This window comes from Komagataeibacter sp. FNDCF1, from assembly GCF_021295335.1.
GTDB lineage: Bacteria > Pseudomonadota > Alphaproteobacteria > Acetobacterales > Acetobacteraceae > Komagataeibacter.
Genome location: NZ_JAIWOT010000001.1, coordinates 2,402,501 through 2,517,843 on the forward strand (window position 1 = coordinate 2,402,501; position 115,343 = coordinate 2,517,843).

The 115,343-nt window shown below is 63.8% G+C and carries 104 protein-coding genes, 2 tRNA genes and 2 riboswitches (2 of these 108 running past the window's edge); of the genes, 36 read left to right on the top strand and 70 right to left on the bottom strand.

Annotation, left to right across the window (positions count from 1 at the left end; all coding sequences use genetic code 11):
- Both clpB and LDL32_RS11385 read right to left on the bottom strand, forming a co-directional pair.
- Positions 1-1,233, bottom strand: partial view of an ATP-dependent chaperone ClpB gene (clpB, locus tag LDL32_RS11380; protein WP_233066988.1) — the start only. Its footprint begins 1,371 nt before the window's first position; the window shows 1,233 of its 2,604 coding nt (coding positions 1-1,233); the start codon lies at positions 1,231-1,233; its stop codon lies off the left edge, out of view.
- Between the two features lie 463 nt (positions 1,234-1,696).
- Complete coding sequence (locus tag LDL32_RS11385; RefSeq protein WP_233066990.1) at positions 1,697-2,761, bottom strand: aldo/keto reductase; 1,065 nt, start codon at positions 2,759-2,761, stop codon at positions 1,697-1,699.
- A 5-nt stretch (positions 2,762-2,766) separates the two neighbouring features.
- Here LDL32_RS11385 and LDL32_RS11390 point away from each other — a divergent pair, with 5 nt between their 5' ends.
- Positions 2,767-2,952 carry a hypothetical protein gene (locus tag LDL32_RS11390; RefSeq protein WP_233066992.1) on the top strand — a complete coding sequence of 62 codons (186 nt, stop codon included), beginning with the start codon at positions 2,767-2,769 and terminating at the stop codon, positions 2,950-2,952.
- Between the two features lie 24 nt (positions 2,953-2,976).
- On the opposite strand, the gene LDL32_RS11395 is transcribed toward LDL32_RS11390, so the two are convergent.
- The 5 genes from LDL32_RS11395 to miaA form a co-directional block, all read right to left on the bottom strand.
- Complete coding sequence (locus tag LDL32_RS11395) at positions 2,977-3,687, bottom strand: fumarylacetoacetate hydrolase family protein (protein WP_233066994.1); 711 nt, start codon at positions 3,685-3,687, stop codon at positions 2,977-2,979.
- A gap of 316 nt (positions 3,688-4,003) precedes the next feature.
- Positions 4,004-5,023: a ketol-acid reductoisomerase gene (gene ilvC, locus LDL32_RS11400; RefSeq protein WP_233066996.1), complete on the bottom strand. Its 1,020-nt coding sequence runs from the start codon at positions 5,021-5,023 to the stop codon at positions 4,004-4,006.
- Between the two features lie 60 nt (positions 5,024-5,083).
- On the bottom strand, positions 5,084-5,599 hold the full coding sequence (ilvN, locus tag LDL32_RS11405) for an acetolactate synthase small subunit (RefSeq protein ID WP_233066998.1): 516 nt from the start codon (positions 5,597-5,599) through the stop codon (positions 5,084-5,086).
- Positions 5,600-5,713: 114 nt separating this feature from the next.
- Positions 5,714-7,537, bottom strand: a complete 1,824-nt coding sequence (gene ilvB, locus LDL32_RS11410; RefSeq protein WP_233067000.1) for a biosynthetic-type acetolactate synthase large subunit — start codon at positions 7,535-7,537, stop codon at positions 5,714-5,716.
- A gap of 69 nt (positions 7,538-7,606) precedes the next feature.
- Positions 7,607-8,635: a tRNA (adenosine(37)-N6)-dimethylallyltransferase MiaA gene (gene miaA / locus LDL32_RS11415; protein WP_233067002.1), complete on the bottom strand. Its 1,029-nt coding sequence runs from the start codon at positions 8,633-8,635 to the stop codon at positions 7,607-7,609.
- Here miaA and serB point away from each other — a divergent pair.
- Positions 8,634-9,542: a phosphoserine phosphatase SerB gene (serB, locus tag LDL32_RS11420; RefSeq protein WP_233067004.1), complete on the top strand. Its 909-nt coding sequence runs from the start codon at positions 8,634-8,636 to the stop codon at positions 9,540-9,542. The genes miaA and serB overlap by 2 nt on opposite strands.
- Here the strand turns inward: serB and LDL32_RS11425 are convergent.
- On the bottom strand, positions 9,532-10,500 hold the full coding sequence (locus LDL32_RS11425; protein WP_233067006.1) for a cation diffusion facilitator family transporter: 969 nt from the start codon (positions 10,498-10,500) through the stop codon (positions 9,532-9,534). The genes serB and LDL32_RS11425 overlap by 11 nt on opposite strands.
- A 141-nt stretch (positions 10,501-10,641) precedes the next feature.
- Between LDL32_RS11425 and LDL32_RS11430 the strand changes: the two genes are divergently transcribed.
- Together LDL32_RS11430 and LDL32_RS11435 are read left to right on the top strand one after the other, a co-directional pair.
- Positions 10,642-11,493, top strand: coding sequence for a carbon-nitrogen hydrolase family protein (locus tag LDL32_RS11430; RefSeq protein ID WP_233067008.1), 852 nt, complete (start codon positions 10,642-10,644; stop codon positions 11,491-11,493).
- Entirely contained in the window at positions 11,490-12,293 is an 804-nt protein-coding gene (locus tag LDL32_RS11435; RefSeq protein WP_233067010.1) for an NAD kinase, read from the top strand. The genes LDL32_RS11430 and LDL32_RS11435 overlap by 4 nt, the downstream gene beginning before the upstream one ends.
- Positions 12,294-12,398: 105 nt before the next feature.
- On the opposite strand, the gene LDL32_RS11440 is transcribed toward LDL32_RS11435, so the two are convergent.
- Genes LDL32_RS11440 through LDL32_RS11460 form a run of 5 tightly spaced genes read right to left on the bottom strand, consistent with a single transcriptional unit; the run spans position 12,399 to position 16,304 of the window.
- A complete protein-coding gene (locus tag LDL32_RS11440) occupies positions 12,399-13,121 on the bottom strand; it encodes a M48 family metallopeptidase (RefSeq protein ID WP_233067012.1) in 723 nt (240 codons plus the stop codon).
- On the bottom strand, positions 13,121-13,609 hold the full coding sequence (locus LDL32_RS11445; protein ID WP_233067014.1) for a YcgN family cysteine cluster protein: 489 nt from the start codon (positions 13,607-13,609) through the stop codon (positions 13,121-13,123). Before LDL32_RS11445 ends, LDL32_RS11440 begins: the two co-directional genes overlap by 1 nt.
- Positions 13,610-13,645: 36 nt before the next feature.
- Entirely contained in the window at positions 13,646-14,110 is a 465-nt protein-coding gene (locus LDL32_RS11450) for a hypothetical protein (protein WP_233067016.1), read from the bottom strand.
- Between the two features lie 3 nt (positions 14,111-14,113).
- Positions 14,114-15,145 (bottom strand): extracellular solute-binding protein, encoded by a 1,032-nt coding sequence (locus LDL32_RS11455; protein WP_233067018.1) that lies wholly within the window; start codon positions 15,143-15,145, stop codon positions 14,114-14,116.
- Positions 15,146-15,191: 46 nt separating this feature from the next.
- Entirely contained in the window at positions 15,192-16,304 is a 1,113-nt protein-coding gene (locus tag LDL32_RS11460; protein WP_233067020.1) for an ABC transporter ATP-binding protein, read from the bottom strand.
- A gap of 101 nt (positions 16,305-16,405) precedes the next feature.
- Between LDL32_RS11460 and LDL32_RS11465 the strand changes: the two genes are divergently transcribed.
- The 7 genes from LDL32_RS11465 to LDL32_RS11495 all read left to right on the top strand — a co-directional run bounded on the left by LDL32_RS11465 (position 16,406) and on the right by LDL32_RS11495 (position 20,917).
- Positions 16,406-16,663 carry a hypothetical protein gene (locus LDL32_RS11465; RefSeq protein ID WP_233067021.1) on the top strand — a complete coding sequence of 86 codons (258 nt, stop codon included), beginning with the start codon at positions 16,406-16,408 and terminating at the stop codon, positions 16,661-16,663.
- A gap of 40 nt (positions 16,664-16,703) precedes the next feature.
- Positions 16,704-17,129, top strand: a complete 426-nt coding sequence (locus LDL32_RS11470; RefSeq protein WP_233067023.1) for a hypothetical protein — start codon at positions 16,704-16,706, stop codon at positions 17,127-17,129.
- A gap of 182 nt (positions 17,130-17,311) precedes the next feature.
- On the top strand, positions 17,312-17,791 hold the full coding sequence (locus tag LDL32_RS11475) for a MarR family winged helix-turn-helix transcriptional regulator (protein ID WP_233067025.1): 480 nt from the start codon (positions 17,312-17,314) through the stop codon (positions 17,789-17,791).
- A 208-nt stretch (positions 17,792-17,999) separates the two neighbouring features.
- Positions 18,000-18,194, top strand: coding sequence for a DUF1656 domain-containing protein (locus LDL32_RS11480; protein ID WP_007397336.1), 195 nt, complete (start codon positions 18,000-18,002; stop codon positions 18,192-18,194).
- A gap of 27 nt (positions 18,195-18,221) precedes the next feature.
- Complete coding sequence (locus tag LDL32_RS11485; protein ID WP_233067027.1) at positions 18,222-19,133, top strand: HlyD family secretion protein; 912 nt, start codon at positions 18,222-18,224, stop codon at positions 19,131-19,133.
- A gap of 15 nt (positions 19,134-19,148) precedes the next feature.
- A complete protein-coding gene (locus tag LDL32_RS11490; RefSeq protein ID WP_233067029.1) occupies positions 19,149-20,666 on the top strand; it encodes an efflux transporter outer membrane subunit in 1,518 nt (505 codons plus the stop codon).
- A 163-nt stretch (positions 20,667-20,829) separates the two neighbouring features.
- Positions 20,830-20,917, top strand: a tRNA-Leu gene (locus tag LDL32_RS11495).
- 235 nt (positions 20,918-21,152) lie between these two features.
- Here LDL32_RS11495 and LDL32_RS11500 read toward each other — a convergent pair.
- The 11 genes from LDL32_RS11500 to LDL32_RS18055 all read right to left on the bottom strand — a co-directional run bounded on the left by LDL32_RS11500 (position 21,153) and on the right by LDL32_RS18055 (position 36,095).
- Complete coding sequence (locus LDL32_RS11500; RefSeq protein ID WP_233067030.1) at positions 21,153-22,424, bottom strand: MFS transporter; 1,272 nt, start codon at positions 22,422-22,424, stop codon at positions 21,153-21,155.
- Positions 22,425-22,489: 65 nt separating this feature from the next.
- On the bottom strand, positions 22,490-23,704 hold the full coding sequence (locus tag LDL32_RS11505; RefSeq protein WP_233067032.1) for a hypothetical protein: 1,215 nt from the start codon (positions 23,702-23,704) through the stop codon (positions 22,490-22,492).
- Positions 23,705-23,715: 11 nt separating this feature from the next.
- A complete protein-coding gene (locus LDL32_RS11510; protein ID WP_233067034.1) occupies positions 23,716-24,720 on the bottom strand; it encodes an ornithine cyclodeaminase family protein in 1,005 nt (334 codons plus the stop codon).
- Positions 24,720-26,756: an FAD-dependent oxidoreductase gene (locus tag LDL32_RS11515; RefSeq protein ID WP_233067036.1), complete on the bottom strand. Its 2,037-nt coding sequence runs from the start codon at positions 26,754-26,756 to the stop codon at positions 24,720-24,722. Before LDL32_RS11515 ends, LDL32_RS11510 begins: the two co-directional genes overlap by 1 nt.
- 87 nt (positions 26,757-26,843) lie before the next feature.
- Positions 26,844-27,584 (bottom strand): hypothetical protein, encoded by a 741-nt coding sequence (locus LDL32_RS11520; RefSeq protein WP_233067038.1) that lies wholly within the window; start codon positions 27,582-27,584, stop codon positions 26,844-26,846.
- Complete coding sequence (locus tag LDL32_RS11525) at positions 27,574-28,725, bottom strand: electron transfer flavoprotein subunit alpha/FixB family protein (protein ID WP_233067040.1); 1,152 nt, start codon at positions 28,723-28,725, stop codon at positions 27,574-27,576. Before LDL32_RS11525 ends, LDL32_RS11520 begins: the two co-directional genes overlap by 11 nt.
- Positions 28,722-30,626, bottom strand: coding sequence for a DUF3483 domain-containing protein (locus LDL32_RS11530; protein WP_233067042.1), 1,905 nt, complete (start codon positions 30,624-30,626; stop codon positions 28,722-28,724). Before LDL32_RS11530 ends, LDL32_RS11525 begins: the two co-directional genes overlap by 4 nt.
- A gap of 8 nt (positions 30,627-30,634) precedes the next feature.
- Positions 30,635-33,025 (bottom strand): TonB-dependent receptor, encoded by a 2,391-nt coding sequence (locus LDL32_RS11535; protein WP_233067044.1) that lies wholly within the window; start codon positions 33,023-33,025, stop codon positions 30,635-30,637.
- A 268-nt stretch (positions 33,026-33,293) separates the two neighbouring features.
- Positions 33,294-34,289: a phosphotransferase enzyme family protein gene (locus tag LDL32_RS11540; protein ID WP_233067046.1), complete on the bottom strand. Its 996-nt coding sequence runs from the start codon at positions 34,287-34,289 to the stop codon at positions 33,294-33,296.
- On the bottom strand, positions 34,289-35,572 hold the full coding sequence (locus LDL32_RS11545; RefSeq protein ID WP_233067048.1) for an aminotransferase class III-fold pyridoxal phosphate-dependent enzyme: 1,284 nt from the start codon (positions 35,570-35,572) through the stop codon (positions 34,289-34,291). The genes LDL32_RS11540 and LDL32_RS11545 overlap by 1 nt, the downstream gene beginning before the upstream one ends.
- 166 nt (positions 35,573-35,738) lie before the next feature.
- The gene (locus tag LDL32_RS18055; RefSeq protein ID WP_370636762.1) at positions 35,739-36,095 is read right to left on the bottom strand and encodes a nuclear transport factor 2 family protein; all 357 of its coding nucleotides are present in this window, start codon (positions 36,093-36,095) and stop codon (positions 35,739-35,741) included.
- Positions 36,096-36,124: 29 nt separating this feature from the next.
- Between LDL32_RS18055 and LDL32_RS11555 the strand changes: the two genes are divergently transcribed.
- A complete protein-coding gene (locus tag LDL32_RS11555; protein ID WP_048856220.1) occupies positions 36,125-36,961 on the top strand; it encodes an IS5 family transposase in 837 nt (278 codons plus the stop codon).
- 19 nt (positions 36,962-36,980) lie between these two features.
- Here LDL32_RS11555 and LDL32_RS11560 read toward each other — a convergent pair whose 3' ends face one another.
- From LDL32_RS11560 to LDL32_RS11610, 11 genes are all read right to left on the bottom strand, one after another.
- Complete coding sequence (locus tag LDL32_RS11560; protein WP_233067050.1) at positions 36,981-37,190, bottom strand: nuclear transport factor 2 family protein; 210 nt, start codon at positions 37,188-37,190, stop codon at positions 36,981-36,983.
- Positions 37,191-37,252: 62 nt separating this feature from the next.
- Positions 37,253-38,200, bottom strand: coding sequence for an NAD(P)-dependent oxidoreductase (locus LDL32_RS11565; protein WP_233067051.1), 948 nt, complete (start codon positions 38,198-38,200; stop codon positions 37,253-37,255).
- Complete coding sequence (locus LDL32_RS11570) at positions 38,197-39,381, bottom strand: saccharopine dehydrogenase family protein (protein ID WP_233067052.1); 1,185 nt, start codon at positions 39,379-39,381, stop codon at positions 38,197-38,199. Before LDL32_RS11570 ends, LDL32_RS11565 begins: the two co-directional genes overlap by 4 nt.
- Before the next feature lie 152 nt (positions 39,382-39,533).
- Positions 39,534-40,550 (bottom strand): AraC family transcriptional regulator, encoded by a 1,017-nt coding sequence (locus tag LDL32_RS11575; protein WP_233067053.1) that lies wholly within the window; start codon positions 40,548-40,550, stop codon positions 39,534-39,536.
- Positions 40,551-40,927: 377 nt separating this feature from the next.
- Complete coding sequence (locus LDL32_RS11580) at positions 40,928-42,859, bottom strand: FAD-dependent oxidoreductase (RefSeq protein ID WP_233067055.1); 1,932 nt, start codon at positions 42,857-42,859, stop codon at positions 40,928-40,930.
- 400 nt (positions 42,860-43,259) lie between these two features.
- Positions 43,260-43,901 carry a TetR/AcrR family transcriptional regulator gene (locus LDL32_RS11585; RefSeq protein ID WP_233067056.1) on the bottom strand — a complete coding sequence of 214 codons (642 nt, stop codon included), beginning with the start codon at positions 43,899-43,901 and terminating at the stop codon, positions 43,260-43,262.
- A gap of 176 nt (positions 43,902-44,077) precedes the next feature.
- On the bottom strand, positions 44,078-45,010 hold the full coding sequence (locus tag LDL32_RS11590) for an electron transfer flavoprotein subunit alpha/FixB family protein (RefSeq protein WP_233067057.1): 933 nt from the start codon (positions 45,008-45,010) through the stop codon (positions 44,078-44,080).
- A 20-nt stretch (positions 45,011-45,030) separates the two neighbouring features.
- Positions 45,031-45,780 carry an electron transfer flavoprotein subunit beta/FixA family protein gene (locus tag LDL32_RS11595; protein ID WP_233067059.1) on the bottom strand — a complete coding sequence of 250 codons (750 nt, stop codon included), beginning with the start codon at positions 45,778-45,780 and terminating at the stop codon, positions 45,031-45,033.
- A gap of 74 nt (positions 45,781-45,854) precedes the next feature.
- Positions 45,855-47,891, bottom strand: a complete 2,037-nt coding sequence (locus LDL32_RS11600) for an NADH:flavin oxidoreductase (protein ID WP_233067061.1) — start codon at positions 47,889-47,891, stop codon at positions 45,855-45,857.
- A gap of 481 nt (positions 47,892-48,372) precedes the next feature.
- Positions 48,373-49,128 (bottom strand): class II aldolase/adducin family protein, encoded by a 756-nt coding sequence (locus LDL32_RS11605; protein WP_233067063.1) that lies wholly within the window; start codon positions 49,126-49,128, stop codon positions 48,373-48,375.
- Between the two features lie 189 nt (positions 49,129-49,317).
- Complete coding sequence (locus LDL32_RS11610; protein ID WP_233067065.1) at positions 49,318-50,190, bottom strand: dimethylarginine dimethylaminohydrolase family protein; 873 nt, start codon at positions 50,188-50,190, stop codon at positions 49,318-49,320.
- 373 nt (positions 50,191-50,563) lie between these two features.
- On the opposite strand from LDL32_RS11610, the gene LDL32_RS11615 reads away from it, so the two are divergent.
- From LDL32_RS11615 to LDL32_RS11625, 3 genes are all read left to right on the top strand, one after another.
- Positions 50,564-51,544 (top strand): LysR family transcriptional regulator, encoded by a 981-nt coding sequence (locus LDL32_RS11615; protein ID WP_233067067.1) that lies wholly within the window; start codon positions 50,564-50,566, stop codon positions 51,542-51,544.
- A gap of 149 nt (positions 51,545-51,693) precedes the next feature.
- On the top strand, positions 51,694-53,202 hold the full coding sequence (locus tag LDL32_RS11620; protein WP_370636763.1) for an ABC transporter substrate-binding protein/permease: 1,509 nt from the start codon (positions 51,694-51,696) through the stop codon (positions 53,200-53,202).
- Positions 53,192-53,959: an amino acid ABC transporter ATP-binding protein gene (locus LDL32_RS11625; RefSeq protein WP_305069320.1), complete on the top strand. Its 768-nt coding sequence runs from the start codon at positions 53,192-53,194 to the stop codon at positions 53,957-53,959. The genes LDL32_RS11620 and LDL32_RS11625 overlap by 11 nt, the downstream gene beginning before the upstream one ends.
- A 750-nt stretch (positions 53,960-54,709) precedes the next feature.
- Here LDL32_RS11625 and LDL32_RS11630 read toward each other — a convergent pair.
- Positions 54,710-55,546 carry an IS5 family transposase gene (locus LDL32_RS11630; protein ID WP_048856220.1) on the bottom strand — a complete coding sequence of 279 codons (837 nt, stop codon included), beginning with the start codon at positions 55,544-55,546 and terminating at the stop codon, positions 54,710-54,712.
- 235 nt (positions 55,547-55,781) lie between these two features.
- Here LDL32_RS11630 and LDL32_RS11635 point away from each other — a divergent pair, with 235 nt between their 5' ends.
- Entirely contained in the window at positions 55,782-56,936 is a 1,155-nt protein-coding gene (locus LDL32_RS11635) for a L,D-transpeptidase (RefSeq protein ID WP_233067070.1), read from the top strand.
- A gap of 306 nt (positions 56,937-57,242) precedes the next feature.
- Here the strand turns inward: LDL32_RS11635 and LDL32_RS11640 are convergent, their stop codons facing one another.
- From LDL32_RS11640 to hpnA, 8 genes are all read right to left on the bottom strand, one after another.
- A complete protein-coding gene (locus LDL32_RS11640; protein WP_233067072.1) occupies positions 57,243-59,612 on the bottom strand; it encodes a phosphoketolase in 2,370 nt (789 codons plus the stop codon).
- Positions 59,613-59,654: 42 nt separating this feature from the next.
- Entirely contained in the window at positions 59,655-60,869 is a 1,215-nt protein-coding gene (locus tag LDL32_RS11645; RefSeq protein ID WP_233067075.1) for an acetate/propionate family kinase, read from the bottom strand.
- 322 nt (positions 60,870-61,191) lie between these two features.
- Positions 61,192-61,872, bottom strand: coding sequence for a hypothetical protein (locus LDL32_RS11650; RefSeq protein ID WP_233067078.1), 681 nt, complete (start codon positions 61,870-61,872; stop codon positions 61,192-61,194).
- A 249-nt stretch (positions 61,873-62,121) separates the two neighbouring features.
- A complete protein-coding gene (hpnE, locus tag LDL32_RS11655; protein ID WP_233067080.1) occupies positions 62,122-63,435 on the bottom strand; it encodes a hydroxysqualene dehydroxylase HpnE in 1,314 nt (437 codons plus the stop codon).
- Positions 63,436-63,441: 6 nt separating this feature from the next.
- Positions 63,442-64,323, bottom strand: coding sequence for a presqualene diphosphate synthase HpnD (gene hpnD / locus LDL32_RS11660; RefSeq protein ID WP_233067083.1), 882 nt, complete (start codon positions 64,321-64,323; stop codon positions 63,442-63,444).
- 84 nt (positions 64,324-64,407) lie between these two features.
- Positions 64,408-65,271 carry a squalene synthase HpnC gene (gene hpnC / locus LDL32_RS11665; RefSeq protein WP_233067086.1) on the bottom strand — a complete coding sequence of 288 codons (864 nt, stop codon included), beginning with the start codon at positions 65,269-65,271 and terminating at the stop codon, positions 64,408-64,410.
- A complete protein-coding gene (locus LDL32_RS11670) occupies positions 65,268-66,500 on the bottom strand; it encodes a glycosyltransferase (protein WP_233067088.1) in 1,233 nt (410 codons plus the stop codon). The genes hpnC and LDL32_RS11670 overlap by 4 nt, the downstream gene beginning before the upstream one ends.
- A gap of 10 nt (positions 66,501-66,510) precedes the next feature.
- Positions 66,511-67,506, bottom strand: a complete 996-nt coding sequence (gene hpnA, locus LDL32_RS11675) for a hopanoid-associated sugar epimerase (RefSeq protein ID WP_233067090.1) — start codon at positions 67,504-67,506, stop codon at positions 66,511-66,513.
- Positions 67,507-67,698: 192 nt separating this feature from the next.
- Here hpnA and LDL32_RS11680 point away from each other — a divergent pair, with 192 nt between their 5' ends.
- Positions 67,699-68,781 (top strand): lysylphosphatidylglycerol synthase domain-containing protein, encoded by a 1,083-nt coding sequence (locus LDL32_RS11680; RefSeq protein WP_233067092.1) that lies wholly within the window; start codon positions 67,699-67,701, stop codon positions 68,779-68,781.
- 41 nt (positions 68,782-68,822) lie between these two features.
- Complete coding sequence (locus LDL32_RS11685; protein WP_233067094.1) at positions 68,823-69,725, top strand: prephenate dehydrogenase/arogenate dehydrogenase family protein; 903 nt, start codon at positions 68,823-68,825, stop codon at positions 69,723-69,725.
- A gap of 98 nt (positions 69,726-69,823) precedes the next feature.
- Here the strand turns inward: LDL32_RS11685 and pyk are convergent, their stop codons facing one another.
- The 4 genes from pyk to LDL32_RS11705 are packed head-to-tail and all read right to left on the bottom strand — an operon-like array spanning position 69,824 to position 73,501.
- Positions 69,824-71,263, bottom strand: coding sequence for a pyruvate kinase (pyk, locus tag LDL32_RS11690; RefSeq protein ID WP_233067095.1), 1,440 nt, complete (start codon positions 71,261-71,263; stop codon positions 69,824-69,826).
- Positions 71,264-71,294: 31 nt separating this feature from the next.
- On the bottom strand, positions 71,295-72,272 hold the full coding sequence (locus tag LDL32_RS11695; protein ID WP_233067097.1) for an SH3 domain-containing protein: 978 nt from the start codon (positions 72,270-72,272) through the stop codon (positions 71,295-71,297).
- A gap of 15 nt (positions 72,273-72,287) precedes the next feature.
- Complete coding sequence (locus LDL32_RS11700; protein WP_233067099.1) at positions 72,288-72,677, bottom strand: DsrE family protein; 390 nt, start codon at positions 72,675-72,677, stop codon at positions 72,288-72,290.
- Positions 72,677-73,501 carry a molybdopterin-synthase adenylyltransferase MoeB gene (locus LDL32_RS11705; RefSeq protein WP_233067102.1) on the bottom strand — a complete coding sequence of 275 codons (825 nt, stop codon included), beginning with the start codon at positions 73,499-73,501 and terminating at the stop codon, positions 72,677-72,679. Before LDL32_RS11705 ends, LDL32_RS11700 begins: the two co-directional genes overlap by 1 nt.
- Positions 73,502-73,699: 198 nt before the next feature.
- Between LDL32_RS11705 and LDL32_RS11710 the strand changes: the two genes are divergently transcribed.
- Positions 73,700-74,323, top strand: coding sequence for a DUF2939 domain-containing protein (locus tag LDL32_RS11710; RefSeq protein ID WP_233067104.1), 624 nt, complete (start codon positions 73,700-73,702; stop codon positions 74,321-74,323).
- A gap of 46 nt (positions 74,324-74,369) precedes the next feature.
- Here the strand turns inward: LDL32_RS11710 and LDL32_RS11715 are convergent, their stop codons facing one another.
- A complete protein-coding gene (locus tag LDL32_RS11715; RefSeq protein WP_233067106.1) occupies positions 74,370-74,597 on the bottom strand; it encodes a DUF3126 family protein in 228 nt (75 codons plus the stop codon).
- Between the two features lie 56 nt (positions 74,598-74,653).
- Here LDL32_RS11715 and LDL32_RS11720 point away from each other — a divergent pair, with 56 nt between their 5' ends.
- Both LDL32_RS11720 and LDL32_RS11725 read left to right on the top strand, forming a co-directional pair.
- Positions 74,654-74,824, top strand: a complete 171-nt coding sequence (locus LDL32_RS11720; protein ID WP_233067108.1) for a hypothetical protein — start codon at positions 74,654-74,656, stop codon at positions 74,822-74,824.
- Between the two features lie 38 nt (positions 74,825-74,862).
- Positions 74,863-75,420, top strand: a complete 558-nt coding sequence (locus LDL32_RS11725) for a hypothetical protein (RefSeq protein ID WP_233067110.1) — start codon at positions 74,863-74,865, stop codon at positions 75,418-75,420.
- Here LDL32_RS11725 and LDL32_RS11730 read toward each other — a convergent pair.
- Entirely contained in the window at positions 75,392-77,173 is a 1,782-nt protein-coding gene (locus LDL32_RS11730) for a hypothetical protein (protein ID WP_233068861.1), read from the bottom strand. The two genes, LDL32_RS11725 and LDL32_RS11730, sit on opposite strands and share 29 nt — an antisense overlap.
- A 359-nt stretch (positions 77,174-77,532) precedes the next feature.
- Between LDL32_RS11730 and LDL32_RS11735 the strand changes: the two genes are divergently transcribed.
- The 7 genes from LDL32_RS11735 to LDL32_RS11765 all read left to right on the top strand — a co-directional run bounded on the left by LDL32_RS11735 (position 77,533) and on the right by LDL32_RS11765 (position 86,037).
- Complete coding sequence (locus tag LDL32_RS11735; RefSeq protein ID WP_233067111.1) at positions 77,533-78,429, top strand: MIP/aquaporin family protein; 897 nt, start codon at positions 77,533-77,535, stop codon at positions 78,427-78,429.
- A 92-nt stretch (positions 78,430-78,521) separates the two neighbouring features.
- Positions 78,522-78,679, top strand: a riboswitch (FMN riboswitch).
- A gap of 126 nt (positions 78,680-78,805) precedes the next feature.
- Positions 78,806-79,825, top strand: a complete 1,020-nt coding sequence (gene ribD, locus LDL32_RS11740; protein WP_233067113.1) for a bifunctional diaminohydroxyphosphoribosylaminopyrimidine deaminase/5-amino-6-(5-phosphoribosylamino)uracil reductase RibD — start codon at positions 78,806-78,808, stop codon at positions 79,823-79,825.
- Between the two features lie 2 nt (positions 79,826-79,827).
- Positions 79,828-80,445 carry a riboflavin synthase gene (locus LDL32_RS11745; protein WP_233067115.1) on the top strand — a complete coding sequence of 206 codons (618 nt, stop codon included), beginning with the start codon at positions 79,828-79,830 and terminating at the stop codon, positions 80,443-80,445.
- Positions 80,445-81,695 carry a 3,4-dihydroxy-2-butanone-4-phosphate synthase gene (ribB, locus tag LDL32_RS11750; protein ID WP_233067118.1) on the top strand — a complete coding sequence of 417 codons (1,251 nt, stop codon included), beginning with the start codon at positions 80,445-80,447 and terminating at the stop codon, positions 81,693-81,695. Before LDL32_RS11745 ends, ribB begins: the two co-directional genes overlap by 1 nt.
- Before the next feature lie 34 nt (positions 81,696-81,729).
- Positions 81,730-82,215, top strand: coding sequence for a 6,7-dimethyl-8-ribityllumazine synthase (ribH, locus tag LDL32_RS11755; RefSeq protein ID WP_233067121.1), 486 nt, complete (start codon positions 81,730-81,732; stop codon positions 82,213-82,215).
- Positions 82,216-82,290: 75 nt separating this feature from the next.
- A complete protein-coding gene (locus LDL32_RS11760) occupies positions 82,291-83,301 on the top strand; it encodes a lysylphosphatidylglycerol synthase domain-containing protein (RefSeq protein WP_233067123.1) in 1,011 nt (336 codons plus the stop codon).
- A 141-nt stretch (positions 83,302-83,442) separates the two neighbouring features.
- Positions 83,443-86,037, top strand: a complete 2,595-nt coding sequence (locus LDL32_RS11765; RefSeq protein WP_233067125.1) for an MMPL family transporter — start codon at positions 83,443-83,445, stop codon at positions 86,035-86,037.
- A gap of 145 nt (positions 86,038-86,182) precedes the next feature.
- Here the strand turns inward: LDL32_RS11765 and LDL32_RS11770 are convergent, their stop codons facing one another.
- From LDL32_RS11770 to gmk, 7 genes are all read right to left on the bottom strand, one after another.
- Positions 86,183-86,434 carry a DUF3297 family protein gene (locus LDL32_RS11770; protein WP_233067127.1) on the bottom strand — a complete coding sequence of 84 codons (252 nt, stop codon included), beginning with the start codon at positions 86,432-86,434 and terminating at the stop codon, positions 86,183-86,185.
- A 58-nt stretch (positions 86,435-86,492) separates the two neighbouring features.
- Complete coding sequence (locus tag LDL32_RS11775; protein ID WP_233067129.1) at positions 86,493-87,119, bottom strand: YigZ family protein; 627 nt, start codon at positions 87,117-87,119, stop codon at positions 86,493-86,495.
- Positions 87,116-88,522 (bottom strand): DNA repair protein RadA, encoded by a 1,407-nt coding sequence (gene radA / locus LDL32_RS11780; RefSeq protein WP_233067130.1) that lies wholly within the window; start codon positions 88,520-88,522, stop codon positions 87,116-87,118. Before radA ends, LDL32_RS11775 begins: the two co-directional genes overlap by 4 nt.
- Positions 88,523-88,705: 183 nt before the next feature.
- On the bottom strand, positions 88,706-89,500 hold the full coding sequence (locus LDL32_RS11785) for an ABC transporter ATP-binding protein (RefSeq protein ID WP_233067132.1): 795 nt from the start codon (positions 89,498-89,500) through the stop codon (positions 88,706-88,708).
- Entirely contained in the window at positions 89,497-90,282 is a 786-nt protein-coding gene (locus LDL32_RS11790; RefSeq protein WP_233067133.1) for an ABC transporter permease, read from the bottom strand. The genes LDL32_RS11785 and LDL32_RS11790 overlap by 4 nt, the downstream gene beginning before the upstream one ends.
- Positions 90,283-90,405: 123 nt before the next feature.
- Positions 90,406-91,644 (bottom strand): multidrug effflux MFS transporter, encoded by a 1,239-nt coding sequence (locus LDL32_RS11795; RefSeq protein WP_233067136.1) that lies wholly within the window; start codon positions 91,642-91,644, stop codon positions 90,406-90,408.
- A gap of 150 nt (positions 91,645-91,794) precedes the next feature.
- The gene (gmk, locus tag LDL32_RS11800; protein WP_233067138.1) at positions 91,795-92,457 is read right to left on the bottom strand and encodes a guanylate kinase; all 663 of its coding nucleotides are present in this window, start codon (positions 92,455-92,457) and stop codon (positions 91,795-91,797) included.
- Positions 92,458-92,549: 92 nt separating this feature from the next.
- On the opposite strand from gmk, the gene LDL32_RS11805 reads away from it, so the two are divergent.
- The 5 genes from LDL32_RS11805 (at position 92,550) to LDL32_RS11825 (ending at position 99,572) form a co-directional block, all read left to right on the top strand.
- Positions 92,550-93,389, top strand: coding sequence for an SDR family oxidoreductase (locus tag LDL32_RS11805; protein WP_233067140.1), 840 nt, complete (start codon positions 92,550-92,552; stop codon positions 93,387-93,389).
- Positions 93,390-93,426: 37 nt separating this feature from the next.
- Positions 93,427-96,726 (top strand): efflux RND transporter permease subunit, encoded by a 3,300-nt coding sequence (locus LDL32_RS11810; RefSeq protein WP_233067142.1) that lies wholly within the window; start codon positions 93,427-93,429, stop codon positions 96,724-96,726.
- Between the two features lie 54 nt (positions 96,727-96,780).
- Positions 96,781-96,857: transfer RNA gene (locus LDL32_RS11815), tRNA-Arg, on the top strand.
- A gap of 264 nt (positions 96,858-97,121) precedes the next feature.
- The gene (locus tag LDL32_RS11820) at positions 97,122-98,333 is read left to right on the top strand and encodes a cytochrome b N-terminal domain-containing protein (RefSeq protein ID WP_233067144.1); all 1,212 of its coding nucleotides are present in this window, start codon (positions 97,122-97,124) and stop codon (positions 98,331-98,333) included.
- Positions 98,334-98,445: 112 nt separating this feature from the next.
- Positions 98,446-98,542, top strand: a riboswitch (TPP riboswitch).
- A gap of 64 nt (positions 98,543-98,606) precedes the next feature.
- Positions 98,607-99,572 (top strand): ABC transporter substrate-binding protein, encoded by a 966-nt coding sequence (locus tag LDL32_RS11825; RefSeq protein WP_233067145.1) that lies wholly within the window; start codon positions 98,607-98,609, stop codon positions 99,570-99,572.
- Positions 99,573-99,597: 25 nt separating this feature from the next.
- Here LDL32_RS11825 and LDL32_RS11830 read toward each other — a convergent pair whose 3' ends face one another.
- Positions 99,598-100,119, bottom strand: coding sequence for a DUF2721 domain-containing protein (locus LDL32_RS11830; RefSeq protein ID WP_233067147.1), 522 nt, complete (start codon positions 100,117-100,119; stop codon positions 99,598-99,600).
- Positions 100,120-100,214: 95 nt separating this feature from the next.
- Between LDL32_RS11830 and LDL32_RS11835 the strand changes: the two genes are divergently transcribed.
- From LDL32_RS11835 to LDL32_RS11845, 3 genes are all read left to right on the top strand, one after another.
- Complete coding sequence (locus LDL32_RS11835; protein WP_233067149.1) at positions 100,215-100,475, top strand: hypothetical protein; 261 nt, start codon at positions 100,215-100,217, stop codon at positions 100,473-100,475.
- A gap of 489 nt (positions 100,476-100,964) precedes the next feature.
- Positions 100,965-102,704: a porin gene (locus LDL32_RS11840; protein ID WP_370636764.1), complete on the top strand. Its 1,740-nt coding sequence runs from the start codon at positions 100,965-100,967 to the stop codon at positions 102,702-102,704.
- A 123-nt stretch (positions 102,705-102,827) separates the two neighbouring features.
- A complete protein-coding gene (locus LDL32_RS11845) occupies positions 102,828-103,928 on the top strand; it encodes an oxidoreductase (RefSeq protein WP_233067155.1) in 1,101 nt (366 codons plus the stop codon).
- Between the two features lie 94 nt (positions 103,929-104,022).
- On the opposite strand, the gene LDL32_RS11850 is transcribed toward LDL32_RS11845, so the two are convergent.
- The 12 genes from LDL32_RS11850 to ptsP form a co-directional block, all read right to left on the bottom strand.
- The gene (locus tag LDL32_RS11850) at positions 104,023-105,690 is read right to left on the bottom strand and encodes a glycosyltransferase family 39 protein (protein ID WP_233067158.1); all 1,668 of its coding nucleotides are present in this window, start codon (positions 105,688-105,690) and stop codon (positions 104,023-104,025) included.
- 12 nt (positions 105,691-105,702) lie between these two features.
- On the bottom strand, positions 105,703-106,458 hold the full coding sequence (locus LDL32_RS11855; RefSeq protein ID WP_233068867.1) for a glycosyltransferase family 2 protein: 756 nt from the start codon (positions 106,456-106,458) through the stop codon (positions 105,703-105,705).
- Positions 106,459-106,479: 21 nt separating this feature from the next.
- Entirely contained in the window at positions 106,480-106,974 is a 495-nt protein-coding gene (locus tag LDL32_RS11860) for a F0F1 ATP synthase subunit B (protein ID WP_233067160.1), read from the bottom strand.
- Positions 106,975-107,004: 30 nt separating this feature from the next.
- Positions 107,005-107,619: a hypothetical protein gene (locus LDL32_RS11865; RefSeq protein ID WP_233067163.1), complete on the bottom strand. Its 615-nt coding sequence runs from the start codon at positions 107,617-107,619 to the stop codon at positions 107,005-107,007.
- A 16-nt stretch (positions 107,620-107,635) separates the two neighbouring features.
- Positions 107,636-107,860, bottom strand: a complete 225-nt coding sequence (locus LDL32_RS11870; protein WP_003616715.1) for an ATP synthase subunit C family protein — start codon at positions 107,858-107,860, stop codon at positions 107,636-107,638.
- 61 nt (positions 107,861-107,921) lie between these two features.
- On the bottom strand, positions 107,922-108,671 hold the full coding sequence (locus LDL32_RS11875) for a F0F1 ATP synthase subunit A (protein WP_233067166.1): 750 nt from the start codon (positions 108,669-108,671) through the stop codon (positions 107,922-107,924).
- Between the two features lie 12 nt (positions 108,672-108,683).
- Positions 108,684-109,025: an AtpZ/AtpI family protein gene (locus LDL32_RS11880; RefSeq protein ID WP_370636765.1), complete on the bottom strand. Its 342-nt coding sequence runs from the start codon at positions 109,023-109,025 to the stop codon at positions 108,684-108,686.
- 122 nt (positions 109,026-109,147) lie between these two features.
- Positions 109,148-109,912, bottom strand: a complete 765-nt coding sequence (locus LDL32_RS11885) for a hypothetical protein (RefSeq protein WP_233067171.1) — start codon at positions 109,910-109,912, stop codon at positions 109,148-109,150.
- A 102-nt stretch (positions 109,913-110,014) separates the two neighbouring features.
- Positions 110,015-111,595: a bifunctional phosphoribosylaminoimidazolecarboxamide formyltransferase/IMP cyclohydrolase gene (gene purH, locus LDL32_RS11890; RefSeq protein ID WP_233067173.1), complete on the bottom strand. Its 1,581-nt coding sequence runs from the start codon at positions 111,593-111,595 to the stop codon at positions 110,015-110,017.
- Positions 111,596-111,708: 113 nt separating this feature from the next.
- Complete coding sequence (locus LDL32_RS11895; protein ID WP_233067176.1) at positions 111,709-112,521, bottom strand: aminotransferase class IV; 813 nt, start codon at positions 112,519-112,521, stop codon at positions 111,709-111,711.
- Entirely contained in the window at positions 112,518-113,897 is a 1,380-nt protein-coding gene (locus LDL32_RS11900) for an anthranilate synthase component I family protein (protein WP_233067178.1), read from the bottom strand. Before LDL32_RS11900 ends, LDL32_RS11895 begins: the two co-directional genes overlap by 4 nt.
- Positions 113,890-115,343, bottom strand: partial view of a phosphoenolpyruvate--protein phosphotransferase gene (ptsP, locus tag LDL32_RS11905; RefSeq protein WP_233067181.1) — the 3' portion only. 385 nt of this gene lie beyond the right edge of the window; 1,454 of the gene's 1,839 nt are visible here — the last part of the coding sequence; its start codon lies beyond the right edge, outside the window; the stop codon is at positions 113,890-113,892. The genes LDL32_RS11900 and ptsP overlap by 8 nt, the downstream gene beginning before the upstream one ends.

Sequence of the window (115,343 nt, forward strand, 5' to 3'; positions counted from 1 at the left end):
CTCGGGCTTGCTGTCGATCTGCATGCGCAGGCGGCTTGCGGCCTCATCCACCAGATCGATGGCCTTGTCAGGCAGGAAGCGGTCGGTGATGTAACGGTTGGACAGGGTTGCCGCCGCAACCAGCGCGCCATCGGAAATACGGATACCGTGATGGAGTTCGTATTTTTCCTTGATCCCGCGCAGGATGGAAATCGTGTCGGCCACCGTCGGCTCACCCACATAGACCGGCTGGAACCGGCGGGCGAGGGCCGCATCCTTCTCAATATACTTGCGGTATTCATCCAGCGTCGTCGCACCGATGCAGTGCAGTACGCCACGGGCCAGTTCGGGCTTGATGAGGTTGGAGGCATCCATCGCGCCATCGCTGCGACCCGCACCCACAAGGGTATGCATCTCGTCGATGAACAGGATGATCTGGCCTTCGGCGGACTCGATTTCCTTGAGCACTGCCTTGAGACGTTCCTCGAACTCACCCCGGAATTTCGCGCCAGCGACCAGTGCGCCCATGTCGAGCGAGAGCAGCTTCTTGTTCTTCAGGGCCTCGGGCACATCACCATTGACGATACGCTGCGCCAGCCCTTCGACGATGGCGGTCTTGCCCACACCCGGCTCACCGATCAGGACGGGGTTGTTCTTGCTGCGGCGGGCAAGGACCTGAATGGCGCGGCGGATTTCCTCGTCACGGCCGATCACGGGGTCCAGTTTGCCCTGAAGCGCCACCTCGGTCACGTCACGCGCATATTTCTTCAGCGCGTCAAAATTGGCTTCTGCGTTTTCGCTATCCACGGTGCGTCCCTTGCGGATTGTGGCAATGGCTTTTTCCAGCGCCTGTGGCGTGGCACCGCCCGCGCGCAGGGCCTGGCCGGCCGGGGTCTCGGATGTGGCAATGGCGGCCAGCAGGCGGTCCTGCGCCACGTATTCGTCACCCGCCTTCTGGGCGGCCTGTTCGGCGCCATCCAGCAGGCGCACCAGTTCACCCGTGGCCGCAGGCTGACCCGCGCCGCTGCCCTGCACCTTGGGCAGCTTGGCAAGGGCTGCGTCATTGGCGGCCGTAATGGCAGGCACCTGCCCGCCAGCCGCGCGGATGAGGGAAGATGCCGCCCCCTGATCATCATCCAGCAGGGCCTTGAGCAGATGCTCCGGCGTCAGCTGCTGGTTGTAATCCCGCATGGCAATGGTCTGTGCAGCCTGCAGGAAACCGCGCGACCGTTCTGTAAACTTCTCGATGTTCATATGTTTTCCCGTCCCTCTCGATCAGGCGACAAAAAAGGTTTCGCCCTTGGCCGTCCCTCAACAGGCAACGGCATGGCGCTGGATTCCAGATGGGATCAACTGGATGTTATTACAAGATATCGGGCGTGATTTCCTTCCCCTGTCTCCTGTCGCGCGCATGGGGTCATGGGCGATGTGAACCTGTGGATAGCTGATCATCGGGGGTGGGTTTTCAACCTTGATCCAGGTCAATATTGCCGTGCCTTATTGGCGCAACGGCCATTCGCCCAGCGGTATGCGGCGCCTGCGGGGCAACCGCCCCTCCATATTAAAGAGGGACGGTTGAATGGAAAAACCAGATTCCCACAAACCCTTGATAAAAAATAAAAGTTTCTGGGTACTGCCTTTTTTACAAAGGCGGCGTTCCCTGAAGCTTTCTGAAAAAAGCTTCACCAGGAACTTCTTTCCGATTTTATGGCGGTTTTTACTTGTTTCTTTCCGCCAGTGTCGGCCCCAGCAGCAGCAGGTCGGCTGCGGAAAGACGGTCCGACGCCGTGCTGGCCTGATGCCAGAAGGGATAGAGGATCGGTGGCGCGCTGGCTTCGTCAAGACGGCTGATTTCCTCCGCAGTCAGGCTCAGCTCAATGGCCTTGAGGTTATCAACCAGCTGTGCCTCGGTCCGGGCACCGATAATGACGGATGTAATGGTGGGCCGCTGCGCCACCCAGGCCAGCGCCACCTGGGCTGCGGAAATGCCACGGCTTTCGGCAATGCTGACCAGCACTTCCACCACATCGTACAGCTTCTCGGTATCATATACCGGCGGTTCGCCCCATTTCTCGATCTGGCGCGTGCCTTCGGGCTGCGGCTTGCCACGGCGGTACTTGCCGGACAGCAGGCCGCCGGCCAGCGGGCTCCACACCTGCACACCAATACCCTGGTCAAGAGCCACGGGCAGGAGTTCGTACTCCGCCTCGCGTGCCTGAAGGGAATAATAGATCTGCTGCGCCACGGGGGCGATCAGACGGTTGCGCTCCGCCGTGCCCAGCGCCTTCATGATATGCCATGCCGAGAAGTTGGAAACCCCGGCATAACGGATCTTGCCCGCGCGGGTCAGGGTATCCAGGGCTTCCAGCGTTTCATCCAGCGGGGTCTGGCCATCCCATTCATGCAGGTAATACAGGTCGATATGATCACGGCCCAGACGCTTCAGACTGGCCTCGCACGCACTGACAAGATGAAAGCGCGACAGACCCGCGTCATTGGCACCCGGCCCCATGTTGAAGCGCGCCTTGGTCGTGACCATCACGTCATCGCTGCGTCCCTTGAGGGCAGCACCCAGAATCTCTTCCGACACGCCGGTTGAATAGATATCCGCCGTATCGAACATGTTGATCCCGGCATCGATGCACAGGTCGATCTGGCGGGTTGCCCCGGCAAGATCGGTATTGCCGGTCTTGGCAAAATTCCCCTTGCCGCCGAATGTCATGGTTCCCAGTGTAAAAGCCGAAATCCGCAGGCCGGAACGGCCAAGCTGACGATACTGCATAATTCTTGTCTCCTCTGACAGAAGGGGCTGGCGCGCCCCTGCATTCCTGCCCGCCCATGGGTGGGCAGGGCATGTACCCGGTGGCCATGATCCGCTGCGGGCAGCACGTGATGCGTGCGACAGGCCACGCATGCGGACGCAGCCAGTACCCCGCTGGCAGCCCCCCATCACGCGGCGCACGGACAGCCTGATGGTGCCGCCGCTGGCGCACGGCCTCAGCCGGTATAGGTCACATTCAGTTCGCCCACCCCGGCGCAGCTTGCATGCAGCACGTCGCCACGCCGGACCGGGCCCACGCCCGAAGGGGTGCCGGTCATGATCAGGTCGCCCGCCGCGAGGGATACGAAACGGCTCAGGGCAGAAATGATTTCCGCAACCGACCAGATCATGTCCAGCAGATCGCCCTTCTGCCGGGGTTCGCCATTCACACTCAGCGTAATGGCGCCGCGCTCGGGATGGCCGATGGACGATACGGGCACGATGGACGAGATGGGACAGGACTGATCAAATCCCTTGGCCAGATCCCACGGCCGCCCCGCTTTCTTGGCCACAGCCTGCAGGTCACGGCGCGTCATGTCCAGGCCGACCGCGTAGCCGTATATGTGGGCCAGCGCCTTTTCCACCGGAATGTCATGGCCATCACGCCCGATGGCAGCCACCAATTCCACTTCGTGGTGCAGGTCGGACGTACTGACCGGAAAAGACAGCAGGCCACCGCCGGGCACCACCGCATCCCCCGGCTTGGAAAAGAAAAAAGGGTCGGAGCGTTCGGGGTTGCCGCCCATCTCGCGCGCATGGGCGGCATAGTTCTGTCCGACACACCATATCCGCCTGACAGGAAAGACGCCCTTACTCCCCTCCACTGGCACGATGGGTAGGCTGTAGGGGGGAATCACGTAATCCGTCACGGTACGGCGCTCCTTCATGTTCTTTTCGGTGGCGCATGGTGGCACCCGTTGCCCGCCGCTGTCACGGCAAATACAGGCGTGCGCGCCACCGGCAGACATAAAAAAAACGCCAGCCGGAACATGTCCGGCTGGCGCAAGTACAGGGGGATGGCCCACCGCCACCCGATCGGGTCGGGAGCGAAAGACCACCCCGAAAGCCCGCCTTTGACACGTCCCGCAAATCAGCAAGGACGTTTCCGGCATGGCTTCTGTCAGAAAAGCTCTGGGCAATACCGCCTTTTTGGAAAAAGGCAGCACCCGGAAACTTTTATCACCCGTTATTCGGGCCGGTATTTCAGTTGCGGGCCTTGTCGACCAGCTTGTTCTTGCCGATCCATGACATCATGCCACGCAGCTTCTCGCCCACCTTCTCGATCTGGTGCTCGTTGTTGCGCGCACGGGTCGCCTTGAAGCCGATGTTGCCGGACTGGTTTTCCAGGATGAAGTTGCGCACGAACGTGCCGTCCTGGATGTCGGTCAGGATCTTCTTCATCTCGACCTTGGTTTCCGGCGTGATCACGCGCGGGCCGGACACGTATTCACCATACTCCGCCGTGTTGGAGATGGAGTAGTTCATGTTCGCGATGCCGCCTTCGTAGATCAGGTCCACGATCAGCTTCATTTCGTGCAGGCATTCGAAATAGGCCATTTCCGGCGCGTAGCCCGCTTCAACCAGCGTCTCGAAACCGGCGCGGATCAGTTCGACCAGACCACCGCACAGCACGGCCTGCTCACCAAACAGGTCGGTCTCGACTTCTTCCTTGAAGGTCGTCTCGATGATGCCCGCGCGCCCGCCACCATTGGCCGATGCATAGGACAGCGCGATTTCCAGCGCATTGCCCGAAGCGTTCTGCGCCACGGCAACCAGCGACGGCACGCCGCCACCCTTCTGGTATTCGGAACGCACGGTGTGGCCGGGACCCTTGGGCGCGATCAGGAACACATCCAGGTCGGGACGGGCCTCGATGATGCGGAAGTGGATGGACAGGCCATGGGCGAAGGCAAGGGCCGCACCCTGCTTGAGGTTCTTTTCCAGCGATTCCTTGTACAGCGCGCCCTGGCCTTCATCCGGCGTCAGCACCATCACCACGTCCGCCCACTTGGCGGCGTCGGCCGGGCTCATCACCTTGAAGCCGGCGGCCTCGGCCTTGGCTACGGCGGTGGACTCGGGGCGCAGGCCGACCACGATGTCGGTCACGCCGGAATCCTTGAGGTTGTTGGCATGGGCATGGCCCTGGCTGCCGTAACCGATGATGGCCACCTTCTTGCTCTTGATCAGGTTCACATCGGCATCGCGATCATAATAGACGCGCATGGTCTTGCTCCTTGGAATAAAACGAAAAAGACGTATGGAAAGATAAAGCCCGGCGTCCCCTTACAGGATCGCGGCACCCCGGGCGATGGCGGCGACACCCGTGCGCGACACTTCGGCCAGGCCGAGCGGGCGCATGAGGTCGATGAACGCATCGAGCTTGTCGGTCGCGCCGGTCAGCTCAAAGACAAAGGACGTGGCCGAGGCATCAACCGGATGGGCGCGGAAAGCCTGCGCGATACGCAGCGCATCGGCCCGGCGCTCCCCGCTGGCAATCACTTTCACCAGCGCCATCTCACGCGCCACATGCGGTTCGTGCGCCGTCATGACCGATACGCGGTACACCGGCACCAGCCGCTCCACCTGCGCGCGGATCTGCTCCAGCACGCGCGGGGTCGCGGTGGTGACAATGTTGATGCGCGACTGGCGGCGGGTTTCATCAACCGGGGCCACGGTCAGGCTCTCGATATTGTACCCACGACCGGAAAACAGGCCGATGACACGCGCCAGCGCACCGCTTTCATTCTCGACCTGAATGGAAATGACCGCGGAGACCGGGCTCTCCTGCTGCGTGGTCATGATCATGTTTCCTGACTGCTGAAAGTGCCACCGCGCATGCTTGTCCATGCAGAGGTGGCAGGAAAGGAGAAGGGCGCAGCGGCGGCCAGCGCCGCCCGCGGCATCGGGGGCGGGTCAGACCAGCATGCGGCCTTCCGCGCTGATCTCGTCATCCTCCCCGGGGCCAAGGAGCATCTGGTTATGCGCCGCCCCGGACGGGATCATGGGATAGCAGTTTTCATCCTGCGCAACGCAGATATCCGCCACTACCGGACCCGGATGGGCCAGCATTTCGGCAATCACGCCATCCAGTTCACCCACGCACGTCGCACGCAGGCCGCGACCATGGAAGCTTTCCGCCAGTTTCACGAAATCGGGCAGTGCCGCGCTGTAGCTTTCGGAATAGCGCGATTCGTGCAGCAGTTCCTGCCACTGGCGCACCATGCCCATGTACTGGTTGTTCAGGATGAACACCTTAACCGGCAGGCGGTACTGCGCGATGGTGGACAGTTCCTGAATGTTCATGAGCGTGGAGGCTTCCCCCGCAATATCGATCACCAGCGCATCGGGATGGGCGATCTGCGCGCCCACGGCCGCAGGCAGCCCATACCCCATGGTGCCAAGACCGCCCGAGGTCAGCCAGCGATTGGGTTTGTCAAAACCGAAATGCTGAGCGGCCCACATCTGGTGCTGCCCCACTTCGGTCGAGACATAGGTGTCGCGCCCGGTGGCGGTCGCCAGTTCATGCAGGCGGCGGATGGCGTATTGCGGGCGGATGATCGCATCCGGCGCCATGTCCTGCACGAAGCCAAGGCTGTCGCGCTTGCGCCATTCGTTGATCTGGTGCCACCACTGCGCCATGTCGATGGGCTGGCTGGTATTGGCGGGGGTGCAGTCCCACTCCTCCAGCATCATCTCGATCACACGCCGCGCGTCCCCCACGATTCCCACATCTACGCGCACGATCTTGTTGATCTGGCTGGGGTCGATATCGGCATGGATCTTGAACGAACCGGGCGAGAACGCGTCCAGCCGCCCGGTCACCCGGTCATCAAAGCGCGAGCCGAGTGCGATCAGCACGTCACAGTCATGGGTGGCCATGTTGGCCTCGTACGTGCCGTGCATGCCCAGCATGCCCAGGAAGCGCCGGTCCCCCGCGGGCATCGCCCCCAGCCCCATCAGCGTGGAGGTGCATGGAAAGCCGGTCTTCTCCACCAGCCTGCGCAGCGCCACCGATGCTTCCGGCCCGGCATTGATGATGCCACCACCGGTGTAGAACAGCGGCCGGCGCGCGCCCTTCATGGCGGCCACGGCGCGCGAGATCGCATCACGCCCCGGCTCGGTCTGCGGATGATAGGACGGATGCGGCGCACGCGGTGGCGCCACATAGGGTGCGGGGCCGACCATCAGGTTCTTGGGCAGGTCGACCAGCACCGGGCCGGGGCGGCCGCTGCGCGCGATGTGAAAGGCTTCATGCACGCTGGGTGCGATCTCATCCGCGTGGCGCACGAGATAATTGTACTTCGTGGCCGGGCGGGTGATGCCCGTGGTGTCCGCCTCCTGAAAGGCATCGGTGCCGATCAGCGGCACGCCGACCTGACCGGAGAAACAGACCACGGGAATCGAGTCCAGCATGGCGTCCAGCAGGCCCGTCACCGTATTGGTGGCGCCGGGGCCGCTGGTGACCAGCACCACGCCCACCTTGCCGGTGGAACGGGCATAGGCTTCCGCCGCATGCACGGCCGCCTGCTCATGGCGGACCAGCACATGGCGAATCGCGTTCTGGCGAAAAAGTGCGTCATAAATGGGCAGGACCGCGCCGCCGGGATAACCGAAGATGACTTCGACCCCCTGCTCGCCCAGGACGCGCAGAAGCACTTCGGCACCGCTCAGGACAGCCGATGCGTCCGTATCCCTGGTGTGAGGCTTCAGATCAGTCTGGTGCGATGCTGCGTTCATGTTCCTGCTCCTTCGCCAGGGAGACCGGGACAACCGGCCTGCCATCAATGGCGAAATCCGGGGCCGGGTTTACGGAAACCCCGGGGCTGCGTCAATGCCATTCATAACAAAAGAAATGATTTTCTTCTCACATCTTTCCATTTGTTGCGCATCGGGGTGTATTTCGAAGCGTTTTTCCTGCACCAGCGTGTCCGCAGGCCGTGCCAGCGCGTGATGGGCGAACCATGTGGCCTGCCGCTTCGTGTACTGCCCGGTCAGCGTGATCGCCCGCGCGGTGGCATCCGCCAGTGTCATCGTGCCGCGCAGCATGGCAGCCAGTTCGGGCACGCCATGGGCACGCATGGCGGGCAGGTCGGGGGGCAGGCCCTGTTCCAGCAGATGGGCCACTTCATCCAGCGCGCCCTGTTCCACCATGGCATGGAAGCGCCGCGCTATGGCGGCGCGCAGTGCCTCACGCGGCGGATGCAGGCGTATGGCGATAAAGCGCGCGGCAAGGGGCGGCAGTACCGCTTCACGCCGCCACCACGCCAGCCCGTGGCCGGTGGCCAGACGCACCTCCAGCGCACGGGCAATGCGCTGGCCATCGGTGGGGCGCACGGTGGCCGCCGTCCCGGCATCAAGCGTGCGCAGTTCGGCGTGCGCTCCCTCCGGCCCAAGATGCTCCACCATGGCGCGCGCGCGGGCACGGATGGCATCGGGCGGCTGGGGAATATCGGCCAGCCCGTCGGTCAGCGCGCGGAAATACATTCCCGTCCCGCCACAGAATACCGGCACCCGCCCCGCGTCCCACGCCGCGTGCGCACACGCCATGGCCTGTTCGCGCCACCACGCCACACTGCCGGTCCGGGCGGCGGGCAGCACGCCATACAGCGCATGGGGCACACGGGCTTCGTCCTGCGGGCCGGGGCGGGCGGTCAGGATACGCAGGTCGCGGTAGACCTGCATCGAATCCGCATTGATGATGGTACCCTTCACCCGCTGCGCCAGCGCCAGCGCAAGTGCGGACTTGCCCGAACAGGTCGGACCCGCCACGATCAGCGCCACACGCCCCCCCGGCGGAGGCGTGCCTGTCCCAACCCTGTTGTATCCGGACCCCATGGCTGATTCCCCTTCCCTTACCCATACCCTTGTACTGGTGGCCGCGCGTGACGCCACATCCCTTACCCCGGTCGATATCCGTGCCGCGCGCGACCTGGTGCGGGGGGCGGCCCCCATTACCCTTTCGGAAGGGGAAGCTGTCGAGATCGCCTGCCCCGCGCCCGAAACATGGGACAACCCGGATATCGGCGCCCTGCGCGCGGTCTTTGCCGGGCGCGGGCTGGATGTGCTGGTAACGCCGGGCCACAACCGCCGCAAGCGGCTGCTGGTGGCGGACATGGACAGCACCATCGTCAATTGCGAAACGCTGGATGACATCGCGGCCCATACCGGCATCGGCGCGCAGATTGCCGAAATCACGCGCCGGTCGATGAACGGGGAAATCGAATTCGAAGCCGCCCTGCGCGAACGCGTGGCGCTGCTGCGTGGCCTGTCCACGGACCTGCTGGAACGGGCATGGCGGGATGTGCGGCTCAATCCCGGCGCGCTGGAACTTGTCCGGACCATGCGGGCCGCTGGCGCGCGCACGGCGCTTGTTTCCGGCGGGTTCACTTTCTTTACCAGCCGGGTGGCGGCACTATGCGGCTTCGATGAAAACCACGCCAACACCCTGCTGGCACAGGGTGATACGCTGACCGGCACGGTAGGGCTGCCCATTCTGGGGCCGGACGCCAAGCTTGCCCATCTGGAACGGCTGGTGAAGGAAGGCGGGCTGGACATGGATGACGCCATGGCCACGGGTGATGGCGCGAATGACCTGGCCATGCTGCGGGTGGCGGGGGCGGGCATTGCCTTCCATGCCAAGCCCACTGTCCGGCGCGAGATTGCAAGCCAGGTCAACCACACCACGCTGCGCACCCTGCTGTTTGCCCAGGGCTACCGGGCAGCGGAATTCGTCACGGCGTAGGCGCACCCCCCGTGGCGGCCGTGCTGGCCCGGCTGGTGGGCTGGGCGCGGCTGTCCTGTGCCTCGATGAAGACGCGGGTGACTTCGGGATAGGTCTGCTTGATCTGGTGTTCCAGCGCGCTGACCACGATTTCCACCTGCCCCGCCGTCAGGTCATTGCGGAAATCCAGGCTGATCACCACCAGCACGTCCCGCGGGCCAAAATGCATGGAGCGGATTTCATTGAGCCGCTCCACCCCCTGCGCCGCCAGCGCCATGCGGCGCAAGGCGGCCAGAACCTCCGGCGCGACACCCTCCCCCGTCAGCAGCGACTGGGATTCGCGTGCCAGGAATGTCGCCGTGACCGCCAAAATGCATGCGATGATGATGGACGCCACGCCATCGAGCACCGGCATGTCCAGCACTTCTGACAGGATATTGCCCACAAGCGCCACGGCCAGGCCGCCCAGCGCCGCCGTGTCCTCGAACAGGACGGTAAAGACCGTGGGGTCCTTGCTCATCTGCACCGCCTCCACCCAGCCGCGCCGGCCCTTGCCCTCCTTGCGGAAGGCCCGGAGCGCCAGCAGCCAGACCGACCCCTCGAACACGATGCTGGCCACGAGCACGGCATAATTGACCAGCACATGCGCCACCGGCTGGGGATGGATGATGTGGATGATCCCCTCATAGAGGGAAACACCCGCCCCCAGCCCGAAAATGAGCAGGGCCACCACAAAGGTCCAGAAATACAGTTCCAGCCCGTAGCCAAACGGGTGCATGGCCGTGGCCGGGCGGGTGGCGCGCCGCATGCCGACCAGCAGCAGGCCCTGGTTGCCGGTATCGATCAGGGAATGGATGGCCTCGCTCAGCATCGAGGCGCTGCCGGTCAGGAAGGCGGCACCGAATTTGGTGGCGGCCACAAGCAGGTTGCCGCCAAGGGCCGCAAAGATGACGGTTCGGGAAGATGAGGAATGTGCCATTGATTTTTTCAATACGAGGTCCGCGCCCATCCTATCCGCCCGCCACCGCTTTTAACAGGCCGCACGCGCATGAGGCGCCGGTTGCGGGCGCGGGGCCGCCTGTCCTATGGTCTGGGCATCATCCACGGAGTATCTGTCCCGATGCGCACCACTGTCATCCAGATGGCGCCCGGCGCCTCCGCGCCCGAGAATATGGAACATGCCCGCGCGCTGGTTACGGCCGCCGTCAGCGCGGACAAGCCCGATCTTGTCATCCTGCCCGAAATGTGGAGCTGCCTGGGCGGCACACGCGAAATGAAATTCGCCGCCGCCGAAACCCTGCCCGCGCCTGGCGCCACGGGGCAGGCCGGGCCGCTGTACCGCTTCCTGTCCGGCATGGCGCGTGAACTGGGCATCATCCTGCATGGCGGCTCGATCGGGGAGCGGCATGGCGACAGGCTGCTCAACACCACGCTCCTGTTTGACGCCACGGGCCAGGAACGCGCGCGCTACCGCAAGATCCACCTGTTCGACATGACCACACCCGGCGGGGAAGGCTACCGGGAAAGCAATACCTACGAACCCGGTTCGGACATCGTGACCGTCCCCCTTTCCGCCGATCTTACGGCAGGGCTGGCCATCTGCTACGATATCCGCTTTCCCGCCCTGTTCCATGCCCTGCGCGCACGCGGGGCCAACGTGCTGCTGGTTCCCGCCGCCTTTACCGTCGAGACCGGGCTTGCCCACTGGGAAACGCTGCTGCGCGCCCGCGCGATCGAGACCCAGTGCTGGATGGTCGCCTGCGGCACCACCGGCACCCATCTGGATGAAAACGGCCAGAAGCGCCGCACCTATGGCCATTCCATGATCATCGACCCGTGGGGGACCATCGTGGCCCAGGTATCGGACGGACCGGGCTGGAGCACGGCGCGGCTGGAACGCGGGGTCGTGGACAGCATTCGCGAACGCATGCCGGTCATGTCCCATCATCGCCTGTCCATCCACACGCCATGAGCGAGATGTCGTACCCCGGCTGGACCGATGGGTACATCCCCACCAGGCTGTGCTTTCGCGCCGCCCCCAACGAAAGTGCGCAGACCTGGCTGGCCCGGCTGGTGGAACGGTATGGCCAGTACGACATGGCGGACGCGAATGCGCTGATCTGCCTGGGGGGCGATGGCTTCATGCTGGAAATGCTCCATGCCACGCTGGGGCAGCCGCTGCCGGTATACGGGATAAACTGCGGCACTGTGGGTTTTCTCATGAATCCCGCCGTGCCCGACAACCTGCCCGAACGCCTGGCCGCAGCGCAGGTGGCCATCCTGCACCCGCTGCGCATGGAGGCCACGACACGCGATGGCGCCTGCATCCCTGCCCTGGCGCTCAATGATGTGTTCCTGTTCCGCCAGACACGGCAGGCGGCCAAGATCCGCATCAATGTGGACGGACGCGTACGCCTGTCCGAACTGATATGCGACGGGGTGCTGATCTCCACCCCGGCGGGGTCCACGGCCTACAACCTGTCCGCCCATGGGCCGATCGTGCCGCTATCGGCCAACCTGCTGCCGCTGACCCCCATCAGCGCCTTCCGCCCGCGCCGGTGGCGCGGGGCGCTGCTGCCATCAACGGCGCAGGTGCGTTTTGACATACTGGAGACCGACAAGCGCCCCGTCGCCGCCGTGGCCGATTTTACCGAAGTGCGTGACGTGGTTTCCGTCAAGATTACCGAAGCGCGCGAACTGCACACCACCGTGCTGTTCGACCCCGGGCAGAGCCTGTCCGAACGGATCATTGCCGAGCAGTTCACCGCCTGAAGTAAAACGATGAAAAGTTTTTGGTGAAGCTTTTTTCAAAAAGCCCCAAAGACCGCCGCCTTCTTGAAATAAGGCGGCACCCAAAAAATTCCATTCCTTGTCATTTCAGGCCGGGACCATCCGGTGCAGGCTGGCGCCGTGGGTATGCAGCCATTTCTCGGCCTGGCGACGGTGGGGGGTCAGTTCATCGACCAGCAGCCAGAAATCCGGACCATGATTCATATGGCGCAGATGGGCCAGTTCGTGGGCGATGATATAGTGCTGCACCTCCTGCGGGGCCATAACCAGCCGCCAGCACAGCATGATGGAACCATCGGATGAACAGCTACCCCACCGGCTTTTCGTATCGCGCAGCCTGACCTGCGTGGGGTGCAGGCCGGCCTGTTCCGCCTGGATGCCAAGCCGGGCGGGCAGGAGCACCTGCGCCTGCGCGCGCAGGTAGGCGCCGACGCGGCGGGCGATGAAATCCTGCGCCCCGCTGACATGCAGCCTGCCGTCCTCCAGCCACACACCCCGCCGCCCGTCGGGACAGTGGCGGATCTCGCGGGCCCGGCCATCGAGCAGGACCTGACCGCCATCACGCAGTTCGGCGGCAGGCGGCAGGCGTGACAGCCCCGCCGCCACCCAGGCCGAATGCGCCCGCAGCAGCGCCAGCCCGTCCGCCCTGCGCGCGCCGCGCGGCAGGGTAATGATGACATGCCCGCTGCGCGGGTCGATCCGCATGGAAATCCGCCGCGCCTGTCGTGAAGACCGCCACCGCACCGTGACCGTACCCGATGCGATGGGCACGACCTCCACACTGCTGCCCGGAGCGGTGCCGTCCGCCATCAGCGCCGCGTGGGCCGCGTGCGGCAGAACGCACCCCGGGGCGCTTCACCGGGCCAGTCGATCACATGGTCCTCCAGCATGCCCGCATGGCGTTCACTCACCACACGGCCGCTGACGGATATCCCGGCCTCATGCACCGTCTCGGGCGTGCCGGACACCAGCGGGTGCCACCAGGGCAGCGGCTCGCCATCACGCAGCAGCACGTAGCCGCATGTGGGGGGAAGCCAGTCGATATCCACCAGCTTTTCCGCCGTCAGCGTGATGCAATCCTGCACGCGGCGCTGGCGGTGGGCATAATCGCTGCACTGGCAGGTTCCGGTATCCAGCAGGCGGCAGGCGACATCGGTGAACAGCACCTCGTCCGTCTCGTCCTCACGCAGCTTGTGCAGGCAGCACCGACCACACCCGTCACAGACCGACTCCCATTGCGGGCGGGTCATCCGTTCGAGCGGCGTTGTCTCCCAGAAGGGTCGGGTCTCATCGGTCATGGTCGTGGTCCTGACATGTCCAGTCCATAAAACATCTTACCGCCATGCCGCCGCAGCCATGGCGCAGAGCATGACCATGCCGGCACAGCAGGCAGCCCCGGCCGCCAGCGGGCCACCCAGCAGCGGCAGCCACAGCAGGCGCAGCCGAGTCCACGCATCCGCCCCCAGCCCGCCGGCCGTGCGCGACAGGCCGGGCGGGATACGCTGGAGCACCCGCAGCAGCAGCCACATGGCGGCAGGGGCAAGCAGCATACCCTGCACCATACACCCCGCACCACCCGCGCCCCGCAGCATGGTGGGCCACCAGACGGCCAGCCCCAGCCCCGGCAGCGCGCAGGCCAGCATCAGTCCACGCAGCACCACGCACCATTGTGGCCACGCACCGCGCAGCATGACCTCCATCCACAATACAAGCAGGCAGGCCAGCACCAGCCCCAGTCCCGTGCAGGCGCCATCCAGCGCCAGCAGGCCCGCGGGCCGCCCCGTCAGCACAGGCAGCATCGGTCAGCCCGCCCCCCGCAGCCAGATATCGAAGCGGTGTGACAGGCTGGTGTAATGCGCCTGCCAGAACTGCGGATCCATGGGCAGCACCCTGGCGGGCTGCCCGGCATCAGGCGGCACGATAGCGGAATAGCTGGCCGCGAAGGCCGCCTGCCGGTCCGGCTGGACAATGAAATGCAGCAGGTCGCGCGACTGGCCAAGCCTGCCCGCCACCTGTCCGGCCACGACACCCCATGACAGGCCATAGGACAGCGCCATGTCGGCACTGACGCCAATGTCCTGGCGGCCATGCACGGGTGACGCCATGACCGCATCACCGGGCGCGCTGCTCATGAGTACCTGTCCGCGGGCGAGAATGCTGGCGGCCTCCGCCGGGGTGGACCACCATGTTATGTAAGGCCGCAACTGGCTCAGCTTGCGAAAGGCGCGGTCCACGCCCGCATCGGTGGCAAGCTGGGCATAGATGTCCTGCGGCGGCACGCCGTCGGCCATCAGCGCGATCTCGAGCGTGGTGCGCGGGTCACGGCGCAGGCCACGCTTGCCCGGAAAGCGCACGACATCCCAGAAGTCACCCCAGCGCGGCGCCACCTGCCGCCATGTCCGGTCCCACGCCACGACCACCTGCGTGGTCAGGCCGGGCACGCCACAGCCATCGGGGTTGGTGGCGCTGCCCGCCAGATGCACGACCAGCCCCGCCATGCAGGCGGCGCGGATGGTGCTGTCTTCCGCGAAGACAAGCGACCATGTGGCCCCCGTGGGCGCATGCAGGCCGTGACGGTCCAGTTCGGGCAGGCTGCCATCCCATGTCCGGTGCGTGACCGGCTGGCCCGATGCGCGGACGAAGGGCTGGAAGAAGGCGGCATCCTGCGCCTGCTCCAGATGCGACTCCGCCCCTGCCACGACCAGGGCGGACCTGTGCCGCGCCCGCGTCACACCATGGGCGGGGGCAGCCTGCGCCACCGACAGGCTGGCAACGGCGGCAAGCAGGCAGGACAGGAGGCAACGGACAGGGCTGCGGGGCACGGGCTTGGACACGGACAGGAAACAGTCTTTCAGGCATGGGCGGACAGGTGGCCGGACGCTACCCCATTTCACCCCGGAACGGAAAGGCAATTGCCTGCCCCGGCTGCCATGCCAACACCGCCGTCTGACCCGGAACCACACGCTGCAGGGCGGGCGTGGGCGGCCTGCGGGCAAGCAGTTCCTCACCGTTCGCCAGGCGAAAACGCAGCAGGACGTGATCGCCCATCTGCCGCAGGTCGGTCAGGACGGCTTCCAGCAGTGGCGGCGCATCCGGGTCATCGACCGCCATGCCCGCGCGGGTGGGGAACATGACCGCGATCCGGTCCGGGCGGATACACAGCGTGGCAAGCCGGTCGGCCACCACGCCGGGCATGGCCATGGCCTCCACCGGCAGGCCACCGGGCAGATGGGCGCGGGCCACGTCGTCCTCCACGCAGGCGACGCGTACGGTCAGGCTGTTGGCATGGCCGAAGCCTGCGGCCACCCGGTCACAGGCCGGGCGTTCGAACAGGTCCAGCGCCGTGCCCTGCTGCACGATTTCCATACCGGACATGTAGGCGATCATGTCCCCCAGCAGCAGGGCGTCGGAGCGCGCGCGCGTCAGCAGCACGACGCACAGGCCACGCGCGCGCGCCAGCCTGCCCACAAGACGGCGCATGGCCGTGCGGGCGGCGGGGGGAAGCGGGGTGAACGGATCATCCAGCACCAGGACGGGCGGCTCGGACACCAGCGCGCGCCCGATCATGACACGCAGCGCCTGTTCGGGCTCCAGTGCTGCAGGGCGCGCCTGTTCCAGCCCGTCCAGACCCAGCAGGGCCAGAATGGCGCGCACCCGTGCCGCCACCGCCTGCGACTCCATGCCGCGCGCCCGCGGCCCGAAGGCAAGGTTGGCCTGAACGGACATGTGCGCGAACAGCGGATCACGCCACCCCACCACGACACCGCTGCGGCGTTCAGGCGGCAGGGCGGTCTCGTCACGTCCGTCGACCATGATCGTGCCGCCCTGCGTCGGCACATGCCCCGCCAGCACGTCCGCCAGCGTGGAAAGGCAGGCCGCATGGTCATTCACGACCGCCAGGCACGCACCCGCCGCCGCATGAAAAGACAGCGGCGGCGCATCGGGAACCACCCTGAGCGCGTTGACAACCAGCCGAGATGAGAGAGGAGGCATGCGATAACAGAAACCTGACTGGGGGGAGAACGCGTTATAAGCAATGGTTACCTCCTTACCAGAGGATGACCCGTTTCATACGCTGTAAAAGGGACACGACCATGAGCAAGACCGATTCCGTCAAGCATGTAACGCATGAAGACCTGCAGGCCCTGAAAACCCACATCGAGACCCTGCTGCACACGCATGGCAAGCAGGCCCTGCACGATGTGGCCAGCAAGGCCGAGAAACTGGCGGGCCAGGCCCGTGAAAGCCTGGAAGAGCACGCCCCGAAGAAAGGCGGTTCACGCGCTCGTTCGCTTGTGGCTATCGCCATTTTCTCGGTAATCGGGTATTTTCTTGGCCGCGCAACGAAATAAGGCATTCTAGCCTGCTGCAACCAGAGGATATGCGAGCATCATGAGAATAGGCGAACTCGGTAAAACCATCATCGAAGGGGAACTGACCCTACGCAAACTGATGGCGATCCGTCTTGGGCGTCAGGCCGCATTCCTGGTTGTGGCAGCGGTTTTTGCCTTCTTTGCCGTCATTTCCGGCCATGGGCTGCTGTGGGCGCTGTGCTACCAGACCTTCGGCTTCAGCGCCCTTGGCTCGGCGGCGGTGGTGTTTGGCGCGGATGTGCTGGTGGTTCTCATGGGGCTGGTCATGGGCCGCCGCTCCTACATGACGCCGGAGGAAATCCGTGTCCGATTCGCACGCGAACACGCCATGAACGAACTGCGGCAGAGCATTGCCCTGTCCGCCGTGGCGGCCACGGTGGCCGGCCCGCTGACCCGTCATACCGGTCGCGCGCTGTGGAACCTGTTCCGCGGTCGCGCCAGATAAACCACCACAACCCGACCGCAACAGGCTGTCTGGTGATGATCCACGTCATTGCCAGATAGTATCCATGCTGAAATTGCATTGGCTCACATTGTCGTTTTCTGGAAACGTGCAGCTTGTGGATATACTAAGCGCACAAATGGTTTGTATGCTTAATACCTGTATGTCCCCGCTGGCGGAACAGAATGCCCGATTTGGAGCGCAACGAGAAGGAACTGTCATTCGGTCGTCGTCTTGCCCGGCTTGGAGCCGCGTGGCGGCGGCAGGTCGACCATGACCTGCGCGACTATGGCCTGACCGAAGCCACATGGCGGCCCGTGCTGTACCTTGGCCTGCTGCCGCCCCCCGTGCGCCAGACCGATCTTGTGCGCGCGCTTGAGATCGAAGCCCCGTCCGTTGCCCGCCTGCTCGATGTACTGGAACGCCGTGACCTGGTGTTCCGTTCCCCCGACAGCGAAGACAAACGCTCCAAGCTGGTCCGCCTGACGGAAAAGGGCGAACGGACCGCCCGCCAGGTCCGCCATGCGGTGGAAGCCGTGTCCAGCCGCCTGCTGCATGGCATTTCCACGCCGGAACTGCTGGCCTGCTATTCCGTCTTTGAACGGATCGAGGCCAATCTGTGTGCCAGGCCGCCCGAATCCGGCCGCACCATGGTCCAGCCATGAGCGCGGCCCCCTTTCCCCGCGCACCCGCCGTCAGCATGCCCGCGCACGGGCCAGCCATGCCGCGCGTGGGTGTGCGATCTTCCGTACTTTGGTACCATTGCCGGTTTCGTCCCCGCGCCCGGTCCGCTACAGATAGCGGCGGATGGCGGCGGAGTCCGTCGCCCCCTGCTCCTCCTTCAACGGGACCGTTCGGAATGAGAACCGCCTGATGCTGAGCGAATTCAACCTGTTCGGTGTCTTCATGGCACCGATTGTCGTCTATGCCGTGGCCGCGCTGCCTGTCACCATGCTGCTACGCTCGCTGCTGTGGTGGTGCGGCGTCATGAAGTGGTTCTGGCATCTCGCCCTGTTCGAGGTTGCGCTATACACTTGCGTCCTCTGCCTGATGATCCTGTACATCTGACTGTCCCAAAAAGGTTCGAGAATCCCCATGCCTCTCTTGCGCACCCTGATCCGTGTGGTCCTGACCCTGGCGGTCGTGACGATGGCCATCGTCATGGGCGTCACCTTATGGGACACCTACATGATTGCCCCCTGGACACGTGACGGACGTGTTCGCGTCTATGTTGTTGACGTGGCGCCGGAAGTCTCGGGCACGGTGGTGCAACTGCCCGTGGTCGACAACCAGTTCGTCCACCGGGGCGACCCGCTGTTCGTGCTTGACCCCGTACGCTTCCGTCTGGCGATCCGCGAGGCACAGGCCAGGCTGGACGGGGCGCTCGAGGACCTGAAGCTCAAGCAGAATGACGCACGCCGCCGTATGGGGCTGGGTGGCATCGTCTCGGCGGAAGAGCAGGAAGTCTTCAACTCGAACGTGGCGACCCAGATCGCATCGGTCGATGCGGCGCGCGCGGCCCTTGACCTGGCCAAGCTGAACCTGCAGCGCTCCATCCTGTATTCCCCGGTCAACGGCAACATCACCAACCTCAACCTGCGGGTGGGTGACTACGTGACCGAGGGCCATGCCCGCCTGGCGGTGATCGATTCCGATTCCTACTGGGTGAACGGCTACTTCGAGGAAACGAAGATGTGGGGCGTGCATGTGGGCGACGAGGCACGCGTCAAGCTGATGGGCTACAAGGACATCCTGCCCGGCCATGTGGTCAGCATCGCACGTGGTATCAATGACCAGAACGGCAGGCCCGACGGGCTGGGCCTGCAGGATGTGAGCCCGATCTTTACATGGGTGCGGCTGGCGCAGCGTATTCCGGTCCGTATCCATCTGGACCACGTGCCCGACAGCGTGACGCTGGCGGCCGGCATGACCGCAACCATTAGCGTGGGCCCCCAGTCCCGTACCCAACGCGGCCGTCTGACGACATGGCTGCAAGACCACCTGTAAGGCGCGGGCACGATCATGAACATCAATTCAGTTACCCGCCGGACCGGCCTGCTGCTGACATCGGCCATCTTCCTGGCCGGTTGCACGGTGGGGCCCCGCTACCAGCCCGACCGGATGAAGCCACCGGCCAAGTTCACCGAGGATGACCACGCCGCCACCCCGGAGGAAATCGAGGAAACCAACAAGGAACTGAAACAGTGGTGGCATCTGTTCAAGGATCCTGAACTCGACAAGCTCATCGACAAGGCCATCGCGGGTAACTACAACCTGCAGGTCGCGGGCCAGCGGATCATGGCGGAACGCGCCATTCGTGACGTGCAGGCATCGCAGTGGTACCCGCAGGTGGATACGCAGGCATCCGCAGGTGACGTGCGGTATTCGATCAATATCGACAACTGGCCGCTGCGGCCCGGCAACCCTGTCAACCATCCACAGGCGTCCTACCTGGGCTATGGTTTCAGCGCCAGCTGGCAGATTGACGTGTTCGGCCGCATCCGCCGCAGCGTGGAAGCCGAAAACCGCGCGGTCGAGGAATCGATCGAGGACCGTCGTGGCGTGATGGTGATGATGCTGGCCGAACTGGCCGGTGACTACATGATGCTGCGCGACCAGCAACTGCGGCTGGAAATCGCGAACAACAACATTCACGTGGCGCAGGATGCGTATGACCTGACCAGCCGGCTGTACCTGGAAGGCGTGGGCAACACCATGCAGATCGCGCAGGCCAAGGCGGAGCTGGATTCACAGACCGCGGCGCGCGAACCGCTGAAAACCCATATTTCCCAGATCACGCATGCCATCGACGTACTGATGGGCCAGATGCCAGGCACGTCGGAACTGGAACTGAAAGTAGCCAAGCCGCTGCCGCCGGTGCCGGAATTCCCGTCGACCATGCCCTCCATGGTCATTGCCAACCGGCCCGACATCCGCAAGGCCGAGCGGACTTATGCCGAAGCCACGGCACGGATTGGCGTGGCGGTGGCCCAGCTGTACCCCAACTTCACCATTCCGCTGAACTTCAACCCCAATGCATCGGCCCTGTACCAGGTGTTCCAGATGGGGGGCATGAGCTGGCAGTTCCTGATGATGGCCTCCCTGCCGCTGATGCATGGTGGCAAATACACGTCCCAGATCCGCATGGCGCAGGCGGCGGCCGAGGCCAGCCGTCTTGCCTATCGCCAGTCCGTTCTCAACGGCTTCAAGGAAGTCGAGGATGCGATGGCCGCGTGGCATGATGACGAGGAACACACCGAACTGCTGGCCAAGGCTGCCGAAGACAGCGCCCTGGCCAGCGAGCGCGCCCGCAAGCTGTATGCCGCGGGTCTGGTCGGGTTCCTGGAAGTGCTGACCACCGAACGCACAACCCTGAACGCCCAGAATGCCGAAGCCATGGCCCGGCTGGAACGGCTGCAGGACGCCATCAACCTCTATACGGCGCTGGGCGCAGGCTGGCAGGGCATTGCCCTGACCAATACGACCCTGCCCGTATCACTTGAAAAACAGAACATGCTGGCCCGCGCTTTCCAGCAATAATATCCCCGCCTTGACCGGGCGCCACAGGATGGGCGGCCCGGCCCTGACAGACCATTTTGTGGCATTGCGTACCCTGCGCCGGCCCCGGGGCGGGACGCAATGCCAATAAAATAACGGCAGATGATTGCCCTGTGTGCAGCATATGCTACACAGACGCCATTGGGCGAGCTTGGCGGAATGGTAGACGCACGAGACTTAAAATCTTGCGCCCGCAACAGGGCGTGCGGGTTCGAGTCCCGCAGCTCGCACCACATCATTCATTGACTTGGTTTATTTTTCTGGACTGCTGTAATCAAGGTCCGGGTTTGCTCCACAATTTGCCATGCTATCTGGAAAATTCATTTTCTCAATGGGTTATGGAATTAATTGCGGGATTGCAAGAATTTCGTGTCCCACAATTTGCAGGTTGCCTGATCAACCCGTTCCCGATTTTCCAGATATTTATAACATGGCATGATAATGTGGCCGAAGCATCAGGTACACATGCTATTCGGCCGTACGGGTATCCGGTGCAAAGACCAGGCAGTACAGGCCACCCAGGCCAAGCAAAACCGCCGATACCTGAAGAACACGATCGGTCCCGAAATCCCGTGCCATAATGGGCAGCAGCAACGTGCACAGGGACACGCACAGCCGGGTTACCGTCTGTACCAGGCCATTGCATGAAGCCCTTACCGCAACGGGAAAGAGTTCAGCCATATAGACATACTGCATGCAGCACGCGGCGGATAGCACCAGTGCAAAGACCGCCAGAAGCAGGATCTGTATTTCGGGTGCGAATGGATGCCCCGAAGCCAGAACAAAAAGCACGAACGAGGAAATCAGGAACGTACCGGACAGAAATGCCGGTCGGGATAACCGGTCCACGATGGCACGTCCGGCAAGGGAACCGATAATGATGAATACCGCATAAATCATGCCCCCCAGATAGGCACTGTGGATACCAAGCGCGCCAAGGATCTGGAGCAGGAACGTACCGATCCCGAAAAAAGGTACGAGCTGCGCGGTCAGGAATACAAATGCTACAACCATGCGCCGTGGTACAGGCGCCGTGGCCAGTCCACCCCATTTATGCCTGCGTTCCGGTCTGGCCGTTGGCACCGCCCTGACCTGATAACCGGGAAAATGCCGCCGTATGATCACGGCCACATCATCATGCCGCTCCTTTGTCAGAAGCCAGGAAAGGGATTCCGGCAGACGCATCCGGACACCGTAGACCAGCATTGCCGGCAGGGCACTGAACATGAGACACCATCGCCAGCCGGAACCACCCGGCGCGCACCACAGATAGCCCAGCTGGAACGAAAGCGCGAAACCGAACGTCCAGCCCACAAGCATCGTACTGAGGCGTCTGCCCCGCGCGGCAAGGGGCGAAAACTCGATCTGATAGACATTCCCGGCCACATAGTCCGCCGCCAGGGCAACCCCCAGCGCAAACCGCAGCAGGGCAAGCTGCATAACGGACGTGACCAGCCCCTGTGCAAGCGAAAAGACAATGGTCAGCATCATCCCCGACTGCAGCAGGGGTTTGCGGCCGAACCGGTCCGCGGCCTGTCCGATCACGAATGCCCCGCACAGCAGCCCGAACAGCGTGCCACTCCCCACCATGCCGCTGCCCATGGCATCCGCATGCAACGTATCATGAACAAAAGGCATGACCGCGCCAATGCCGCCAATTACATAGCCATCACAGAACATGCCCCCCACCGCACTGAACGCCACCATGGCATGCAGCCGACCACGCGGCAGTTCGCTCACATGGCAACATGTGAGACCGGATTGCGCAGGCGGAGGCACATGGATACCCTGCCCGGACGAACAGGTCATGGCACATGGACAGTCCGGTTGAGTGTTTTCACAATGGCCGGAAGCGTGAATGGCAGTACACCCACACACCCTGCAAAACCGAGGATGCCGATGGCCACCAGCGGCACATTCGCGTCAATCATGATACCGGCAACAGGACCACTGACGGCAAAGGCCATTCTGTCACAACCACCGGCCAGTGCGCCCGTGCGCCCGGTCGGGTCAATGGCGGCTGCCACCCCCATGAGAATGGGATAGGCAAACATGACCGCAATGAAGAAAAGGACCATGCCCCCTACGTAAACGGCCGAAGAAGACCCGATATAGATAATGATGCTGCCAATACCGCTTGCAGTCAGTCCAATGACAAGCAGGGCCTGTCGCGACAGATAACGCGACAGCAGGGCCGAACCGGTACTCCCCAGTATGCCTGCAAAAATACTGGTGGAAAAAACCACGGACAGCATGGCGGGAGACATGTGCAGCGCCCGTCCCGCACGTTCAGCAAAGATCCATACGGCACTCATTCCCATCGAGGACGCGACCCATAATACCAGCAGCGCCACAACCCCGGCCCGCGTCGGCACGGGAGCAGGCCGCGCGATGGAAACCGTCCCGGATGCCGCGCCCCGCAGTCCCGCCAGCGGAAGAATGCAGGGAAGCAGTACGACAGGCACCGCGGCAAATGCCAGGAATGCCGCCGGGCGCGACATCCACGTGGATGCCAGACCGGCCACATCTATGACGGCCACCGTAACAATAACGCTTCCGGCATTGGCAAAACTGTAAATACGGTCAGGTTCTTTCGTGCCGGCACCAGCCACGAAGAATCCGCCATAAAGCAGGCCGTATCCTATGCCGGACAGGGATGAATAAATGCAGATCCGTATTATTTCAGAGTAATCGAAATACAGGATCAGGTTCGCGCAGCTTACGATTACCGCTCCCCCTGTACAGGACCATACCGGGGGAATACGGGCGCTATAGGGAGCCAGAACCATCATCAGGAACGCCATGGAGGCAATCTGGCAGAAGCTGAAAAAACCCGTATCGGTTGCCGACAGATGGGCGGAATCCGTCAGGATGCCGACCTGAACGGGCATGGTTGAGGAACCAAGATGGCCAAGTCCGGCCACGACGGCAAAAGCGATATAAGGGCCGGGACCAAAATTGTCGCGCGCCGGCAGCACCAGCCTGTCCGACTGGTCCCGTTGTGTCACAGAACCGTCCATGTCCTGTCCTCCTAACCGGTTTTCGGGCTGGCACCTGCCGTTTCCGATGCGACACGATCAAGAACATAATTGGCGGTAAACAGATCCAGATGACCGCCGCCGGAATTCTTGTACAGCGTAATCTCGTCAGCGGACTCCCTGCCCTGCGCACCACTGCACAGGTCGAACAGATCCGCCTTGATGCTGTCCGCGGTAATCAGACCTTCATCGATCGGTATGGTCAGGTCACCGCAACGCAGTGCATTGCGCCGTTCATTGGCGAACAGTGTGGCGCGGACCACGGCTTCGCTGTCCACTTCGCGCATGCGCGGTGTCCAGCCACCGATCAGGTCGACATGCGTACCGGGACTGAGCAGCCTGCCATGCACCAGCGGTGTTTCCGCCATCGTGGCACAGCAGATGATGTCGGCACGCGGCACGGCCTCATCGATATTCTCAACGACCTCGAATGTCCTGCCTGTCCCGAACGGGCTGTCGACCAGCATCCGCTCCAGGTCCCGTGCACGACTGGCCCGCCGGTTCCACAGGAAGACATGCCGCAGGGATGGCCGGACGGAAAGATGCGCGGTCACGGCGTAATACGCCAGGCCGCCCGCTCCGACCATGAGAAGGGCCTGGCTGTCGGGTCGCGACAGCAGGCGCGAACCCAGGGCAGAGTCGCCCGCGGTTTTCCACACCGTCAGTTCCGTTCCATCGACAATGGCGGTCGGCGTGCCGGTCTGGCCATCAAATACCACGACAATACCCTGCGCGGAGGGAATGCCATGGGTGGGATTGTCCGGAAAGAACGTCACCAGTTTGGCGCCAAGCACCTTGCCATCCTGCCAGGCGGGCAGGAGATTGAAGGCGTTGAAGCCACCCTCTATCGGGCGGGACAGCAGCAGTTCGGGGTCGAATTCCATCCGTTCGCGATGCGCTTCGTACAGCGCATCGGTCAGGCTGACAAAATCCGACACACGGCTCATCGTTTCGGCATCAATGAAGCGTGGGCTGGAGCGCTTCCGTGCGGCGTCCATCACAGTGCCCTCATGAAGCGTGATCCATCCAGAATGGCGGCATGTATGTTCCGGCTCAGCACGGCGTCGCCAATGCGCCATAAATGGAAATTGCCCTGCGGATTGTTCATGAGCATCTGCGGCTGCATACTGACAAAGGCATCGTAATCGACTTCTCCCATATTATGTGAAAACGGCCTGAGCGCCTGATAGAGCGTATCCTCGGGCAGCGTCCCCTGTTCATAGACGACCTGCGCGACTTCGCGCTCTTCCTCCCGGTCACTGTATTCCTCGCGCAATACGGCAACCAGACCATTTCCTTCGCGATAGACGTTGGTCAGATGATAGCCGGGGGTCATGACCACATCCTGTTCACGCAGGCGTTTCATGAAATGGACGCGCGCAAGGCCACCGATTTCCTCACCGATCATCTGGTCTGGTGTAACCATTTCCACCAGGGAACCCCGTTCCGCCATGAACTGGGCCACCGTGGCCCCCTGGTGCAGGCCCGTCAGGTCAAAGAGCAGTACATTGGGTGCGGGCCGGACCTTTCCCGAAAGGATGTCCCACGAAGGGATGGCATGTTCGGCACCCTGGAACATGGGGGGCGGCACCCTGCCACCGGTCGCGATCACAACGGCATCCGGCTGTTCCGCCATGACGGCTTCCCTGTCTGCTTCGGTACCCAGCCGGATATCAACCCCCAGCCGCTGCACCTCCATGTTCAGCCAGCGGGTGATGCCCCCCATGTTCTCACGCCAGGACAGGGCGCGTGCCAGCTGCACCTGGCCACCCGGCTGGGGCTCGCGCTCGAACAGCACGACATCATGCCCCCGCGCCGCCGCGACCCGTGCGGCTTCCAGCCCACCGGGCCCACCACCCACCACCACCACGCGACGGGGCTGTTCCGTGCGCCCGACGTCATGGGGCAGCAGTTTTTCACGGCCGGTTGAAATGTTCTGGATACAGATCGCCCCGCCAGCATCCACCCGGTCAACGCAGTAATTCGCACCGATACACTGCCGGATCTCGTCTTCACGGCCATTGAGCATCTTGTTGACCAGGTGCGGATCAGCGATGTGCCCCCGTGTCATGGCAACCATATCAAGATGTCCTTCGCCGACCGCGCGCGCGGCCGTTGCAAGATCCCGGATGGCGGAGGCATGAAAGACCGGGATGTCGACTTCCGTCTTGATCGCACTGGGCAGATAAAGGAAAGCACCTGAATCATAGGACATGTCCGGCAGCATGGTCTGCAGCGAACGGAATGAATCACCGGTGCCCTGATAGACGTTCAGGTAATCAATCAGGCCGGAATTGGCGAAGGCCACAGCAATCTTCAGGCATTCCGCTTCGTTCAGCCCGCCCCTGATCAGTTCATCCCCCACGAAGCGGATGCCCACGATGAAGTCGTCCCCGACCCGGTTGCGAATGGCCTCGAGCACCTCCATGCCAAAACGCATGCGGTTTTCCAGACTGCCCCCGTACCTGTCCGTCCGCTGATTGACCGCAGGGGAGAGAAAGCTGTCGATGAGCTGATGCGCGGCAAGCAGAAGTTCACACCCGTCCAGCCCGCCATCCTTGAGCCGCATCGCGGCATCGGCAAACTGCTTTATGACACGACGGAAATCAAAATCTTCCATTTCTTTTGCATAACAATGGTGCTGCTGCTCCCGGTTGGCGCTGGGGCCGATCAGCGGCAGCCAGCCCCGGGTATCCCACCGGCCCCGGCGGCCAAGATGGGTGATCTGGCAGAAGACCGCGGCACCCTCGCCGTGAATCCGGTCAGCGAATTCGCGCAGATAGGGCAGGACACGATCACTGCTGACATCGATCTGGGCAAAGGACAGCGGAGAGTCCGTCGCGATTGAGGAAGACCCGCCGAACATGGTCAGCGCAAGACCGCCACGTGCCTTTTCCTGATGATAGAGCTGGTAGCGCTCCTTGGGCATGCCATCTTCCGCGTAGCCGGGGGCGTGCGCGGTACTGAAAATACGGTTGCGCAATACAAGATGCTTGAGACGGAACGGTTTGAGCAAAGCCTGATGATCGGTCATCTTTCCTCCGGAAATTTTTCCCTGATCGACAAGAACAGGTATCAGCACATTCGTGGCGGCATGCATCCCGACGGGGGGGCTGTTTTTTCACGGCGGCCTGAAAATGCCGTTCTGCTTCAGGAAATCCCGGATCGCCTCGGCGGCCTGTCGGGGGGTGGGGTCCTGCAGCACCACATTGGCCCGCCCGGTCCGCGCGTCCCCGCCGGCGCGCAGCCGTGGCGGTCGCGCGCGCGCGGGTCCCGACGGCCAGGCCGCGCGTTCCTGATCCGTTGCAAATGCAAAGGGTTCCGGCACGATGATGCCGCGACGCGCACGATCATAGGCAAACTGACGCGGTGGCGGCCCTGCTGCCGCCACCATCAGGACGGCAGGCATCGCCACGTGCAGGCGCTGGCGCATGCCTCCCCTTCCGGCCTGAATGACTGTTACGGCATTTTCCCGCACGCACTCCACGGCGGCGACGTCGGCCACCAGTGCGCAGCCAAGGGCCCGGGCAAGCAGATAGGGCACCATGCCACTGCATTCCCCCTGTTCCGCCCTGTCGCCACATATGATGAGGTCCGGTACCGGCGACTGCACAAAGGACAGGATGGCGGGTGTGATCTCCACATCCCCATCAGCAGGCCCACGGACATGAAGCCGCGGCAGGCCCATGCCCAGATAGTCCCGCAATGCGGGGTCGGCCGGATTACCGACATGCAGGGCACGGGGGGTGGCTGTAATGTCCAGGGCAAGCGACAGGGCGGACACATCCGCCCGCGCGGCACGGGGCCGGCCGGAAACCGGGTGCCGGCCACGTGAAAGCAGGACCATGACATCAACCGTCATGCCGCGTGTCCTCCCCCAGCGCGGCAAGAACCGGCATGACGGCCTGCGCATCGGCAATAATGGCAAGATCGGCCCGCCGTACGATGGCCGCATAGGGATCGGTATTGACCGCTACAACCAGACGGCAGTGCTGGATACCCTGCAGATGCTGCGGCGCGCCCGATATGCCAAATGCCACATAGCAATCAGCCTGCAGGATTGTGCCCGATGCGCCAACCTGCCGGTCACGTGGCAGCAGCCCCGCATCACATACCATGCGGCTTGCCCCCACGGTGGCACCCAGTGTGTCCGCAACCCGGAAAAAGGCACTCCAGTCATGCACCCCCTCTCCGGCACTGACGATAAACCGCGCTTCCGCCAGCGGCAGGTTGCGGGTATCCTGCGCAACCGGTCCCGCATTCACGACCATGGCGTCGGACAGGACATGCCGGGTAAAATGCCAGGGTGCCGCTTCCCTTTCCGGTCCATCATAAAACGGTGCCACACCGGGAAGAAGGGCAAGCAGGCGCGGGGCCACGCGCCGGAATTCGCGGCGACCGCCGTCGGTCAGCGCATGAACCTCGGTTCCATCAATACGGCGCACACCCGTGGCGGGGCGCACATCCGTGGCACTGGCCACGCGCCGCAATACATCTCCTTCATGCAGTGCATCGGCAAAGAGAACATATCGGGCGTTGCAGAATGCCATGGCATCCATCACCACGGCGCAGGCATCCTGCGCCGTCTGCACGGCCGTACCTTCATGCAGCATGACCCGGTCGGCTCCCGTCCGGCCTGCATCCACGGCACCGGGCACTGTGGCGAGGCGCAGCAGGGCCACGCCATCACCCGGCAGGGCATGGGCGGCGCCCAGCAGTTCCCGTTCGGCACCGGGCCATGGATCCGTGCCACAGGTCACGACCAGCACGCAACTGGCGGGATCGGGAATTCTGGCCACTTCCATGGGGACTGGCAGGGTTGCGGCCTGCGGCTGCGTCCGCACGGGCCGACGCCGTGACTGCCGGGGGTCGATCCGTACGCGCGGGGCCGCCGCCCCCTCTTCCGCAGGGGGGGCGGATGCATCATGGGCGTGGGGGTCGATCCGGACCGGCCTGCCCGCCACGGCGGCCTGTCGGGATGCCTGCCGGTTGATGCGCTTCATGTCCGGATTCCCACGGCCGTGGCAAGGATCTCCACCACGTCCGCCACCTCCGGCCGGGTGCCCGTCACACCTTCGAGCATCTGCGCACAGAAGGGGCACGCCACCGCGACATGCCGGGCGCCCGTCTTACGTATATGGTCCATCCGCATATCGGGAATACGGCGTTCACCCTGGATATCCGTCACGGGTGCGCCACCGCCACCGCCGCAGCAGCTTGATCGCATGCCGGAGCGTTCCATTTCCACCAGGTCCGTGCAGGCCGCCCGCAGGACAGCACGGGGTGCATCAAGGACCGCGTTGTAGCGCCCCAGGTAACAGGGATCATGATAGGTGACCCGTTCCTGAAAAGGAGCGCTGACCACAAGCTGCCCCGCCGCAAGCAGGGCGTGCAGCAGTTCGGTATGGTGCAGGACCGCGTACACGCCCCCCAGGGCCGGATATTCCCGTTTCAGGACATGAAAGGCATGCGGGTCCAGTGTCACGATCCGGCGGAAGGACAGGCGGTTGAGCCGCGCAATATTGCCTCTGGCCTGTTCCTGAAAAAGGGCTTCCTCGCCCAGCCTGCGGGCAAGATCCCCGCAATCCTGTTCCATGCCGGGCGGCATGACCGCGAATGACACGCCCGCCATACGCAGCAGGGCGGCGAACTGGCGCAGGGTGCGCTGGTTGCGACGGTCGAAAGCTGCCTCCCCCAGCCACCACAGGCAGTCGGTTTCCTGCCCGGGTTCCAGTTGCGGCAGGCCAAGACCGGCTGCCCAGTCAAGCCGCGTGGCGCAGTCATGGCCGCCAGCCGTATCGGTCATCCGCAGGTTGTCGAGAATCTGTGCGCCCTTACCCGGTGTCTGTCCCCATACCAGCGTCTCGGCGCGGCGCAGGTCGATGACGGCATCCACGTGCTCGATCATCATCGGGCATTCGTACACACAGGCCCGGCATGTCGTGCATGCCCATAGCGTATCGGGCGCCAAGGTTGCGTTTCCGCCTTCAAGATACGCCTGCGCCGGACCGGCCGCGACAGCGTTCCCCACAAGGCCGGGAGCGGGGCTTCCGGCATAATGCAGCGCCGTGCCCGCCGCATCCATTCCGGCGGACAGATCGAAAATCAGCCGCTTGGGGTTCAGCGGCATGCCGGCGGCAAAGGCCGGGCAGGCCAGTTCGCATCGTCCGCACTGGATGCAGGCGTCAAAACCGGCAAGCTGGTTCCATCTGAAATCAGCGGCGGATGAAACACCCAGCCTTTCCCCATCCAGGTCAAGCAGCTGCAGTGCCGTATCCGGCCGCCCCCCAAACCGCGCGGGACGTGGATGGGCAACCAGATGCACGGTCCCGGCCACGACATGCCGCATGGGGCCCCGCCGCATCCCGGCCACCAGCCAGCCACACCCGCACGCCCCCATCAGCATGGCAAGGTCGTAGGCATACCTTTGCGCAACGGAAAAGTCCTGCACGGGGGACAGGAACAGCACCCCGGAAAAAAACAGGAATGAAAGGACAAACCCCACGGAAAGCCATGCAAATGCCCCACCCGAAAGATTGCGCGGCCGCAGCGGCACACGGCGGCGGATCTGCAGGATGATGCCGCTCAGAAGCAGGGCAAGAAAGGGAATGGCGGCAATACCGGCCAGCCGCGAGGCAAACAGGGCCGACAGGACCGCCAGCGCCAGACAGATGACAAAACCACCCGCCAGGCTGGCATGCATCCGTGCGGCGCGTGGCTGGCGCAGCACCACGTTGTGTACATCGCGCATGTAGCGCCGTGGCAGCGCCCTGAGCCCCGCCCACCAGTCAACGGCGGCAGCCTGTCCGGCGCGCCATCTTCTTTCCACACGCAGGGCCTGTATTCCCGCGCCAAGAAAGCCGGCCATTATCACCACAAGCGCGAATTCGGATGGCGGTCGCATGGGCATTTTCAGTATTCAAGGTGGATGGAGCCAAAATACTGCCGTGGCGTACCAATCAGGAACGACTGGTAATCACCGCTCATCGGGTATCCGTTTTCCCCCATGGTCGAGATGTATCGTACGCCTGTAAGGTTATAGACATTGAACCCGAATGTAATGTTTTTCAGGCCAATGCGGTCGCCCAGGTAATAATGAGCACCAAGGGAGGTCAGCCAGTAGCTGGGCACCTTCATGTCGCCGGTATAGCTGAAATTGCGGGCGGATGTATAAGTCGTATCGATATTGGCCTGAAACGGCCCCCAGCGATACGAGAGCGATCCCTTGTACAGAAGCCGGGGATAACCGACGACCTGCTTGCCGGCCGTGGCGTAGCTGACCCCCAGTTCGGAAACATTGTTGTCATATGTGGAATGGTTGTAACTGAGGCTGTTCGTGATCATGAGCCCCTTGATCGGACTGACGGATGCCAGCGCATCCACGCCATTCATGGTAACGCCGCCAACATTGAGCACGGATGTGACCGGGTTGGTGATCGTTCCCGAAGAGACCTGCTGCAGCCGGTTCATGAAGTTGACACGGTACGCGCTCAGTGACGCCGTGATCAGCTGGGACGTGTACCGGTACCCCACGGAATAGGACAGGTCCGTCTCCGGCCTGATTGAGCCGACAGACGCATTGTAGGCCGCCTGCGATACGGCAAAGGGCGAGGCCGAGAGATGATAGCCCGACTGCGCATAGGATTTCGCGTTCTTGGCAAAATCGAAATACAGTTCATGGCGGGGCAGGAACCGCCAGCTTATGTTGACATGGGGCAGGAAGGGTTCGGCCGTGGTCAGGCCCACCCCGCTTGCAATGGCACCACCGGTAAAGGATTCCACCGCCACGCCGTTACCCACGCGCGTGGTGCTCAGCAGCGACTTGAAACCCGCGTGAATGGTCAGGTTTTTCAGAACGCGGAAGTCATCCTGCAGATAGGCCGTAAAGGTATTCGTATTATATGTCTGTGACCACAGTTCGGCGAATGGCGTGCCCCATGGTCCGTAACGGCTTGGAACACCATCCCCCAGAAGCGGCATGTTATAGGCATATTCATTGGATATGTAATGATTGTTTTCATACCATACGCCCAATGTCGCGACATGGCGGCCTATCGTTCCCTGCAGGAAGCTGTTGATGCCGTACCGCTGGAGCGAAGGACGCTTGACCAGCTGCGAAAGCGGTGCCCCCGTATTGGGGGATGGCAGGTAGGGGTCACCCCCCCATGTCACGTCCGAATCCTGGCCGTGGCCATATATCACGCTTTTCCACCTGATATGCCTGGACATGGCCAGATCGACGGTCAGCCCGCCCAGATAGTCGGCAATATCACTGATACCACTGTAATACGTCGCATCCTTGGCATCACTGACCTTGCCCTGGCCCACGGTGTAGACCCCCTGCGCCGCCAGATAGGCGGTCTTGTACGCATTGGCGCCCCCCACCAGGTAATCCATGTTTTCACCAAGGTGGTCCAGCATGTCGAACGAGTAATCAAGGTACGCGTCCTGCTGCAGGTGACCGTAATCATAGAAAAGCGATATCCGGCTGTTGTCACCGACCGGCTGCACAAGTTTTGCATTCACCTGTTGCGAGAACTGATGGCCGTATCCTTTCCATTTTTTCGTATCATCACGGGCATAGGAAACAAAAAACCGGGTTCCCGATGCATTCAGCCTGCCACTGTCCACCCGCACGAATGTCATGAACGAGGAATTGCTGCCAAATCCCTGATCAACCTCGGCACCCGCCTTTTCCTTGGGGTCCCGGCTGACATAGGTGATCGAGCCACCCAGGTTGTTGGTCGAAGGCGTTGCCTCCGATCCCGCACCGGGGGAGGCAACAACCTGCGCGATGTTCTGTGACGAGATGGCCTGCCCTATCGAAAGACCGTTATAGTTGCGATACACCATCTCCCCCAGCGGCATGCCATCAAGCGACATGCCGATCTGGGTCTGGTCGAAACCGCGCATGTAAAGCTGGAGCGACCAGATATCGAGCCCCATCGCATCCGTTGAATTGAACATGACCCCTGGCAGGCGGTTCAGCGCCTTGAGCGGACTCGCGCCGGGAATCTGCGCACGGATTGCATCGGCAGAGACGATCGATATCTGTCCGTGCGAACGGTGGGCGGAATGCACGCTGATGGATTCGGCCGTATTGGATGCACGGACGGTTGCCTGCGCATGCGGGCTGGCGGCCGTTCCCGTACGGGGATGATGGGCGCCTGCAGGCTGGCGGGACGGGTGCGGTGTTACCGTCTGGGCCAGCACGGGCGAAGGGAGGCCAACACAGGCGAGAAAAAGCGCCTTGCGGAAGCTCTTCCACGCAATGCCGTTATTTATGGATAGGGCGCTATGCAAGGCTACCGACTCCTTTTACATGAATTCAGGAAAGAGGCAACTTGTTCACACACACGTTATAAGTAAGTTTTTATCCGGTTTTTATATTGTTACTTAACAGATACGATTATGATAGGCAGATGGCATTCAAAAAAACAAACAAATTTAATAAATTTTTTATTTTTTTATTGTTCAACAACAAGATCGAATATTATTTCTTTATTTTTTAATTACTTAATATGTTCAATAACAGCCGGTTCCTGATATTGGTGCCCGCCTTCCTTTCGGTTCACAGTGTGATGAGGGATCCATCCAGGTAACGCCGTGCAACGGTCCTGCTTGCTTCCACGAATGCGTTCCCCATTTCCCGCACTTCAACAGTGTGGCCATGGGTTGCGAACCAGCCCACAAGCAGGAGCCTGCGTGTCATGATCAGCGCGGGGATACAGCGCAGATCCGCCTCGGTCAGGGGGCGATGCGCGGCGTAGGCATTCAGCCACCGGCCCGCACAGGCGGATATATCCATTTCCGCCTCACGGAAGGACAGGAAACCGGCCAGTTCATACATCTGCCAGGTATCGGCACAGTCATCAAAATCAATGACATGCAGCACCCGCCTGCACATGATCAGGTTGGCGGCGCGCATATCGCAATGCGTCAGGCCAAAATGCGCGCCCTGGCCGCCATATTGCCTGAGATCGGCGCGAAGCCGCTGTTCCGCGATGGACAGGAGATCGTACAGGCTGTCATCAATGGCGCGGTTCGCCCCCCAGTACCCCCAGAAGCCCCGCGGCCCGATGGCGTAGTCGATATCCATTTCCATGCGGGTAAAACCGGGGGGGCGCCGCCATTGCGCGGCCTGTTCATGCATGCGGGCGGCAATCGCCTGCAGGTTATTTTCATCCGGGTTCTCCCCGTGCAGAAACTCGAAGAGTACGGCAAACTGTTCCTCGCCCCCGTTCCCGCATGCCAGGCGCGCAACACGTTCGCCCCCGCGTGTGCGCATGATGTCGGCCACTCTTGCCGCACCGCTTTCCTTGAGCGCCACCATCCATTCCAGCTCACTCTCGATCTGCCCGATGGAACGATAGCCGGGCCGGTGCAGTCGCATGATGCGGCATCGCCCGGTACGCGGTTCGCGAACGAGGTAGGTCGCGTTTTCAGAAAGCGTGACAAGCCGGGCCGAGGTATCGGGTTCCAGCGCGTAGCAGGCAAGCGCGGCGGCAATCCGCTCATGCCATGGCACCCCGTGCGTGATGGCACTTCGTGTCCACAGGTCGGTCATCACACCCTGCCCCCCGCATGCGCCATGGCAGGATCGGTCGCCATGACCGCGGCCTCCAGGCGGTCAAGGATTGCCTCCCCGGTGGCCTGATCCAGCAGAAGGCCCGGTTTGAACTGCAGGACACGCGGGTCCAGCGTGGAAAAGATGGCCCATACCCCACGTTCGAACAGCGCATGCATCACACGTACTGCGCCATCGGGCGCATGGAATTCGAGACCGATCACCAGACCGGCCTGACGTATGCCGGTCAGCCACTGCGGGTGGCGCTGCTGGATCCGCGCCAGGCCATTGTGGAAAAAAGCGATATTGCGGGCAATGCAGTCACGCGTTTCGACACGCCGGGTCATTTCAATGACCCTGAGCGCCACGAAACACCCGAGTTCCGACCCGCCGAAGGTGGACATATGGGCAAATCCATCCTGCTCGAGCCAGCCGCTGCTGCGCGCATCCATGACCAGCGCGGCAACAGGATAGAGCCCGCCACCCAGACCTTTCGCGGTGACAAGGATATCCGGCGTGAGCGCATGCCTGTCGATTGCCCAGAAACAGCCGGTCCGCATGAGCCCGGTCTGGACCTCATCCGCGACATACAGGCTGCCATGGCGGGCGCACAGGCTGGCAACGGCTTCAAGATAGCCGGGCTGCGGCATGGGAAAACCATAGGTTGCGGGGATCGTTTCCATGATCACCGCCGCGACATCCCCCCGGGACAGGGCCGCTTCCATCGCGGAGACATCATTGAAGGGGACGGCACGGAATTCATCAGGCCGGTCGGAATGGAACAGCTGGGAAAACCGTGCGTCACCCGTCGCCACGGCCAGGCCCGTATGCCCATGATACGCCTTTCTGACCGATACGATCACCCGCCGCCCCGTCGCGTAGCGGGCCGACTTTATGGCCAGGTCAATGGCCTCGCTCCCCGTGGAAACGAACGCCACATGCCGCATGTTGGCGCCCGTCGTAGCCAGCAGGGCCTGCGCAAGCGCACTGCGGACGGGGGAGGGAAAATGGTGATTCCCGATATCGACATGCTGCACGGCCTCCCGCAATGCCGCAACCAGTTCGGGGTGCCGGTGCCCCAGATTGTATGTTCCACCATTCAGGTGCACATCAATGACCTCACGCCCGTCCAGGTCGTATAACAGGTACCCTTCGCGGCGGCCGATCATGAGCGGCACGCCCGACTGTTCCCAAAAACGCACCTTGTCCGGGTTCCAGAACCGGGCCGCAGCCTGCATTGCGGCAGCCTTGTCGGGATATCCGCAGAGATAATCAAAACTCACGGCAGTTCTCCATGTCTTCCGGCCCGTCCCGACCGGCCATCGGGCCGGGAGTGGACAGTGGCCGGACCACGCCGGTGCGTGCGGGATGACGCGATGGCAGGCAGGCGTGATTGCGCCACGGGTTCTGGCTGAAATGAATGGGGGGCAGGCTTCGCGCCAGCTTCCGTCAGTCGGTATTCCTGATCCGCCAGCCCGAATTCACCCTGCGCACGACATGCACGACCGGACGGACCTCCAGCAGGCACCACTTTCCATTACACTTTGCAAACGTATCGTTGTATTCAGCAAAAACCTCATACCCCGCGATCTGGCCGTCCTTGAGCAGCACGTCCTCCAGCGCCTGAAGGTACCATCTGCCCCTTGCATGCAGACCATCGGCATCGATATGGATGTCGCCATTGGTCAGGATGTGATGGGTCCAGACCAGTTCCCTGCGTACATCTTCGATAAAGGCCGCAATTTCGGCGCGACCCGTATAAGAGCCCGATCCGAAAGTTTTTGAACAATACCAGCCTGTTGTGATTCATCCGTCTTTGCAGAGAGATGGAGTGAATGGTGACATGGACTGGTATTGCCCGGCGCGAGTATAGCCGGGAAAGATTGCGATATCCATCGGACATGACGGACGGGGAGTGGACTTTGATCATGCCATTTGTGCCCCCGGCGAAACGGGGCGGTCGTCCGCGCACGACGGATATGCGCGAGGTGGTCAATGCGATGCTCTACATAGCCTCGGCCGGGTGTGCGTGGCGTCTGCTGCCGAAATGCTTTCCGCCGGTCTCGACCATCAGGCGCTATTTTTACGCCTGGCGTGATGCCGGAGTGTTCGAGGTCATGAATACGGTGCTGGTCATGAGCCTGCGCGAGATCGAGGGACGTGACGCCTCTCCGAGCGCGGGCGTGATTGACAGCCAGTCGGTGAAAACCACGGAAAGCGGCGGGATTTCGGGCTATGACGCGGGGAAGAAGGTCAAGGGCCGCAAGCGCCATATCGTGACGGATACCTGCGGCTTCCTGATCTTTCTCCTCGTTCATGCCGCTGATATCCAGGACCGTGATGGGGCCGTTGATGTTCTGGCAGCGATACGCAGGCGCTTTCCCTGGCTGCGCCACATCTTCGCTGATGGCGGCTATGCTGGCGACAAATTGCGATCCGCGCTCGCCTCCATGGGAAAATGGACCCTCGAAATCATCAGGCGGTCCGATACGGTGAAGGGTTTTCAGATCCTGCCGCGTCGCTGGGTGGTGGAACGGACATTCGCATGGCTGGGACGATGCAGGCGGCTCGCCAAAGATTGGGAACAATCCATTGCTTCCTCAACCGCATGGACATTGATCGCCTCAATCCGAATGCTCACACGACGGACAGCAAGGCATTGTCAGGGTTGAAAAACTTTCGGATCGGGCTCTAAGTACCGTATTCACTGCTGGTATAGACGCCTTCCTCGGCAAAGAGGCTGGCGAACATTGCGGGTTCATACGGATCACAGGCGGTGACGAAAGCCGTCTTTAGGCGCTGGATCGCGGCGAGATCGGTCAGGAAGGCCACCTGTGATCCCAGTGTCATTTCAGTGTCAGACCCAGCAAAGGGGGCAATGGCCATGTCGATGGGACGCATGAAAATCACTCCGGTCAGGTTCACATTACTGGCGGTACGTTTCGCAACACGGAAAACGGACATCAGGCCCGATGGAAGGTGCGGCCCGTGAAAAAGGCGTCGACATTATCAGCCGCAATCGCCAGCAGGCGCTGCAGCGCAGCGGGCGTGTTGTAGCCCTGATGGGGGCTCAGTACGACATTGGGCAGGCTGCGCAGCGGGCTGTCGGGTTCAAGCGGTTCATGGGCGAACACATCCAGCCCGGCGGCCAGCCGACCGGCCTGCAGCCGTGCTTCCAGCGCGCCGGGTTCGATCAGTTCAGCCCGGGCGGTATTGATGATGATGACGCCCGGCCGCAGGCGGTCCAGATGCGCGCCCGACAGGATACCGCGTGTCCGGTCATTGAGGGGCAGATGCAGACTGAGCACATCGGCATGCTCCAGTAGCGTTTCCAGCGGCACGAACCTTATCCCCGGTGGCGCGGTATCCGGCCGGGTCCGTGTCCAGACAAGGACATTCATGCCCACAGCCGCGAACAGCCGCGCCGTTGCCGCCCCGATGCCACCATAGCCCAGAATGCCCGCAACCCGGCCGGCAAGCTGCATTCCGCTTGGAATGATCCATTGCCCCCCGCGCACCAGCCGGTCGCCTTCCACCACCCGCCGCGCAAGCGCCAGCAGCAGGGCAAGGGCATGTTCACTGACGGATGCGTTCCCGTATCCCGGCGTATTCGAAACGGCGACCCCTTTCTGCCGGGCCAGATCGAGATTGACGAAATTCGCGACACCCATTCCGGTAAAGGAGACCAGGCGGAGCGTTGGCACATCGCGCAGCACGCTGTCATCAAGCGTGGAGCCAAGCAGGCAGGCATCGGCGTCATTCATGACTTTCCTCCACTCCCCTTCGCTCTCCGGTGCACCCATATGCACCCGGAAATCATATGTCTGGCACAGGTGTTCCATCAGGCCGTCCGCCTCCAGTGCCTGCAGCACCACGGCATCACAGTCCGGAAACACCAGCTTTCGCTTCACCTGTCCGCCCCGGCCATCTCGACCACGCCAAGGTGGACATCCATTCCGCGCAGGGACAGTGCGGCGAAAAATGGCTCCGGTTCGATGCAGGTTTCCGGTACATGTACGCCGTAGGGCATGGGCACGCCCCGTGCCATCTGGGCGGCAAGGATGGCCGGGGGCACCGCCGTCTTGATAAGTCCGGCAGGCAGGTTCCAGTGCGGCTGCGGGGCGACAATCATGTCCGCCCGGTATTCCATGCTTTCCGCGCCCGCCATTCCCCTTACCGTTACGCGGGTGGCGCTCCACTGTTCTTCCCTGTCGGCCACGTCCTGCGGTGTCTCCATCAGGGCCGCCAGAACGACCGCGCGCAGGTCAACGCGGGTTCCATCGTGCATCGACAGGGTCCTGCGTCGTGCCAGGCCCAGCGTATTCATCATGCTGACGGCATGGTCCACGTCATCGGGAAGCGCTATGCGGAACACGACATTGCGCACCCCCTTATGGGCAAGACTGGCGGAAATGGTCGTAGGTTCGGGATGATTGGTGCAATACGCGGTAACGGTGCCTATCGGCGCGGGAAACGTCTCGCGCCGTCCGGTCCGCGGCGGCAGGTCGACAAGCTGCCCGTCGATAAAGGCGCGGGCCGGTTCGGTATGTTCGTCAAGAATGGCGTCGGCGCTGAAGGGCCAGCGGATCCGGCCGTTACGGTCGGTCAGGTCCCGCATGGCAATGGTGATGTCAACATCCAGCACACGGTCGAGACGGTCCGCGCAGGCCCGCGCCATGACCGAGGTAATACCCGGCGCACTGCCCATTCCCAGCACCGCGGTGCGCCCGGCGGCCACAAAATCATCATGCAGCGCCTGCTGGGCCTGCGTCTCCTCGGGGAATGTGCCCAGATCCACATAATTCCTGCCACACTGCAGGACGGCCCGCATGGCGGGCAGGCACAGGCCCGGGGGGCCGGACATCACGACCGTGTCGCAATCCTTTGCCAGTGCCGCAATGCGGGCTTCATCCGTCAGGTCACACGTTGCGGAAAAAAGGCGCGGGTCATGCCCGAAATGCGCCATCCGCCGCTCCAGCGCCCGTGCTGCGATATCGATGAGCAGGATATCACACGCCGCTTCATACCGGAGCAGGTCGGCAACAATGCCAAGCGCCTGAATGCCCGCACCACCAAGGATCGCAATCTTCATGTCAATCCGCCTTTCAGCCATCTTGACCCCGCATCCCCACGGGCCGCGCACATGCTGGAATCCTGAATATCTCCTCCGTGGGGGAAATGCATTGATGCCTGATGACAATCTGCTGCCCGCAGATGACAGTCACGCCGGCACATGACAGCAGCCTACAGGCGCGACTGCCATTCGGATGGGGACATATCCACCCAGCGCTGGAATGCACGGCAGAACGCCGCGACTTCGGAATAATTCAGGCGATAGGCGACCTGACTGACGTTCAGCCGTCCCTCGCGCAGGTAGGCAAGCGCAAGATCGCGGCGCACCGTATCGAGCACGCGCGAAAACGTCCTGCCTTCGCGCCCGAGACGGCGCTGCAGGGTCCATGCCGGCATTCCCATCTTGTGCGCCACATCCGCCAGTGTCGGCTGCCGCTCGGGCAGGGACCGTTCGATTTCATGGCGGACGGCGTCAATCAGTTCAACGGCTGCGGCTTCCCTGTGCGTAAGATGGGAAAAGTTCTCCCGGATGATCTGCTGCAGCATGGTATTGGCCGTACTGATCCGGGCCACGCGCTCGCCACTGCGGAACACGATTGCATTGACCGGCATGCCAAACCTGACATCCGCGCGCAGCAGATCACGATGCTCCCGCCATGCCGATGGCGCGCCATGCTCGAACCAGATCTGTTCGGGGCTCCAGTCCTGTCCCATCGCATGGCGGAACATGTTCATGAACATGCCAATCGACAGTTCCGCGTCCTGTCGCCGCCCGGCGGAACGGGCAAGCCCGGGCACGGCATATTCCAGCCGCGATAGCGGACCGCCATCGACAATGGCAAGGTGGGTTCCGCTCTGGTGACGGGGAAAGAATTCCGTAAAGGAACGCAGCGCCGCCTCAAGCGTCTGGGCGGATATCCACATATATCCGATCAGCCCCATGCTCTCGGCCGGGAATCCCTGGCCGAACCGCATGCCGACATTGTCATTGCCACTGATCTGCGCGGCATGTGCAAATGCACCGGCATAGGCCTCAAGCGAAATATACGCCGTCGGCCTGTCCAGCATGGCCAGGTCAATACCGCATCGCTCGAGGATATCGTGGCCATCCAGGCCATTTTCAGAAAAAAAGCCCGTAAGCCCGTGCGTTACACTTGCCAGAACCGAGATTGGAGTATTATTCGCCATTATCCGTTCAGCCTCCAGCACGTCTGGATTACCTGTCGTGAATGGAATACCGCCTGTATACGCATACGCACCGTACGCAGCCCACGCCCGTGCGCCCTTCATTTATGAAAAGGGGGCCAACCAGCTTCGGGCAACCGTAATTCGATTCGATTCCGTTATGTAATGCAGGGTATGACCCCGGGTTCCTTCCTGTCAAAAAATCGGATGCCACTTCGCCGGTTTGTGATACTCCGTTGCAGATAAGTCGCAGAAGACCTGCATATGCCACAACAGATCAGGAATTATTGTAAACTGCGGTCCGTTTGACCTGTCACCGGACAGTTATGGGGCGGACAGGCCGGATCGGGTTACCATCCGAACCGGCCTGTCCGCACATCTTACAGCGCTGCGGCATCCGCCACGGCAGAGGTGACATCGCGCGGAAGATGGGCATCACCGATCACGCGAACATCCAGTCCCGCATCGCGCAGGGCGTCCAGCAGTCCGGTTTCACCCACCATGCCCAGCACGGACACCACCGCGTCAATATTGCTGACCGGCAGGCGGCCTTCCCCCAGAACGCCTTCCACAATTGCGGTGCCGCCTTCGTACCGGACAACCCGTGCGCGGTCGATCATCTCAACCCCACGCTGCCCCAGCGAGCGGATCAGGGGATAGGTGGTGGTCAGCCCCTCGCCTTCCCCCGGATGCATGGCGGATGTCACAAGGGTGACCTTGTCCCAGCCAAGGGACAGTTTTTCCGCAATGAGCATGGCCCCGAGCCGCCCCATCTCGTCACGGACCAGAACATGGCCACCCTGCGCGGATACATCGTATGGGCCGTACCGGGTCAGACCGTCTGCCCCCGGCAACGCATCATGATATGGCTGGGAGCCGGTGGCCAGCACCACCATGGCGGGATCAAGGGCCGTTACATTCGCCACATCCGCAGCCTGACCGGTCACGACCTTTACGCCCAGCCGGTCAAGTTCGCGCTTCCACCATTCAATGACCCTGAGGAATTCGGTGCGTGAGGGGGTTGCCGACCAGAGCTGCATCTGCCCCCCCAGTCCGGCGCCAGCTTCCATGAGTGTGGTGTCGTAACCCATGCCAGCCAGCCGCCGGGCCGCTTCCAGCCCGGCCGGACCGCCACCGATCACCACGGCGGCCTGTCCGTCCGCCGCCTGTCGTGTCGCGGCGGCAACCTGCCCGCGCACGTCGGGATTGACCATGCAGGTCAGGGGCCGGTGATCGAGCAGGGCATTGATGCAGACATTCGCCCCGATGCACGGACGCACTTCCGCCGCCCGTCCCGCCAGGCTGAGCGGCAGGATGCGATAATCGGCCACGTTGGCGCGCACCATGCCAACCAGGTCTGCATCGCCATCACGCAGGATCTCCTCGGCGGTATCAATGGTGGTGACACGGCCAACAGTCGCCACCGGGACCGACAGCGCGCCGCGCATGACCCGCGACAGGTGCCGGAACGCCCCGAACGGCGCGGGGGTCGGAGGCCAGTGATCGGCACGTGGCAGCTTCTGGGTATTGTTGCCTGCCGTTACGCTGACATAGTCAATCAGCCCGTCCGCCTCGATCCGCGCGGCACAGGCGGCGGCGGTTTCCGCCGTCAGACCGCCTGCGACCATCTCGTCGGCGGAGATGCGGATGCCCACGATCGCATCCGGCCCCATGGCTTCGCGCACGGCCGCAACCACCTGGCGGGGGAAAAGCGTGCGGCCCTCCACATCCCCGCCAAAACGGTCATCACGCCGGTTCATGGCGGGGGACAGGAAGCTGGCCAGCAGCATGCCATGCGCCATCGTGACTTCCACGCCATCCAGCCCGCCTTCGCGGCAGCGCAGGGCGGCGGAACGGAACAGCGCGATGATACCCTCCAGTTCCTCCGCGTTCGCTGCGCGCGCAATCCGCCATGTGATCTGCGAAAGGGTCCATGAGGCCGAAAGGATTTCCGTGCCCGTTGTCTCCATCGCGCCGACATGGGCCAGCTGCGCCAGCATGAGGCCGCCTTCGTCATGAACGGCCTGCGAAAGCTTCCGGTAACCGGGGATGATGCTGTCATCCGTGTTAACAAGGGTCAGGCCATCGGCCCATACTTCCGACCACAGTACCGGCGTGGCCCCGGTAATCTGCATGCCCAGCCCGGCGCGTGCCCGCTGCCGGTGGTATTCGATATACCGCTCGCCCGGGCGTCCCTCATCCGCAAGGCCGGGCTGGTGGGCGGGCAGATAGACACGCGAGCGCAGGCGTTTGCCCCGCAGCGTGAGCGGCTGGGTTATATTTGGAAATCTCGTCTCTGTACCTGAGGCCATAATGAATAAACTCCATCATTTCCATCGTCGGACTGACGCGGCGCAGGGAATGCCAGTCCAGCAATGCCCGCCATGGTACGAAACCGTTCGCCACGCACATGGTGACGGACCGGTCCATAACCGGGCCTGCACGATTCAACGATAGAAATCTAACCTTATGCAGAGATGATATTCCATATCTTATTTCGTATTTTTAACAATTTTCGCAATACAATCCCGATCTGGATCAATATTTCCTGAACACATCAGGAAAAACATGACAGATTTTCATTCCTGTTAGTACAGCATTACACGGACCATACCAGAAAGTAGGCCATTCCCAGCTTTACAGTCCCATTCTGTATTGGTTTCCTGACCGCGTTCCGGGTTTTCAGTTCATCCGCCTGCTTTCATCATGCCGTCAGGTCCTGGCATCGGCGACCAGCACGTGATGGCGTGCAAAAAAGCGATCAAGGTCATGGGGTTGGGGCGCATGACCTGTAAAGATTTCTATGTAACTGGGAATACGATCCAGGCGGTTGGCAATATCTTCCCTGGTCTGGTTCGAAATATATCCGATCTGCACCAGATAGAGCGCGTGGGCCCGGACATCCGCCGATGTCGCACTGAAGCCGAAGCGGCGGAACATGCCCATCAGCGCTTCAAGCCTGCAAGCATCAGCGGCCTGGACTTCGTTGAAGATATCGGGGGACTGCTGCGCCCAGCTACGCACCGCGAATTCCAGCCGTGCATCAAAAAGCGTTTCATCCAGCCAGCAGTCAAATACATTCAGCGTCGCCTCCACGATCGTTTCGGCATAGGCCTCGGCCTGCTTGACTATGCTTCCCGTATTCTTTTCCCGCCAGCGTGTCACAAGGGCATCAAGAAGCTGCTCCCGGTCCCTGAAGAACCAGTAAAAGCTGGTGCGTGACAGATTCAGCCTGTTGGCAAGCGTCAGGATCTTTACGGCGTCAACACCGCTTTCAAGCAGGGTATCATAGGCGGCATCAATCCAGATTTCGGTCGAACCCCGCTTGTTTCCTTCGGTTGCACCTGCATTCATGCCGCCGCGCCTCTTTCCTTCAACTGCTGAAAATCCCTGGATATTGCAGGGCAATCATACCCGGATCGGGGCACATCACGCGAGCATGGAGGCATCATCCGGCCGGCCGGCCGGCAGCCACCAGCATTCCGCACGGCCTGTTGGCGTGCGGAATGCATGATGGGCATGGATGCCTGTCACAGACACTTCTGTATTGCCGGCAGGGCCTCGAACAGATCGGCCTTCAGCCCGTAATCGGCCACCTTGAAGATGGGCGCATCCGGGTCGCTGTTGATGGCAACAATGACCTTTGAATCCTTCATCCCGGCGAGATGCTGGATCGCACCCGAAATGCCCACGGCGATGTAGAGCTCGGGTGCCACGACCTTGCCGGTCTGCCCGACCTGCCAGTCATTGGGCGCGTAGCCGGAATCCACGGCGGCGCGACTGGCGCCCACCGCCGCCTTCAGCCTGTCGGCCAGGGGAAAGAGAACCTCCTGGAACCTGTCGGCCGAACCCAGCGCCCGACCACCGGACACGATGATCCTGGCCGATGTCAGTTCCGGGCGTTCGGATTCGGACAGCGCATTGGACACGAATACCGAAAGCGGCGGCGAGAGCTCCGGCACGGCCAGTGTCTCGACCGGGGCGCTGCCACCCGTCGTCGCCGGAAGAAAGGCGGAGGAACGGACCGTTATGACCTGGACCGGGTCCGTCGTCTGTATTGTCTGGATGGCATTGCCCGCATAAATGGGGCGCTTGAAGGTATCAGGGCCCAGTACCTCGATAATTTCGGATACCTGCATGACATCAAGGGATGCCGCCACCCGGGGCATGATGTTCTTGCCATTGGACGTGGCGGCCGACAGGATCGTGCGATAGGCCGGGGCAAGCGAGACGATGAATTCCGCCAGCGGTTCAGCCACCGCGTGGGCAAGCCGGTCATCATCCGCGACCAGCACCCTGCTCACGCCAGCCAGTGCCGCCGCTTCGGCCGCAACCGCCGAGACGTCTTTCCCCGCCACGAGGACATGGACATCATCACCAATAGCCGATGCCGCCGTAAGCGCCTTTACCGTCTGTTCGGAAAGGGCCGTATTATCGTGATCTGCCAGAAGAAGAATGGTCATTATGCTATTTCACCCATCTATTAGATGATATCGGTCTCGGCCCTGAGCTTTTCCACCAGTTCAGCAGGAGACCCGACCATGATCCCGGCCTTGCGCGCGGGGGCTTCTTCCGTTGCCAGTACCTTCAGCCGTGGCGCCACGGACACGCCCAGATCCTCCGGCTTCATCTTCTGCACCGGTTTCCTGCGCGCTTTCATGACATTGGGAAGCGAGACATAACGCGGTTCGTTCAGACGCAGGTCGGTCGTGACAACCGCGGGCAGGCTGGTCCTGACTGTCTGGAGGCCGCCATCAACCTCCCGCGTCACGACAGCGCTGTCCCCCTCGATCACGACCCGGGAGGCAAAGGTCGCCTGCCCCCATCCCAGCAGTGCCGCAAGCATCTGCCCGGTCTGGTTGCTGTCATCATCGATCGCCTGCTTGCCTGCAATGATCAGGCCGGGCTGTTCGGTATCCGCAACCGCGCGGAGCAGCTTGGCCACGGCCAGCGGCTCGACACTCTCGTCCGTCTGGACAAGGATGCCACGGTCCGCCCCCATGGCCAGCCCGTTGCGCAGCACGTCCTCCGCCTTTGCGGGACCGATGGAAACCAGAACGATTTCCGACGCGACACCGGCTTCCTTCAGCCGGATCGCTTCCTCAACCGCAATCTCATCAAACGGGTTCAGGGACATCTTGGCATTTTCAAGCGCGACACCGGAGCCGTCGCGTTTGACATGCACCTGCACATTGGCGTCCAGCACCCGCTTGACGGGAACGAGTATCTTCATGACTTTCCTCGCATGATCGGCTGTCCGCCCCGCCCTGCCATACAGGGCATGACCGGGGCGGAGCGTGGCCGGTATCAGATATCCTTGGCGATACGCAGACCGTCATAAATGGCCGCATGCGTGTTGCGCGCGGCAACCGCGTCACCAATCCGGAACAGCTGGAAGGCGCCCTGCGGGTTACGGACCACCGACTGCGGTTCCCCCGCGGTCAGCTGGTCGTGCGATATTTCACCCAGGTTGACGGAATCCGGCTTGAGATCGAAATAAAGCTCGTCAAGCGGGCGCGTGCCGTGGTTGACGACAACCTGATCCACGATGCGCTGCTTGTCCACGCCACCATAATCACTGCCCACCGCAACATTGAGCATGTTGCCTTCCTTCGCCACGGAACGGATGCGGTAGGTGACCGTGAACGTCACGTCTTCCTTCTGCAGGGACCGCATGTAGGGCACCAGGTTCATGGCCATGACTTCTGGCGAGAACGAACGGTCCGGCGTCATGATCTCGACCCGGGCGCCGGAAGCGGCCAGGAACTCGGCAGCCTGCAGGGCGGCATGGTCACCCGCGTCATCAAAGACCAGCACGTTGGAGCCGGGCTTGACGTCACCGGAAATGATGTCCCACGCCGAGACGACATGCTCGTTGCCGCTCGACAGGACCTCGGTATGCGGCAGGCCACCCGTCGCGATGATGACCACATCGGGGTTTTCCGCCTTGATCGTATCGGCATCGGCCCAGGTATTGAAACGGAAGGTGACATCATGCTTGGCGCACTGGCTCATCCGCCAGTCGATGATGCTGATCATCTCGCGTCGGCGCGGGCTCTGCGCGGTCAGGCGGATCTGGCCGCCCGGCTTGTCCGACAGTTCGAACACGACAACCTCATGCCCGCGTTCACCCGCCACGCGGGCAGCTTCCATCCCTGCGGGACCGGCGCCGACAATCACCACCTTCTTGCGGGTGGCCGCCTTCTCGATGATGTGGGGCATGTTCACTTCACGGCCGGTCGCCGCGTTGTGGATGCAGAAGGCGGCACCACCCTGATAGATGCGGTCGAGGCAGTAATTCGCGCCCACGCACGGACGGATGTCTTCCTCGCGCTTTTCCATGATTTTGCGCACCAGGTGCGGTTCCGTCATGTGCGCGCGCGTCATGCCGACCATGTCGACCTTGCCTGATGCAATGGCGTGCCGGGCGGTCGCGACATCGGGAATCTTGGCGGCGTGGAAGGTGGGGAAATCGGTCGCCGCGCGGATTTCACCCGCAAAATCCAGATGCGGCGCGTTGGCCATGCCCTGGATGGGGATGAGATCGGTCAGGCCCGGATCCGTATCGATATGGCCGCGCACGACATTGAGGAAGTCGATCAGCCCGCTATCCTTCAGCTTGCGCGAGATCTGCAGCCCTTCTTCCTTGCCAAAGCCACCCTGCTCCATCTCGTCACCCGTATAACGGATGCCTACGATGTAGTCCGGCCCGACACGCTTGCGGATTTCCTTCAGCACATCGAAGGTGAACTTCATCCGGTTGTCGAGCGAACCGCCATACGGCCCTTCAAGCTCGTTGGTGAGCGGTGACCAGAACTGGTCCATCAGATGGCCGTAGGCCTGCAGTTCGATCCCGTCCATGCCGGCCGCCTTCATGCGTTCGGCCGCGTCGGCATAGTCCTTGATGATCCGTTCGATATCCCACTCTTCCATCTTCTTGGGGAAGGAACGGTGGGCGGCTTCGCGGTTGTGGGAAGGCGATACGACCGGAAGCCAGAATTCCTTGTCCCAGCGCGTGCGGCGGCCAAGGTGGGTCAGTTGGATCATGACGGCCGCACCCTGTTCGTGCACGGCGTCGGTCAGTTCCTTCATCCAGGGAACAACCTCGTCCTTGTAGACGAGCAGGTTGTTGAAGACCGGCGGGCTGTCCTTGGACACGGCGGCGGAACCGGCCGTCATGGTCATGGCCACGCCGCCTTTCGCACGCTCGACATGATAGGCGCGGTAACGTTCCTTGGGCATCCCGTCCTCGGGGTATGCCGGCTCATGCGACGTGACGATAATCCTGTTCCGTAACGTCAGATGCTTGAGCTGATAGGGCTGAAGAAGGGGATCTTCCGACATCGCACTACTCCAGATCCGGTCATGTCCGGATCATTGGCTTGAGATCAGGTACACGTGTGTAACTTTCATATTCATGATAGAACATTTTCCTGACACTGGTGAACAGGTTTTTTCATCGTAATAATCAAAAACCGCCCGCGGGCGGTCCGCACCCCACGTGGCAGCGTGCTTTTGCCTTCCGTCAGCGCGGGCACGGGGCCCGCAGCCGGTATCGCGCCCATGGCGGCAAGGCCGGGGGAGCCGCCATGCGGTTCCGATTCGCAGGGTCATTTCCGCGCCCGTCGCAGCGAAGCACCGCCACCCGGCGGGTTGTGCCATGCCCGTCACCACCCCGATTTCCCGTACAGGCAGACCGGTCGGCAGGATGCCCATACGGCAGCAGGCGTGCCAGAAGGACATCCGGCACGCCTGCGATAGAAAACCGTCACGGGCCGTGCGGCACGGCCATGCGGGGGGTCATGTCATGTTCAGGCCAGGAGCGTCAGGTCCGGTAATCCGGCTGCTCGCGGTCAAGCTTGCGCCGCAGGGCCTGCCAGACCAGACGCCCGCCATCGGGGTCGTCATCGAACTGCTTTTTCGTACGCTGGATCTGCGCGGCGGAGGGAATGTGCAGCGGCACGCCCGTGGCCTGTGCCGCGACCTGGATCCGGCAGGCCTGTTCCAGATAGTACATGCGGTAGAAGGTATGCGCCACGGTATCACCAACCGTCAGCAGTCCATGGTTCTGCAGGATCAGCGCATTGTGGGTGCCCAGGTCACGCACCAGGCGTTCACGCTCGCCCATGTTGTCATCGGCGGCGATGCCCTCGTACGGGTGGAAGCCGACACTGCCATAGAATTCCATGTTGATCTGGTTGAGCGGCAGGATGTTCGTATCCTGCGCCGCCACCACCATGCCGGGCACGGTATGGGTGTGCATGACGCAGGCGGCATCGGGCCGGCTGCGATGAATGGCGGAATGGATGACGAACCCCGCCGGGTTGATCGGCCATGATGTTTCCTGCCGGGGCAGGCCATCCGCATCGACCACCACCAGGGAACTGGCGGTGATTTCCTCGAACAGGAGGCCATAGGGATTGACCAGATAGGCATGGGCGTGCCCCGGCAGCCGCACGGACAGGTGGGTATAGACAAGGTCGGTCATGCCGAAATGCGCCATGAGGCGATAGGCCGCCGCCAAGTCCTCACGCAGGTCCTGCTCGGTCGTGGAGGTTGGGGAAACCGGTGAAGTCAACATGGTATCGAAAAATCCCATCCTGTGACAAATGCCCCAACGCACGGCTGCCGCCCGTGTCAGGCAGCACCATGATAGGGCGGAATGATATGAATCGGCAACGATGATCCATCATTCCCCCAAACGGGAACGCGTGCCCCGGGCCCGTCTGTCGGGTCCTGCCGCGCGTGCGGGCGCGGCCCCGCCACTAGCCTATCCCGGCAGGAGCGAGCGGCGGCGCAGGGGCATGGTCATGCAGTGGATGCTGCCACCGCCCTGCGAGAACTGGTCGAGTTCGGGGTCCAGCACGTCCAGCCCCTCCGCGCGCAGCATCTGGTTGATGCGCGTGCAGTGCCGCGGGCTGATCACGCGCCCGCGCCCCAGCGCCAGCACGTTGCAGCCCATGTCGCGCATGGCCTCGCGGTAGCTGACCGGCAGCAGGCGGATGCCCTGCGTGCGGAACCAGTCCAGATCCGCATCGGACAGCACGTCCACCGCCGCGATGGCAAGGTTCTCCGCCACCATGGTGAAGATCACGTCGAGATGCAGGAAATGTTCGGGAAAACGGATCATCCGGCATGTCCAGCCCGCATCCTCGAACCAGCCCATGAACTCGGCCGCACCCGCGGCGTCCGTGCGGCCACCGCTTACACCCACCGCCAGCAGGCCGGGGCGGATGATGTGGATGTCACCGCCTTCGATATGCCCCTTCGTGCAGGTCTTCCAGATCGCGTCGCGGCCATAGAAATCATGCACCGGCCCGATCTCCGCCCGGCGTTCGGGGCGTGACAGGCGGGTGACGACGGTGCCGAACGGCGTGGTCTGGGAACTGTCGCGGGTATAGACCTCGTAGGGCATGCCTTCATGCGGGGTCAGGAAATGGCAGCTGACCCCGGCTTCACGCAGGGTGGCGACCAGCCCGTCAAACTGCGCCCGCAGCGCCGCGCGGTCGATGGTCGCACCCGATGCCATGCTCTGGATGGCGATGTCGTTGCTGGGAATCCAGGCATAATGGTCCGGCGGGCACAGCAGCACGTCCGCCAGTTCCCCGGTTTCACTATCCACAAACCAGCGGTTCGTTCCCATTGTCCCGTCATCCTTGCCAGCAGTCAGATACAGCCCTCTATCGCAGCGGAAGAATAACGGCGGCCATGCATGATCAAATATAAACAATTCGTAGTTTACTTTAGTATTTTCATCAGCCCTGCCAGTATCAGTCCGTGCCATGGACGTGGGTGCTGCATGCGGGCAGTTGCGTACTCCCATGCGCCGGGTGGTCATGAATCTCCATTTTTTATGTGGTATCAATAATTTGTAGCGTATCCCCACCTGCATCACGACGCTACAATCCGTGGATAATCCTGACAGCAGACTGGTCTTTCCCGATAATGAGATGCTTGCCCGCGCCACTTCTGCCCATACGCCGCAGTAACCCCGTGGGGCCGTGGGGATACCCTTCATGAGCCGACAGCCCCCATCGGACCCCAATGGCGCGCGCCCCGTACGCCGCCAGGCATCGCGGCGGAAACCGGCCGGCTTCCATGGCCAGGTTGCCGAGGTGGACCTGCGCCTGCTGCGCGTGTTCCGCACGGTTGCCGAACATGGTGGCTTTGCCGCAGCCGAGGTGGCGCTGGGCAAGAGCAAGTCTTCCATCAGCATCGACATCGCGGCGCTGGAAGACCGGCTGGGCATGCGGCTGTGCCTGCGCGGGCGCAGCGGCTTTGCGCTCACGGCGGAAGGACGGATGGTGATGGAGGCGACCCATGCGCTGTTTTCCGATATCGCCCGCTTCCAGCAGCGCATCAATGAAGCCAGCGGCACGCTGTCGGGGCGGTTCAGCCTGTATGTGCCCGACAATATACAGATCCATGGTGAAACCGCCCTGCTGCGCGCGATCGAGACCTTTACCTCCTGTCATCCGGCCGTCTTCATGGATATCCGTTCCGCATCACCGCGTGAGGTGGAATTCGCGGTGCTCAACGGCCAGGCTTCCGCCGGGATCACGCTCAATGCCCGCCACATGCCCGGCATGCAGGCGATCCCGCTGTTCACGGAGGAACTGCACCTGTTCTGTAGTGTCCGCCACCCCCTGTCGGGCATGGCGGATGATGAGATCACGCCCGAGATACTGTCCCGGCAGCGCATGATCGAGGTGGCGGGTGCCGCCACCTCGCCCATGTGGGCGGGCCTGCGCCCGCGCCTGAACTTCTGCGCCTCGGCGGAAAATGTGGATTCGCGCGCGCTGCTGATCCTGTCGGGCAATTACATCGGCTTCCTGCCCGATGCCTTTGCCCGGCCACTGGTGCGCGAGGGGATGCTGCGGCGCATCGTCATGGGGGGGCTGCAGCTGGTGACAGGTTTCCATTTCCTTGCCCGCCCCTCCCCCGAGACCGGGCTGCTGGTCGATACGTTCCGCACCATCCTGGAAGACAGCTGCTGATACGGGGCCCGCTGGCAATGTCCTTCTCTCTTTCCGCCCGCCCCCCGGCCGGGGCGGCGCACCACACGGTCCGTTCCATGGCGCGGCCCGCATGCCGCTTCCCCTCCCGCCAGTCCCTGCAGGCCGCGGGCCTGGCCCTGCTTGTGATCATGGCGGGCCTGCTGGCCATGGCGGGACATGCGCGGGCTGATGCAGCGGAACGGCCGGACTTCCTCCATGACGGGACGCTTACGGTCTGTACCAATCCCACCCTGCCGCCCATGACGTTCGTAAACGGCACGGACGTCAATGCGGTGGACGGGATCGACATGGATATCGCCCATGGGCTGGCGGCGTACTGGCATGTGCCCCTGGTCACCACGACCATGGATTTTACCGGCCTGTTCCCCAGCCTTGCGGCACACAGATGCGCCATGGTGGCCAGCGGCATCATAAAGCTGCCGGCGCGCGAGCGGGATTTCGATGCCGTCGCCTATCAGGATACCGCGCTGGTCATCGTGGCGCGCGCGGGCACGCAGCCACTTGCCAGCATGGCGGACCTGTCGGGCAGGACAGTGGCCGTGCAGTCCGGCACCAGCTACGCTAGCCGGCTGGCCCGCGAAAACGAACATCTAGCCGCAAGCGGGCTGGCCCCCATCATCATCCAGCAATACCCGACCGAGGACGAGGTGGTGCAGCAGGTGCTGATCGGCCGTGTCTTTGCCTTTGCCAGCCAGGACGTGGAACTGTACTACCGGCAGGAGCAGCTGCACGGCCGGGTCAGCGTCATCCTTGTGCCGCCCTACCCCGAATACCGGCATTTCGCACTCTATATCCGCAAGGACGCGCATGACCGCGCCCTGCTGGAACAGGCCTTGGCCACCATGGTGCGCAATGGGCAGATGGCGGCCATCCAGAAGGAATGGGCCATCGCCCCCGATCCCGCCACGGCCCTGCCCCACGCGGGGCCTGCGCCCATGTTCCGCTGGGGCATCTTTTTCGCGGCCCTGACATCCGGCGCGTTCATGCGGGGGGCGTTCATCACCCTTGCCGTGGCCGTCCTGTCGCATCTTGCGGCCATCATGATCTCGATTCCGATGGCGGTGGCGCTCAATGGCCGCAGGTCCTGGCTCACGCTGGTGCTCGGGGGGTATGTATCGCTTTTCCGTGCCGCACCGACACTGTTGCAGCTGCTGTTCATATGGAATGCGCTGCCGCAGTTCCTGCCCATCTTCCGGGAGGCATGGTTCACGCCCTTCCTCGCCACGTGGCTTGCGCTCTCGATCAATGAATCCGCCTATCAGGTCGAAATCAACCGTGCTGCCCTGAATGCGGTGGACAGGGGGCAGGAACTGGCGGGGGACGCGCTGGCGCTGTCGCGCCGGCAGGTGTACTGGCATGTCATCTTTCCGCAGGCACTGCGCATTGCGCTGCCCCCTACCATAAACGAGTTCATAAACCTGCTTAAGACCACATCGCTTGCCTCGGTCATCTCCCTGCAGGAGCTGCTGGCGATTACGCAGATACAGGTGGCGCGCACGTTCGCGTTTACGGAATATTATGCGGCGGCGCTGGTTTACTATCTGGCCATGGTCTTCCTTTTCCTGTTCGTGCAGAAACGTGTCGAGCGCCGTTTTGCATGGGCCGACCGCCATCAGGCAGGCACACATGACCCCTGACCCCATGACCATCCCGCCGGACCTGACCGCCATGATTTCGGTACGCCACCTGAGCCGGCTGTACAGGGATTTCGTCGCACTCGACCGGATCAGCTTCGATGTACGGCGGGGGGAGAAGATTGTCGTGCTTGGCCCATCAGGGTCGGGCAAGTCGACACTGATCCGCTGCTTCAACCGGATCGAACCGCATGACAGCGGCATCCTGGCCATTGATGGCGAAATCATTGATGAACGGACCGACCTGACCCGGCTCCGCGCCACGGTGGGCATGGTGTTCCAGAACTACAACCTGTTCCCGCACCTGAACGTGCTGGACAACTGCACGCTTGCCCCCCGCCTGGTCAAAAAAACCCCCCATGCGCAGGCCGGGGCCATGGCGCGGCACTTCCTGGCACAGGTCGGGATTGCAGAGCAGGCACATAAATACCCCATCCAGCTTTCCGGCGGGCAGCAGCAGCGCGTGGCGATCGCGCGCGCGCTGTGCATGCGGCCCGAAGTCATGCTGTTTGACGAACCCACGGCAGCACTCGACCCCGAGGCGATATCGGGCGTGGTGGCCATCATCAACAATCTGGCGCGGGAAGGGATCACCACTGTCTGCGTCACGCATGAAATGGGTTTCGCGCGGCATATTGCCGACCGCATCATTTTCATGGATCAGGGCCGCGTACTGGAAATGACCCCGCCCGCGCAATTCTTCACCAACCCCACGACACAGCGCGCCCGTGACTTCCTTGACCAGATGATCTCCTGCTGACTGACTTCTGCCAGGGTAGCATGGGCGCAACCAGGATCAGGACCGGGCTCATTCTTCAGGAATGCCAGTTGCCAGACCACGGTCTCCCTGAGCCTGACGGCGCACGCGGTGCCGGTCAAGCCGGGTTTGGAACTGCCCCAGCCCAGCCTGCCAGCGATCCGTCTGGCCATTCCGGATCGTATTCCCCGACCACCATGCCGGCAGTGTTCTCACTGCGGCAGGACTCCCGGTACACCCTCAGCATGGATGATTTTCAAAGTATCTTCGTGATGTTCACGGTATGAAACAATAAAGCCGTATTATGAAATTAACTTATTTATATTCTATTAATTTAATAAATATTAAAAATAAACACCACAATTCGGTAAATTTTTTACACAATATCTGAAATTTTTTCATAATAATTAAAAATGATGTTTATTTTTATCATTATTTTGGAATCAATACATATAAACAGTTTTATTTAATATTATCATAATATTACATAAATAAGATTTATTAATATAATGAATGTTATTTAAATTATATGATATGAATATATAAGAATTTTTAAGATACCAATCTAAGTATAAAATAAAAATCATCAATTAATGATTTAATTATAAATAATTATATTAATAAAACAATTAATTTTTGTAAAATTTCGACGCATCACCACCCGATATAATCTGGTACGCTCATACATTAATGTCCGCAATTCATATCGCAGCATGCTTTATCTTGTGTCTTAGAGCCCGATCCGAAAGTTTTTCAACCCTGACAATGCCTTGCTGTCCGTCGTGTGAGCATTCGGATTGAGGCGATCAATGTCCATGCGGTTGAGGAAGCAATGGATTGTTCCCAATCTTTGGCGAGCCGCCTGCATCGTCCCAGCCATGCGAATGTCCGTTCCACCACCCAGCGACGCGGCAGGATCTGAAAACCCTTCACCGTATCGGACCGCCTGATGATTTCGAGGGTCCATTTTCCCATGGAGGCGAGCGCGGATCGCAATTTGTCGCCAGCATAGCCGCCATCAGCGAAGATGTGGCGCAGCCAGGGAAAGCGCCTGCGTATCGCTGCCAGAACATCAACGGCCCCATCACGGTCCTGGATATCAGCGGCATGAACGAGGAGAAAGATCAGGAAGCCGCAGGTATCCGTCACGATATGGCGCTTGCGGCCCTTGACCTTCTTCCCCGCGTCATAGCCCGAAATCCCGCCGCTTTCCGTGGTTTTCACCGACTGGCTGTCAATCACGCCCGCGCTCGGAGAGGCGTCACGTCCCTCGATCTCGCGCAGGCTCATGACCAGCACCGTATTCATGACCTCGAACACTCCGGCATCACGCCAGGCGTAAAAATAGCGCCTGATGGTCGAGACCGGCGGAAAGCATTTCGGCAGCAGACGCCACGCACACCCGGCCGAGGCTATGTAGAGCATCGCATTGACCACCTCGCGCATATCCGTCGTGCGCGGACGACCGCCCCGTTTCGCCGGGGGCACAAATGGCATGATCAAAGTCCACTCCCCGTCCGTCATGTCCGATGGATATCGCAATCTTTCCCGGCTATACTCGCGCCGGGCAATACCAGTCCATGTCACCATTCACTCCATCTCTCTGCAAAGACGGATGAATCACAACAGGCTGGTATTGTTCAAAAACTTTCGGATCGGGCTCTTAACAAATGACCCTGAGGCCCTGCTCCATCCTGGCCACGTCACGCCATGCCGCAGGGGCATGCAGCTTGGGTATGCCGTTTGCCTGCCGCCCATACTGCCAGCCGTGAACAAATGCGATATAAGGATGTCGTAACGTCCATGACTGAGGTAAGCCGCCTGCATGATGCTTCCAGTACGCCTGATCCGGTTACACGCACTGGCCCTGATCAGCGTGTTCATCACCAGCAGCACAACACAGGCCAGCACGACCACCCTGCCCGATGCAGCGCTCCTGCTCCAGCGTGCCATGGTGCAGGAACTGGGCATCCAGCAGCTTCCCCTCCGCCCCCGCCAGACACAGCGCGCCATGGCGCTGGCCACTGCCATGCTGGACCGGACCGCGGCATGGCCGCAGGAACCCGAAGTGATCCTGGTGGTGGACCGCGCGCCGATGGCCCAGCTCATGTGGGTTGTTCTGGCCCGGCCAGGGGAACACACGCTTGCCCCGCTGGGTATGGTGGCGGTCAGTACCGGGCGCCCCGGGCGCAAGGAGCACTTCCGCACACCGGTAGGCATCTTCTTCAACAACGGGCAGATCTACGGCTACCGCGCGCTGGGCACCAAGAACGAACATGGCATCCGGGGCAATGGCGAGAAAGGGATGCGGGTCTGGGATTTCGGCTGGCAGACGACCGAGGACTGGCGCCGCAAGGGAGCGGTGGCCGTCGTGCGGCTGGAAATGCATGCGACTGACCCCACCTTTCTGGAAGCCCGGCTGGGGCAGGCGGATTCGGAAGGCTGCATCCGCATTCCCGCCCGCGTGAACAGCTTCATTGACCGCCACGGCCTGCTTGATCGCCAGCTTGACCTGATGGCACAGCAGAACGACCCGCAGAAGGCCCGCTCCATCCGTGCGCTGCTTGGCGCCAGCCATACCCCCACCCCGCTGGAAGGGGACCGGGTGGTGGTGGTGGATTCATCCGACACGCATGCCCTGCTATCCGACCCTGCCCTTGCCCAGCGCATACAGGACAGCTTTGCCCAATTCCTCGCGGCATCGCAGAACCCGGCGGCAGGCACCACCCCCGCACAGGTCGCAGGCCAGCCCCTGGCCCCGCTGCCCCTGACCGCCCCCCCGGCCGCAACACAGCCCGCATCGCCCCCGGTATCCACACCCGTTCCGGCACCCGCACCCTCTGCGGTGAGCGTACCAGCCACCGCCCCGGTGCCGCCTGCTCCTGCTCCTGCTCCTGCTCCTGCTCCTGCTCCTGCTCCTGCTCCTGCTCCTGCTCCTGCTCCTGCTCCTGCTCCTGCTCCTGACGACTGGGGCGATTGATGCGGCGTTGCAAATAAAAAATGTCACCTTGATGTTATTTATTATTTCATATTACAGCGTTTTACGCTGATATTTCATTATTTACTGTTTTAAAAACGGTTGGGTAATAATAAAATTTTTGGGCGTTGCCTTTTTTAAAAAAAGCAACATTTTCCGAAGCTTTTTGAAAAAAGCTTCACCAAAAACTTCTGTGATTCCAGTATGTTCTCGACGTATTCCGCATGCGACGTGCCGGACAACAGCACATAAAAAAAGGGGGCATGACTGCCCCCTTTCCTGAATCACCGGCACTGTTGCCGGAACCGGTTACGACCAGCGCCAGTTCCGGATCTCGGGCAGGTCCTGACCGTACTGCGCCACATATTCCGTGTGTTCGACCAGCTTGTTGCTGATCGCCTCGTTGGCATAGGCCGCTTTTGCCGCAAGGCCGGGCACGCGCCGGATCACGTTCTGCACAAGATGGAAGCGATCCAGACTGTTGCGCACCGTCATGTCAAACGGTGTGGTGGTAGACCCTTCCTCGCGGTAGCCATGCACATGGAAGTTGCGGCAGTTGGTCCGCTTGTAGATCAGCTTGTGAATCAGCGCTGGATAGCCATGGAATGCGAAGATGACCGGCTTGTCGGTGGTAAACAGGCTGTCGAACACAAAGTCATCCAGACCGTCCGGATGCTGGGTCCTTGATTCAAGCGTCAGCAGGTCAACCACGTTGATCACGCGGATCTTCAGGTCCGGCAGGTGTCTGTTCAGCAACTGCACCGCCGCCAGCGTTTCCATGGTCGGCACGTCACCCGCACAGGCCATGACCACATCCGGCTCACCGCCCTTGTCATTGCTGGCCCATTCCCAGATGCCGATGCCCTTGGCGCAATGCGCCATGGCGGCATCCATGTCCAGCCACTGCGGCTCGGGCTGCTTTCCCGCCACGATCACGTTCACACGGTCACGGCTTTCCAGGCAGGTCTTCGCCGTGCACAGCAGGGTGTTGGCATCGGGCGGCAGGTACACCCGCACCGTCTTGGCCTTCTTGTTCAGCACATGGTCAATGAAGCCGGGGTCCTGATGGCTGAAGCCGTTATGGTCCTGCCGCCAGACATGCGATGTCAGCAGGTAGTTCAGCGACGCGATCGGCGCGCGCCAGGGCACCTCATCGGCCTGCTTGATCCATTTGGCATGCTGGTTGACCATCGAATCCACGATGTGGATGAATGCCTCGTAGCATGACAGGAACCCGTGGCGACCGGTCAGCAGGTAGCCTTCCAGCCAGCCCTGGCAGGTGTGCTCGCTCAGGATTTCCATCACATGACCATCAACCGCCAGATGGTCATCATAATCGAAAGTTTCGGCGTTCCAGGCGCGGTTGGTCACGTCCAGCACGGCATTCAGGCGGTTGGAATTGTTCTCATCGGGGGCCAGCACACGGAAGTTGCGCGCGGGCAGGTTGAGCTTCATCACATCGCGCAGCCACGACCCGAGCACGCGCGTGGCCTCACCCAGTTCATGCCCCGGCGAGGACACGCTCACCGCATATTCACGCACATCGGGCAGGCGCAGGTCGCGGCGCAGCAGGCCGCCATTGGCGTGCGGGTTGGCACTCATCCGGCGGTCGCCCTTCGGCGCCAGCGCCGCGATTTCGGGCATCAGGGTGCCGTTTTCGTCAAACAGTTCTTCCGGCCGGTAGCTATGCATCCATTCGTCGAGCAGCTTGAGATGCTCGGGCTTGGTCATGTCGGTAATGGGCACCTGATGGGCGCGCCAGTACCCTTCCGTGCGCAGACCGTCCACCGTCTTGGGGCAGGTCCAGCCCTTGGGGGTGCGCATGATGATCATGGGCCAGGCCGGGCGCACGGTCTCGTTCTTCTCACGCGCGGCTTTCTGGATTTCCGCAATGCGGGCAAAGGCCGTATCCATCGCCACGGCCATCTTCTGGTGCATGATGTCCGGGTCATGGCCTTCCACCACGATCGGGTCATAACCGTAGCCCCGGAACAGGCTCAGCAGTTCCTCTGGCGCGATGCGGGCCAGAACGGTGGGGTTGGCGATCTTGTAGCCGTTAAGGTGCAGGATCGGCAGGACCGCGCCATCGGTCCGGGGGTCAAGGAACTTGTTGCTGTGCCATGACGTGGCCATGGGGCCGGTCTCGGCCTCGCCATCGCCCACCACGCAGGCAACAACCAGGTCGGGATTGTCAAATGCCGCGCCATAGGCGTGCGAGAGCGAATAGCCCAGTTCACCGCCTTCATTGATCGAACCCGGCGTGGTGGGTGCGGCATGGCTGGGAATGCCACCGGGGAAGGAGAACTGCTTGACCAGACGGGCCAGCCCGTCCGCATCCTGCGACACTTCGGGGAAATACTCGCTGTATGTCCCTTCCAGATAGGTACTGGCGACAACACCCGGCGCCCCGTGCCCCGGCCCCGCCACGAACAGGATGCTGCGGTCCTGCTCACGGATGATGCGGTTGAGATGCAGGTAGAGGAAATTCAGCCCTGGCGTGGTGCCCCAGTGGCCCAGCAGGCGCGGCTTGGTGTGTTCCAGCTTGAGCGGTTCACGCAGCAGCGGATTGGCCAGCAGGTAGATCTGCGCAATCGACAGATAGTTTGCTGCATGCCACCATTTGTTGAACAGCGCGACATCCGCTGTGGACAGCGGTGTTGCGGATGCAGTTTCACTCATTTCCGTTCCTTCCGAGATAGTCCATCCCTGCCCGGCCTGTACTCAGCCCAGACACATCAGCACGTGCCGACGGATTGTTGTTTCCTCATCGGTGGGGATGACCCGCACCTCCACAGCACTGTCCGGCGTGCTGATGATGTCCCGATGCGCGGCATTGGCCTGCGCATCGAGACGGATTCCCGCCCATTCCAACCGCGCGCATACCGCCGCGCGGATGGTGGCGTCATGCTCGCCAATACCGGCGGTGAACACCAGCCCGTCCAGCCCCTGCAGTGCGGCCATCATGCCGCCGGCCTGCTGGGCAAAACGGTAGACGAACAGGTCCAGCGCCTGTGTAACCTCCGGGCTCATGCCGGCCCTGGCGTGCAGGTCGCGCATGTCCGCCGACACACCCGACACACCCAGCAGGCCGGAGCGGTGATAGAGAATATTCTCGATCTCGGCCGCGCCCAGCCCTTCTTCACGCAGCATGTACAGGATCACACCGGGGTCCAGGTGCCCGCAGCGCGTGCCCATGACCAGCCCGTCCAGCACCGAGAAGCCCATGGTGGTGTCCACGCTGCGTCCGGCCAGCAGCGCGCACAGGCTGCCACCGCTGCCAATATGGGCGACAATGGTACGCCCCTGCGCCAGATGCGGCGCGGATGTACGCAGGCAGGATGCGATATATTCATACGACAGGCCGTGGAATCCGTAGCGCCGCACACCCTTGGCCGCATAGTCGCGTGGCAGCGCCTGTGCCTGCGCCACGGCAGGCAATGTGTGATGGAAGCCGGTATCGAAACACGCCACCTGCGGCAGGTCCGGCTTCTGGGCCAGCAGGGCACGGATGGGGGCCAGGCTGCCCGGCTGGTGCAGCGGGGCGAAAGGGGTCAGGGCAGCAAGACGGGCCAGCACATCGGGCGTGATCCGTACGGGGGCAATGAAATCCGCCCCCCCGTGCACCACCCTGTGGCCCACGGCCATGAGATCGACATCACCCAGCTGCCTGCCAACCCACTCCATAAGGGTGGCCATGGGGCCATGATGGGCCTGCGCCGGCGTGGTGCCGGGGGCAATCGGTGCCCATGTCTCATCCACCAGCACGCCACCCGATGCATCATGGGCGACAAAATGGGGATGGGTGCCGATCCCCTCCAGTTCCCCCGATGCAATGCGATGGGAAGGCGAGGCCGCTGTCTCGCCCTTTTCAATGGCGAACAGGGCAAACTTCAGGCTGGATGAGCCTGCGTTGAGTGCCAGCACGGCACGGGTCATGCCTGTTTCCCCCTGTTCGTTTCACGAAACCGGCAGCATGTCACGCTGATCCGACACAGCTGACATTGATGCGAATCAATTGCCTGTGCGCCATCCCCTGCATCAGGGAAGCACGATTGCGCCCAACGCATCCATCACGGGTCCGCACGCCAACGTGGTAGATCAGGAAAGGTTTTTTAAATCAGTTCGTTACAACATTCCGATCCGGTCTGTCGGCCTGTATTGCGGACCATGGGCACGGACAGTCCGGGTGAATGCATATCACCTGCGCGTATCGTATGTTTCCTGCCCGCCGCCACCCGCGTGGCGTGCAGGCGGCGAATCACCCGAAGCGTCGCGCCAGTACCGCACGCGCGGCCTTGCGGGCTTCGCCCGCATCGCGCCCCACGCGGATAAGGGCGGGAATCTGGAGCGGGTTGCACAGGATGCTGCGCGCCAGCGCCCCCACCGCCAGACTGCCATCGGGCCGCAGGGCAACCACGGCAGCGGGCGGCAGGGTACGGTCCGCCGGATCACAGACCACGCGCATGACCGCAAAGGGCACCCTGCGGGCCGCGGCCATTTCCGCCACCACGCCACTTTCCATGTCCAGCGCCACGCAACCCGTCTGGCGGAACAACTCCGCCTTGCGCGCGGCCGCCGTCACGATCACGTCGCTATGCAGCAGATCGCCCGCCATGACATCGGCACGGTTTGCCCCCAGCCAGCCCAGCAACGCGGGGGATGCGGCAATCCGCTCGCCATTGACCATCACATGCGCGGGCATGACCACGGCACCGGGTGCAAGTGCCGGGTCCAGTCCCGCCGCCAGCCCGAAGGAAAGCAGCGCGTCCACCCCACCTTCCAGCAGGTCCAGCACCGCCTGCCGCGCACCCGACAGGGTCGCCCCGCTCAGGCCGAAACGCGCCTGTGGCAGGAACGGACGGATCAGGGAGGCTTCCGCCTCCATCCCCACCACGATACCCAGCCGTGAAAAGGGAGATACGGATACTGGATCAGACATGACGACCCCTTTCGCGATTTTCAGGAGACATGGCGCCTACGGTCACGACCGCCGGAAGCAAAACGGACGGGTTATGATGATGCCGCAACCACGCCCCGGGAACGCCCGCAATACCGGGTGCCGGCGCCATTACGCCCCCATGCCTGCCGCAGGCTCCGTAGCGCCTGCGCGCCGGGTCTGGCACCATCGGGTCCGGCATGGCCTTCCTGTCCGGGTGGCGGAAAACCGCTGCCAGTCCGTCGCCCCCGCTCATTGCGGACGGCCGGCGGTACCCCGGCGGTCATGCACGGCCCGGGCTGCCGCGGCACCGGAGCGGATCGCCCCTTCAATCGTGGCGGGCAGGCCCGTTGCCGTCCAGTCCCCTGCCAGCAGCAGGTTGGCGGCCATGGTGCGCGTATCCGGCCGCATCCGGTCCTGTGCGGGGGTTGCGGCAAAGGTCGCACGCTTTTCACGCACGATCCGGAGCGGTGGCATGGCCACCGGCAGCGGGACCGTCGCCGCCGGGTCGATCGCGGCACGTACCTCGTTCCAGATGATGGCGGCCAGTTCATCCAGGTCCCGCGTGGCGTAGCGGTTGGCGGCACTGACCGTGACCGAAAGGATGCGCTCCTTTGCAAACACCCATTCGCTGATCCCGCCCACGACACCAATGAAGCGGGCCTGCGCCAGCCCGCCGGTCAGCACCGGGGGTTCGGGCAGCAGGAAATGCACGTTCAGGATCGACTCGAATTCATCCGGCGCGCTGAAACCGGGCAGTTCGGCAGCCAGAAGGCTGGCCGCCACGGGGGGCGGCACCGCCATGATGACGGTATCCTGCGCGCCAAGGGCAATCCGTTCCTCCCCCAGCCGCAGGGCCGTGACCTGGCCCTCCGCCATCTCCACCGCGCTTATCCGGCTGCCGGTGCGCACCTCGGCCCTGAGCACCGACAGGTGGGCCACAGCGGGGTCCACGAAACTTTCGGACAGCCCCACGGCGGGGAAGCGCGGCAGGCAGTTGCGGCCCCCCTTCGCAAGACTTTCCTTCACCACCGCACCCAGCAGGCCGGCGCTGCCGGTATCGGGCATGGTGTTGAGAACGGATATGGCAAAGGGTTCGAGCAGGCGGCGCGCAAGGCTGCCCGGCTGCAGGCAGTCGGACACCACCATGTCCGGTGTCGCCTCCATCAGCGCCAGCAGGCCACGCAGTTCCGCCAGCCGCATGCCCGGCACCCGCCTGCGCTTCGACAGCACCCACAGCGGCACCCGGCCGCGGGAGAGGTCCAGCGTCCAGCGCAGCCGGTCGGACAGGTCCACGAACGGAAAGACGGGGCGTGCAGGCCCCACCAGCGTATCCTGCGCCCCGATCAGCCCCAGATAGCGGTACACCGCCGGGTTGCCTGACAGCAGCAGATGGTTGCCATTGTCGATCCGGCAGCCCAGCTGGCGGTCAAGATAGGAGCGTGCGCGGCCGCCACAGGCCGGTCCCGCCTCATAAACCGTGACCCGCTCGCTGCCACCGGCCAGCTCAACCGCCGCCGACAGCCCGGCCAGGCCGCCGCCTACGATATGGACATGTCCCGCCATGGTGCCTCAGCCCGCCAGCGCGCGCAGCGCGATCAGCACCTTGCGCGGGCGCGACAGCGAGACCCGACGCTCCGGCGTGCCCCAGCCCTGACGCTCCTGCGCCGCGAGGATGGCGGCGTACGTCGCCCCCATCAGGCGCGCGGGCCGCATGGCCGTACGGTCGCATTCTGCCATGGCCGCCGCCGCCGCACGGAAATGATCATGCGCGCGACCGGCCAGGATGCGCCCGACCTGTTCCAGCCGTGGCGCGCGCACCACGGCTTCAGGTTCGGGCGGGATGCCAAAACGCTCCAGCAGGTCACGCGGCAGGTACAGGCGGCCCAGCCGGGCATCCTCCGCCACGTCGCGCAGGATGTTGGTGATCTGCAGTGCCCGGCCCAGATGATAGGCCACCTGGTCGGCGCTGGCCGAGGCATCGCCAAACACCCGTACCGACAGCCGCCCCACGGCGGAAGCCACGCGGTCGCAATACAGGTCGAAGGTGGCCTCATCGGGGGCGACAACGGGGCCGCGGGCATCCATTTCCATGCCGTCGATCACGTCGTTGAAGTCCTGCTGGCGCAGGTCGAAACGGCGGATGGTGGCCATCAGCACACGGTCGATGCCATCACGCGCCTCACCTGCGTAGAGCCGGGTGATGCGCGCGCGCCATTCCTCCAGCCTGCGGCACTTGTCGGCGGGATCGCCCTCATCATCAGCCACGTCATCGACCAGGCGGCAGAAGGCGTAGACCGCGTACATGCCATACCGCCGGTCCGGCGGCAGGATGCGCATTCCCTTGCCAAAGGACGTGCCCGACCGCACCACGACCTGCTCGACCTGTGCCAGGTCGGCGGCGTCGCAGCCCGGTACCGGGGCCTCATCATGCCGCGCGCGCAAAAAAAACATTCCCGCGTGTTCCGTTCACTTCAACAAATTGACAGTTCGCCTGTTCTTAGCGGCAATCGCGCGTCAGGACAAAATCCCGCCCGATCAGACCAGCGTGCGCATGGCCCCCGCCACAGCCCCCATCACATCGGCGCGCGAAAGCTTGACGCGGCCCGCCACCGGGTCCTCCACCCGCAGGCGGGCTGCCAGCCGCTTCGACAGACCGACAATCACCGCCGCTTCCATGCGCATGCGCCGGTCACGGATCATGCGCGGCAGCAGGGCGGCGTGGCGGTTGAGTTCATCCACCCTGTCCAGCAGCGCGGCAAACACGCGGCGCAGGCCGGGCACGGCATAGGGGCGGCGCAGGTCGTCGATCGTCACCCCCTCACGCTCAAGCCATGGCCGCGGCAGGTAGCAGCGGTCCAGATTGCGCAGGTCATCGGCGCAGTCCTGCAGGTGGTTGAGCACCTGCAGCGCCGTGCACAGCGCATCCGACGCGCCGAATGTCTTCGGGTCCTCGCCATGCAGTTCCAGCAGGAACCGCCCCACGGGGTTGGCGGAATAGCGGCAGTATTCCTCCAGTTCCTCCCACGTGTCGTAGCGGTTCTTCACCGCATCCTGCCGGAAGGCCACGATCAGGTCGGTGGCCGTGGATGTGGATACACCCGTGCGGGCCAGCGTATCGCCCACGCGCACCGCCGCCTGCGCATCACGCCGGTCGGGGGCGGTACGCCGGCCCAGTACCACGTCCTCCATGGCGTCAAGGCGGGCGATCTTGGCCTGCGGGTCCAGCCGGTCGGTATCGACGATATCGTCGATCACGCGGGCAAAATCATAGTAGGCATGCACGTGCGGGCGCAGCCTGCGGCTGATCAGCAGGGAGCCGACCGGAAAGTTCTCGTCCCCGGCGTCCTTGCCGGACGAGACATCCCCGCTGCCCCACACGGCCTGCTCATCTGTATTCACCCTACGTCATCCCCCATGGTGCGGTTCATTGCGGTCGCGGTGCCCTCACCGCCCGCATGTGTCGAGATCGCGCCATCGGGCTCGGTATAGGCGCGGCTTTTCCACACCACGCCCCGGCCCCGATGGTGGTCCAGTGCCGAACCGATCGTGGCCAGCGTATAGAACCCCGCGATGACCGGCAGCAAGAGCGCCCATGAGGGCGACAGCCCGAAGCGGCGCAGCGTGGGCGTGTAGGACGCCATGGACAGCACCCACGCCCCAGCCCCCAGCAGGCAGGGCAGGCCGTGGCCCAGCAGGGCAAGCTGCATGGGCACGATCCAGACCAGCACCATGCCAACCACGGTCCCGGCCAGCAGCAGGGGGGAATAGCCAAGCTGCACATACGCCGTGCGGGCCACCATGCGCCAGATATCGGCCGGATGCGGATAGGGGCGGATGGAACGGGCAAGACAGCTATGGCCCAGATAGATGCGCCCGCCACTGTGCTTGACGTGGGCGGCCAGCGTGCAGTCGTCGATCAGCGCGCCGCGCAGGCTCCCGATCCCGCCGATGCGCGCAAGCGCGCTCCAGCGCACCAGCACCGTGCCGCCCGCGGCCCCCGCCACCCGGCTGCGCGGGTTGTTCACGCTGGCAAAGGGGTAGAGCAGCGCGAAGAAGAACACGAAGGCCGGCACCAGCATGCGCTCGGCCTGGCTTGCGCAGTTCAGTTCCACCATCTCGGACACCTGGTCCAGATGTTCCGCCTGCGCCTTGGCCACCAGGGTGGAGACATGACGCGGATCATGGGTGATGTCGGCATCGGTCAGCAGCACGAATCCGCTTGAATCCGGCACCAGTTCCCGCGCGCGGGCCACGCCCTGGGCCACCGCCCACAGCTTGCCGCTCCAGCCCGCGGGGCGTGCCCTGCCGGTCACGACCGTCAGCCGCCTGTGCGGATCCGGCACGGCGCGGGCCAGCCTGCCCGTGCCGTCGGTGCTGTTGTCATCCACCAGTATGACATGCAGCTGGCCGGGATAGTCCTGTGCCAGCAGGGAGCTGACACAGCGCGCGACCGACGCCGCCTCATCCCGCGCAGGTACCACCACGCACACTTCGGGGCAGCTGGCCGCCGCAAGCTGGCTGCCACGCACCGGCGCCAGGATCGGCCCCGCCTGCCAGAAGCGCCCATGACAGAAAATCAGCCCAAGCCAGATGACACACACCAGTATGGAAAGCGCGAGCAGGAACATGACGGATGCCTCAGTCCAGCATTCCGTGCTGGCGGAACCAGTCTATGGCGTCCTTCACCGCTTCCCGCGCGGGGCGCGGAGCGTAGCCGAGTTCGCGGATGGCCTTGTCCGATGAGAAGAACATCTTCTTGTGCGACATGGCCAGCATCTCCCGCGTGACGCGCGGCGCGATGCCAAAGGCGCGCGACAGCCATTCACTGGCCACCGCCACGGGCCAGATCACCGCCTGCGGCAGGCTGATGCGCGGGGGCGCGACGCCCGCCAGTTCGGCAGTCATGGCGAACAGGTCGCGCAGCAGATAGTTCTGGCCGCCCAGGATGTATTTCTCGCCTATGCGCCCGCGCTCCAGCGCCAGGGCATGGCCCTCGGCCACGTCATCCACATGCACGATGTTCACGCCGGTATCGACATAGGCCGGCATGCGGCCCGCGGCACAGTCCAGGATCATCTGCCCCGTGGGCGTGGGCTTGATGTCACGCGGGCCTACGGGGGTGGAGGGGTTCACGATCACGGCAGGCAGCGCGCGCTCATGCACCAGGCGCAGGACTTCCTGCTCGGCACGGTATTTGGAACGCTTGTAGATGCCGATCACGCCATGCTCGTGCACCGGCGTTTCCTCATCCGACACCGTGCCATCACCGATCAGTCCCAGCGCCGCGACGGAGGAGCAGTAGACGATGCGTTCCACCCCCGCCTTCTGTGCCGCCAGCATCAGCGCGCGCGTGCCCTCCACATTGGCCACCATCATCGGCACCGGGTCGGGCACCCACAGCCGGTAATCCGCCGCGACATGGAACACGTAGCGGCAGCCCTTCACCGCCGCATCGAAGCTGCCGGGGGTGGACAGGTCCCCCTCGACCAGTTCGGCGGGCAGGTCGCGCAGGTTGGTCAGATCGCTCCCCTTGCGCACCATGAGCCGGAGCGAATGCCCACGCTCGATCAGGTTACGGGCAACGGCGGAGCCGACAAAACCGGTCGCACCGGTTACAAGGGTTGGGGCAGTCATGGTCTGAACGATCACTCCGTCGGGGACAGAATTCACGATTGCGATACGGACTCGCAACCAGCGGGCGTTCCATTTATCCCGACACCTCCCGGTGGCGCCAGACCTTCCTGTAGTGTAAGTGAGGCACGACTGGCCACCGTGACGTGAATTTCACCCGGTGTTCCCCCGCCAACAGACCAAGACGGATCGTTTTTGAGAAAGCTCACCATCCTGCTGGCCATCCTTGGCCTGGCCCTGCTGACCGGCTGCACCGCGTGGTTCGGGGCGGGTTCGGTCATGAAGGCCATCGTCTCCATCGGGTTCACCGGGTTCATGGCGACCGTCGTGGCGCAGCTTGCAGTCGATGCAATACTGGGTCTTGCATGGCACGCGGCTTGCCGGGACATTCCGTTCGTGCAGCTGGTGGTGTCGCGCATGATCCGCGACGCGGCAGCATCGTGCCTGCCGTTCTCGCAGCTGGGCGGCATGGTGCTGGGCATCCGCGCCACGTGCTCGAGCGACCTGTTCGCGGGCAGGAAGGGCCGGCATGTGGATGGGGGGGAGGCCGCCTGCGCCAACCTGGTGGACATCACCACCGAGGTGATGGGCCAGATCCTGTTCATCCTGACCGCCGTGCTGTGCCTGGTGGCGCACCAGCAGTCCAGCCCGTTCGCCCGTCCCGTCATGATCGGGCTTGTGCTGCTGAGCCTGGGAATCGGCGGGTTCATCTATACCCAGCGCCACGGGGGCGACCTGCTCAAGCGCGTGGGCCGCAGCCTGGGCAACAACATGGCCGCCCAGTGGCAGGACGCCATGCTCAACAGCGCCGACAGCATACAGGAACGCTTCGACGCCATATGGTCCCACCCCAGCCGTATCGCGCAGGGGGCGATCCTGCACTATGTGGGCTGGCTGGGCAGTGCCGCCACCATCTGGGTCGCCTACTATTTCCTTGGCGCGCATCTGAGCTTCAGCGGCGCCGTGGCGATCGAGGGTGTTGCCTGCGGCATCATGTCCGTGTCCTTCCTGGTGCCTGCGGGGCTGGGCGTGCAGGAAGCGGCGTATATCGCCCTTGGCTCGGCCTTTGGCATCGCGCCTTCGGTCTCGCTGGGGCTGTCGCTGCTGCGGCGCGGGCGTGAACTGGTCATCGGCATTCCGATGCTGCTGCTGTGGCAGGGCATGGAAATGCGGGCCCTGCGGCGCAGGTCGGACAGTAAGCCCGCACCGGATGATGGCGCGGCCCCGGCCGTCTCCCCCGTTCCGCTGCGCGAGTCCGGCGACCCCACGCGCAAGTGATCGCACGCTCCGTGACCCCTAGCCAGACAGACCACCGCGCCATGACGAATCAGACCACCTCCCTGTTTGACACACTGGCCGTTATCGGCCCCGGGCTGATCGGCTCGTCCATCCTGCGCCGCGCGATGGAAGACCGGCGCATCGCACGCAGGCTGGTGGCATGCGACATAAGCCCCGAAGTGCGCGCCCGCGTGGCCGAACTGGGCATTGCCGATGTGGTCGAGGCCAGTCCCGCCGCCGCCGCGCATGAGGCGGACTGCGTGATCATATGCGTGCCGGTGGGTGCCATCGCCATGGTGGCGGCGCAGGTCATGCCCGCCATGAAGGCGGGTGCGATCCTGAGCGAGGTGGGATCGGTCAAGGTCACGGTGATGGAGGCCATGCAGCCGCTGCTGGCGCAATATCCCGATATTGCCTTCGTGCCCGCGCACCCCATGGCGGGCACGGAATTTTCCGGCCCCGATGCCGGTTTCGCCACCCTGTTCGAGGACAGGTGGTGCCTGCTCACCCCTCCTGCCGGCACCCCACGCGCCGCCATCACGCGCATCACCACACTGTGGGAGATGATGGGTGCCCGCGTGCGCGACATGACGGTGGAACATCACGACCGGGTCTGTGCGATCGTCAGTCACCTGCCGCACCTGCTGGCCTTCACCATCTGCGGCACGGCCGATGACCTGGCGGATGAAACGCGGTCCGAGGTGCTGGACTTCGCGGCATCGGGCTTTCGTGACTTCACGCGCATCGCGGCGTCGGACCCCACCATGTGGCGTGACATCTTCCTCAACAACCGCGAGGCGCTGCTGGACATGCTCGACCGCTTCATTGCGGATGCACAGGCCATGGGGAATGCCATCCGCACCGGTAATGAAGATGTGATCGTAAGCCGCATCCAGCGCGGCCGCGCCATCCGCCGCAGCCTGATCGAAAACCGGCAGGCCTGAGAATAAAGGAAATTTTTGACAAAGCTTTTTTCAAAAAGCCTTGAAGAATGCCGCCTTTTTGAAAAAAGGCGGCACCCGGAAACTCCTGTTCCTTATTGTCAGGTAATGGTGGCGATCCGCAGCGTATTGGTGCTGCCCGCAACCCCGAAGGGCAGGCCCGCCACGATCACCACCGCATCGCCCACGCCCCCGTAGCCATCCGCCCTGATGATGGACAACGCCTGGTCCACCACGCTTTCAATGGTGTAAACCGGCGTTTCCTGCCCGACCGAGACCGCCTGCACACCCCACGCCACCGCCAGCCTGCGGGCGATCTCGTCGCTTGGGGCAAGGCCGAGTATGGTGCATGAAGGCCGTTCACGCGCAATGCGCAGCGCGGTGCGGCCCGATAGCGTGAAGGCGGCGACGGCGGCCACATCCACCGTTGCCACGATCTGGCGGGCGGCGGCGGCTATGGCGCCCGCCACGTTGTGATCCGCCTCGGGGCTGGAGGCATCGAGCTGGCGGCGCCAGACCTCGTCTTCCTCCACCCGGCGCACGATGCGGTCCATGATCGCCACCGCCTCACGCGGGTAGGCGCCCACCGCCGTCTCGGCGGAAAGCATGACCGCATCCGCGCCATCGAACACCGCCGTCGCCACGTCCGATGCCTCGGCACGGGTGGGGGTGGGGGCGTGGACCATGCTTTCCAGCATCTGGGTCGCCACCACCACCGGACGGCCCAGCCTGCGGGCGGTGCGGATGATGCGCTTCTGCGCCAGCGGCACCTGCTCGGGCGGCAGTTCGACACCAAGGTCGCCGCGCGCCACCATCACCGCGTCCGACAGGGTGACAATCTCCTCCAGATTGTCCATCGCCTGCGGCTTTTCCAGCTTGGTCATGATCCAGGCGCGTCCGCCCGCCAGGGTGCGGGCTTCCTTCACGTCCTCGGGCCGCTGGACAAAGGACAGGCCGACATATTCGATGCCCAGATCCAGCGCGAAGGCCATGTCCGCGCGGTCCTTCTCCGTCAGTGCGGGAATGGGCAGGACCACATCAGGCACGTTCACGCCCTTGTGGTCCGACAGCACGCCGCCCAGCGTGACTTCCGTCAGCAGGAAGTCGGGGCCGCATTCGCATACCCGCAGCGCCAGCCGCCCGTCATCGAGCAGCAGGGTGCTGCCCTCTTTCGCCGCAGCCAGGATTTCACGGTGGGGCAGGCTGACCCGTGTCTCATTACCCGGCGTGGGGTCGAGATCGAGACGGAACCGCGCGCCCGGTGTCAGCTGCGCCCGCCCGTTGGCAAACGTGCCCACACGCAGCTTGGGGCCCTGCACATCGGCCAGGATACCCAGCGGGCGGCCAAGCTCCGCCTCCACATCACGGATCACGGCATGGCGGGCGGCATGGTCTTCATGCCTGCCGTGGGAGAAATTGAGCCGGAACACATCCACCCCCGCCACCGCCAGCGCGCGGATGGCCGCATGATCGGAGGTGGCTGGGCCAAGCGTCGAGACGATCTTGGTCCGGCGCATGGCACGATACGGTGTATCCGGCATTTCTTTCCCCTACCTGTTTACATCCATTGCCTCAGGACGGTGATACGACCTCCTGCGGCAGCAGGCCCCACAGCGTGCTGCGCTCCAGCCAGCCGCTGTACTGCTTGACCGAAACCCTGCACCACATCGTCCCCGCCTGACACTGGCGGATCGTCCCCACCACGCCGGGCCGCAGCACGGCCACGACGGGTGACGTGGTGGTGGCATCCGCATGCAGCAGGACGGCCCCCCTGACATTCCCGGCCTCCGCCACATCCGCCACATGGCCGACAATGCGGGTATCGGCACGACCGATCACGTCGGTTTCCTTGGCGGTGGGCTGACCGGCCTGCTGGGCGTCGCCCTGCGGCGGCAATCCCGGAATGACGAACGTGCGGGTTCCCACCAGGGTTGCCTGATGCACCCAGCCCTTCTGCCCGTCCGAATCCTCGACCAGCCGCCAGACATCGAATTCACGCTCGATTTTTACCGGCAGGCCACGGCGGTGATACACCCAGTCAATCGGGTAGCGCTGTCCCGGCCCGGTGCGCAGGTTGACCTCGTCAGCACGGAAGGCGGCAAAGCGCGGCAGCGGCAGCCCGGTCACGCTGCCCTTGGTACTGTCAGCCGGGGGGGGAATCGTGGCATCCGCCGCAGGGGCTGCATGGGCGGGCATGGACTGCGCGCCATCGGCTGCGGCAGCGGCGCCAGCGCCTGCCGCCGCACCGGCCGCCACCGCCGCCGCATGGTGGTGATGGGCGGCACCTGCGGGCTTTTCTTTGCCTGCATGCGCATGGGCGTGGCCCAGGCTGCTTTTGGCGGCGGTGGCCGCATGCGTGGTCCTTGCCGCGTCGGCGGCATGATGATGGGCGTGATGGTGCGCCGCCGCCTGCGGGGCCGCGCGGGCCATCCCGCCCCCCGCCATGAGCAACGCCACCGCGCCGGCTGCCAGATACCCGCGCCGGGCTGGAATGCGCGACGGCACACGGGCCGGTCGCGCAAGGAGTTCATGCCGCACGCACTGCGCCATCGTGTTCTTCATTCCTTACAGGGTTATGATCTGCCGCCCCCGGGCAGCTTCGAGAAAGGTGGGAATGCCCGCAACCTGCACGCCATCCAGCAGCAGCGCGGGCGCCAGGTCGCACAGCCTGAGCGCCGCATCACACACCATGAGTGTCGCCCCCAGTTCCACCGCCGCCTCCCGCAATACGTCCATGCCCGCGACACCGCGCGCGCGCACCTGTTCGTCATCGCCCGCATCATGCAGCCCGGACCAGTCGCGCGCCAGCGCATGCACCCCGCGGCCTGCGGCAAACATGATGACGGGCCGCCCGATGGCCAGCGCGCCCGCCGCGACGACAAAGGCATAATGCGCGCGGGCATAGGCGCCATCATACAGCACGATGGCAAGCGCGCCGTCATCATGGTCCGCCATCACGACGCGGTCCCTTCGGGCATCCGGCAGCCTGCCGGCGCGGGACCGTGGTGGGCGGACAGGTCATGGATGATGGGGTGCGTGCCACACAGCGCGCAGTCGGGATCGGATGGCAGGGCAATGGTGTGGAAGCGCATGGCCAGCGCGTCCCATACCAGCAGGCGGCCCGCAAGGCTTTCGCCAATACCCAGGATTTCCTTCAGCGCCTCGGTCGCCTGCAGGGTGCCCATCACCCCCGTCACCGCGCCGAACACCCCGGCTTCGGCGCAGGATGGCACCGTGCCTGCGGGCGGTGCCTCGGGATACAGGCAGCGATAGCACGGACCACCGGGGCGGAAGGTGGAAAGCTGCCCCTCGAAGCGCAGCACGGCGGCGGACACAAGGGTGCGGGCTTCCAGCGCGCAGGCATCGGCCACAAGGTAGCGGGTGGCGAAATTGTCACATCCATCGCATACCAGATCATAGTCCCGCACCAGCGCGCGGGCGTTTTCCACCGTCAGCCGGACGTTATGACAATCGACCTGCGTACCGGGATTGAGCGCACGCAAGGCGATGGCTGCCGACTCGACCTTGGGCTGGCCGATCCGGTCGGTGACATGGGCGATCTGGCGCTGCAGGTTGGACAGCTCCACCACATCATCATCCACCAGCCCGATCCGGCCCACCCCTGCCGCCGCCAGGTAAAGGGCGACGGGGGAACCGAGCCCACCGGCGCCAATTACAAGAATACTGGCATTTTTCAGCGCATCCTGCCCCGTTCCGCCCACTTCGGGCAGCAGGATGTGGCGCGCGTAGCGCTGGATCTCGTCCTCGGAAAAATTCACCCTGCCCTCCTGCGCCGACCCGGCCGCCCATCAGGGGCGGATACATTGTCGCACTGTGCCGTTGCAGCCGGAAGCAACGGGTTAAAGATCACGATTACGTGATGGTTTCCAGCGTCAATCATGAAACCAATGCATGCCGGATATGTTTCCAGTATAGTCTGTCACAAGCGTGAAACCATTTTGGGGGAGTGTAAATCAATGTCTTATCTTTCCCGCATGGAAATTCCTGCCGGCCTGTCCGCGCTACGCCGCCAGCAGGCACGCTGGATATGCGCGGGCACGCTGGCCGCCGCCAGCACGCTCTACGCGGCATCCCCCTTCCTTACGCTATGGTCGATCACATCGGCCATCCGCAGCCATGACATGGGCAGCCTGAATACCTGCCTGAAATGGGAATCGGTCCGCAGTGGGCTGAAGAACCAGGTGGTGGACAGCCTGATCGGCCCGCCCCATGCCGATGATGAACTGCCGGAATTCGGCGCATCCTTCGCATCATCCGCCGTATCCAACGCCATTGATGAGGAAGTGCGCCCCGACAAGCTGGGCATGCTGGTGGACCACCTGATGCCGCATGCGCCACCCGGCGCACATTACAGTCTGTACGGCCTGCTGCACGGCGTGCACATGCATTTCACCCATCCGGGCGTGTTCGAGGCAAGCATGCTCATGCCGGGGCATGAAAACGAGACGCCGCTGCGGGTGCAGATGCGCATCCATGCCTTTCAGTGGAAGATCCACCACATCGACCTGCCCGCGCCGCGCCAGCAGCCCCTGGTCGAGGCATCGGCCGGGCCCGTTCCCCAGCCGGTAACGCAGCCCTAGCGGCAGGTCCGGGGCGGGAGTCCGGTCCCGCCACACCGCCGCCCGGTCATTTCGGCGCGGGCAGATCTTCTTCAAGGATGGTCATGTGGATGGCGTAGGAGACTTCGCCCTCATCCTCGTCACGGTGGACGGTGCCCACCACTTCACCATTGACAGCCAGTTCGACTGACAGCCCGGCACGCGGCGGCGCATTGACCGTAAGCCCCGGTGAACCCAGCAGACGGCGCAGGCAGACCTGAAGGCGCGAAATCTCGGAAGAGGACATGGCACTCATGAAACGTCAGTTCTCCACAATGGCAGGACCCGCCAGAAATAGGATCAGGGCCGGACATGGCCCCCTGGTCGACGCGCGTGGCCGGTCCGGTCAGGATCGCGCGGCTGCCCCGTCCGTTACCGGGCATCGCCGCAGGCTATAGGCACATGTGTTCATGGCTGCAACCGCGTGCCCATGATTTTCCCCACCCGCGCCGCGCCGCCGCCACGATTACCCCGTTTGGTTGACCATACCGCAACACCAGCAAGAAGGGAGAACAAAGACCATGCGCCTACGATCATTTCCCCGGCTGATGCTGCTTGTGACCCTGCTTGCTCCCCCGGTCGGGCTGACGGCGCTTGCCGCCAGCCTGCCACCCGCCGGTGCCCCCACCGAGGCAAGCATGGGCATGAGCGCACGCAATCTGGCCCGCCAGATCCATGAGGACGGTGCCGAGGCGACAGTGCGCACGCTGGATGCCCAGAAATCCTGGCCCCAGTTCCGTCGCGCCGTGGCGGCGGGATGGGCGGGGTGGGTCAGCCTCGTGCCCGACCTGATCGCCCATGTGGATGACCCCACGGCCACCCGCCTGCGCATAGCGCTCCGTCAGGCGCTGCCGCGCAACCCGCATGCCGTCCTGTCGGTCATTGATCCGGGCAATGGGCCGCTGCTGGGGGCGGGGGCACTGTGCACGCCGCACGGCATGTCCACCCGGTGGCGCGCCAGCAGCATCCACGCCATAAGTGCGGTGCATGACATCCACCTGGCCCACCAGTCCACCGACTGCTTGGCGGCACTTGCACCGCCCGGCGCGACTACTGGAAAGGCAGATAGCGGAACGTGACGTAAATGGTGTTGCCCCCCGTAGTGGGGTCCGTGCCATCGCCCCCCCTGTAGGCGAATTTGCGCAGGTACGTATACTGCACACCCGTCATCACCGCGCCATAGCCGCCCTGGAGCACATGCCACCAGCCACCCACCGTCAGGTCGGCAATGGTGTGGGTCTGGGCGTCACAGCTGCCGCCACTGATCTGTTCCACATCGCAGCTTGCCAGCGCCAGGTCGTTCACGCCGTAGCCATACTGGTAGCCATCGGTGCCGGTATAGGTGCGCCGCCCCGCGCTTTCCACGCCGCCATACAGGTAGACCAGCAGGTTGGGTGTCGGGTGGCCGATCAGCCCCATGCTGCCAATGATCTCGGGAATGGGGGCAGGCGTGCCATTGGCCTTGAACGTGGCATCGGGCAGCATGGCGGGGCCGTAGCGGCCAATGCCCTGCCCGGCCAGCACATTGCCGGTAAACTGCAGGTAACGCGGAATGACATGTACCGTCACGTCACCGCCCACGCCGCCAGCGAAGGCCACGCGCTCACGGATCGGGCCGCCATCGGCCGACTGCGACATGGCCTTGAACCACCGCGCGAGACCGTAGATTTCGTAATGGGCGGGCTTGGTATCCAGCGCGCCCTTCAGCACGATGTCAGGGGCGACATCCATGCTGTATTTGGCATTGGGATTGAGCATGCCGGAACCGGCATTGCTGTACAGCAGGGTCGTGCCGGAGGACGCCAGCGTGTCACCACCGCTCAGCATCTGGTGGTCCCCCGCGCTGCCCGATGTGGCATAGGCCACCTGTGGCGCCTCAAGCGACAGGCCCAGCCACCACTTGCGCCCGAAATCCTTGATGAAGCGGATCTGGGGCACACGGGTGAAGACAATGCCGGGAATCTGGTTGTTGTCCACCACCGGCGGCAGCTGCTCATGACGTGACAGCAGGCCCTGCGTGTAGCCTGTGGTCAGGCTCCACGCCTGCCCCGCCAGAATATGGAAGCCCCATTTGGTATTGCTGTAGGTCATGTACGCCTGGCGGATGCGCGGCGTGTAGCTGTTGGTCTGGTAGCTGTTGGCGGTACCGGCGGCGCCACCGAAATCGGTTTCGATATAGCCCGACAGCGTCTCGTCCTTGGTGGGCGATCCCTGCAGCAGTACGCTCAGGCGCGTAAGCTGTGCCGACGGGCGGTACTCCCCGGTATGGGCATTGGGGCTGTTGGCATAGGGAAAGCTGCCCCAGCTTGTGGCCGGGCCACTGGTCAGGTTCTTGCTGCGGTAGATGTTGGAAAAATCGATGAACCCGCCCAGCCGCACCGACACGCCCCCGATGCGGAAGACCGGCGGCAGGCTGTCCACCCCGGTCTGGGTAATGGCCAGCGGGCTGGAGGAATCGAGATCAAGCTTGGCCTGCGCGGGAATGATGGCTTCCGTCATGGTGTTTTCGGCTGCTGCCGCCGCCTGTGCGTCATCCGACAGGGCGGGGCCGCCAATGGTCAGCCGTGACAGGTCGGGCATGGCGCTGATCTGGCCTGACGGGTTGCTGTAGGCCGCGCTGCTGCCCGTATGCGGGCCCGAACGCAGGGTGCGCCCCGCCACCACGTTCTGGCTGCCCCGGCTCATGCCATGACGGGCCTCCAGCTGTTCGACCTTGGCTTCCAGCCGCCGCATTTCGGCATGAAGGGCACGGATTTCGGCCATGTCATCCGCCCATGCGGCAGGTGCCCCCGCCACGCTCCCCAGCATGATGGCCACGCCACCCAGCAGCATGCCCCCACGACCCGGCCCGGTTGCACGGCAGGCACCCGCATGGCCGGCACGGCGGCCCTTTTTCCCCCAGCAATCCATCAGTCCGGCGCGTCTGCCCCTGCCCATACGGTTGATAAACAAAAACATGCCGCCAACCCGGCATGCCTGCGCGGGCAGGACGAACAGGATCGATCCTGCCCTGTCCGGCCCATATCCGGCAGGAACATAGGAACAGATTCCGCCTTATATAGAAAAATTATTCAACTTCTATGCATTAAACAGTCTCATGCACGGCATATATTCGCATGATTCCGTTTATTGCACACCATTTCTTCCTTTAACTCAAGGCCTCTACATGCGCCATAAAGGGAGTGCACGCCATGACCGCAACCCGGCCACCCGATTCACCACCCATCATGGACCTGCCACTGGCCGGGGCGCCCCATCCCGATCATCCACTGCACTGGAAGCTGTATGGGTGCGAAATGGTCGCCACCATGGCGCTCATGCTGTGCGGGATCGTGTCGGTCACGGTGCTGACCACGCCCTATACCCCCATCGGGCGCGCGCTGGCACCCCACCCCATTGTCCAGACCGCGCTGTGCGGGCTGTTCTTCGGCCTGGCGGGTACGGTGGCGGCGTTCACGCCGTTCGGGCGGGTCAGCGGGGCGCATGTCAGCCCCTCCGTCTCGCTGGCGTTCAGCCTTGCGGGACGGCTTGGCGGTGTGGATCTGTGCGGATATGTCGTGGCCCAGATGGCGGGGGCATGCCTTGCCGCCATGATGCTGGCAGCGCTTGGGCATGTACTGCCGGTATGGGGGGAGATGGTACGGGCCGCCGCCTTTGCCGCCACCGTGCCCTTTTCCGGCGTGGCGGTCATATGGCCACTGGTGACGGAAATGGTGCTGACCTGCCTGCTGGTGATCATGCTGTGCGCGCTGGCCGCCCACCCCGTGCTGAAATGGTTCACCCCATGGGCGGGCGGGGTGTTCTTCCTTGTCTGCAACCCGGTCTCGGCATGGCTGTCGGGCAACAGTTCCAACCTGGCCCGCAGCTTCGGGCCGGCACTCATGGCGGGGCGCTGGGAATCGTTCTGGATCTATGCGCTGGGGCCGTTCATGGGGGCGGCGCTGGCCATCTGGGTGCTGCGCTCGCGCCTGCTGGGCCGGATCGAGGTGGAGGAAGCGCGGCTGGTCAATTTCGGCCATCATGGCCGCATTCCCTCCCTGCTCCATCCCGGCCACCGCGAGAGGACGGGAGACGGCAGGCACGATTGAGGCACGTCGCCCGGAGTGGTGACTTGCAATTGGCGGGGATTATTCCCAATATCGTTTCAATGAAATGCGAATCGGGCCCGAGCCCGGTTCATAGGCGTTCTCGGGGCGGGGTGAAATTCCCCACCGGCGGTATTTGTTCCCGGTAACGGGGCATAAGTCCGCGAGCGCCCGGTCCCCACGGGGCCGGGGTCAAGCAGATCCGGTGTGATTCCGGAACCGACGGTTACAGTCCGGATGAGAGAGAACGGAAATCATGGCCTGCCTGCCCCCATGGGACTCCATGGGCAGGGGCGGGGTAATGGTTTTACGCGCCCTGAGTCCGTCCGGATGGATGGAGAAGTGTGTTTTGGACGCGTTGCCGCAGGCCATCAGTGCCATGACAGGCCCCGACCTTTTGCCCGCCATTGCGCGGGGTTTCCGCGCGGCGGTGGACGAGGCGGCGCGCCATGTCGGCGCCACGGCACCCAACCCGCCAGTCGGCTGCGCCCTGCTTGACCGCGATGGCGCGATCCTGGCCACGGGTGGCCACCACCGCGCCGGCACCCCCCATGCCGAAATACAGGCCATAAACCAGTGCCGCGCGCGCGGCCTGCTGGAACGCGCCCATACCGCCATCGTAACCCTGGAGCCGTGCAACCATACCGGCCGCACCGGCCCATGTTCGCACGCACTGGCGGCCACCCCGGTGCGTGAGGTGTGGATCGGCCTTCGCGACCCCAATCCCCATGTCGAAGGCGGCGGCGCGGACTACCTGCGGCGCCACGGCCGCGCGGTGCATGTGCTCCAGCCCACCGGCCCGCAGGCAGGCCTGCTTGACCTGTGCCGCAGCCTGCTGGCGCCCTTTGCCCATTTTACCCGCACCGGACAGCCGTGGATCACAGTCAAGCAGGCGGTGGATGGCACCGGTTCCATGCTGCCCCCCCCGGGGCGGACCACGTTTACCTCCGCAGCCTCGCTTGATCTGGCGCACCGCCTGCGCCGCGCAACCGATGCGGTGATTACGGCGGGCGGCACCATACGCGCCGACCGGCCGGGACTGGACGTGCGCCGCGTGCCCGACCATGCGGGGCGCGCGCCGCGTGTACTGGCCATCTGCACCCGCACGGGGGAAGTGGATGAAGCCTACCTGACAGCCGCACGCAACCGTGGCTTTGACGTGCGCCTGTGCACCGACATCGCGGCCCTGCCGGACTTGCTGGGGCGGGCGGGCGTGACATGGGCCATGGTGGAGGCCGGTCCCGCGCTGCTCGCCGAAATCGCGGCACGCGCCCTGTGGCACGACTGGCTGACCATTACCGCGGGCAACGATGGCACGGACCACTACGACATCCGCGTGCGCGAGGGGGATGTGACACCGCTCCGCCTGCTGCCCGAATTTTCCGCCGTGAAGGAGTAAGCATGTTTTCCGGCATCATCGAACACCAGGGACATGTCAGCGCCGCGCGGCGGCTTGACCATGACCTGGACATTACCGTGGCCACGGGCATAACCGACCTGAGCCTGGGCGAAAGCATCGCCGTCAATGGCGTGTGCCTGACGGTCACGTCGTTTGACGCGGCGGGAAACGCCACCTTCTTCATCAGTTCGGAAACGCTGGACCGCACGGCGCTGGGCCGGATCGAGACGGGGCACAGGGTGAACCTGGAACGCGCGGTCACCCCCGCCACCCGCCTGTCGGGCCATATCGTGCAGGGCCATGTGGATGGCACCGGCCACCTGCTGGCGGTGGAACGGACGGGGGAGGCCCGCCACATCACCTTTTCCATTCCCGCCCGGCTGCGCCGCTACCTGGTGGAAAAGGGCTCGATCACGATCGATGGCATCAGCCTGACGCTGAACGCGGTGGGTGAGCCGGGCGCGGACGGATGCGCGCCCGACATGTTCCGCATTGCGCTGATGATCATTCCCCATACCTGGGAACACACAACCCTTGGCACCCTGAAGGCAGGAGACGCGGTGAACATCGAAGTCGATGTCATCGCCAAATATGTGGAGAGCATATGTCAGTATCGTTGATGCCCCCGGCACTGGCACAGGCCGTTGCCACCATCCGCCGGGGCGGGATGATCATCCTTGTGGATGACGAGGACCGCGAGAACGAGGGCGACCTGGTCATGGCCGCCGAACTCATGACGCCCGCCGCCATGAACTTCATGGTCACCCATGCCCGCGGGCTGGTGTGCATGCCCATGTCGGCCGGGCGGATCACGCAGCTCAACCTGCCCATGATGACGCAGGTGAATACCTGCCCGCGCGGCACGGCGTTCACCGTCTCCATCGAGGCCCGTGAGGGAGTGACCACCGGTATTTCCGCCGCCGACCGCGCCGAGACCGTGCTGGTGGCGGCCGCCCCCGATGCAAAGCCCGAGGACCTGGTCTCCCCCGGCCACATCTTCCCGCTGCGCGCGGTGCCCGGCGGCACGGTGGCGCGCCCCGGCCATACCGAGGCCTCGGTCGATCTTGCCCGCATGGCGGGGCTGATCCCGGCCGCCGTGATCTGCGAGATCATGAACGAGGACGGCACGATGGCGCGCATGGACGACCTGCGCCCCTATGCCACACGCCACGGTCTGCAGATCCTTTCCATTGCCGAACTGGCGCGCTGGCTGAAGGACAACCCGATCACGGATGGCACGGATGTGGCGCCTGCGGTGGAACAGGTCGCGCGCGCCCACCTGCCCAGCCGCTTTGGCGGACCGGACATGATGATCCATGCCTTCCGCGCGCCGGACGGGACGGAACATGTGGCCATGGTCAAGGGCCAGCCCGACAGCCCCGGCACCGTGCCGCTGGTGCGCCTGCATTCCGAATGCGTGACGGGGGATGCACTGGGTTCGCTGCGGTGTGACTGTGGCGCGCAGCTGCAGGGCGCACTGGAGCAGATCGGCAGGGCAAAAGCCGGTGTACTGGTCTATGTGCGCGGACATGAAGGGCGCGGCATCGGGCTTGCCAACAAGATCCGTGCCTATGCGCTGCAGGACGGGGGGCTGGACACGGTGGACGCCAACCACCGGCTGGGTTTCGAGACCGATGCGCGCGACTGGCAGGCGGCATCCGCCATCCTGCGCGCGCTGGGGGTGAACCGGCTCGACCTGCTGACCAACAACCCCGACAAGGTGCGCGCCCTGCAGAAACATGGCTTTGACATCCGCGAGCGTATTGCCCTCGCGGTGGAGCCCAACCCCTTCAACCGCGCCTATCTGGAAGCCAAGCGCACCCGGATGGGCCATGCCCTGTGCCAGCCGGAAACGGCGGATACGCACTGACGCCATAATAATAATCACGGAAAAAAAGCCTGACATGAGCACCAACACCCCCTCCACCCCCGCCCAGCTTGACTTTGCCCACCCGCCGCGCATCGCGATCGTGGTCAGCCGCTTCAATGAAGACGTGACCCACGGCCTGCGCGATGGCGCGGTGGCGTGGCTGGGTGAGCACGACATCGCCATGCGCGCGGAAGACATCCTGTACGCACCCGGTGCGTATGAACTGCCGCTGCTGGCCCAGACGCTGGCCCGCACGGGACGGTATGACGGCGTGGTCTGCCTTGGCTGCGTGATCAAGGGCGATACCGCGCATTTCGAGTTCATCAGCCTTGGCGCCACGATCGGCCTGCAGCAGGCGGCGCTGGCCACGGAAGTGCCGATCGCCTTTGGCGTGCTGACCACCTATACCGATGAACAGGCCGTGATCCGCTCACGCGATGACGTGCACAACAAGGGCCGCGAGGCTGTTGCCGCCTGTGTTGAAAGTATCGCATTGCTTCATAAAATCAGAGGCTGTTAAGATACGGCCGGCCCATGCGAAACGGCTGAAACAGTCCCTCTCATGGTCCTGCCGGGACAAGAACGGGGATGGCGAATGCGGCAGCTTACCTTCATCGCCGGGGCATTCGGCATCGGCCTTACGATCTGGATGCTCGGGCGCTTCGGCCTGCATGACATCCTGGGCCTGGTCGCGGCGGGGGGGTGGAGCATTCCCGCCATCATCGCGTTCCATGCGACACAGGTCTGCGCTTCCGCCCAGGCCTGGCGGCTTCTGGCCCAGACCGGGCGGCGGCGTCTTTCCTTTACCGATTTCGTGGCCCTGCGCTGCGCGCGCGAAGGGATCAACAACCTGCTGCCCGTAGCCCAGGTGGGCGGCGAGGTCATCACCACCCGCCTGCTGGCCCGGCGCGAAGGGCTGGGTATCAGGCGGGCCGCGGCTTCCACCATCTGTGACCTGACCATTGAACTGCTCAGTCAGGTCACCTTCACGCTGATGGGGCTGGGCCTGCTGTTCTGCCTGGTCAACCGCTCCCCCATTACCGATGAACTCATGGAAAGTGCCGGCTGCGCGGTTGCGCTGGGCGCGGTCTTTTTGGGCAGCCAGTATCTGGGTGCCATATCGCTGGTGGAAAAGCTGCTGGTCCGCATCGCGGCCCATCTGGGATGGGACGGAGTGGAAGACATCCGTGGCCTGCATGACGAGATCCTGACGCTGTACCGCACGCGCGAGAATTCACTGCGCGCAGGCGCGATGCAGCTGCTGGGCTGGTCGCTGGGCACGTTCGAGGTATTCGTGATCCTGCGCGCCATGGGGCATCCGCTCCCGCTTTCTGACAGTTTTGTGATCGAGAGCGTGGGGCAGGCCGCGAAGTCGGCGGGCTTTGCCGTACCCGGCGCGCTGGGCGTGTCGGAAGGGGGATACATCATCATCGGCGGGCTGTTCGGCCTGTCGCCGCAGGTGGGCATCGCGCTCTCGCTCATCAAGCGCCTGCGCGAGATCGCATGGGGCCTGCCATCGCTGGTGGCATGGCAGGCCATGGAAATACGCTGGGTGCGCCCCGATCCCGCCGCCGCCAAGGAAATACACATGCCCGGCCAGCCGTAACCCGATGATGCCTCCCCTGTTACGGCATGCAATGAAGAACCACCTTGCATCGGGACCGCATCATGGGCCAAACCGGGCCTCTTGACCGACTGCCGCGCCCATGCGGCACGACGTAGGTTTCTGAAGGGCTGAATACTCGTCATGCTATCGGTACCGCTTGGGCGCCTTGTCGCTTTCTGTTCCCGTCATGCCATTGCGGTCGTAATGGTATTTGCCGTCCTGATCGCGGGTGCCACCTACGCCAGTTACGCGCTGCTCGGGGTCACGACCGATACGGACCAGATGTTCTCGTCCTCGCTGGACTGGAAGAAACGCTCCGAGGAGATGGGCCGCCTGTTCCCGCAGAAACAGGACCAGCTTGTCGCCGTGATCGACGCCGCCCTGCCGGAGGAAGCCCAGCAGACCGCGCTGGGGCTGGCGGCAAAGCTGCGCGATGACCACGCCCACTTCAACTACGTCACCACGCCCCAGACCGACCCCTATCTTGTGCGCAACGGGCTCATGTTCCTCGATCCCAAGGCGCTGGAGCGCGTACTCAACACCACGATCACCGCCCAGCCCTTCCTGAGCGAACTGGCCGCCGACCCGTCGGGGCGCGGGCTGTTCGATGCGCTGAACCTGATCGCGCTGGGCATAAACCAGGGGCAGGCCGATCTTGGCCCCTTCCGCGCGGCGCTGGACGGCTTTGCCACCACGCTGGAACATTCGGTATCCGGCACGCCCGAACCCCTCTCGTGGGAGCGACTGCTGGCGGGGGACCTGGCCGACCTGGGGGGGCAGTTCCAGTTTGTCGTGACCCAGCCCAAGCTGGATTTTGATTCCTTCCAGCCCGGCGGGGCTGCGGCCGATGCCATCCGTAATGCGGCAAACGCGCTGCCCTTTGTCAAAAGCGGGCGGGCGCATGTCCACATAACGGGCGATACCCAGATCGCGGACGAGGAATTCGCAACCGTTGCCGAGGGCATGGTGGCGGGGCTGCTGGGCTCGCTGGTGCTGGTCTCGCTGTGGCTGATCCTGGCGGTGCATACATGGCGGGTGATCGTGCCCATCATCATCACACTGGTATCGGGCCTGCTGCTGACCACCGGGTTTGCCGCCATTGTCGTGGGCAAGCTGAACCTGATCTCGGTGGCGTTCGCCATCCTGTTCGTCGGCATTGCGGTGGACTTCGCCATCCAGTTCTCGGTCCGCTTCCGCGCGCAGGCGCTGCCCGATGGTTCGGCACCCGGCATTGTCCAGGCGCTTGAGCAGACCGGCAATGAAACCGGCCACCAGATCCTTGTGGCCGCCATGGCCACATCGGCGGGTTTCCTTGCCTTTACGCCCACCGCCTTCGTGGGCGTGGCCCAGCTTGGGCTGATTGCGGGCTTTGGCATGGTCTTCGCCTTTGGCTGCACGCTGACGCTGCTGCCCGCCCTGCTGCGGCTGTTCCGCCCCACGGCGGGGCATGGCACCATCGGGTTTGCATGGGCGCGGCCGGTGGATACGGCCATCCGCCACCACCGCAAGCCCATACTGGCCGCGTTCGTGGCCATCGCGCTGGTGGGCGTGGCGCTGGTGCCCCGGCTGACGTTCGATGCCGACCCGCTGCATACCAAGAACCCGAAATCAGAAGGCATGGTCACGCTGGGCATGCTGATGTCCGAACCGCAGTATTCGCCCTATACGGTGGATATCCTGATGCCCGGCCTGGACCAGGCCGCCGCCATGTCGGACAGGATTTCCGCCCTGCCGCTGGTGCATGACGCATTGTGGCTGGGATCACTGGTGCCTGCCGACCAGAAGGCCAAGCTGCCGCTGATACAGGATGCCGCCAACATCATGCTGCCCACCCTGATCGTGGCCAACCCCAGACCCGCGCCCGATGCAGCAGACCTGAAGGCCGCAGCCGCCAAGACGGCGGCCGAACTGGGTGGTGTGCTGGACAAGCTGGCCGCCGATGACCCGCTGCGGCGCATCCAGTCGGCCCTTGCCCACCTGTCACAGGCGGATGACCAGCGCATCCTGGCCACAAACGAGGCACTGGTCCGCTTCCTGCCCATGCAGCTCGACATGCTGCGTGGCATGCTGCAGGCCAAGCCGGTCAGCATTGCCGACGTACCGCCGCAACTGACGCGTGACTACCTGCTGCCTGATGGCCGCGCACTGGTGGAAGTCCACCCCACGCGCGAGATGAAGGGCAACCACGCGCTGCACACCTATGTCAGCGAGATCCAGAAGATCGCACCAATGGCCGCCGGTTCGGCGATTGATATCGTGCAGAGTGCCGCGACCATGGTGCACGCCTTTGTCACGGCGGCGGCGGCGGCCATTGTCATGATCGCCATCATCCTGGCGGTCGCCCTGCGCAGGCTGCTCGATACGGCGCTGGTGCTCGCCCCGCTGCTGCTCTCGGCGCTGATGACGGTCATCCTGATCATCGTGGTGCCCGAGCAGCTCAACTTCGCCAACATCATCGCACTTCCCCTGCTGCTGGGGGTGGGTGTGTCGTTCAACATCTATTTCGTCATGAACTGGCGGGCGGGCATCCGATCACCGCTGTCCAGCCCCACGGCGCGCGCGGTGCTGTTCTCGGCGCTGACCACGGGCACGGCGTTCGGCTCGCTGGCGGCATCGCACCATCCGGGCACGGCCAGCATGGGGCGGCTGCTGCTGCTCTCCCTGGCCTGTACGCTGGTGGCGACGCTGGTCTTTGTGCCCGCCCTGCTGCCTAAGCGTGCGATCGACAAGGAATAACCCTTGGCATGGGAGACAAAAAAAGGCCGTATCCGAAAGGATGCGGCCTTTTTTCATGGAAAAGTTTTTAGTGAAGCTTTTTTCAAAAAGCTTCAAAGAACGCCGCCTTTTTGAAAAAAGGCGGCACCCAAAAACTTTTATTCCTTTATTCGCTTTCTGCACTGTCCTTGAACCAGACCTCGACCGGGCCCGTGACCTTCATGGTCATCGGGTTGCCAAAGCGGTCGGTGCCCCGGCCCACGGCCAGACGCACCCAGCCTTCGCTTATGCAGTATTCCTCGACATTGGTTTTCTCGATGCCCTTGAAGCGCACGCCAATGCCACGATCAAGCAGGGCTTCGTTATAGAAGGGGCTGGCGGGATTGACGGACAGGCGGTCCGGCGGGGTATCGGTCATATCTGGTCTTTTTCCGTATGCTGAACGTGGAACGCTGTCTGACATAGCGGCAATGCCGTCACTCTCCAACACCCGGACCCGTATCTTCCTCCACCACACGGATCACCGCCTGCCCGCGCGTGATGTCGGTAATGCGGGCGCGCACCTCCGTCTCCCGCGTTACGGGCACGGCAACATGCAGGTGGACCCCATGGCCGCCAAAGTCTTCCGACACGATCTGGCAGTCCATGCCTTCCAGCCTTGCACGCAGCAGGGCGTGTTCGGAAAAACCACAGTCGAATGTCAGCTCCACCATGTCCACGATCGGCACGCGTGGCGCCACGCGCAGGCATTCCGCCGCCGTGCCGCCATAGGCGCGTACGAGTCCGCCGGCCCCGAGCTTGGTGCCACCGAACCAGCGGGTGACCACTACCACGGTACGATCAAAGCCCTGTCCCTCGATCACCTGCAGGATCGGGCGGCCCGCCGTCCCGCCCGGCTCGCCCGCGTCATCGCTGCGATAGGCCTGGCCAATCCGGTAGGCCCAGCAGTTATGCGAGGCATCGGGGTCACTGACGGCGGCGATGAAGGCCATGGCCTCCGCTGGTGTCGTGACCGACGCCGCCTGGGCAAGGAAGATGCTTTTCTTGATCTCGCGCTCCAGCATGGCCGGTTCGCTCAGCATGAAGCGTTCGGGCGTGCTCACGCCTCCGTTTCCTCCATTGCCCCCGTGAACAGGCCGACCAGATCGCCCAGATGGCCGATTTCACGGACACCAAGGCCCGCGGGCGCGCTTGGCCTGCGGTTGCCGCGCGCGATGCGGCGCGGCAGGAAAGCCTGCTCGAACCCCAGCTTGTGTGCCTCCTTCAGCCGTGTATCGGGCTGGGAGACCTGACGGACCTCGCCCGACAGCCCGACCTCGCCAAAATAGACCGATCCCGCACTGGTGGGCTGCCCGGTGGCGGCGGATACAAGGGCCGCGGCCACCGCCATGTCAGCCGCCGGTTCCCCCACCCGCAGGCCACCGGCTATGTTCAGGTGCACATCCATGGCGTTGAGCTTGATGCCGCAGCGCGCCTCCAGCACGGCCAGCAGCATGTTCAGCCGCCCGGTATCCCACCCCACGACAGCGCGCCGTGCGCCACCATCCCCCGCCTTGGGCGACAGCAGGGCCTGGACTTCCAGCAGTACCGGCCGCGTGCCCTCCATCCCCGCGAATACGGCGGAACCCGCGATATGCCCCCGCCGCTCGGCCAGGAACAGGGCGGAGGGATTGGGCACTTCCTCCAGCCCCTGATCGGTCATGGCAAAGACACCGATTTCATCGGTTGCGCCAAAACGGTTCTTGGCCGCGCGCAGGATGCGGAATTGGTGGCCACGATCGCCCTCGAAATACATCACTGCATCGACCATGTGTTCCAGCACGCGGGGGCCGGCCAGTGCGCCTTCCTTGGTTACATGGCCCACCAGGATCAGGCTGAAGCCACGCTGCTTGGCCAGCCGGATCAGTTCGAACGCGCAGGCGCGCACCTGGCTTACGGTGCCGGGTGCGCTTTCCACCGTTTCCATCCACATGGTCTGGATCGAGTCGATCACGACCAGCGCCAGATCCTTTTCCGCCTCCAGCGTCGCCACGATATCGGCCACGTTGATGGCGGCGGCCAGTTCCAGCGTGGGCGCTTCCAGCCCCAGCCTGCGCGCGCGCAGGCGGATCTGGTCCACCGCTTCCTCACCCGAGATGTACATCACCTTGCGTCCGGCGCGGGCCAGCGCACAGGCCCCCTGCAGCAACAGCGTGGATTTGCCGATACCCGGATCCCCGCCCACCAGCACGACCGATGCCGGGACCAGCCCACCGCCCAGCACGCGGTCCAGTTCACCAATACGGGTTTCGATGCGCGGCGGTGGCGGCGTGTCACCCGCAAGCCCGACAAGGTTGATGCGCGCGCCCGTGCGCCTGCGCGCGGTGGTGCCGCCGGTTGCCGTGGGCTCGACCGATTCCTCCACAATGCTGTTCCACGCGCCACAGGCATCGCACCGACCCGACCATTTGGGAAAGACCGCCCCGCAGGACTGGCAGACAAAACGGTTAGCGGGCCGACGCGCCATGATGGCTCCTTGGACAAGAACAGATCGTGCATATCATATATGGAACGACCGGCCGCGAAAGTCAGGGAAGCCCCTTGGCCAAACAGGAAAAAGTTTTTGGTGAAGCTTTTTTCAAGCAGCTTTGAAAGACGCCGCATTTTTGAAAAAAGGCGGCACCCAAAAACTTCTGTCTTTTTTTATCAGTCAGCGACGTACATCGACTTTTATCGGCCCTTCGCGGCGGCCATGGGTGAACTGGTCCACGACGGGGTTGCCACTGTCAAACAGGGTGGATGGCGGTCCCTCCCAGATCAGCCGGCCTTCGTACAGCATGCCGACCCGGTCCCCAATCCGCTGGGCGGAGGCCATGTCATGCGTGATGGCGATGGCCGTCGAGCCCAGCCTGCGCACGCAGTCGGCAATCAGTCCGTCAATCACGGCGCCCATTATGGGGTCGAGGCCGGTCGTGGGTTCATCGAAAAACAGGATCTCGGGCCGGGCGGCGATGGCGCGCGCCAGCCCCACGCGCTTCTGCATGCCGCCAGACAGTTCGGAAGGCGAGAGCACGCCCACGGCGGGATCCAGCCCCACCTGTTCCAGCAGTTCGCCCGCCCGCGCCTGGGCCTGCGCGCGGGTCAGGCGCGGGCCATGGCCCATGCGGGCGGCGGCTGTCAGGCCGAAAGTCACGTTCTCCCACACGCTCAGGCTGTCAAACAGCGCGCCGTTCTGGAACAGCATGCCGATCCGGGCCATGTATGGCTCGCGCTGCCGGGCGGACAGGGCCGTGACATCCACGCCATCAATCTCGATGGACCCGGCATCGGGCGTGATCAGCCCCAGTATGCAGCGCAGCAGCACCGACTTGCCCGTACCCGACCCGCCAATGACCACGAACGAGGTGCCACCCGCGACGTCAAGGTCCACCCCGTCCAGCACCACCTTGGGGCCGAACGCCTTTTTCAGGCCACGAATGCGGATCTTGGGGGTTGCGTCACTCATTGGGAAAAGAACACGTCCGTCAGGAGGTAATCAAAGGTCAGCAGCAGGATGGATGCCGCGACCACCGCCGCCGTGGTGGCCGCCCCCACGCCTTCGGCCCCGCCCCGGCTGTTATAGCCATGGTAGCAGCCCATGAGCGCGATCAGGAACCCGAAGATCGCGGCCTTCACCAGCCCCACGGTCACGTCCATCACCTTGAGCGAGGCAAGGGTGGCGGTAATGTAGGCGGAAGGCGAGAAGTCCAGCTTCATCACACATACGGTAAACCCGCCCAGCACACCCAGTACATCCGCCACCACCACCAGGAAGGGCAGCGCCAGCGTGCCCGCGATCAGCCGGGGCGTGACCAGGTATTTCATGGGGTTGGTGGACAGCGTGCTCAGCGCGTCGATCTGGTCGGTCACCCGCATGGTCCCGATCTCGGCCGACATGGCGGCCCCCACGCGGCCCGCCACCATCAGCCCCGCCAGCACCGGCCCCAGTTCGCGCGTGACCGCCAGGATGACAATCCCGGCAATGGCGTTCTGGGCATGGTACTGGGCAAAGCCGGTATAGGACTGCAACGCGATCACCCCGCCGGAGAACAGCGCCGTCAACGCCACCACGGGCAGGGAGAAGAAACCGATCTCCACCAGCGTGCCCCACAGGCTGCGCCAGTAGAAGGGGGGGCGGACCACATGCGACAGGGCGACAGCGGCGAAAAGCGCCACCCGTCCCGCCATGCGGACAATATCCAGAAGCGCCCGGCCCAGTCCGGCAACAAAATCAAGAACGCCGTTCACGAGGCCTCCAGCGCAGGGGAATGGTCGCCACGCCGGGCAGCACATCCCGCGGACATGTTCCTGCCGTAGCGCGGGGCGTGCCCCACGTCAAAGCGAAAGCGCATGAACGCCGCGGGCGCCCCGTCACGATACGGGCCCGTGGGCCGCGCGGCGGTCACAGGCATGGCGCCACAGGTTGCATCCCGCCATGCACAGCACGCCCATCGTGATCACCATGGCCAGCGGCGCCGGGCTGTGAAAGGTCACATGGCCAAGGATGAAGCCGCTGGCGGCGGCAAGCGAAAACTGGATCGTGCCCATGAGCGCCGAGGCACTGCCCGCCTGGTGGCCATGATGGGTAAAGGCCATGACCGTGGCATTCGGCCCGATGAACCCGAGGCACCCGGTAATGCACATGACCAGCGCGCAGACCAGCAGCGGATGCCCCGCCCCCGCCACCCCGGCAAGCGACAGCCCCAGGCACGTTACCGCCGCAAACAGGGCGCACACCACCCCGCCATCCACCAGACGGGAAAGGTCGACCCGGTGGACCAGCCACCCGTTAAGCTGTGCCGAGGCGATGAACACCCCGGCATTGAGGCCGAAGAAGGCCCCGAACTGCCCCGGTGTGAAATGCAGCAGGTGTTCGAACACCATGGGGGCGGAAGTGATGTAGGCAAACATGACGAAGGAGGAGAAGCTGTTGACCAGCGCGCTGGACATGAACACCGGCTCACGCACCAGACCGCCATAGCGCGCGATCATGCCCGCGACCGAGAAGGCAATGCGCCGGTCCGGCGGCATGGTGTCAGGCAGGGTGGCCAGCACCGCCACCAGTCCCAGCCCGCCGTAGCTGACCGCAATCCAGAAAATCCACCGCCAGTGCCCGACCGACAGCACCAGGCTGCCCAGCGACGGCGCCAGGATGGGCATGACGCCAAAGACCAGCATGAGCTGCGACATGATGCGCGCACCCTGCGCGCCGGTCGCCACGTCACGCACGATGGCGCGCGGCACGACCGCGCACGCCGCCCCGCCAAGGGCGGCCACGAAGCGGCACAGGCAGAACAGGGTGAACCCGTCCGCCAGCGCGCAGCCCATGGACCCGGCAATGAACAGGACCAGGCCGCCCAGCAGCGGAACCCTGCGCCCCAGCCGGTCGGAAATGGGGCCGAGGCTGAACTGACCCACCGCCAGCCCCGCGAACCATGCCGCCAGCGTGACCTGGCTGGCCCCCGCATGCCCGCCCACCAGATCGTGATCCATGATGGGAAAGGCGGGAAGGTACATATCCGTGGCCAGGGGACCAATCGCCGTAAGCAGCCCCAGCAGGGCAATCATCCAGTACGACATGGGGGCGGCGGGCGTGCTGCGGGCAGGCATGGGAATCCGGCATGAAATGAGCGGGGCGGGATGTGGCCCGGGGCCACGGTGCATGCATATCCGCCTATTGCGGGGGGCTTGTCCACCGCCGTGTCACATGCAACCCATGCGTGGCGCGCGGCCCCCCGCCTGACCGGCCGCCTGCGTGATTCAGACCCCGAAACCCGCGACCAGCGCCGCAAGCCCGACCTGCCTGTGGCGTTCGAGCCGGGCTGCGACCAGCACGGAACGGGCCTCCGCAATGGCCATGTCCAGGTCGGAATTGATGATGACATGATCGAATTCGTTCCAGTGCGAGATCTCGTCGCGCGCGGCCTGCATGCGGCGCGCGATCTCGTCGGCCTCGTCCGAGGCACGGCCGGTCAGGCGGCGTTCGAGTTCCTCGATGGAGGGCGGCAGCACGAACAGGCTGATCACGTCATCAGGCAGGGCCGCGCGGATCTGGCGGTGCCCCTGCCAGTCGATGTCAAACACCATGTCGCGCCCTTCCGCCAGCGCCTGCTCCACCGGCGCGCGCGGCGTGCCGTAACCGCGGCCGAACACGGTGGCCCATTCCAGCATCTCGCCCGCCCGGGCCATGCGCTCGAATTCTTCCATGCTGCGGAAATGGTAATGGATGCCATCACTCTCCCCGGGGCGGGGCTGGCGGGTGGTGACCGATACGGAATGCAGAAGCTGGGGCTCGGACGCCCGCAGCGCATTGGCGATGGTGGACTTGCCCGCGCCGGACGGGGCTGAAATAACCAGGCAGACCCCCCTGCGCCGGACCGACGGGGCAGGCGGGGTTCGTGGGGGGGTGGATGTCTGGCTCATGCGGCTCTCCTTGGTCGTAACGTCCCCCCAATGCAGGCCGGGGGCGCAAACGGGGTAGCGCAGTTCTAACAGGGTGTATGTAATCTGCGAATATGAAACAGGATTCGATACTCATTACAGGCGCATCGTCCGGTATCGGACGCGGGCTTGCCCTTTCCTTTGCCCGTCCGGGGCGCACACTCCACCTGGGGGGGCGCAACAGGGACAGGCTGCATGACGTGGCGAGGCGGTGCATCGCCCGGGGCGCGGATGCCCGCATCAATGTGCATGACGTGCGCGATCGGGCCGGCATGGAGGAATGGATCTCCACCGCAGGCCCCCTCGACCTTGTCTTTGCCTGTGCGGGCATTACCGCTTCCACCCGTGGCGGGGCGGAGGCCCCTCATGAACCCGATGACCAGATCCGCCGCATGTTTGCAACCAACGTGGATGGCGTGGTGAACACGGTGCTGCCCGCGCTGCATGTCATGCTGCGCCAGCCACGCGGGGCGGACGGGATGCGCGGGCGGATCTGCGCCATGGCGTCGGTGGCGGGGCTGGTCTCGTTTCCCGGCACGCCATCCTATTGCGCGTCCAAGGCGGAGGTGGACCGCTTTATCGTGGCGACGGGGGGCAACATGGCGCGCGCGGGCATTGTCATGTCCAGCGTGACCTGCGGGTTTGTCGCGACCCCCATGACCACGCAGAACGATTTTCCCATGCCCGGCCTGACCCAGACGGGGGATGCGGTGCGGGCCATCGTGAAGGGCGTGGCGCGCGGCAGGCGGTGCATCTCGTTCCCGTGGTGGCTGGCGGCGGGATCGCGCTTCATGGACCTGCTGCCCGTCAGGGTTGCGGAATCCTATTACTTCCGCCAGCCCGCGGGCCAGGCGGGCACCATGGCCGAAACCGGGCTGGACGACGCGGCGGCCCGCCCCCTGCCCACGGCATGAATGAAGGCCCGTTGGCCAGCAGGCGCGGAAATAGCGCGTGAACCTGTGCCGTATCTTCATCCTGCGCCCGGTGGCCACAACCCTGCTGGCGGCGGCCATGCTGCTGGCGGGGCTGCTGGCCTACCGCACGCTGCCGGTGGGCGACCTGCCCGATATCGCGGTGCCGGTCATCTATGTCATGGCTACCCAGCCCGGCGCCTCGCCACAGCAGATGGCCAGTTCCGTCACCACACCGCTCGAGCGCAGGCTGGGGCAGGTGGCGGGACTGAGCGAGATCGAGTCCGATTCCAGCCAGGACAACGCCTTCATCCTGCTGACCTTCAATGAATCGACCAATATCGATTCCGCCGCCAATGACGTGGAGGCCGCCCTGCGCGCCGCCCGCGCCGACATGCCCGCCACCCTGCAGTCGCAGCCGGAATACTGGAAGGCCAATCCCTCCGACAACCCGATCATGATCCTGGCGCTGACATCGGACACGCAGCCGGTGTCCGAACTGTATGACATTGCCAAGACCCGCCTGCAGCCCCTGCTGGCGCAGGTGCAGGGCGTGGGGTGGGTGGAAATCGCGGGCAGTTCGGCGCCTGCCGTACGGGTGGAAATCAACCCGTGGCCGCTGTTCAAGTACGGGCTGGGGTTCGAGGACATCCGCTCCGCCCTGGCGTCGGCCAATGCCAACACGCCCAAGGGTATCATAGAAAACGACACCACCCGCTACACGCTGGCCACCAATGATCAGGCGCGCACCGCCGCCCAGTACCGTGATCTGGTGATTGGCTACCGTGACAGCCGCCCCGTGCGGCTGAGCGATGTGGCCAACGTGCATAACGGGGTGGAAAACGAACGGCTGGCAGGCTTCCTGAACGGGCATACGGCTGTCATGGCGATCATCCGCCCGCGCGCGGGGGCCAACGTCATCCACGTAATCGACGAGATCAAGGGCCGCCTGCCCACCCTGCGCGCGGCCCTGCCCGGCGGCGTGATGCTGACGCCTGCCATGGACCGCTCGATCACCATCCGTGCCTCGCTGGCCGATACGCAGTGGACGCTGCTGGCTTCCGTCGTGCTGGTGGTGGCGGTGGTGCTGGTGTTCCTGCGCACGCCGCGTTCGACCCTGATCCCGGCCATTACCGTGCCCATCTCGCTGGCGGGCACGCTGGCGCTCATGGCGGCGTTCCATTTCTCGCTCGATATCCTCTCGCTCATGGCGCTGACCATTGCCACGGGCTTTGTGGTCGATGATGCGATCGTGGTGCTGGAGAACATCGCCCGCCATATGGAAGCGGGGATGAACCGCATGGACGCCGCCCTTCAGGGCTCGCGCGAGATCGGGTTTACCGTGCTGTCCATCACCATATCGCTGGTGGCGGTGTTCCTGCCGCTGCTGCTGCTGGGCGGCACGCCGGGGAAGGTGTTCTTCGAATTTTCCATGACGCTGGCCATCACCGTCACCGTCTCGCTGGTGCTCGCACTCAGCCTGACACCCATGATGTGCAGCCTGTTCCTGGAGGTGGGCGAGCCGGCCCCCCCGCCGCCCACGGCGCCATGGTGGCGGCGCTGGCCGCGCGCCACGGGCGACTGGCTGGAGGCGCGCTACCAGCACCTGCTGCGCTTTTACGAGCGCACGCTGGACGTTGCACTCCGCCACCACGTACTGACGGCACTCAGCCTGCCGCTCAGCCTGGCGGTGATGGTGGGAGTTATCGTGCTCATGCCCAAGGGCATCCTGCCCAAGGAGGACGTGGCCATGGTCATGAGCTTCTTCCGTGCCGACCAGACCACTTCCTTTCCCGCCATGAAGGAAAAGATCCGCGCCATAAGCGACGCGATGATGGCGGACCCCGACACGCAGGAAGTCGTCGCCTTCTCCGGTGACACCACCATCGAGGGGCAGGCCTTCGCGCAGATGATCGACCGCAACCGCCGCAGCGACGGGCCGGACGAGATGATCGCGCGCATCCACAGGCGGCTTGAGCATATTCCGGGGCTTGATGTCTCGATGTTCTCGGCGGGTGACATAAGTGGCGGCGGCGGGCGGCAGAAGGAAGGCGCCTACCGCTACCTGCTGACCAGTGACAGTGCGGAGGACATCTACACCTGGGCCCCGCGCCTGGTGGCGGCGCTGCGCGCGGCCCCCACCCTGCGCGACGTGACGACGGATGTGATGAACAATGGTGCGGCCATCCATGCCGACATCATCCGCGATCTGGCCGCGCGCTACCTGATCACCCCGCAGCTGGTCAGCAACACGCTGTATGATGCCTTTGGCCAGCGTACGGCGTCGAACATTTCCACATCGCTTGCCACCTACCATGTGGTGATGGAAGTCGCCGACCAGTACCGCACGTCCCCCGATATCCTGCGCTCCTTCCGCATTTCCACATCGGGGGGGACCGCGGGCGGGGGCACGGTATCCAATACCGTGCGGGTCAAGGCCGATGGCACCGCCAGCCGCAGCACGCAGCTCAGCCAGCAATCCTTCCGCAACCAGATCGCGAACCGGCTGGCCGGTGGCGCGGGGGCGTCCAGCGGGTCGGCGGTGTCCTCATCAACCGAGACGATGATCCCGCTTTCCGACGTGACACAACTCGTGCCGCGCCCCACCTCCATTACCGTATCGCACAAGGGCGGGTTCGTCTCGGCGGCGATTTCCTTCAACCTTGCCCCCGGCATGGCGCTGAGCGATGCCTCCGCCACGGTGGAGGAAACCATGATCCGCCTGCATGTGCCGCCTTCCATCCATGGCGGGTTTACCGGGCAGGCGGCGCAGTTCCAGTCGGCCATCATCAACGAGGTGCTGATCTTCATCGCGGCCCTGGTCACGATCTATGTGACGCTGGGCATCCTGTATGAAAGCTACATCCATCCGCTGACCATCATGTCCACCCTGCCCTCCGCCGGGGTGGGGGCGGTGCTGGGGCTGTGGGTGACGGGGCAGGAGTTCTCGCTCATCACCATGATCGGAATGATCCTGCTGGTAGGGATCGTGAAGAAGAACGCCATCCTGATCGTGGATTTCGCGCTTCATGCCGAACGTGACCGGGGGCTGCCCCCGCAGGTGGCCATACGCGATGCATGCATCCAGCGCTTCCGTCCCATCCTGATGACCACACTGGCGGCGGCGCTTGGGGCGGTACCGCTCATCACCAATGGTGGCTACGGGGTGGAAATGCGCCGCCCGCTGGGCATTACGGTTGTGGGCGGCCTTATGATGAGCCAGTTGCTGACGCTCTACACCACGCCGGTCATCTATCTTTACATGGAGCGCGTGCGTACGGCGGCGCTACGACTGGCCGGAAAGGTGCTGGCAGGGGGGCGTAAAAAAATCTTTCGATAATCAAAAAAGGGGGTTGCGGGGTCCATGACCGTCGGCTAAAAGCCCCCTCACGACGCACCCGTAGCTCAACTGGATAGAGCACCAGACTACGAATCTGGGGGTTAGAGGTTCGAGTCCTTTCGGGTGCGCCACTCTCCTTAAAAAAATCTGGTTCTGTTTCTGAATGGTGCTTTGCGGCAGCCCGTCCATGAAACGTGAAAAAGTTCTTGGGGAAGCTTTTTTCAAAAAGCTTCAGGGAACGCCGCCTTTCTGAAAAAAGCCGGTACCCAAAAACTTTTATCCTTATTTCAGGATATTCCCTGAACACGGCATGGCAAAAAAGATCAGGTGCCTGTGGCCTGCGGGGCTGCTACAGGGTAGCTGATCTTCCTTTCGTCCGAATTCAGGAACCAGCGATGAGCGGGCCCAGCCTCCCCGAAAACACGCCCCTGCCCGTGCGGCCAGCGCCGTCTGGCGGTCTCCTTTCATGGATTGACCGCAGGCTGCCGGTCATAAGCGCCTTCAGGCAGGAGTATGTCGATTTTCCCATGCCGCGTAACCTTAACGCGCTGTGGAATTTCGGGGCGATCCTGACTGTCGTGCTGGTGCTCATGCTGGCCACCGGCATCTTCCTGGCCATGAACTACACCCCCACTACCGGTGAAGCCTTCATGTCGATCGAGATGATCGAACGCCAGCTGCCCGGCGGCTGGATGCTGCGCGCGATGCACATGACGGGGGCCAGCCTGTTCATGGCGGCGCTGTACATCCACCTGTTCCGCGGGCTGTATTACGGCTCCTACAAGCAGCCGCGCGAGATCCTGTGGCTGACCGGGCTTGTCCTGCTGCTCATGGCCATGGTCACCGCATTTGCGGGTTACGTGCTGCCATGGGGGCAGATGTCCTACTGGGGAGCGGACGTGGCGGGCAAGGCGGTCGGGGCCGTGCCGGTCATTGGTCCGGCGCTCGAGCACATCATGGAAGGCAGCGACCAGCTGGGGGACATTTTTCTCCACCGTTTTTTCGTGCTGCATTTCGTCATGGCGTTCGGCATCGTGGCCGTGGTCGCGCTGCATGTGATGGCCCTGCATGTCAGCGGGCCGAACAACCCCACCGGCCAGCCCGTGCCCGCGCGCGAGACCGTGCCCTTCCACCCCTATTACACCACCAAGGACGTGACCGGCCTCGTGCTGTTCGCGCTGGTGTTCGTGGCCCTTGCCTTCCTGTGGCCCGATCTCCTGTCCGAGCCGGAAAACTACCGCCCCGCCAACCCCATGCACACGCCCGCCGATATCGAGCCGGAATGGTATTTCCTGCCCTTTTACGGGCTGCTGCAGTCCGTGCCCTCCAAGTTTGGCGGGCTGGTGGCGGCGGGGGCGTCGATCGGGGTGCTGTTCGTGGTGCCGTGGCTGGACCCCTCCCCCATCCGCTCGGCCCGTTCACGCCCGCTGTGCCGGGCCGGCATGGCGGGGGTTGTGATCTCCTTCGTGCTGATGGGGCTGGTCGGCCGCCATCATGCGGAAGGGGCCTGGATGATCGTGGGGCGGATCGCGGCGCTGTGCTATTTCGGCTACTTCCTTGTGCTGCTGCCGCTATGCGCGCGGCGTGAGATGCGCCGGGAACGATAAACGTTTCTGGGTGCCGCCTTTTTTGAAAAAGGCTTTGCCAAAAACTTCTTTATGATTTGCGTGCCGTCCTGAACGGCCCTTACTTGACGGAAGTGGGCCAGACCCACACTCTTTTATCCGACCGGGGTGCCCATGGCTTGTGGGCTGAGATCATACCCGTTGAACCTGATCTGGGTCATGCCAGCGAAGGGAGGCTGTTCCGTAAGACCCGGAACCCGCACGCCTGCTTCCTGCCTGCCATGGATCGCGAACATGCAGGAAGGGAACCCACCCATGCACACGATCATGCGCGCCATCGGACCCGCGGCCCTGCTGGCCTGCGCCCTGCTGGCATCTCCCGCCCGGGCGGCCAGCCAGCAGGTTACGGTCGTGCTGGACTGGTTTCTCAACGCCGACCATGCCAGCCTGCTGGCCGCGCAGTACAGCGGCGCATTTGCCCGCCACGGGCTGGACGTGAAGCTGATCGCCCCGGCTGATCCCGGATCCCCCGCACGCCTTGTGGCTGCGGGACAGGCGGACATGGCCATATCCTACCAGACCCAGCTTGGCATGCTGGCCGAACAGGACATACCGCTGGTGCGCGTGGGCACGCTGATCGATACACCGCTGAACGTACTCATCGCGCGTGACGGGATTACGGACCTTGCTGGCCTGAAGGGCAGGACAATCGGCATTTCCATGCCCGGCGTGGATGACGCGGCCCTTGATGCCATGCTGCATTCGGCCGGGCTGGCCATGAGCGACGTGCGGCAGGTGAATGTCAATTTCCAGCTTGAACAGGCGATCATCAGCCATGCGGTGGATGGGGTGATCGGGGCGGCACGGACCTATGAACTGCTTGACCTGCAGCAGAAGGGCATCCACGTATCCACCTTCTTCCCCGAGGAGCATGGCGTGCCCATGTCCGATGAACTGATCTTCCTGGTCAGCCGGGCGCATGTCCATGATGCATGGATCAGAGCGTTCATGGATGCCCTGGCAGAAGGCACGAATACCCTGATCAACCACCCCGACGCCATGCTGGCGCAGGCCATCCATGACCACCCGGAACTGGATACACCGCTGAACCGGGCGGCATGGCAGGCCACCCTGCCACGCCTGTGCAAGCAGCCTGCCCTGCTCAACGTGCCCCGCTACACGGCCTTTGCCGCCTTCCTGCATGCCCATGGAATCATGACCCGTGATGTCCCGCTGGGGCAGTACGCGGTGGACCCGTTCAGCCTGCCCGCCAGCCCCTGATATCCGGCCCCTGAATTGCGGGGCGTCAGTCCTGCGGGGTGATGGAGGTCAGCAGGTCGCGCTTGTGCGGCAGGAAGATGGTCACGCGCAGGCCGTGCCACGCCACGATGCTGTCCCCCAGGAACATGCCCAGCGCAATGACGGTGCAGACCAGCGCATTGCCGAACATGAGCACCAGCCACCACGCCACGGCGGAATCGCGCACACTGCCCAGGAACAATGCAAAGGCCGAACCGCAGGCCGAAGCCCCGCCCACGCCACCAAACAGGATTGCCGCGTCCAGCAGCAGGGTGCGGTAGTGCAGCAGCGCCAGCCGCCTGAGCAGCGTGCGCGTATCCTTGTCGGTCTTGTCGTCCTGGCTTTCCAGCTTGTCACGCACGATCTCGATCCGGTCGCTGACCCGGGCAAGCCGCGTGTTGAACATGTTGAGCAGCGTGCCAATGCCGGACAGCATGAAAACCGGCGTAAGCGCGGTCTGGATCAGATGGGCGACACCATCGACGGATTCATCGGGAATGAGGCCGGGGAAGGCAGACACGGCGGGCATATCCTTGGCAGGGGCGGCAGGGCATGCGTTTTTTGGGCTTATCCTTGCCCCCGTCAAGGGGCAGAGTTGCCCCGTACAGCCTGAGGAGCCCTGCCATGTCCCATAATTACGCCACACCGCTGACACCGGAGAAACGCCTGGCGCGTGTGCTGGCGCGCATCCCCGATGACTGGCGGCTCGAGATCGAACGCCAGCCCGCCACCGGCTGGCGTGCGCGCCTGACGCTACCCACACTGGGAGCGCAGGACTGGACCCCGCCGCACGACACCATGGTCGCGGCGCTGGAAGCCGCATGGCGGCACGCCCGTGATGGCGTGAGCAACCCCATGGGCAGGGGGGATACAGTCAAGAATTAAGTTAAGGAAATATAAACACAGCTTTGTGATAATCTGTTTTGTATTATCGCTTCCCTACACCGGGGCCGGGTCCATTTTTTATTGTCCGGACGCGCGGAATTCATGCGCACACGATTGTTTGATACATCCTGCCGCCTGTTGCTTGACCTGCCCCGCGGAGCCAGAAAATCAGGCTTCCGTACTGCCATGTCGTACGCTTCCACGCAGGCAACGCACATGTGTTCCATGGTGACCATATTTTGAACATTGTATAAAAAAGAAGGGACATTTCCTAACGAATCCCGCGCGTTCCAGTCGGCTCTGCGCCCCTTTGCCCCGCCATGGGGGGAGAAATCCCTCCATCATGCCGGTCGGGGCATGACCCGCCCCGTTCCCGCCCCGGCCATCACGGGGCCATTGACCCGCCGGGTTTTATACAACAGGAATGCGGACAGGGAGTTTAATACTATGTCAGCAGTAAAATTGGCGCGTATCGGCGCGGTGGTTGTCATGGCAACGGGCGGTGCCTCCATTGCCCACCCGGATGAGGCACGGGCTGATGATTATAGTGAACTCCTGGATATCCTGAAGGCCAAGGGCAGCCTGACGCAGGGCGAGTACAGGGGCCTGCTGGCCCACCACATGCAGCATGTGCGTGAAGCCGCATCGGCCGCGCGCCCGCAATACGTGCCCGCCCAGCGCCACGTGGCGACACCCACGTCCGCCCATGCCCCGATGCGCACCGCCATGGGCAATACCGTGCAGCCACCCGGCCAGATCGAGATTGGCGGCGGCGGCATGGACCCCGATTACGTGCTGGCGCAGGCCCAGCAGGCGGCGGCCAACGCGCAGGCCAGTGCGGCATCGGCTGAATCAACATGGCTTGCCGCCCAGCATTCCATGGGGCTCGGGGGTGGCGACTCGTTCGTGCGCATGGCGAAATATGAACCGGGCAAGGGCCTGACCTTCAAGGCGGGGCCGATCAACATCAACCTGTCGGGCTTCATCAACGGGTTCTATACCTATAACAGCCCGGCCGGCGGCATGCCGGTGGCGGGCGGTGTCTCGACCGGGTCGAGCGGATTCGACTCGTCTGCCCTGCGCAACGGCCTGCTGCCCGCGGGCCTGATCCTCAAGCTCTCGACCACACAGAACGGCATCGACCTTGCCGCCGTCATGGGCATGTATCCCGGCATCGACAACGCCAAGAACGGCGCCTTCAACGCCAATACCGGCGGCAGCCCGGTGGGCCTTGGCACCGCGGGTATCGATTTTCGTCAGGTTTACGTGACGGCTGGCAACAAGAAATGGGGCACGTTCAAGATCGGTCGTGACCTGGGCATCTTTGGCGGTGACGCCATCCTTGATGACGCCACCCTGCTGAGTGTCGGTTCCACCGGCAGCAACTCGGCCCCGGGCAATACCTCGCTGGGCCGCATCGGCGTCGGCTACGTGTATGCCGACTGGATTCCGCAGATTTCCTACCAGTCCCCCACGATCAAGGGCTTCCAGGGCACGATCGGCATCCTGCAGCCGCTGGATGAGTTCGATTTCTCCGGCACGGATGCCAACGGCACGGCCTATTCGGCCGGCTCCACCCAGCACAGCTCACCCATGATCCAGGGCAAGGTCACCTATGACTTCAAGATCGGTGGGCTGAGTGCGCGTATCTGGGCCAGCTTCCTGACCCAGCACCAGCAGGACCTGACGGTCAGCCGTACAACGACCGTGCACACGGCCCTGCTTGAAGCCAACGGTGCAGGGGGGATCGGGGGCGTTTACGACCTGCCCACCACCACCACCACGGATGATGCGGTCAACCCCGGCCAGAAGCGTGGCGTCACGGCGGAAGCAGGCGAAATCGGCACGAAGCTGACCTACGGCCCGGCGCAGTTCGTGGGCTACTACTACCGGGGCAGCGGCCTGGGCACGACCGGCCTGTTCTTTGATGGTGTGGCCAGCAACGGCCACAAGCGTGCATCGGAAGGCTACTACGTCCAGATGATGTACAACTTCACCAAGAAGTTCAAACTGGTGGGGAGCTATGGTGTCAGTAATCTCTACCTTGCACCGGGTGAGACCAATCCCGACCTTGTCCGCCGCAATGAATCGGAAGTAGGTGCAGCCTATTACAAGATGACCGACTGGCTGAACCTGGTGGCGGAATACGCCCATACCAGTTCGGCGGCCCATGGTCCGTACAAGGAAAGCGACAACAGTGCATCAGGCGGCATGATCCTGCTGTTCTGAGCGGTGCGGTGGCCGGGGCGCCGTGGCTGCCCCGGCAATGGTATATTCATGTCCTGTTCTCTTTTTCCTGTCAGGTTTCCTGCCATACTGGGTGCCTCAACACCGGACAGGAAGGAAGGACACATGCCTAACCCGCCCCGCTGGCCATTACGGGTCGGCATTGCAGGCTATGGCTTTGCCGGGCGTGTGTTCCATGCCCCCCTCATCAATGCCACGCCAGGGCTGGAACTGGCGGCCATCTGTTCCAGCAGGCGCGCGGACGTACTGGCGGACTGGCCGCATCTGAACGTGGTCGCCACGCCCGAAGCCCTGTTCGCCCTGTCCGACCTGGATATGGTGGTCATCGCAACCCCTAACAGGACCCATGCCCCGCTTGCCATCGCCGCCATGCGGGCCGGGCTGCATGTGGTGGTGGACAAGCCTTTCACCCTTGATGTGGCGCAGGCCCGCGCGGTGACTACCGTGGCGCAGGCGCATGAACGGGTGCTGTCCGTTTTCCAGAACCGGCGGTGGGACAGTGATTTCATGGGGGTCCGCCAGTCCATCAGGGCCGGTCTGGTCGGGCGCGTGACCGAATTTGAATCCCGCATGGACCGCTTTCGCCCACAGGTCCGCACACGCTGGCGCGAGACGGATGCGCCGGGCAGCGGATTATGGTTCGACCTGGGTCCGCACATGGCCGACCAGGCGCTGCAGCTGTTCGGCCTGCCCGATACCGTGCAGGCCAGTCTGACGCGCCAGCGTGACGATGCCAGTGGCAATGACTGGGCACAGGTGCTGCTGACATACGGGCCGTTACGGGTCAGCCTGCATTGCAGCCTGCTTGCCGCATGGCCCGGCCCGCGCCTTGTCGTGCATGGCACCGCCGGCTCACTGCTCAAGCATCACGCCGACCAGCAGGAAACGCAACTGCGCGCGGGCCTGCACCCCGGCGCGCCGGGATGGGGCGAAGACCCGGATGACATCATGATGTTTGACGGAACCGGTGCATCCCGCGCCCTGCCCACCCCGCCGGGTGATTACCGGATCTATTACGCGCTGCTGCGTGATGCGATCATGGGGCGGGGGGTGAACCCGGTACCCCCAATACAGGCCCTTGCCCTGATGGCCGTGCTGGAAACCGCCGTAGCCTCCAGCGACGCAGGCAGGAGCCTTGCCCTGCCGCTGACCACGGCGGAACGCCAGCAATGGATGCAGACATGGACAGGGCCCGTCGAGAAATGATTGAAAAATGACGTTTCGGGGTGCCGTCTTTTCCAGAAAGGCGACGTTCCCTGAAGCGTCCTGAAAAAGGCTTCGCCAGAAACGTCCTTCGGTTTTACGGCGTGGATGGCGGAACCACGGCGTACAGACCGATTTCCAGATGTTTGCCCGTGGAGTAATTGAGGCCCGTTTCCTGCCCCAGTTCATGCACGTCAAGCCCGTCGTGCAGGGCGCGGCTGCCAAAGGCCGCCAGATCCCGCGCACCCACCAGCGCCATGCCACATTTCTGGTTCTGTTGCAGGAAGTCGGCCGCAGCAGCCGCACTGATCAGCCGCGTCTCCTGCCCCAGCAGGAACACGAGACTGGGCTCCGAATCGGATGTAGAGGCCACGATGGTCTGTGCGCAGGGCCGATGGGCCGCCACAAGACCCGCCAGCCTTGGGCTGAGCCACAAAGTGTTCAGGTGCGGAATGACCGTGATGAACAGGCCCACATGAATGACGACAGCCGCCGCCACCGCCGTCATCACCGCCCGCAGCATGTCACGATGCAGGATCATGTATCCTGACAGGGCCAGTAGTGGCAGCGCACCCACGGGGATCAGGACCGCCGCCCACGGCACGATGCCTTCCATGCGCCACAGCAGTACCGGCCCGGCAATGGCCAGCACGGAACCGACCGTGAACCAGACCAGCCCGTAGGCCGCCAGCACTCCCCGCGCCCATGCAGCGCGTGGCCATTCCCAGTTGGTGGGAAAGGAGACAATCGCCGCCGCCGCAAGAATGGCAATGGCAGGATAGGTCGGCAGCACGTAATGCGGCAGCTTGGTCGCAATCGCCTCGAACACCAGCCAGTGCGGCACGATCCAGCACAGCAGGTAGCGGACATGTGGCTGGAAGCGCTGCGCCCAGACAAAGGGCAGGCTCATGGCCGCGAAAATCGAACCCGGCCAGAACGCAATGGCAAATACCGCCAGATGGTAGCCCGGTGGCAGGCCATGCGTTTCCTGCCCGCTGGCCACCTTGCCCAGAAAGTTGCGTCCCACCGCGCGGGAGAAGAAGTCACCATGGCTGACCACGCCAATGGCAATGCACCACGGCATTACGATTGCCAGCATGACCATCCAGCCCCATGCCGGGCGCAGGCGGCGCCACCAGTCGATGCGCCGCTCCACCAGCGCCAGCGCCAGCGGCGTGCCAAAGCCGGGAATGAGCACCACCGGCCCCTTGAGCATAAGCCCGCATCCCAGCGCCATCCAGTACAGCAGGGCCGCGGCAAGCGGGGTAGCAAGATCGCGCTCCCGATCCAGATAGGCCCGTAGCAGCGCGCACTGCGCCAGCAGCACCACCAGCAGGAGCGTGGTGTCAATGGTGGCCATCCGCCCTTCCGCCGTCATCAGCACGGACACGGCCAGCAGGGCCGAAGCCAGCAGGCCACAGGCCGGGCCGAACAGGGCTGCGCCAATCCACGCCGTCAGCACGGCAGCAGCTGTAACGGCCAGCAGTGAGGGGATTCTGTAGGGCCAGGTGGCGTGCCGGTCCTGCATGCCGGTCAGCCGGACAGCAGCGGCCTCCAGCCAGTAGATCCCGGCGGGCTGGAGGTAGCGGGGCTGGTCAAGGAACCGGACATCGACATAGTTGCCGCTATGCAGCATCTGGGCCGTGGCTTCCATGTAGCGCGGTTCATCGCGGTCCAGCGGTGGCAGTGATGCACGCCCCGGCAGGAACAGGACAAACACGGACAGCGCCACAAGTATGTAGTGGCGCAGGGTCAGGCGCGTCATGGCACGATCCCTTCAGCGTTCGGTAACGCGTTTCGGTATCCTGGCGCGGTTGTTAAGCCACATCACACCCAGCATGTCCCGGATGCCGACAATGGCCCGGTTCAGATTGGTGTATTTGGAAGAACCATGCAGCCGGTTGCGATGGTGAACCGACACGCAGACCAGCGGTACACCCCGCCGGCCCATAAGGGAGGGCAGGTAGCGGTGCAGGCCTTCAAACTGGGGCAGGCCCAGAAAGTCCTCGCGCCGGAACGCCTTGAGCGATGCCCCCGTATCCGGGCAGCCATCATTGAGCAGGCGACTGCGCAGCCGGTTCGCAAAACGTGAGGCAAGCCTGCGCGACAGGGTATCCTGCCGCCTGGTCCGTACGCCCACGACAAGCGGGGCCCGTCCTGCCGTTGTGCGGCACGTATCCAGCATGGACATGAAATCGGCAGGATCATCCTGTCCGTCCCCGTCCAGCAGGATCACCCATTCCCCACGCGCGGCTTCAATACCGGTACGCAGGCCCGCAGATTTTCCACAGGCCCTGTCATGGGTCAGTATCCGCAGTGCGGGCAGGATACCGTCGCGTCTTACAGCATCAAGCGCTGCGGGAGTCGTGTCCGTGCTGCCGTCATCGACAAAGATGACTTCCGCCCTGGGCAATTGCGCCAGCACGGCCGCGATTTCCTGGCAGAGGGGGCGGATATTCTCCCCCTCGTCCAGTACGGTGGCAATAATGGATACGACGGGGCGGTCTTCCGCCCCGTCCGGCATCCGGTGCATTGCGTCTTTCAGCAATGCCAATCAGGCAGCGCGCTGGGAAAGGGCGGCCGGCAGGTCACTGATCGACCTGTCAACGATCTTGCCATCCGCATCGGCCTGCAGGCTGGCGGCAAGCGTCTCACGCGTGGCCTGGATGGCGATGTCAACCGCCGTCTCACGCACTTCACGCAGTGCGGAACGCTCCGCGGCAGCGATACGGTCCTTTGCCATCTGTTCACGGCGGGTGGCCGTATCCTCGGCATCCTTGCTGGCCTGGGCCGCGATGTTGGCGGCTTCACGCAGGGAATGCTCGACCAGTTCCTTGGCTTCGGCCAGTGCCGCTTCGCGGTCGCGCGTCGCATCTTCAAGCATCTGCTCGGCCTCGCGGCGCAGGCGGGCTGCTTCATCAAGCTCGGCACGGATGCGCTCCGCCCGTCCGTCCAGCGCGCTCACCAGGGGTTTCCATAGTGAACGGCCGAACAGGACAAAGAACAGGACAAAGGCAACAGCCGACCAGAAACGGGGATCATGAAACATGATTATGACCTGTCTGTCTTGGGCAACCGGTCAGAGACCACGGGCCGCCGCGGCAGAACCGACCTTTGCCGTCACGAAATCGGCCGGGGCGGCGATGCCGGATAACTGATGGATCAGCGTTTCCGCCGTTGTTGTGGAAATCTCACGCACGGAGGACAGGGCCTGCCCACGCGCCTGTTCGATGCGGGTCTCGGCTTCCCGGATTTCCGCAGCCAGGCGCGCATTCATTTCCTCGGTCTGCCGGGCAGCGGCAAGACGCGCCTCCTCGACAACCTTGTCCACGTTGGCCTGCGCTTCGGCCAGTGCCTTGCGGCGGGCCTCATGCAGTTCGGCCACGGCTTCATCAGCACGGGTCTTGGCCTTGTGGGCGATACCAAGATCCGTCTCGATCGTCTGGCGACGCAGCGAGAGAACCTTTTCTACCTTCGGCAGGGCCGAACGGCTCAGCAGAAGATAGAGTACCAGAAAGATGCCAGCGCCCCATACCACCTGACCGATGACATAGGGATTGCCGAAATCAAGCTGTGGCATGCCTTCGGCGCGCGCGCCAGGGGCAACCATGGCCATCAGCGGCAGAGCCAGCGCGGACGGAGCCAGGATGGACCCCGCCCTTCGGATGTTGTCATACATCACGGCGCGCGCCATGTTCGCCTCCTGTTTATCAGACGAACAGGATCAGGAACGCGATCAGCAGCGCATACAGGGCAACGGCTTCCGTCAGGGCGAAGCCCAGCATGCCAAGACCGAACACGTGCGGACGGGCGGACGGGTTGCGCGCGATGCTGCTGACCAGCGTGGAGAAGATGTTACCCAGGCCAATGCCAACGCCAGCGAGGGCGATAACGGCGATACCGGCACCAATTTCACGGGCTGCTGCGATATCCATGTCTTGTTTTCCTTGTTTCAGACGTTCTGGATTGAAATAGATGGAAGCGGGGTTGGGGCCCTTAGTGGGCCACCGCCTCCCTCAGATAGATGCAGGTAAGGATGGCAAACACATAGGCCTGCAATGCACCGACCAGCAATTCGAGTGCCATCAGCGCGATATTGATGACCACGGGACCAACGGCGATGATGTCACCGAAGAAGCCCAGACCGGCCAGCATGATCGTGAAGGCGGCAAACATGTCGAACATCACGTGACCGGCGACCATGTTGGCAAACAGACGGATCGACAGGCTCACGGGACGGGAAAGGAAGGAAAGGATCTCGATCGGGATCAGCAGCGGGGCCAGGGCCTTTGGGGCGCCGGCGGGCATGAAGTGGGCGAAGAACTTCGCCCCCTGCACCTTGAGCGACACGATGATCGAGAGGCAGAACACCATCAGCGCCAGCGCCAGGGTCACGGCGATATGGCTGGTGAAGGCGAAGGAGAAAGGCAGCAGGCCGAGATAGTTGCCGGCCAGGATGAAGAAGAACAGCGTGAACACGAAGGGGAAGAAGGCGCGGCCTTCAACGCCGATCGTATCGACCGCCATGTTGTAGATGAAGTCGTAGCACATTTCCGCCGCCGACTGCAGCCGGCCCGGTACCACCGCCGCGGGCCGCATGCCCACGTACAGGAACGCCAGGACCACAATGGCGGCGACAATCATCATCATGGGGGACTGGCTGAACCGCAGGGATTCGCCTAGTGCACCCAGAACTGGATGGAGCTCGAACTGACCGAGCGCGTCGATGGATGATCCGGCCGCCAACTTCGTTCTTCCCTATATCCGTCCAGAGTCGCCATCCGGCCCGTCTGCCCCAGTGTTTATGGCATCGGGCCTGACGAGACGCCAGACATTAAGCACACCTGCCACCCCCCCAAGAAGCGAAAAGACAATAAGGAACCAGGGCTTCGTGTGCAGCCAGTGGTCAAGCCCCCAGCCGATCCCGACCCCGACCACAAGCGCCGAGACAAGTTCCGTTCCCGACCTGATCACCAGGCCCAGATCGGACATCGTTCCACCGGTTTCCCGTTCCGCCGCCCTGCGCGGCGCAATGCGCTCGCGGGCTGCTTCCAGTCGCCGGTCGAAGGACTCGCCGGAAGGGTCGTTATCCTTATCCAAATTCTCGCGCATCCCAAGGGTGCAGGCGGTAGCTACCGATGCTGCGGTAGCCTGTCAAGCAAGCGGTGGCAAACAAAGACGCAACCACCGCATCTTTTTTGCGCGTACTGCGTTTGTAATCCCTACTCGGCCGTTGAGCCGCCGGGGATCACGTCGTAGCCCGCGCTGCCGGGAAAGGCACCGGGCGGCGGTGCATCGGCAGGCTCCACATGGATTGCCTGGTTCACGTCCGGACCGATCTCACGCGCGTTGATGGCGGTGCCCCGCTCCCCCGTGACACCCGTGCCGATGGCGTGCAGCGGAGCCCCCGGCCTGAGCCAGCCAGCCAGGCGGGCGGCATTGGTCTCGCCCACATACACCACGCCGTGGTCGCGCATGATCACGCCCTGCACCTTGCCCTGCATGTCATACAGCGGGGCAAGGATGGTGCCGTCCACCGGCACGTCCGGTCCGATGCTGGGGGAATCATAGGGTATTGCGGCCCCTTCCACCCGTACGTCGGCAATCCGGCGCCCGCGCGGGCCGGTCACGGCATAGCCGCGCACGATGGGGCGGCCGGCACCCTTCAGGCCGTTTATGCTCACCTGCTCACCGGGGTGGACGATGGCGGGCAGGCTGTCACCCAGTTCGCGCGGACAGAAAACCTGCGTGCCGTCGGCCAGCAGCATGCCCGACACCTGTCCCGACGGGGTCAGGATGAACTGCACGAGCTGCCCCGTGGTCACGGGCAGCGGGGCCAGGTCGAACACGGGGGCGACCTGTGCGGTGGGCGCCGGAGCCGGGGCTGCCGCCCCCTTCGTGGCCGCATGGGCGCCGCCCGCCGCCAGGCTGCCAGCCACAAGCACGCCCGCAAGCAGGCGGCAGGAGGAACGTCGATGAATGTCCATGCGGGTACCCGTCTTTATATCTGTCTTGGTCCGGCTGTGCCGCCGGGGATGGCCGCCATCTCATGCCATCCCCGGCGTACAGGCAAGGGGCCAGTACTGGGATCAGTGCCGGAAATGGCGCATACCTGTGAAGACCATGGCAATACCGGCCCTGTCGGCAGCGGCGATCACCTCGTCATCACGGATCGAGCCACCGGGCTGGATCACGGCGGTGGCACCGGCGGCGATGGCCGCCTCCAGCCCGTCGGCAAAGGGGAAGAACGCATCCGATGCCACCACGCTACCCTGTGTCAGCGGGTGATCAATGCCTGCGGCCTTTGCGGCATCGGCACTTTTGGTTGCGGCGATGCGCGCGGAGTCCACGCGGCTCATCTGCCCCGCGCCAATGCCCACCGTGCTCAGGTCCCTGGCATAGACGATGGCGTTGGACTTGACGTGCTTGGCCACGCGGAAGGCGAAGATCAGGTCCGCCATCTCGGCCGGGGTCGGCGCGCGCTTCGTCACCACTTTCAGCGCATCGGGAACAATGCGCCCGTTATCGCGCGTCTGGGCCAGGAAGCCACCGGCGACCGAACGCACCACAACCCCGCCCTGCGCGGGGTCGGGCAGGGCGCCGGTCAGCAGCAGGCGCAGGTTCTTCTTGCGCGCCAGGATCTGGCAGGCTTCTTCGGTCGCGTCGGGGGCCACGATCACTTCGGTGAACAGGGTGGCGATGCGGGTGGCGGCTTCCGCCTCCAGCGTGCGGTTAAGGGCTACGATACCCCCAAAGGCGGAAACCGGGTCGCAGCGCAGCGCCCTGTCCCAGGCTTCGGCCTGTGTCGCGGCGGTGGCAACGCCACAGGGGTTGGCGTGCTTCACGATCACCACGGCGGGTTCATCGAATTCGGCCACGGCCTCGAACGCCGCATCCGTGTCGTTGATGTTGTTGTACGACAGCGCCTTGCCCTGCACCTGCCGTGCCGTGGCCACGCCGGGGCGGGTGGTGCCATCGGTGTAGAAGGCAGCTTTCTGGTGCGGGTTCTCGCCATAACGCAGGCTCTCGCGCTTCTCGCCCGCCACGATCATGCGCTGGGGCAGGTCCTCGCCTTCCTGGCCTGCGAACCATTTTGCAATGGCGGCATCATAGGCGGCGGTGCGGGCATAGGCGGCGCCAGCCAGTTTCGTGCGCTGTTCCAGCGTGGTGCCACCGTTTTCCAGTGCGGTGATGATGTCCGCATACTGGGCCGGGTCAGTCACGATCGTCACATGGGCATGGTTCTTGGCGGCGGCGCGGATCAGGGCGGGGCCACCGATGTCGATGTTCTCGATGCAGTCCTCCGGCCCCGCGCCCGATGCCACCGTGGCCTCGAACGGGTAGAGGTTGACGGCCACGAGGTCGATGGGTGCGATCGCGTGTTCTTCCATCTGGCGCACGTGCGCGGGCAGGTCGCGCCGGCCCAGGATGCCGCCATGCACCTGCGGCACAAGCGTCTTGACGCGACCATCAAGGATTTCGGGGAACCCGGTATGTTCCGACACGTCGCGCACGGCGATACCGGCCTCACGCAGCGCGCGGGCGGACCCGCCTGTCGAGAGGATTTCCGCGCCGTGGGCGACAAGGGCACGGGCCAGGTCAAGCAGGCCCTTCTTGTCGGATACGGAAATCAGGGCACGCCGAACCGGCACGGTGGTGGGGGGGGTCATCAGCGGTGACCTTTCACGCAAGCTGGAAATGAGCCAATGCGGGTTGGATTAGTCCAACCCCCCCGCGATGGGCAATAAGCGAAATGCCATGACTGGCCTGTCCGGGGCAGAAATCAGCGATATGCGCATGCGCGGAGTGCCGCCAGCACGTCCGGCCTGCGGGGAACCGCGCGGCCATCAAGCGCCACCACTTCCCGCGCGCCAAGGCTGTTCAGGGTAAAAATGGCGCAGGCTTCACGCAGGGTGGCAACCTCGATGCGTCCGACCGCCAGCAGTCCCGCCTCCACCAGCACGCCACGCACCGTACCGGGCAGCGCGCCATCATGGACCGGGGGCGTGACGGGCCGGCCGTCCAGGCAGGCGACCAGCGTGCTGGCACTGGTCTCAGCCACATGGCCCGCGTTATTGAGCAATAGCGCGTCATCAGCTTCCTGTGCCGCAGCCTCCATCCGCGCCAGGATGGAGGGAAGGTAGTTCAGGCTCTTGATGCGTGAGAGCACACTCCCTTCATCACGCCGGTGCGTGGCGGTCACCAGCCGCACCGGGGTGGACGGGGGCGTGGCGGGCGTGGCGGTGATGAGGCAGGTGGGTACGGCATCAACGGGCGGCAGCAGGCCGCGCGGGCCGGTGCCCCGGGTCAGCGTCAGCCGCAGGGACCCCGACACCAGCGCGCAGGCAGCCAGCAGAGCCTGCACGCCGGCCGCAACAGTGGCCCTGTCGGGCGGGGGCATGTGCAGTACGGCGGCCCCATGGGCCAGCCGGTCCATATGCCGCGCGAAATGACAGGCCCGCCCCCCGGCAACCCGCATGGTCTCGAACACGCCATCCCCCAGCAGGAAGCCACGGTCCGCCGGGTCTATGCGCGCCTGTGCGGCGGACAGCAGCCGGCCGTCGAGCCATACGGGCAGCGGGGCGGACGGGGTCATGGATGGTCCCCGGGGGGCGGACCGCCAAAAATCGACAGCAGGGCCGCGATTTTCAGCTGCATCTCGCGGTATTCGCGCATGGGGTCGGAATCATGGGTAATGCCGCCGCCCGCCGCCGCCGTGATGTGGTCCGCCGTCATGACCAGCGTGCGGATGATGACGGAACTGTCCATCGCGCCATCATGGCCGATACGGACCACCGTGCCGCAATAGGCCCCGCGCGGGGAGGCTTCCAGTTCATCGATGATCTGCATGGCGCGGTGCTTGGGCGCCCCCGTGACCGAACCCGGTGGCAGGGTGGCGGCCAGCAGGTCGAACGCATCACATTCCGGACGCAGCCGCCCCGTCACTTCCGATACCAGATGAAGGACATGCGTGAAGCGTTCCACCCCGAACAGCTCACTCACCCCCATGCTGCCCAGCGCCGCGACACGGCCGATATCGTTGCGCATGAGATCGACGATCATCAGATTTTCCGCCCGTTCCTTGGCATCGTGCCGCAGGCGGTCAGCCAGCCGGTCATCTTCCGCCGCGTCATGGCCGCGCGGGGCGGTGCCCTTTATGGGCCGGGTGCGGACAGTGCCATCGGGCGCAAGCGAGAGAAAACGCTCGGGCGAGGCACTGAGCAGCGCAAAGCCATCCGCCCCTGCCAGGAATGCCCCGAAGGGCGCTGGCGAATCCGCGCGCAGCGCCCGGTACACATCTGCCGCCCCCAACCCGTCGGGCCGGTGTGCCCGCATGCGCCCGGTCACGTTGACCTGAAAGACTTCTCCCGCCGCGATCCGTGCCACCACCCGCGCCACTGTGGCCCGATAGGCCGCGCCACCTTGATCCGGGACAAAGGATAGACGCGGCAGCACCCGTGGTGGCCCGGCCGGGCCAATGGCCGCCCATTGTGCCGCCAGCGCCGCGATACGGTCCGGGGCCATTGGCTGCGTGGCGGCAAGCCATGCCTGCCCGGTCATGCGGTCCAGCACGAAGGCATGGTCATAAATTCCGAAAGCCGCCTCCGGCTCCCCCGGGTCACCGGCCGCATGGCGGCTGGTGATCCCTTCCACCCGCATGCCCACGCGATAGCCAATGAACCCGATCGCGCCACCGGCAAACGGTACGGCAGCGGGACAGACCCGTGCAGGCAGGTGCTGGCGCAGCAGTTCGGGCAGCGGCTGCGCCACGGGCATGCCATCGCACCGGCAGGCACCCTCATGCTGCACGATCACATGCACCGGGTCACGGCATATGATGATCCACCGGGCACGCGGGCCGACCTCACCCCCGCTGTCAAGGCAGGCCAGCCACGGCAGGTGCCCCCACGCGGCCATGATCCCGTCCGCGTCGCGCCAGGGCAGGCTGACCAGCGTGCCGCCGTCAGCCATGGTCGTCCTGCCGCAGGCTGTCGGCATAGGCGGCAAGCATGGCGCCGACTTCCTGCCCGTCGGCCGCTTCCAGCGCGCGGGCCGCCATGCGCCGGCAGTCATCCATCCCCACCGCCCGGATCGCCCGCTTAACCCGTGGCACGGCGGAGGCATGCATGGAGAATGACCGTACCCCAAGCCCCACCAGCAGCGGCACGGCCTGCGGGTCGGACGCCATTTCCCCGCACAGGGAAACCGGCCTGCGCTGGCGCAGCCCCGCATCCGCCGCCATGCGGACCAGCCGCAGCACGGCAGGGTGCAACGGGTCATACAGCACGGTCATATCCCGTGCCGCGCGGTCGGCGGCAAGGGTGTACATGGTCAGGTCATTGGTACCGATGGAAAGGAATTCCGCTTCCTGCGCCAGGACATCGGCCATGAGGGCCGCGGCCGGTGTCTCGATCATGATGCCAAGCGGCGGCAGCGGATCGGGAATGTCGACCCCCCGGCGTCGCAGCCTGCGCCCGATGCGGGCATAGATGTCCCGCACGGCCCGCACTTCCCCCGCCGAGGACACCATGGGCAGCATCACCCGCACCGGCCCCGCCGTGGCCGCGCGCAGGATGGCGGTGAACTGGGTCTCAAGGATTCCACGGTGCTGGAGCAGCAGCCTGATGCCGCGCACACCCAGCGCCGGATTGACATCGCTGCCGTCCCCTATGCCCATGCGCGACAGGGCATCACTGTTCTTCTCGCTGCCCCAGTCCACCACGCGGATCGTGACCGGATCGCCCGCCATGGCCTCGATCAGGGGGCGGTAGATGGCTTCCTGCCTGTCTTCATCGGGCAGGGTTTCAGCGTTCATGAACAGGAATTCGCTGCGCAGCAGCCCGATGCCCGCGGCACCGGACTGCGCGATCATGGGCAGTTCGGCCGGGATTTCCAGATTGGCCTGCAGCGTCACCACCTCCCCGCTGGAAAGGCGGGCAGGCAGGCGGCGCAGGCGGCCAAGCATCTGCCGCTCCCGCGCGTAGGCGGCGACATCCACCTTCGCCGCCGCCGCTGTGCGGGTGGAAGGCCGGATGACGACCCGCCCGGTCGTGCCATCCACCACCAGCCGCGTGCGCCGCCCGATCTGCGCCAGCAGCCCATGGGCGGCCAGTACAGCCGGAATGCCAAGGGCGCGGAGCAGGATGGCGGTATGGCCCGTGCTGCCGCCTTCTTCCGTTACCACAGCGGCAATGCGGGAGGGATCGATCAGGGCGGCGTCGGCGGGGCGGAGTTGTTCAGCCACCAGGATGGCCCCGTCAGGCAGCGTGGAAAAGGAACGGTAGGGCGTGCCGCTGAGGTTGCGGACCAGCCTGCGCCCGATTTCACGGAATTCGCCAGCGCGACGGCGCGCGGCCACCGCGTCCTCTCCCTCGGGCGCGGGGCGGCCGGGCGGGGCGAGCATGACGGTGGCCAGTG

What these genes read in the sequence shown, in the direction of transcription:
- LDL32_RS11385 (WP_233066990.1), bottom strand. Translation starts at nt 2,761, where the DNA reads ATGCAGTATCGTCAGCTTGGCCGTTCCGGCCTGCGGATTTCGGCTTTT.
- LDL32_RS11395 (WP_233066994.1), bottom strand. Translation starts at nt 3,687, where the DNA reads ATGAAGGAGCGCCGTACCGTGACGGATTACGTGATTCCCCCCTACAGC.
- ilvC (WP_233066996.1), bottom strand. Translation starts at nt 5,023, where the DNA reads ATGCGCGTCTATTATGATCGCGATGCCGATGTGAACCTGATCAAGAGC.
- ilvN (WP_233066998.1), bottom strand. Translation starts at nt 5,599, where the DNA reads ATGACCACGCAGCAGGAGAGCCCGGTCTCCGCGGTCATTTCCATTCAG.
- ilvB (WP_233067000.1), bottom strand. Translation starts at nt 7,537, where the DNA reads ATGAACGCAGCATCGCACCAGACTGATCTGAAGCCTCACACCAGGGAT.
- serB (WP_233067004.1), top strand. Translation starts at nt 8,634, where the DNA reads ATGGCTGATTCCCCTTCCCTTACCCATACCCTTGTACTGGTGGCCGCG.
- miaA (WP_233067002.1), bottom strand. Translation starts at nt 8,635, where the DNA reads ATGGGGTCCGGATACAACAGGGTTGGGACAGGCACGCCTCCGCCGGGG.
- LDL32_RS11425 (WP_233067006.1), bottom strand. Translation starts at nt 10,500, where the DNA reads ATGGCACATTCCTCATCTTCCCGAACCGTCATCTTTGCGGCCCTTGGC.
- LDL32_RS11430 (WP_233067008.1), top strand. Translation starts at nt 10,642, where the DNA reads ATGCGCACCACTGTCATCCAGATGGCGCCCGGCGCCTCCGCGCCCGAG.
- LDL32_RS11435 (WP_233067010.1), top strand. Translation starts at nt 11,490, where the DNA reads ATGAGCGAGATGTCGTACCCCGGCTGGACCGATGGGTACATCCCCACC.
- LDL32_RS11440 (WP_233067012.1), bottom strand. Translation starts at nt 13,121, where the DNA reads ATGGCGGACGGCACCGCTCCGGGCAGCAGTGTGGAGGTCGTGCCCATC.
- LDL32_RS11445 (WP_233067014.1), bottom strand. Translation starts at nt 13,609, where the DNA reads ATGACCGATGAGACCCGACCCTTCTGGGAGACAACGCCGCTCGAACGG.
- LDL32_RS11450 (WP_233067016.1), bottom strand. Translation starts at nt 14,110, where the DNA reads ATGCTGCCTGTGCTGACGGGGCGGCCCGCGGGCCTGCTGGCGCTGGAT.
- LDL32_RS11460 (WP_233067020.1), bottom strand. Translation starts at nt 16,304, where the DNA reads ATGCCTCCTCTCTCATCTCGGCTGGTTGTCAACGCGCTCAGGGTGGTT.
- LDL32_RS11465 (WP_233067021.1), top strand. Translation starts at nt 16,406, where the DNA reads ATGAGCAAGACCGATTCCGTCAAGCATGTAACGCATGAAGACCTGCAG.
- LDL32_RS11470 (WP_233067023.1), top strand. Translation starts at nt 16,704, where the DNA reads ATGAGAATAGGCGAACTCGGTAAAACCATCATCGAAGGGGAACTGACC.
- LDL32_RS11475 (WP_233067025.1), top strand. Translation starts at nt 17,312, where the DNA reads ATGCCCGATTTGGAGCGCAACGAGAAGGAACTGTCATTCGGTCGTCGT.
- LDL32_RS11480 (WP_007397336.1), top strand. Translation starts at nt 18,000, where the DNA reads ATGCTGAGCGAATTCAACCTGTTCGGTGTCTTCATGGCACCGATTGTC.
- LDL32_RS11485 (WP_233067027.1), top strand. Translation starts at nt 18,222, where the DNA reads ATGCCTCTCTTGCGCACCCTGATCCGTGTGGTCCTGACCCTGGCGGTC.
- LDL32_RS11490 (WP_233067029.1), top strand. Translation starts at nt 19,149, where the DNA reads ATGAACATCAATTCAGTTACCCGCCGGACCGGCCTGCTGCTGACATCG.
- LDL32_RS11505 (WP_233067032.1), bottom strand. Translation starts at nt 23,704, where the DNA reads ATGGACGGTTCTGTGACACAACGGGACCAGTCGGACAGGCTGGTGCTG.
- LDL32_RS11510 (WP_233067034.1), bottom strand. Translation starts at nt 24,720, where the DNA reads ATGGACGCCGCACGGAAGCGCTCCAGCCCACGCTTCATTGATGCCGAA.
- LDL32_RS11515 (WP_233067036.1), bottom strand. Translation starts at nt 26,756, where the DNA reads ATGACCGATCATCAGGCTTTGCTCAAACCGTTCCGTCTCAAGCATCTT.
- LDL32_RS11520 (WP_233067038.1), bottom strand. Translation starts at nt 27,584, where the DNA reads ATGACGGTTGATGTCATGGTCCTGCTTTCACGTGGCCGGCACCCGGTT.
- LDL32_RS11525 (WP_233067040.1), bottom strand. Translation starts at nt 28,725, where the DNA reads ATGAAGCGCATCAACCGGCAGGCATCCCGACAGGCCGCCGTGGCGGGC.
- LDL32_RS11530 (WP_233067042.1), bottom strand. Translation starts at nt 30,626, where the DNA reads ATGCGACCGCCATCCGAATTCGCGCTTGTGGTGATAATGGCCGGCTTT.
- LDL32_RS11540 (WP_233067046.1), bottom strand. Translation starts at nt 34,289, where the DNA reads ATGACCGACCTGTGGACACGAAGTGCCATCACGCACGGGGTGCCATGG.
- LDL32_RS11555 (WP_048856220.1), top strand. Translation starts at nt 36,125, where the DNA reads ATGGTGACATGGACTGGTATTGCCCGGCGCGAGTATAGCCGGGAAAGA.
- LDL32_RS11560 (WP_233067050.1), bottom strand. Translation starts at nt 37,190, where the DNA reads ATGCGTCCCATCGACATGGCCATTGCCCCCTTTGCTGGGTCTGACACT.
- LDL32_RS11570 (WP_233067052.1), bottom strand. Translation starts at nt 39,381, where the DNA reads ATGAAGATTGCGATCCTTGGTGGTGCGGGCATTCAGGCGCTTGGCATT.
- LDL32_RS11575 (WP_233067053.1), bottom strand. Translation starts at nt 40,550, where the DNA reads ATGGCGAATAATACTCCAATCTCGGTTCTGGCAAGTGTAACGCACGGG.
- LDL32_RS11580 (WP_233067055.1), bottom strand. Translation starts at nt 42,859, where the DNA reads ATGGCCTCAGGTACAGAGACGAGATTTCCAAATATAACCCAGCCGCTC.
- LDL32_RS11585 (WP_233067056.1), bottom strand. Translation starts at nt 43,901, where the DNA reads ATGAATGCAGGTGCAACCGAAGGAAACAAGCGGGGTTCGACCGAAATC.
- LDL32_RS11590 (WP_233067057.1), bottom strand. Translation starts at nt 45,010, where the DNA reads ATGACCATTCTTCTTCTGGCAGATCACGATAATACGGCCCTTTCCGAA.
- LDL32_RS11595 (WP_233067059.1), bottom strand. Translation starts at nt 45,780, where the DNA reads ATGAAGATACTCGTTCCCGTCAAGCGGGTGCTGGACGCCAATGTGCAG.
- LDL32_RS11600 (WP_233067061.1), bottom strand. Translation starts at nt 47,891, where the DNA reads ATGTCGGAAGATCCCCTTCTTCAGCCCTATCAGCTCAAGCATCTGACG.
- LDL32_RS11605 (WP_233067063.1), bottom strand. Translation starts at nt 49,128, where the DNA reads ATGTTGACTTCACCGGTTTCCCCAACCTCCACGACCGAGCAGGACCTG.
- LDL32_RS11610 (WP_233067065.1), bottom strand. Translation starts at nt 50,190, where the DNA reads ATGGGAACGAACCGCTGGTTTGTGGATAGTGAAACCGGGGAACTGGCG.
- LDL32_RS11615 (WP_233067067.1), top strand. Translation starts at nt 50,564, where the DNA reads ATGAGCCGACAGCCCCCATCGGACCCCAATGGCGCGCGCCCCGTACGC.
- LDL32_RS11620 (WP_370636763.1), top strand. Translation starts at nt 51,694, where the DNA reads ATGGCGGGCCTGCTGGCCATGGCGGGACATGCGCGGGCTGATGCAGCG.
- LDL32_RS11625 (WP_305069320.1), top strand. Translation starts at nt 53,192, where the DNA reads ATGACCCCTGACCCCATGACCATCCCGCCGGACCTGACCGCCATGATT.
- LDL32_RS11630 (WP_048856220.1), bottom strand. Translation starts at nt 55,546, where the DNA reads ATGGTGACATGGACTGGTATTGCCCGGCGCGAGTATAGCCGGGAAAGA.
- LDL32_RS11635 (WP_233067070.1), top strand. Translation starts at nt 55,782, where the DNA reads ATGATGCTTCCAGTACGCCTGATCCGGTTACACGCACTGGCCCTGATC.
- LDL32_RS11640 (WP_233067072.1), bottom strand. Translation starts at nt 59,612, where the DNA reads ATGAGTGAAACTGCATCCGCAACACCGCTGTCCACAGCGGATGTCGCG.
- LDL32_RS11645 (WP_233067075.1), bottom strand. Translation starts at nt 60,869, where the DNA reads ATGACCCGTGCCGTGCTGGCACTCAACGCAGGCTCATCCAGCCTGAAG.
- LDL32_RS11650 (WP_233067078.1), bottom strand. Translation starts at nt 61,872, where the DNA reads ATGTCTGATCCAGTATCCGTATCTCCCTTTTCACGGCTGGGTATCGTG.
- hpnE (WP_233067080.1), bottom strand. Translation starts at nt 63,435, where the DNA reads ATGGCGGGACATGTCCATATCGTAGGCGGCGGCCTGGCCGGGCTGTCG.
- hpnD (WP_233067083.1), bottom strand. Translation starts at nt 64,323, where the DNA reads ATGTTTTTTTTGCGCGCGCGGCATGATGAGGCCCCGGTACCGGGCTGC.
- LDL32_RS11670 (WP_233067088.1), bottom strand. Translation starts at nt 66,500, where the DNA reads ATGTTCCTGCTCGCGCTTTCCATACTGGTGTGTGTCATCTGGCTTGGG.
- hpnA (WP_233067090.1), bottom strand. Translation starts at nt 67,506, where the DNA reads ATGACTGCCCCAACCCTTGTAACCGGTGCGACCGGTTTTGTCGGCTCC.
- LDL32_RS11685 (WP_233067094.1), top strand. Translation starts at nt 68,823, where the DNA reads ATGACGAATCAGACCACCTCCCTGTTTGACACACTGGCCGTTATCGGC.
- pyk (WP_233067095.1), bottom strand. Translation starts at nt 71,263, where the DNA reads ATGCCGGATACACCGTATCGTGCCATGCGCCGGACCAAGATCGTCTCG.
- LDL32_RS11695 (WP_233067097.1), bottom strand. Translation starts at nt 72,272, where the DNA reads ATGGCGCAGTGCGTGCGGCATGAACTCCTTGCGCGACCGGCCCGTGTG.
- LDL32_RS11700 (WP_233067099.1), bottom strand. Translation starts at nt 72,677, where the DNA reads ATGGCGGACCATGATGACGGCGCGCTTGCCATCGTGCTGTATGATGGC.
- LDL32_RS11710 (WP_233067104.1), top strand. Translation starts at nt 73,700, where the DNA reads ATGTCTTATCTTTCCCGCATGGAAATTCCTGCCGGCCTGTCCGCGCTA.
- LDL32_RS11715 (WP_233067106.1), bottom strand. Translation starts at nt 74,597, where the DNA reads ATGAGTGCCATGTCCTCTTCCGAGATTTCGCGCCTTCAGGTCTGCCTG.
- LDL32_RS11720 (WP_233067108.1), top strand. Translation starts at nt 74,654, where the DNA reads ATGGCCCCCTGGTCGACGCGCGTGGCCGGTCCGGTCAGGATCGCGCGG.
- LDL32_RS11725 (WP_233067110.1), top strand. Translation starts at nt 74,863, where the DNA reads ATGCGCCTACGATCATTTCCCCGGCTGATGCTGCTTGTGACCCTGCTT.
- LDL32_RS11730 (WP_233068861.1), bottom strand. Translation starts at nt 77,173, where the DNA reads ATGCTGCTGGGTGGCGTGGCCATCATGCTGGGGAGCGTGGCGGGGGCA.
- LDL32_RS11735 (WP_233067111.1), top strand. Translation starts at nt 77,533, where the DNA reads ATGACCGCAACCCGGCCACCCGATTCACCACCCATCATGGACCTGCCA.
- ribD (WP_233067113.1), top strand. Translation starts at nt 78,806, where the DNA reads ATGACAGGCCCCGACCTTTTGCCCGCCATTGCGCGGGGTTTCCGCGCG.
- LDL32_RS11745 (WP_233067115.1), top strand. Translation starts at nt 79,828, where the DNA reads ATGTTTTCCGGCATCATCGAACACCAGGGACATGTCAGCGCCGCGCGG.
- ribB (WP_233067118.1), top strand. Translation starts at nt 80,445, where the DNA reads ATGCCCCCGGCACTGGCACAGGCCGTTGCCACCATCCGCCGGGGCGGG.
- ribH (WP_233067121.1), top strand. Translation starts at nt 81,730, where the DNA reads ATGAGCACCAACACCCCCTCCACCCCCGCCCAGCTTGACTTTGCCCAC.
- LDL32_RS11760 (WP_233067123.1), top strand. Translation starts at nt 82,291, where the DNA reads ATGCGGCAGCTTACCTTCATCGCCGGGGCATTCGGCATCGGCCTTACG.
- LDL32_RS11765 (WP_233067125.1), top strand. Translation starts at nt 83,443, where the DNA reads ATGCTATCGGTACCGCTTGGGCGCCTTGTCGCTTTCTGTTCCCGTCAT.
- LDL32_RS11770 (WP_233067127.1), bottom strand. Translation starts at nt 86,434, where the DNA reads ATGACCGATACCCCGCCGGACCGCCTGTCCGTCAATCCCGCCAGCCCC.
- radA (WP_233067130.1), bottom strand. Translation starts at nt 88,522, where the DNA reads ATGGCGCGTCGGCCCGCTAACCGTTTTGTCTGCCAGTCCTGCGGGGCG.
- LDL32_RS11785 (WP_233067132.1), bottom strand. Translation starts at nt 89,500, where the DNA reads ATGAGTGACGCAACCCCCAAGATCCGCATTCGTGGCCTGAAAAAGGCG.
- LDL32_RS11795 (WP_233067136.1), bottom strand. Translation starts at nt 91,644, where the DNA reads ATGCCTGCCCGCAGCACGCCCGCCGCCCCCATGTCGTACTGGATGATT.
- gmk (WP_233067138.1), bottom strand. Translation starts at nt 92,457, where the DNA reads ATGAGCCAGACATCCACCCCCCCACGAACCCCGCCTGCCCCGTCGGTC.
- LDL32_RS11805 (WP_233067140.1), top strand. Translation starts at nt 92,550, where the DNA reads ATGAAACAGGATTCGATACTCATTACAGGCGCATCGTCCGGTATCGGA.
- LDL32_RS11820 (WP_233067144.1), top strand. Translation starts at nt 97,122, where the DNA reads ATGAGCGGGCCCAGCCTCCCCGAAAACACGCCCCTGCCCGTGCGGCCA.
- LDL32_RS11825 (WP_233067145.1), top strand. Translation starts at nt 98,607, where the DNA reads ATGCACACGATCATGCGCGCCATCGGACCCGCGGCCCTGCTGGCCTGC.
- LDL32_RS11830 (WP_233067147.1), bottom strand. Translation starts at nt 100,119, where the DNA reads ATGCCCGCCGTGTCTGCCTTCCCCGGCCTCATTCCCGATGAATCCGTC.
- LDL32_RS11835 (WP_233067149.1), top strand. Translation starts at nt 100,215, where the DNA reads ATGTCCCATAATTACGCCACACCGCTGACACCGGAGAAACGCCTGGCG.
- LDL32_RS11840 (WP_370636764.1), top strand. Translation starts at nt 100,965, where the DNA reads ATGGCAACGGGCGGTGCCTCCATTGCCCACCCGGATGAGGCACGGGCT.
- LDL32_RS11845 (WP_233067155.1), top strand. Translation starts at nt 102,828, where the DNA reads ATGCCTAACCCGCCCCGCTGGCCATTACGGGTCGGCATTGCAGGCTAT.
- LDL32_RS11850 (WP_233067158.1), bottom strand. Translation starts at nt 105,690, where the DNA reads ATGACGCGCCTGACCCTGCGCCACTACATACTTGTGGCGCTGTCCGTG.
- LDL32_RS11855 (WP_233068867.1), bottom strand. Translation starts at nt 106,458, where the DNA reads ATGCACCGGATGCCGGACGGGGCGGAAGACCGCCCCGTCGTATCCATT.
- LDL32_RS11860 (WP_233067160.1), bottom strand. Translation starts at nt 106,974, where the DNA reads ATGTTTCATGATCCCCGTTTCTGGTCGGCTGTTGCCTTTGTCCTGTTC.
- LDL32_RS11865 (WP_233067163.1), bottom strand. Translation starts at nt 107,619, where the DNA reads ATGGCGCGCGCCGTGATGTATGACAACATCCGAAGGGCGGGGTCCATC.
- LDL32_RS11870 (WP_003616715.1), bottom strand. Translation starts at nt 107,860, where the DNA reads ATGGATATCGCAGCAGCCCGTGAAATTGGTGCCGGTATCGCCGTTATC.
- LDL32_RS11885 (WP_233067171.1), bottom strand. Translation starts at nt 109,912, where the DNA reads ATGGACATTCATCGACGTTCCTCCTGCCGCCTGCTTGCGGGCGTGCTT.
- purH (WP_233067173.1), bottom strand. Translation starts at nt 111,595, where the DNA reads ATGACCCCCCCCACCACCGTGCCGGTTCGGCGTGCCCTGATTTCCGTA.
- LDL32_RS11895 (WP_233067176.1), bottom strand. Translation starts at nt 112,521, where the DNA reads ATGACCCCGTCCGCCCCGCTGCCCGTATGGCTCGACGGCCGGCTGCTG.
- LDL32_RS11900 (WP_233067178.1), bottom strand. Translation starts at nt 113,897, where the DNA reads ATGGCTGACGGCGGCACGCTGGTCAGCCTGCCCTGGCGCGACGCGGAC.